Origin of the sequence: Saccharothrix mutabilis subsp. mutabilis (assembly GCF_039521145.1) — a bacterium.
Taxonomy (GTDB): domain Bacteria; phylum Actinomycetota; class Actinomycetes; order Mycobacteriales; family Pseudonocardiaceae; genus Actinosynnema; species Actinosynnema mutabilis.
This window is the reverse complement of sequence record NZ_BAAABU010000011.1, coordinates 1-113689: the sequence shown is the minus strand read 5'-3', so window position 1 is coordinate 113689 and position 113689 is coordinate 1. Positions and strand designations below refer to the sequence as shown.

The 113689-nt window shown below is 72.0% G+C and carries 108 protein-coding genes, 2 tRNA genes, 1 pseudogene and 1 riboswitch (1 of these 112 cut by a window edge); of the genes and pseudogenes, 72 read left to right on the top strand and 39 right to left on the bottom strand.

Going from position 1 to position 113689, the window contains the following annotated elements; translation table 11 throughout:
* Nucleotides 1-487 carry the 5' portion of a DUF2345 domain-containing protein gene (locus ABD126_RS23515; RefSeq protein WP_343936047.1) on the bottom strand. The gene continues 68 nt to the left of window position 1, outside the view, so only the first 487 of its 555 coding nucleotides appear in the window; its start codon is at nt 485-487; the stop codon falls past the left edge of the window.
* 264 nt (nt 488-751) lie between these two features.
* Between ABD126_RS23515 and ABD126_RS23510 the strand changes: the two genes are divergently transcribed.
* The 3 genes from ABD126_RS23510 to ABD126_RS23500 are packed head-to-tail and all read left to right on the top strand — an operon-like array spanning nt 752 to nt 2699.
* The gene (locus ABD126_RS23510; protein WP_343936046.1) at nt 752-1963 is read left to right on the top strand and encodes an MFS transporter; all 1212 of its coding nucleotides are present in this window, start codon (nt 752-754) and stop codon (nt 1961-1963) included.
* Nucleotides 1964-1990: 27 nt separating this feature from the next.
* Nucleotides 1991-2233 carry an aa3-type cytochrome oxidase subunit CtaJ gene (gene ctaJ / locus ABD126_RS23505; RefSeq protein ID WP_343936045.1) on the top strand — a complete coding sequence of 81 codons (243 nt, stop codon included), beginning with the start codon at nt 1991-1993 and terminating at the stop codon, nt 2231-2233.
* On the top strand, nt 2220-2699 hold the full coding sequence (locus ABD126_RS23500; protein WP_343936044.1) for a DUF5130 family protein: 480 nt from the start codon (nt 2220-2222) through the stop codon (nt 2697-2699). The genes ctaJ and ABD126_RS23500 overlap by 14 nt, the downstream gene beginning before the upstream one ends.
* A gap of 52 nt (nt 2700-2751) precedes the next feature.
* On the opposite strand, the gene ABD126_RS23495 is transcribed toward ABD126_RS23500, so the two are convergent.
* A complete protein-coding gene (locus ABD126_RS23495; protein ID WP_343936043.1) occupies nt 2752-2961 on the bottom strand; it encodes a hypothetical protein in 210 nt (69 codons plus the stop codon).
* 122 nt (nt 2962-3083) lie between these two features.
* Nucleotides 3084-5645 carry an aminopeptidase N gene (pepN, locus tag ABD126_RS23490; RefSeq protein ID WP_343936042.1) on the bottom strand — a complete coding sequence of 854 codons (2562 nt, stop codon included), beginning with the start codon at nt 5643-5645 and terminating at the stop codon, nt 3084-3086.
* Nucleotides 5646-5864: 219 nt separating this feature from the next.
* On the opposite strand from pepN, the gene ABD126_RS23485 reads away from it, so the two are divergent.
* The 3 genes from ABD126_RS23485 to ABD126_RS23475 all read left to right on the top strand — a co-directional run bounded on the left by ABD126_RS23485 (nt 5865) and on the right by ABD126_RS23475 (nt 10504).
* Nucleotides 5865-6473, top strand: coding sequence for a mycothiol-dependent nitroreductase Rv2466c family protein (locus tag ABD126_RS23485; RefSeq protein WP_343936041.1), 609 nt, complete (start codon nt 5865-5867; stop codon nt 6471-6473).
* Between the two features lie 56 nt (nt 6474-6529).
* Nucleotides 6530-7885 (top strand): aldehyde dehydrogenase family protein, encoded by a 1356-nt coding sequence (locus ABD126_RS23480; RefSeq protein ID WP_343936040.1) that lies wholly within the window; start codon nt 6530-6532, stop codon nt 7883-7885.
* Between the two features lie 351 nt (nt 7886-8236).
* Nucleotides 8237-10504: an ATP-binding protein gene (locus ABD126_RS23475; protein ID WP_343936039.1), complete on the top strand. Its 2268-nt coding sequence runs from the start codon at nt 8237-8239 to the stop codon at nt 10502-10504.
* A gap of 6 nt (nt 10505-10510) precedes the next feature.
* Here the strand turns inward: ABD126_RS23475 and ABD126_RS23470 are convergent, their stop codons facing one another.
* The gene (locus ABD126_RS23470) at nt 10511-11224 is read right to left on the bottom strand and encodes a 2-phosphosulfolactate phosphatase (protein ID WP_343936038.1); all 714 of its coding nucleotides are present in this window, start codon (nt 11222-11224) and stop codon (nt 10511-10513) included.
* Nucleotides 11225-11252: 28 nt separating this feature from the next.
* Here ABD126_RS23470 and ABD126_RS23465 point away from each other — a divergent pair, with 28 nt between their 5' ends.
* From ABD126_RS23465 to ABD126_RS23435, 7 genes are all read left to right on the top strand, one after another.
* Nucleotides 11253-11720 (top strand): ribose-5-phosphate isomerase, encoded by a 468-nt coding sequence (locus ABD126_RS23465; protein WP_343936037.1) that lies wholly within the window; start codon nt 11253-11255, stop codon nt 11718-11720.
* A gap of 13 nt (nt 11721-11733) precedes the next feature.
* Nucleotides 11734-12513: a hypothetical protein gene (locus tag ABD126_RS23460; protein ID WP_343936036.1), complete on the top strand. Its 780-nt coding sequence runs from the start codon at nt 11734-11736 to the stop codon at nt 12511-12513.
* On the top strand, nt 12506-13309 hold the full coding sequence (locus tag ABD126_RS23455; RefSeq protein ID WP_343936035.1) for an Fpg/Nei family DNA glycosylase: 804 nt from the start codon (nt 12506-12508) through the stop codon (nt 13307-13309). The genes ABD126_RS23460 and ABD126_RS23455 overlap by 8 nt, the downstream gene beginning before the upstream one ends.
* Nucleotides 13310-13379: 70 nt before the next feature.
* A complete protein-coding gene (locus ABD126_RS23450) occupies nt 13380-13874 on the top strand; it encodes a YbaB/EbfC family nucleoid-associated protein (protein WP_343936034.1) in 495 nt (164 codons plus the stop codon).
* 9 nt (nt 13875-13883) lie between these two features.
* Complete coding sequence (locus tag ABD126_RS23445) at nt 13884-14189, top strand: type VII secretion target (RefSeq protein ID WP_343936033.1); 306 nt, start codon at nt 13884-13886, stop codon at nt 14187-14189.
* The gene (locus ABD126_RS23440; RefSeq protein ID WP_343936032.1) at nt 14186-15826 is read left to right on the top strand and encodes a WXG100 family type VII secretion target; all 1641 of its coding nucleotides are present in this window, start codon (nt 14186-14188) and stop codon (nt 15824-15826) included. Before ABD126_RS23445 ends, ABD126_RS23440 begins: the two co-directional genes overlap by 4 nt.
* Nucleotides 15801-16439 (top strand): pentapeptide repeat-containing protein, encoded by a 639-nt coding sequence (locus ABD126_RS23435; RefSeq protein WP_343936031.1) that lies wholly within the window; start codon nt 15801-15803, stop codon nt 16437-16439. Before ABD126_RS23440 ends, ABD126_RS23435 begins: the two co-directional genes overlap by 26 nt.
* A gap of 43 nt (nt 16440-16482) precedes the next feature.
* Here the strand turns inward: ABD126_RS23435 and ABD126_RS23430 are convergent, their stop codons facing one another.
* On the bottom strand, nt 16483-17226 hold the full coding sequence (locus ABD126_RS23430) for a hypothetical protein (protein WP_343936030.1): 744 nt from the start codon (nt 17224-17226) through the stop codon (nt 16483-16485).
* Between the two features lie 75 nt (nt 17227-17301).
* Nucleotides 17302-18510 carry a GNAT family N-acetyltransferase gene (locus ABD126_RS23425; RefSeq protein WP_343936029.1) on the bottom strand — a complete coding sequence of 403 codons (1209 nt, stop codon included), beginning with the start codon at nt 18508-18510 and terminating at the stop codon, nt 17302-17304.
* Between the two features lie 121 nt (nt 18511-18631).
* Between ABD126_RS23425 and ABD126_RS23420 the strand changes: the two genes are divergently transcribed.
* Nucleotides 18632-19348: a maleylpyruvate isomerase family mycothiol-dependent enzyme gene (locus tag ABD126_RS23420; protein ID WP_343936028.1), complete on the top strand. Its 717-nt coding sequence runs from the start codon at nt 18632-18634 to the stop codon at nt 19346-19348.
* A gap of 1 nt (nt 19349) precedes the next feature.
* On the opposite strand, the gene ABD126_RS23415 is transcribed toward ABD126_RS23420, so the two are convergent.
* The 5 genes from ABD126_RS23415 to ABD126_RS23395 all read right to left on the bottom strand — a co-directional run bounded on the left by ABD126_RS23415 (nt 19350) and on the right by ABD126_RS23395 (nt 20958).
* Complete coding sequence (locus tag ABD126_RS23415) at nt 19350-19688, bottom strand: histidine triad nucleotide-binding protein (protein WP_343936027.1); 339 nt, start codon at nt 19686-19688, stop codon at nt 19350-19352.
* A 152-nt stretch (nt 19689-19840) separates the two neighbouring features.
* Nucleotides 19841-20179, bottom strand: coding sequence for a VOC family protein (locus tag ABD126_RS23410; protein WP_343936026.1), 339 nt, complete (start codon nt 20177-20179; stop codon nt 19841-19843).
* Nucleotides 20180-20182: 3 nt separating this feature from the next.
* Entirely contained in the window at nt 20183-20470 is a 288-nt protein-coding gene (locus tag ABD126_RS23405) for a PLDc N-terminal domain-containing protein (RefSeq protein ID WP_343936025.1), read from the bottom strand.
* A 93-nt stretch (nt 20471-20563) separates the two neighbouring features.
* On the bottom strand, nt 20564-20857 hold the full coding sequence (locus ABD126_RS23400) for a hypothetical protein (protein WP_343936024.1): 294 nt from the start codon (nt 20855-20857) through the stop codon (nt 20564-20566).
* A 30-nt stretch (nt 20858-20887) separates the two neighbouring features.
* Nucleotides 20888-20958: transfer RNA gene (locus ABD126_RS23395), tRNA-Gly, on the bottom strand.
* Nucleotides 20959-21019: 61 nt separating this feature from the next.
* On the opposite strand from ABD126_RS23395, the gene ABD126_RS23390 reads away from it, so the two are divergent.
* Nucleotides 21020-21093 (top strand) — tRNA-Pro (locus tag ABD126_RS23390).
* 116 nt (nt 21094-21209) lie between these two features.
* Here the strand turns inward: ABD126_RS23390 and ABD126_RS23385 are convergent.
* Nucleotides 21210-22115, bottom strand: coding sequence for a LysR family transcriptional regulator (locus ABD126_RS23385; protein WP_343936023.1), 906 nt, complete (start codon nt 22113-22115; stop codon nt 21210-21212).
* A gap of 1338 nt (nt 22116-23453) precedes the next feature.
* On the opposite strand from ABD126_RS23385, the gene tig reads away from it, so the two are divergent.
* The 5 genes from tig (at nt 23454) to ABD126_RS23360 (ending at nt 28305) form a co-directional block, all read left to right on the top strand.
* Nucleotides 23454-24833 carry a trigger factor gene (gene tig / locus ABD126_RS23380; RefSeq protein WP_343936022.1) on the top strand — a complete coding sequence of 460 codons (1380 nt, stop codon included), beginning with the start codon at nt 23454-23456 and terminating at the stop codon, nt 24831-24833.
* A gap of 131 nt (nt 24834-24964) precedes the next feature.
* On the top strand, nt 24965-25573 hold the full coding sequence (locus ABD126_RS23375; protein WP_337723561.1) for an ATP-dependent Clp protease proteolytic subunit: 609 nt from the start codon (nt 24965-24967) through the stop codon (nt 25571-25573).
* A 31-nt stretch (nt 25574-25604) separates the two neighbouring features.
* On the top strand, nt 25605-26231 hold the full coding sequence (locus ABD126_RS23370) for an ATP-dependent Clp protease proteolytic subunit (protein ID WP_121222304.1): 627 nt from the start codon (nt 25605-25607) through the stop codon (nt 26229-26231).
* A gap of 206 nt (nt 26232-26437) precedes the next feature.
* On the top strand, nt 26438-27718 hold the full coding sequence (gene clpX / locus ABD126_RS23365; protein WP_343936021.1) for an ATP-dependent Clp protease ATP-binding subunit ClpX: 1281 nt from the start codon (nt 26438-26440) through the stop codon (nt 27716-27718).
* Nucleotides 27715-28305, top strand: coding sequence for an RBBP9/YdeN family alpha/beta hydrolase (locus ABD126_RS23360; RefSeq protein ID WP_343936020.1), 591 nt, complete (start codon nt 27715-27717; stop codon nt 28303-28305). Before clpX ends, ABD126_RS23360 begins: the two co-directional genes overlap by 4 nt.
* A 769-nt stretch (nt 28306-29074) precedes the next feature.
* Here ABD126_RS23360 and ABD126_RS23355 read toward each other — a convergent pair.
* The 3 genes from ABD126_RS23355 to fdhD are packed head-to-tail and all read right to left on the bottom strand — an operon-like array spanning nt 29075 to nt 31987.
* Nucleotides 29075-29941: an alpha/beta hydrolase gene (locus tag ABD126_RS23355; RefSeq protein ID WP_343936019.1), complete on the bottom strand. Its 867-nt coding sequence runs from the start codon at nt 29939-29941 to the stop codon at nt 29075-29077.
* 58 nt (nt 29942-29999) lie between these two features.
* Nucleotides 30000-31166 carry a CaiB/BaiF CoA transferase family protein gene (locus ABD126_RS23350; protein WP_343936018.1) on the bottom strand — a complete coding sequence of 389 codons (1167 nt, stop codon included), beginning with the start codon at nt 31164-31166 and terminating at the stop codon, nt 30000-30002.
* The gene (fdhD, locus tag ABD126_RS23345) at nt 31163-31987 is read right to left on the bottom strand and encodes a formate dehydrogenase accessory sulfurtransferase FdhD (RefSeq protein WP_343936017.1); all 825 of its coding nucleotides are present in this window, start codon (nt 31985-31987) and stop codon (nt 31163-31165) included. Before fdhD ends, ABD126_RS23350 begins: the two co-directional genes overlap by 4 nt.
* 199 nt (nt 31988-32186) lie before the next feature.
* On the opposite strand from fdhD, the pseudogene ABD126_RS38840 reads away from it, so the two are divergent.
* From ABD126_RS38840 to ABD126_RS23340, 3 genes and pseudogenes are all read left to right on the top strand, one after another.
* Nucleotides 32187-32351: pseudogene (locus ABD126_RS38840) on the top strand (MFS transporter); the annotation flags it as partial.
* 88 nt (nt 32352-32439) lie between these two features.
* Nucleotides 32440-32544, top strand: coding sequence for an MFS transporter small subunit (locus tag ABD126_RS38835; protein ID WP_425542864.1), 105 nt, complete (start codon nt 32440-32442; stop codon nt 32542-32544).
* A gap of 9 nt (nt 32545-32553) precedes the next feature.
* Complete coding sequence (locus tag ABD126_RS23340; RefSeq protein ID WP_343936016.1) at nt 32554-34068, top strand: phytoene desaturase family protein; 1515 nt, start codon at nt 32554-32556, stop codon at nt 34066-34068.
* Between the two features lie 58 nt (nt 34069-34126).
* Here the strand turns inward: ABD126_RS23340 and ABD126_RS23335 are convergent, their stop codons facing one another.
* Nucleotides 34127-34630, bottom strand: coding sequence for a hypothetical protein (locus ABD126_RS23335; protein WP_343936015.1), 504 nt, complete (start codon nt 34628-34630; stop codon nt 34127-34129).
* A 496-nt stretch (nt 34631-35126) separates the two neighbouring features.
* On the opposite strand from ABD126_RS23335, the gene ABD126_RS23330 reads away from it, so the two are divergent.
* A complete protein-coding gene (locus ABD126_RS23330; protein ID WP_343936014.1) occupies nt 35127-35693 on the top strand; it encodes a helix-turn-helix domain-containing protein in 567 nt (188 codons plus the stop codon).
* Between the two features lie 117 nt (nt 35694-35810).
* Here the strand turns inward: ABD126_RS23330 and ABD126_RS23325 are convergent, their stop codons facing one another.
* Nucleotides 35811-36434 carry a DUF2238 domain-containing protein gene (locus ABD126_RS23325; protein WP_343936013.1) on the bottom strand — a complete coding sequence of 208 codons (624 nt, stop codon included), beginning with the start codon at nt 36432-36434 and terminating at the stop codon, nt 35811-35813.
* Nucleotides 36435-36444: 10 nt separating this feature from the next.
* Nucleotides 36445-38739 carry an FdhF/YdeP family oxidoreductase gene (locus ABD126_RS23320; RefSeq protein ID WP_343936012.1) on the bottom strand — a complete coding sequence of 765 codons (2295 nt, stop codon included), beginning with the start codon at nt 38737-38739 and terminating at the stop codon, nt 36445-36447.
* A 424-nt stretch (nt 38740-39163) separates the two neighbouring features.
* On the opposite strand from ABD126_RS23320, the gene ABD126_RS23315 reads away from it, so the two are divergent.
* The 7 genes from ABD126_RS23315 to ABD126_RS23285 all read left to right on the top strand — a co-directional run bounded on the left by ABD126_RS23315 (nt 39164) and on the right by ABD126_RS23285 (nt 53220).
* Nucleotides 39164-41794, top strand: a complete 2631-nt coding sequence (locus tag ABD126_RS23315; RefSeq protein WP_343936011.1) for a valine--tRNA ligase — start codon at nt 39164-39166, stop codon at nt 41792-41794.
* A complete protein-coding gene (gene folC, locus ABD126_RS23310) occupies nt 41791-43149 on the top strand; it encodes a bifunctional tetrahydrofolate synthase/dihydrofolate synthase (protein ID WP_343936010.1) in 1359 nt (452 codons plus the stop codon). Before ABD126_RS23315 ends, folC begins: the two co-directional genes overlap by 4 nt.
* The gene (locus ABD126_RS23305) at nt 43146-43529 is read left to right on the top strand and encodes a DUF4233 domain-containing protein (RefSeq protein WP_343936009.1); all 384 of its coding nucleotides are present in this window, start codon (nt 43146-43148) and stop codon (nt 43527-43529) included. Before folC ends, ABD126_RS23305 begins: the two co-directional genes overlap by 4 nt.
* A 170-nt stretch (nt 43530-43699) precedes the next feature.
* Nucleotides 43700-45223, top strand: coding sequence for an alkaline phosphatase D family protein (locus ABD126_RS23300; RefSeq protein ID WP_343936008.1), 1524 nt, complete (start codon nt 43700-43702; stop codon nt 45221-45223).
* 252 nt (nt 45224-45475) lie between these two features.
* Nucleotides 45476-50992, top strand: a complete 5517-nt coding sequence (gene pulA / locus ABD126_RS23295) for a pullulanase-type alpha-1,6-glucosidase (RefSeq protein WP_343936007.1) — start codon at nt 45476-45478, stop codon at nt 50990-50992.
* A 100-nt stretch (nt 50993-51092) separates the two neighbouring features.
* Nucleotides 51093-52271 (top strand): NAD(P)/FAD-dependent oxidoreductase, encoded by a 1179-nt coding sequence (locus ABD126_RS23290; protein WP_343936006.1) that lies wholly within the window; start codon nt 51093-51095, stop codon nt 52269-52271.
* A 10-nt stretch (nt 52272-52281) separates the two neighbouring features.
* Nucleotides 52282-53220: a sigma-70 family RNA polymerase sigma factor gene (locus ABD126_RS23285; RefSeq protein WP_343936005.1), complete on the top strand. Its 939-nt coding sequence runs from the start codon at nt 52282-52284 to the stop codon at nt 53218-53220.
* A 1-nt stretch (nt 53221) separates the two neighbouring features.
* Here the strand turns inward: ABD126_RS23285 and ABD126_RS23280 are convergent, their stop codons facing one another.
* The gene (locus tag ABD126_RS23280; RefSeq protein ID WP_343936004.1) at nt 53222-53869 is read right to left on the bottom strand and encodes a hypothetical protein; all 648 of its coding nucleotides are present in this window, start codon (nt 53867-53869) and stop codon (nt 53222-53224) included.
* Nucleotides 53870-53940: 71 nt separating this feature from the next.
* Here ABD126_RS23280 and ndk point away from each other — a divergent pair, with 71 nt between their 5' ends.
* Nucleotides 53941-54351 carry a nucleoside-diphosphate kinase gene (ndk, locus tag ABD126_RS23275; RefSeq protein WP_343936003.1) on the top strand — a complete coding sequence of 137 codons (411 nt, stop codon included), beginning with the start codon at nt 53941-53943 and terminating at the stop codon, nt 54349-54351.
* A gap of 53 nt (nt 54352-54404) precedes the next feature.
* On the opposite strand, the gene ABD126_RS23270 is transcribed toward ndk, so the two are convergent.
* Complete coding sequence (locus ABD126_RS23270) at nt 54405-54998, bottom strand: GNAT family N-acetyltransferase (RefSeq protein WP_343936002.1); 594 nt, start codon at nt 54996-54998, stop codon at nt 54405-54407.
* A gap of 57 nt (nt 54999-55055) precedes the next feature.
* Here ABD126_RS23270 and ABD126_RS23265 point away from each other — a divergent pair, with 57 nt between their 5' ends.
* The 5 genes from ABD126_RS23265 to ABD126_RS23245 are packed head-to-tail and all read left to right on the top strand — an operon-like array spanning nt 55056 to nt 60009.
* The gene (locus tag ABD126_RS23265; RefSeq protein ID WP_425542862.1) at nt 55056-55973 is read left to right on the top strand and encodes an ABC transporter ATP-binding protein; all 918 of its coding nucleotides are present in this window, start codon (nt 55056-55058) and stop codon (nt 55971-55973) included.
* Entirely contained in the window at nt 55973-56728 is a 756-nt protein-coding gene (locus ABD126_RS23260; RefSeq protein WP_343936000.1) for an ABC transporter permease, read from the top strand. The genes ABD126_RS23265 and ABD126_RS23260 overlap by 1 nt, the downstream gene beginning before the upstream one ends.
* Before the next feature lie 7 nt (nt 56729-56735).
* Complete coding sequence (locus ABD126_RS23255; RefSeq protein WP_343935999.1) at nt 56736-57557, top strand: ABC transporter permease; 822 nt, start codon at nt 56736-56738, stop codon at nt 57555-57557.
* A gap of 45 nt (nt 57558-57602) precedes the next feature.
* Nucleotides 57603-58013, top strand: a complete 411-nt coding sequence (locus ABD126_RS23250; RefSeq protein WP_343935998.1) for a DoxX family protein — start codon at nt 57603-57605, stop codon at nt 58011-58013.
* Nucleotides 58014-58044: 31 nt separating this feature from the next.
* A complete protein-coding gene (locus tag ABD126_RS23245; protein WP_343935997.1) occupies nt 58045-60009 on the top strand; it encodes a TIGR03960 family B12-binding radical SAM protein in 1965 nt (654 codons plus the stop codon).
* Here the strand turns inward: ABD126_RS23245 and ABD126_RS23240 are convergent.
* Nucleotides 59995-60750, bottom strand: coding sequence for a ferredoxin (locus tag ABD126_RS23240; protein WP_343935996.1), 756 nt, complete (start codon nt 60748-60750; stop codon nt 59995-59997). The two genes, ABD126_RS23245 and ABD126_RS23240, sit on opposite strands and share 15 nt — an antisense overlap.
* A 271-nt stretch (nt 60751-61021) precedes the next feature.
* Here ABD126_RS23240 and ABD126_RS23235 point away from each other — a divergent pair, with 271 nt between their 5' ends.
* Together ABD126_RS23235 and ABD126_RS23230 are read left to right on the top strand one after the other, a co-directional pair.
* Nucleotides 61022-61567: a sigma-70 family RNA polymerase sigma factor gene (locus tag ABD126_RS23235; RefSeq protein ID WP_343935995.1), complete on the top strand. Its 546-nt coding sequence runs from the start codon at nt 61022-61024 to the stop codon at nt 61565-61567.
* A gap of 94 nt (nt 61568-61661) precedes the next feature.
* Nucleotides 61662-64502, top strand: a complete 2841-nt coding sequence (locus tag ABD126_RS23230) for a BREX system ATP-binding domain-containing protein (RefSeq protein WP_343935994.1) — start codon at nt 61662-61664, stop codon at nt 64500-64502.
* Here the strand turns inward: ABD126_RS23230 and ABD126_RS23225 are convergent.
* Nucleotides 64499-66007, bottom strand: coding sequence for a S8 family peptidase (locus ABD126_RS23225; protein WP_343935993.1), 1509 nt, complete (start codon nt 66005-66007; stop codon nt 64499-64501). The genes ABD126_RS23230 and ABD126_RS23225 overlap by 4 nt on opposite strands.
* Before the next feature lie 221 nt (nt 66008-66228).
* Between ABD126_RS23225 and ABD126_RS23220 the strand changes: the two genes are divergently transcribed.
* The 6 genes from ABD126_RS23220 (at nt 66229) to proB (ending at nt 73637) form a co-directional block, all read left to right on the top strand.
* The gene (locus ABD126_RS23220; protein WP_343935992.1) at nt 66229-67011 is read left to right on the top strand and encodes a TIGR03936 family radical SAM-associated protein; all 783 of its coding nucleotides are present in this window, start codon (nt 66229-66231) and stop codon (nt 67009-67011) included.
* 174 nt (nt 67012-67185) lie between these two features.
* The gene (locus tag ABD126_RS23215; protein ID WP_343935991.1) at nt 67186-70071 is read left to right on the top strand and encodes a translation initiation factor IF-2 N-terminal domain-containing protein; all 2886 of its coding nucleotides are present in this window, start codon (nt 67186-67188) and stop codon (nt 70069-70071) included.
* A gap of 283 nt (nt 70072-70354) precedes the next feature.
* Nucleotides 70355-70669 carry a 50S ribosomal protein L21 gene (gene rplU, locus ABD126_RS23210; RefSeq protein WP_121222273.1) on the top strand — a complete coding sequence of 105 codons (315 nt, stop codon included), beginning with the start codon at nt 70355-70357 and terminating at the stop codon, nt 70667-70669.
* A 14-nt stretch (nt 70670-70683) separates the two neighbouring features.
* Nucleotides 70684-70947 carry a 50S ribosomal protein L27 gene (gene rpmA / locus ABD126_RS23205; RefSeq protein WP_309115082.1) on the top strand — a complete coding sequence of 88 codons (264 nt, stop codon included), beginning with the start codon at nt 70684-70686 and terminating at the stop codon, nt 70945-70947.
* A 105-nt stretch (nt 70948-71052) separates the two neighbouring features.
* The gene (gene obgE / locus ABD126_RS23200) at nt 71053-72510 is read left to right on the top strand and encodes a GTPase ObgE (RefSeq protein WP_343935990.1); all 1458 of its coding nucleotides are present in this window, start codon (nt 71053-71055) and stop codon (nt 72508-72510) included.
* Nucleotides 72511-72521: 11 nt separating this feature from the next.
* Nucleotides 72522-73637: a glutamate 5-kinase gene (gene proB / locus ABD126_RS23195; RefSeq protein ID WP_343936103.1), complete on the top strand. Its 1116-nt coding sequence runs from the start codon at nt 72522-72524 to the stop codon at nt 73635-73637.
* 6 nt (nt 73638-73643) lie between these two features.
* On the opposite strand, the gene ABD126_RS23190 is transcribed toward proB, so the two are convergent.
* The 3 genes from ABD126_RS23190 to ABD126_RS23180 form a co-directional block, all read right to left on the bottom strand.
* Nucleotides 73644-74918 (bottom strand): MFS transporter, encoded by a 1275-nt coding sequence (locus ABD126_RS23190; protein ID WP_343935989.1) that lies wholly within the window; start codon nt 74916-74918, stop codon nt 73644-73646.
* A gap of 99 nt (nt 74919-75017) precedes the next feature.
* Nucleotides 75018-75542 carry a GNAT family N-acetyltransferase gene (locus ABD126_RS23185; protein WP_343935988.1) on the bottom strand — a complete coding sequence of 175 codons (525 nt, stop codon included), beginning with the start codon at nt 75540-75542 and terminating at the stop codon, nt 75018-75020.
* Nucleotides 75542-77635, bottom strand: coding sequence for a RecQ family ATP-dependent DNA helicase (locus ABD126_RS23180; protein ID WP_343936102.1), 2094 nt, complete (start codon nt 77633-77635; stop codon nt 75542-75544). Before ABD126_RS23180 ends, ABD126_RS23185 begins: the two co-directional genes overlap by 1 nt.
* Nucleotides 77636-77734: 99 nt before the next feature.
* On the opposite strand from ABD126_RS23180, the gene ABD126_RS23175 reads away from it, so the two are divergent.
* The 10 genes from ABD126_RS23175 (at nt 77735) to ABD126_RS23130 (ending at nt 86634) form a co-directional block, all read left to right on the top strand.
* A complete protein-coding gene (locus ABD126_RS23175) occupies nt 77735-79000 on the top strand; it encodes a glutamate-5-semialdehyde dehydrogenase (protein ID WP_343935987.1) in 1266 nt (421 codons plus the stop codon).
* A 120-nt stretch (nt 79001-79120) separates the two neighbouring features.
* A complete protein-coding gene (locus ABD126_RS23170) occupies nt 79121-79339 on the top strand; it encodes a ferredoxin (protein ID WP_343935986.1) in 219 nt (72 codons plus the stop codon).
* Nucleotides 79340-79567: 228 nt separating this feature from the next.
* On the top strand, nt 79568-80161 hold the full coding sequence (gene nadD / locus ABD126_RS23165) for a nicotinate-nucleotide adenylyltransferase (protein WP_343935985.1): 594 nt from the start codon (nt 79568-79570) through the stop codon (nt 80159-80161).
* Nucleotides 80162-80230: 69 nt separating this feature from the next.
* On the top strand, nt 80231-80623 hold the full coding sequence (gene rsfS / locus ABD126_RS23160; protein ID WP_121222264.1) for a ribosome silencing factor: 393 nt from the start codon (nt 80231-80233) through the stop codon (nt 80621-80623).
* On the top strand, nt 80620-81234 hold the full coding sequence (locus ABD126_RS23155; RefSeq protein WP_343935984.1) for a histidine phosphatase family protein: 615 nt from the start codon (nt 80620-80622) through the stop codon (nt 81232-81234). The genes rsfS and ABD126_RS23155 overlap by 4 nt, the downstream gene beginning before the upstream one ends.
* On the top strand, nt 81231-81962 hold the full coding sequence (gene octT / locus ABD126_RS23150) for a diglucosylglycerate octanoyltransferase (protein ID WP_343935983.1): 732 nt from the start codon (nt 81231-81233) through the stop codon (nt 81960-81962). Before ABD126_RS23155 ends, octT begins: the two co-directional genes overlap by 4 nt.
* An 11-nt stretch (nt 81963-81973) precedes the next feature.
* Nucleotides 81974-82816 (top strand): DegV family protein, encoded by an 843-nt coding sequence (locus tag ABD126_RS23145; protein WP_343935982.1) that lies wholly within the window; start codon nt 81974-81976, stop codon nt 82814-82816.
* 86 nt (nt 82817-82902) lie between these two features.
* Nucleotides 82903-83613, top strand: a complete 711-nt coding sequence (locus tag ABD126_RS23140; RefSeq protein ID WP_343935981.1) for a helix-hairpin-helix domain-containing protein — start codon at nt 82903-82905, stop codon at nt 83611-83613.
* A gap of 256 nt (nt 83614-83869) precedes the next feature.
* Nucleotides 83870-86161 carry a DNA internalization-related competence protein ComEC/Rec2 gene (locus tag ABD126_RS23135; RefSeq protein ID WP_343935980.1) on the top strand — a complete coding sequence of 764 codons (2292 nt, stop codon included), beginning with the start codon at nt 83870-83872 and terminating at the stop codon, nt 86159-86161.
* Between the two features lie 11 nt (nt 86162-86172).
* Nucleotides 86173-86634 carry a hypothetical protein gene (locus ABD126_RS23130; RefSeq protein WP_343935979.1) on the top strand — a complete coding sequence of 154 codons (462 nt, stop codon included), beginning with the start codon at nt 86173-86175 and terminating at the stop codon, nt 86632-86634.
* 109 nt (nt 86635-86743) lie between these two features.
* Here the strand turns inward: ABD126_RS23130 and thrC are convergent, their stop codons facing one another.
* On the bottom strand, nt 86744-88006 hold the full coding sequence (gene thrC, locus ABD126_RS23125; RefSeq protein ID WP_343935978.1) for a threonine synthase: 1263 nt from the start codon (nt 88004-88006) through the stop codon (nt 86744-86746).
* A gap of 11 nt (nt 88007-88017) precedes the next feature.
* A riboswitch (SAM riboswitch) is annotated at nt 88018-88137 on the bottom strand.
* A gap of 97 nt (nt 88138-88234) precedes the next feature.
* Between thrC and holA the strand changes: the two genes are divergently transcribed.
* A complete protein-coding gene (gene holA, locus ABD126_RS23120) occupies nt 88235-89215 on the top strand; it encodes a DNA polymerase III subunit delta (protein ID WP_343935977.1) in 981 nt (326 codons plus the stop codon).
* A 295-nt stretch (nt 89216-89510) separates the two neighbouring features.
* Here holA and rpsT read toward each other — a convergent pair whose 3' ends face one another.
* Nucleotides 89511-89771, bottom strand: a complete 261-nt coding sequence (gene rpsT, locus ABD126_RS23115; RefSeq protein WP_121222256.1) for a 30S ribosomal protein S20 — start codon at nt 89769-89771, stop codon at nt 89511-89513.
* Between the two features lie 218 nt (nt 89772-89989).
* On the opposite strand from rpsT, the gene ABD126_RS23110 reads away from it, so the two are divergent.
* Nucleotides 89990-90790, top strand: coding sequence for a TSUP family transporter (locus tag ABD126_RS23110; protein ID WP_343935976.1), 801 nt, complete (start codon nt 89990-89992; stop codon nt 90788-90790).
* Here the strand turns inward: ABD126_RS23110 and ABD126_RS23105 are convergent.
* The 3 genes from ABD126_RS23105 to ABD126_RS23095 all read right to left on the bottom strand — a co-directional run bounded on the left by ABD126_RS23105 (nt 90759) and on the right by ABD126_RS23095 (nt 92797).
* Nucleotides 90759-91538 (bottom strand): VOC family protein, encoded by a 780-nt coding sequence (locus tag ABD126_RS23105; RefSeq protein WP_343935975.1) that lies wholly within the window; start codon nt 91536-91538, stop codon nt 90759-90761. The genes ABD126_RS23110 and ABD126_RS23105 overlap by 32 nt on opposite strands.
* A 106-nt stretch (nt 91539-91644) precedes the next feature.
* Nucleotides 91645-91872 (bottom strand): type II toxin-antitoxin system antitoxin, encoded by a 228-nt coding sequence (locus ABD126_RS23100; protein ID WP_343935974.1) that lies wholly within the window; start codon nt 91870-91872, stop codon nt 91645-91647.
* Nucleotide 91873: 1 nt separating this feature from the next.
* On the bottom strand, nt 91874-92797 hold the full coding sequence (locus ABD126_RS23095; protein WP_343935973.1) for an SPFH domain-containing protein: 924 nt from the start codon (nt 92795-92797) through the stop codon (nt 91874-91876).
* Nucleotides 92798-92917: 120 nt separating this feature from the next.
* Here ABD126_RS23095 and ABD126_RS23090 point away from each other — a divergent pair, with 120 nt between their 5' ends.
* The 4 genes from ABD126_RS23090 to ABD126_RS23075 all read left to right on the top strand — a co-directional run bounded on the left by ABD126_RS23090 (nt 92918) and on the right by ABD126_RS23075 (nt 95912).
* Nucleotides 92918-94009 (top strand): winged helix DNA-binding domain-containing protein, encoded by a 1092-nt coding sequence (locus tag ABD126_RS23090; RefSeq protein WP_343935972.1) that lies wholly within the window; start codon nt 92918-92920, stop codon nt 94007-94009.
* A gap of 31 nt (nt 94010-94040) precedes the next feature.
* Complete coding sequence (locus ABD126_RS23085) at nt 94041-94532, top strand: GNAT family N-acetyltransferase (RefSeq protein WP_343935971.1); 492 nt, start codon at nt 94041-94043, stop codon at nt 94530-94532.
* 156 nt (nt 94533-94688) lie between these two features.
* Nucleotides 94689-95531 (top strand): EamA family transporter, encoded by an 843-nt coding sequence (locus ABD126_RS23080; RefSeq protein ID WP_343935970.1) that lies wholly within the window; start codon nt 94689-94691, stop codon nt 95529-95531.
* Nucleotides 95532-95543: 12 nt separating this feature from the next.
* Nucleotides 95544-95912: a VOC family protein gene (locus ABD126_RS23075; RefSeq protein WP_343935969.1), complete on the top strand. Its 369-nt coding sequence runs from the start codon at nt 95544-95546 to the stop codon at nt 95910-95912.
* Here the strand turns inward: ABD126_RS23075 and ABD126_RS23070 are convergent.
* The gene (locus tag ABD126_RS23070) at nt 95889-96485 is read right to left on the bottom strand and encodes a class I SAM-dependent methyltransferase (protein ID WP_343935968.1); all 597 of its coding nucleotides are present in this window, start codon (nt 96483-96485) and stop codon (nt 95889-95891) included. The two genes, ABD126_RS23075 and ABD126_RS23070, sit on opposite strands and share 24 nt — an antisense overlap.
* Before the next feature lie 77 nt (nt 96486-96562).
* Complete coding sequence (locus tag ABD126_RS23065; protein WP_343935967.1) at nt 96563-96997, bottom strand: type II toxin-antitoxin system PemK/MazF family toxin; 435 nt, start codon at nt 96995-96997, stop codon at nt 96563-96565.
* 105 nt (nt 96998-97102) lie between these two features.
* Here ABD126_RS23065 and lepA point away from each other — a divergent pair, with 105 nt between their 5' ends.
* Both lepA and ABD126_RS23055 read left to right on the top strand, forming a co-directional pair.
* Complete coding sequence (lepA, locus tag ABD126_RS23060; RefSeq protein ID WP_343935966.1) at nt 97103-98944, top strand: translation elongation factor 4; 1842 nt, start codon at nt 97103-97105, stop codon at nt 98942-98944.
* Nucleotides 98945-99048: 104 nt separating this feature from the next.
* Nucleotides 99049-99387, top strand: coding sequence for a Uma2 family endonuclease (locus ABD126_RS23055; protein WP_343935965.1), 339 nt, complete (start codon nt 99049-99051; stop codon nt 99385-99387).
* A gap of 52 nt (nt 99388-99439) precedes the next feature.
* On the opposite strand, the gene ABD126_RS23050 is transcribed toward ABD126_RS23055, so the two are convergent.
* Nucleotides 99440-99661, bottom strand: a complete 222-nt coding sequence (locus ABD126_RS23050) for a hypothetical protein (protein ID WP_121222234.1) — start codon at nt 99659-99661, stop codon at nt 99440-99442.
* A 100-nt stretch (nt 99662-99761) separates the two neighbouring features.
* Nucleotides 99762-100202, bottom strand: coding sequence for an HD domain-containing protein (locus ABD126_RS23045; protein ID WP_343935964.1), 441 nt, complete (start codon nt 100200-100202; stop codon nt 99762-99764).
* 101 nt (nt 100203-100303) lie between these two features.
* Between ABD126_RS23045 and ABD126_RS23040 the strand changes: the two genes are divergently transcribed.
* On the top strand, nt 100304-101794 hold the full coding sequence (locus ABD126_RS23040; RefSeq protein WP_343935963.1) for a chitinase: 1491 nt from the start codon (nt 100304-100306) through the stop codon (nt 101792-101794).
* Between the two features lie 45 nt (nt 101795-101839).
* Here the strand turns inward: ABD126_RS23040 and ABD126_RS23035 are convergent, their stop codons facing one another.
* Nucleotides 101840-103453 (bottom strand): alkaline phosphatase D family protein, encoded by a 1614-nt coding sequence (locus ABD126_RS23035; protein ID WP_343935962.1) that lies wholly within the window; start codon nt 103451-103453, stop codon nt 101840-101842.
* A gap of 120 nt (nt 103454-103573) precedes the next feature.
* On the opposite strand from ABD126_RS23035, the gene ABD126_RS23030 reads away from it, so the two are divergent.
* Complete coding sequence (locus ABD126_RS23030) at nt 103574-104611, top strand: nitronate monooxygenase (RefSeq protein ID WP_343935961.1); 1038 nt, start codon at nt 103574-103576, stop codon at nt 104609-104611.
* A 26-nt stretch (nt 104612-104637) separates the two neighbouring features.
* Nucleotides 104638-106266 (top strand): DUF885 domain-containing protein, encoded by a 1629-nt coding sequence (locus tag ABD126_RS23025; protein WP_343935960.1) that lies wholly within the window; start codon nt 104638-104640, stop codon nt 106264-106266.
* 15 nt (nt 106267-106281) lie between these two features.
* On the opposite strand, the gene ABD126_RS23020 is transcribed toward ABD126_RS23025, so the two are convergent.
* Nucleotides 106282-107724 (bottom strand): amino acid permease, encoded by a 1443-nt coding sequence (locus ABD126_RS23020; protein WP_343935959.1) that lies wholly within the window; start codon nt 107722-107724, stop codon nt 106282-106284.
* Between the two features lie 51 nt (nt 107725-107775).
* Nucleotides 107776-108690, bottom strand: a complete 915-nt coding sequence (locus tag ABD126_RS23015) for a DMT family transporter (protein WP_343935958.1) — start codon at nt 108688-108690, stop codon at nt 107776-107778.
* A gap of 85 nt (nt 108691-108775) precedes the next feature.
* On the opposite strand from ABD126_RS23015, the gene ABD126_RS23010 reads away from it, so the two are divergent.
* Complete coding sequence (locus ABD126_RS23010; protein WP_343935957.1) at nt 108776-109630, top strand: LysR family transcriptional regulator; 855 nt, start codon at nt 108776-108778, stop codon at nt 109628-109630.
* Here ABD126_RS23010 and ABD126_RS23005 read toward each other — a convergent pair.
* Entirely contained in the window at nt 109620-110585 is a 966-nt protein-coding gene (locus tag ABD126_RS23005) for a zinc-binding dehydrogenase (RefSeq protein WP_343935956.1), read from the bottom strand. The two genes, ABD126_RS23010 and ABD126_RS23005, sit on opposite strands and share 11 nt — an antisense overlap.
* Before the next feature lie 71 nt (nt 110586-110656).
* Between ABD126_RS23005 and ABD126_RS23000 the strand changes: the two genes are divergently transcribed.
* Genes ABD126_RS23000 through ABD126_RS22990 form a run of 3 tightly spaced genes read left to right on the top strand, consistent with a single transcriptional unit; the run spans nt 110657 to nt 111634 of the window.
* Nucleotides 110657-110881, top strand: a complete 225-nt coding sequence (locus ABD126_RS23000; protein ID WP_380567786.1) for a hypothetical protein — start codon at nt 110657-110659, stop codon at nt 110879-110881.
* Nucleotides 110882-110891: 10 nt separating this feature from the next.
* A complete protein-coding gene (locus ABD126_RS22995; protein ID WP_343935954.1) occupies nt 110892-111371 on the top strand; it encodes a guanyl-specific ribonuclease in 480 nt (159 codons plus the stop codon).
* Nucleotides 111368-111634, top strand: a complete 267-nt coding sequence (locus ABD126_RS22990; RefSeq protein ID WP_425542861.1) for a barstar family protein — start codon at nt 111368-111370, stop codon at nt 111632-111634. The genes ABD126_RS22995 and ABD126_RS22990 overlap by 4 nt, the downstream gene beginning before the upstream one ends.
* Here the strand turns inward: ABD126_RS22990 and ABD126_RS22985 are convergent.
* Nucleotides 111631-112407 carry an enoyl-CoA hydratase-related protein gene (locus ABD126_RS22985; protein ID WP_343935953.1) on the bottom strand — a complete coding sequence of 259 codons (777 nt, stop codon included), beginning with the start codon at nt 112405-112407 and terminating at the stop codon, nt 111631-111633. The genes ABD126_RS22990 and ABD126_RS22985 overlap by 4 nt on opposite strands.
* Before the next feature lie 62 nt (nt 112408-112469).
* On the opposite strand from ABD126_RS22985, the gene ABD126_RS22980 reads away from it, so the two are divergent.
* The gene (locus ABD126_RS22980; RefSeq protein WP_343935952.1) at nt 112470-113093 is read left to right on the top strand and encodes a type 1 glutamine amidotransferase family protein; all 624 of its coding nucleotides are present in this window, start codon (nt 112470-112472) and stop codon (nt 113091-113093) included.
* A gap of 29 nt (nt 113094-113122) precedes the next feature.
* Nucleotides 113123-113551 (top strand): MarR family winged helix-turn-helix transcriptional regulator, encoded by a 429-nt coding sequence (locus ABD126_RS22975; protein ID WP_343935951.1) that lies wholly within the window; start codon nt 113123-113125, stop codon nt 113549-113551.
* Nucleotides 113552-113689: the final 138 nt, after the last annotated feature.

The window sequence follows — 113689 nt, the reverse complement described above, 5'->3', positions numbered from 1 at the left end:
CGCTGTCGCGCGCCGTGATGCGGACGCTGTCCCGGGCCGTGATCCGAACGCTGTCGCGCGCCGTGATGCGGACGGAGTCGCGGGCCGTGATGCGGACCGAGTCCCGCGCCGTGATGCGGACGGAGTCGCGAGCGGTGATGCGCACCGAGTCCCGCGCCGTGATGCGCACCGAGTCGCGGGCCGTGATGCGCACCGAGTCGCGGGCCGTGATGCGCACCGAGTCGCGGGCCGTGATGCGCACGCTGTCCCGCGCCGTGATCCGGACCGACGCCGTGATGCGCACGCTGTCCCGCGCGGTGATGCGCACGGAGTCCCGGGCCGTGATGCGCACGCTGTCCCGGGAGGTAATCCGAACGGAGTCCCGTCCCGTGATGCGCACCGACTTGGCCGCCCCGGCAGGCAGCTGAACAGGCGTAACCGACTCGTCCGTTCGGGCGTACGACGAAAGGGTGAAGGAGGCAACCTCAGCGCGGTTCGTGGTGTACATGTCGTGTCCTCCGAGACTCATCGGGCGGGAATTAGTATCCGGAAACGGATGCGCAAGACCCGTACAGGTGAAAAGCTAGAAGCCGAGTGGGCGGAGGACAAGACGCCAAACCGGCCGCCATTCGCCTCCTTCCGGGGGAAGGCCGGACGGGTGTACTCACTGCGACAGTAGAACCGTTCGGTTACTACGTTCCGCCACTCTGGACACCGTGCGTAACCTGACCTCTGCTTGAGAGTCGTCCAGATCACAGACGGGTCCCCAGACGTGGAGCGGTCGATCGGTGCACAGGGCGTCCACACGCCGGCGTTCCGCCTGCTGACGGGCGCGTGGATCACGTCCCTGGTCGGTGACGGTGTCCGCACGGTCGCCCTCCCGCTCTACACCGCCGTGAGCACGCGCAGCCCCCTCGCGGCGTCCGCGGTGGCCGTCGCGGTGGTGCTCCCGTGGCTGCTGGTGGCGTTGCCGGCGGGCGTCCTGGTGGACCGGTGGCGGCCCCGGCTCGTGGTCGCCGTCGCGCACACCTTCCGGGCGCTGGTAACGGGGCTGCTGGCGTGGGCCGTGTTCACAGATAGCGCCGGCGTCGCGCTGCTGTGCGCGCTGGGGTTCCTCCTCACCAGTGCGGAGACGTTCGCGGACAGCGCGTCCCAGGTGCTGCTCGTGGAACTGGCCGGGCCGGCCGACCTGGAGGCCGCCAACAGCCGGTTCGTGACCGCCGAGACGGTCGGGATGGACCTGGTCGGCCCGCTGGCGGCCAGCCTGCTGTTCTGGTGGCACCCGGCCGCGTGCTTCGCCCTGGACGCGCTGACGTTCGTGGTGGCGGCGGTGTTCGTGGCGCGGGTGCCCGAGGTGGCGCGGCCCGAGGCGGCGCGGCCCGAGCGGACCGGGACGGTGCGCGGGCAGTTCACCGAGGGGATCGCGTACCTGTTCCGCCAACCGGGCCTGCGGGTGCTGGTGCTCGCGGTGGGCGTCTCCGCGGTGTGCGCGGCGGCGGTGAACGCGATGCTGTCGCTGTACTCGATCACCGTGCTGGGGCTGCCCGAGGAGTGGGTGCCGTGGCTGGTGGTCGTGATGTCGCTGGGCGCGCTGTCGGGGGCGCGGCTGAGCCCCGTGCTGGCGGCCCGGCTCGGCGGCGCGCCGGTCATGGTGGGGGCGCTGGCGCTGCTCGGGGTGGCGTTCGCGGTGTTCGGCGGGGTGCCGTGGGTGCCGGTGGCGGTCGTGGCGGCGTTCTGCTTCGGGCTGGCGTCGGCGGGGTGGAACGTGCTGTCGGCGACCCGGCGGCAGCGGTTGACGCCCGTGCCGATGATGGGTCGGGTGACCAGTGCCTACCGGGTGCTGGCGTGGGGGCTGTCGCCGATCGGGGCCGGTCTGGCCGGTCCGCTGGCCGCCGCGACGACGCTGGGGACGGTGTACCTGGTGGCGGGCGGGGTGGTCGTGCTGACGGCCGCGGTGCTCGCACGCCCCCTCGCCCGGACGTGAGCGGGTGGATCGGTTACCGTAACCGCCGTGACCATCGTGGAGACCGTGCTCGTCTTCGCGCTGATCCCGCTGGCCATCTACGGCGTGATCACGCTACTGACGCTGAGGCCGAAGGCCACCCGCATCACGCGGTACCGCCCGGGCCAGGAGTGGAACTACGCGCCCGTGTGGTGGAGCGCGAACCCCGGGGGGCTCAACGCAGACCACCACGTCGAGTCGGCCCCGGCGTCGGGCCCGACCGCCAGGGGAGGTGCTCGTGGCAACTGGTAGTCACGTGGCGAAGGTCGACCCCGGCAGCCTGCCGCTGGGCGCGGTCGTGACCAACAGCGGCCGGGTCTCGGCGGCGAAGATGTACGAGCCGCAGGCCCCGAGCCTGCCGTTCACGCCGGTGCAGCTGGCGAGCCTGGACGAGGCCCTGACCCTGGCCAGCCGGACCACCGGCCTGGACTTCAGCGTCTACCTGGGCGAACTGGGCTCCGACACCCGCGCCCGCGCGGAGGAGCTGCACGCCGCCACCCCGCGCCCGTCGCACGCGGTCCTGGTGGCCGTGTCCCCGGGCGAGCGGGCGGTCGAGATCGTGACCGGCGAGGAGTCCCACCGCCGCCTGGCCGACCGCGGCGCGAAGCTCGCGGTGATGAGCATGGTGGCGTCCTTCAAGGAGGGCGACATCGCCGGCGGCCTGCTCAGCGGCCTCCGCATGCTCACCGACCAAGCCGGCAGCGCTCCGCGCTCCTGACCCCAGCCCACCACGAAGGCCGCGTCCCCGAGGGGCGCGGCCTTCGTCGCGTCTAGAGATCGAGCAGTCCCTGCGCGCGCAGGAACTGCGACAGCTCGAACGGCGAATCCGTGACGACGTCGGCACCCGCCGCCTTGACGGCCCGGTACCGACCCTTGTCGAACCGCGCCACGCCCTCGCCGGTGGACAGCGCCAAGTCCACCCGGACGCCGTTGCCGCGCAACTGCTCGACCGGGAGTTCTCCGGCTGGTCGTCCACCCACAGCGCCGCGAGCGGGGCGGACCGCTCCACCGGGCTGTCGACGACCAGCGGTGGCCGGTCCGGCTCGTCCCCGGAAAGCGACGGGCCGCGCCCCCCGGGGGAGCGCGGCCCGTCGAGCAACGGTCAGGACCGGTCGAACTCCTGGGCCGCCAGGGCGCGCACGATGCCCGCACGGCCCTCCGACACCAAGCGTCGCAACGCCGGGGGCCGTTCCTCCGCCAGCCACGCGTCCGCCGCCGCCACCGTGTCCTGCGCGATGGACCACGACGGGAACAGCCCGATCACCATCGACTGCGCCCGCTCGGACGACCGCCGCTCCCACACGTCGGCCACGTCGGCGAAGTACCGCGCCACGAACGGCTGCAGCAACTCCTTCTGACCCGGGTGCTGGATGCCCGCCACGATCGCCTCGCTGACCGCGTTGGGCAGCTCGTCGTCGTTCACCGCCCGGTCCCAGGCCTCTTGCTTCGCCTCGACCGTCGGGCGCAGGGCGCGGGCCGACTCGGCGCGGCGGCGGCCGGTGGCGGTCGGGTCGCGTTCCTCCTCGGCGGCGATCTCCGGCAGGTCCGCGGCGCCGTGGGCCACCAGCGCCTGGAGCAGGCGCCAGCGCAGGTCGGTGTCCACGTCCAAGCCCGGCAGCACGTCCGTGCCGTCGTACCAGCCGCGCACGACCTCAAGGTCGGCGGCTTCCAGCACCGAACCCGCCAGCGCGTTGACGAACGCCAACTGGTGGTCCGACCCCGGCTCGGCCGCTCGCGCCAGCTCCAGCATCTTCGCCGTGAACCGCCGCCAGCCCTCGCCCCGCCACGACACGTCCGCGTAGGACGACAGCGCGGTCTGCGCCTGGAGCAGCAGCCGCTGCACGACGCCGACCTCGGTCTCCGCGTGCAGGCCGCCCAGCACCAGGTTCACGAAGTCGCGCGCCTTGAGCTCCGCCTCGCGGGTCATCTCCCACGCCGCCGACCAGCACAGCGTCCGCGGCAGCGGCTCGGCGATGTCGGAGATGTGGTCGATCAGCGACGCCAGCGAGTCGCTGTCCAGCCGCATCGTGCAGTAGGTCAGGTCGTCGTCGTTGACCAGCACGAGCTTGCCGCGCGGCACGCCGACCAGCTCGGGCACCTCGGTGCGCTCGCCGTCCACGTCCAGCTCGACCCGGTGGGTGCGGACCAGCTTGCCGGACTCGTCGGAGTCGTAGACGCCGATCGCCAACCGGTGCGTGCGCAGCTCGCCCGCGCCCGGCCGGGCACCGCCCTGCAACACCGCGAACTCGGTGAACTTCCCGTCCGCGTCCACGGCGAACCTGGGGCGCAGCAGGTTCAGGCCGGTGGTCTCCAGCCACTGCGCGCTCCACCACGACAGGTCGCGCCCGGACGCCTCCTCCAGCGCGGACAGCAGGTCGGCCAGGGTCGCGTTGCCCCACGCGTGCTTGGCGAAGTACACCCGCAGGCCCGCGAGGAAGTTCTCCAGCCCCACGTACGCGACGAGCTGCTTGAGCACCGAAGCGCCCTTGGCGTAGGTGATGCCGTCGAAGTTGACCTCGACCGCCTGGAGGTCCGGGATGTCCGAGGCCACCGGGTGCGTCGAGGGCAGCTGGTCCTGCCGGTACGCCCAGGACTTCTCGATCTTGGCGAACGTCGTCCACGCCTGCCGGTACTCGGTCGCCTCGGCCTGCGCCAGCACCGACGCCCAGGTGGCGAACGACTCGTTCAGCCACAGGTCGTCCCACCAGCGCATGGTGACCAGGTCGCCGAACCACATGTGCGCCATCTCGTGCAGCACGGTCTCGGCGCGCCGCTCGTACAGGTAGCGGGTGACCCGGCTGCGGAAGACGTAGTCCTCCAGGAACGTGACGCAGCCCGCGTTCTCCATCGCGCCCGCGTTGAACTCCGGCACGAAGCACTGGTCGTACTTGCCGAACGGGTACTTGACCCCGAACGCCTGGTGGTAGAACCCGAAACCCTGCTTGGTCTCGGTGAACAGCCGCTCGGCGTCCATGTGCTCGGCCAGCGAGGCGCGGCAGTAGATGCCCAGCGGGATGGTGGTCTCGCCGTCGGTGTACTCGTCGCGCCACTCGGCGTACGGGCCCGCGACCAGCGCCACCAGGTAGGTGGACATCGGCTTGGTGGTCTCAAAGGCGTGCCGGTCCGCGCCGCCCGCGCCGTCCACAGTGGACTCGATCGGCGCGTTGGACATGACCTTCCAGTCCGTCGGCGCGGTCACGGTCAGGGTGTAGACGCTCTTGAGGTCCGGCTGGTCGAAGCAGGCGAACATGCGCTTGGCGTCGGCCGTCTCGAACTGCGAGTACAGGTAGACGCCGCCGTCGACCGGGTCGACGAACCGGTGCAGGCCCTCGCCGGTGTTCATGTACCGGCAGTCGGCCTCGATGGTCAGCTCGTTGACGTCGCGCAGGTCGGGCAGCGCGAGGCCGTCCTCCTCGCGGTAGTCCGACACGTCGAGCTCGACCCCGTTGAGGACGGCGCGGTGCACGGTGGCGGCCACGATGTCGACCCACGTCGACGCGCCCGGGGTCCGGCTGCGGAAGGCGATCGTCGTGGTGGAGCGGAACACCTCCGAGCCGGGCTTGCCGCCGCCGTCGGTCAGGTCCAGCTCGATCCGGTAGGAGTCGACTTCCAGCAGCGCAGCCCTCTGCTGCGCCTGGTCGCGGGTCAGGTTCGGTGCCGCCACTGGTCACCTCGTCTGCCGACGCCCTCGTTGGCCGGGCGCCGACGTCGTCGGAACGGGGAGAAGTGTCGTGTCGGTGAACACGACAGTCGCATCCAATCACGTGGGACCGGGAGAAGTGGACTGGCGTCCGAGGGAAGACTCCGCCGGGCCGGCGGGTTGGACCCTGAGGACGCCGCCGCGGCGGACCGCCGCACGAGCAACACAGAGGAGACACCCACCATGTCGGCACCCACCAAGGTCGACTTCTACTTCGACCCGGTCTGCCCGTTCGCGTGGATCACGTCCCGGTGGATCCTGGAGGTCGAGAAGCACCGTGACCTGGACCTGAACTTCCGGGTGATGAGCCTTTCGGTGCTGAACTCCGGCCGCGACGTGGACGCCCGCTACCGCGAGATGCTGGACAAGGCCTGGGGCCCGGTGCGGGTGGCCATCGCCGCGGCCAAGCACCACGGCGACGACGTCCTGCGCGACCTCTACACCGCCCTCGGCACCCGCATCCACAACGAGGGCAACAAGGACTACGACCTGGTCGTCAAGCAGGCGTTGGCCGAGGTCGGCCTGCCCGCCGAGCTGGCCGGGGCCGCCCACTCGACCGACTACGACGAGGAGCTCAAGGCCAGCCACCACCGCGGCATGGGCCCGGTGGGCGAGGACGTCGGCACCCCGACCATCCACATCGACGGCGTGGCGTTCTTCGGCCCGGTGCTCACCGCCATCCCGCGCGGCGAGGACGCGCTGAAGGTGTTCGACGGCGCGGTGGCGCTGGCGAGCTTCCCGAAGTTCTTCGAGCTGAAGCGCACCCGGACCGGGGACCTGGACTTCTCCTGACCCGATCGATGTGACACTCTGGGGCGGAAATCGCCTCAGAGTGTCACAGGAGCGTCATGATCGAGGTCGTGAACCCGGCCACCGAAGAGGTCGTCGGCACCGTCCCCGCGGGCACCCCGCGGGACGTGGACAACGCCGTGACCAGGGCTTCCGCCGCTTTCCAGGAGTGGTCGGCGACCCCGGTGGAGGAACGCGCCAAGCTGGTCCGGCGGATCGCCGACGAGCTGGAGGCGCGGGCCGAAGAGCTGGCCACGACCATGACCACCGAGATGGGCACGCCCATCACGTTCGCCCGGAAGGTGCAGGTCCCGAACCCGGTCGGCATCGCGCGGGGCGTGGCCGACGCGCTGGACGACGGCTACTTCGCGGGCGAGGAGATCGGCAACTCGCTGGTCGTGCGCGAGCCGGTGGGCGTGGTCGGCGCGATCACGCCGTGGAACTTCCCGCTCCAGCAGATGGTCGCCAAGGTGGTCCCGGCGCTGGCCGCGGGCAGCGTGGTCGTGCTCAAGCCGAGCGAGCTGGCGCCGTTCACCGCGGACCTCCTGGCCGAGGTGCTGCGCGCGGCGGGCGTGCCGGACGGGGCGTTCTCGCTGGTCCACGGCACCGGCCCGGTGGTCGGCGAGGCGCTGGCCGCGCACCCGCTGGTGGACATGGTGTCGTTCACCGGTTCGACGCGGGCCGGTCGCCGGGTCGCGGCCCTGGCCGCCGATACGGTCAAGCGGGTCGCGCTGGAGCTGGGCGGCAAGTCGGCCAACGTCGTGCTGGACGACGCCGACCTGGCCCGCGCGGTGAAGATCGGCGTGGCCAACGCGTTCATGAACAACGGCCAGGCGTGCAGCGCGTGGACCCGGCTGCTGGTGCCCGCCGACCGGCACGACGAGGCCCTGGCGATCGCCGCCGCCGCAGTCGCCAAGTACGAGCCGGGCGACCCGGCGCAGGCCACCACCCGCCTGGGCCCGGCGGTGTCCGCCGCGCAGCGCGACCGCGTGGTCGGCTACATCCGACGGGGTGTCGAGGAGGGGGCCACGCTCGCGCAGGGCGGGCCGGACGCGCCCACCGCGCGCGGCTTCCACGTGACGCCGACGGTGTTCGGCGGGGTCACGCCGGACATGGCGATCGCCCAGGAGGAGATCTTCGGGCCGGTCCTGTCGGTGATGCCGTACGCGGACGAGGACGACGCCGTGCGGATCGCCAACAGCACCGTCTACGGGCTGGGCGGCGCGGTGTTCTCCGCCGACACCGAGCGGGCGCTGCGCGTTGCCAAGCGCTTGCGCACGGGTCAGGTGGACATCAACGGCGCGGCGTTCAACACCAGCGCTCCGTTCGGCGGGTACCGCCAGTCGGGCAACGGCCGCGAGTTCGGGCGCTTCGGGCTGGACGAGTTCACCGAGGTCAAGTCCATCCAGCGGTAGCCGGCGGCGGGCCGCCGCGCTCGACGGGAGCCCGCGGTGGAGCGCCGCGCCCGGCGGGAGCCGGCGGTGGGACGCCGCGGTCGTCCCGGGCGGGCGGTGACGTGTCGATCGGGGTCCCGGCGGGTTGGGACGACCCGCGAGACCCCGATGACAGCCCCCCTCGGTCGTGTACCGGAACAGCGCTGGGGAGAGCAGTCCCCGGACGGCACGACCGTGCGTTGTCCTCGGGAGAGGAACGCAGCCCACTCTTCCGCGCCCGCCCCGCGGCGGGTACCCGGGAACTCCGCAGTCCCGCGAACCGGGGGTCCCCTAAGCTTCGGCGTCGGCCTCCTGGGAGGCGGTGGGGGGACGATGACGACAGGACGGACGCGGACCGGACTGCCCGCACCCGTGACCGAGCTGGTCGGCCGGGACGCGCTGGTCGCCGACACCGCCGGGCACGTGCTCGGGCCGGACCGCGTGGTGACGCTCGCCGGGCCGGGCGGGGTCGGCAAGACGGTGCTCGCGCTGGAGGTCGCCCGCCGGTGCCGCGCCCGGCACGCCTTCCCCGTCGCGGTGGCCCGGCTCGGCGACGTGACCCGGGCGGAGGAGCTGCACCGCGAGGTCGTGCACGCGGTCGGCATCACCGACCAGTCCAGCGCCGACCCCGTGGACGTGCTCCTGGACCACCTCCGCGACCGCGAGCTGCTGCTGGTGCTGGACAACTGCGAGCACCTGGCCGAGGCGGCGGGCGACCTGTGCGCGCTGCTGCTGGAGGAGGCGCCGGGCGTGCGCGTGCTGGCCACCAGCCGCCACCACCTGGGCATCGCGGGGGAGCGGACGGTCGTCGTGCCGCCGCTGTCGCTGGTCGGCGGTCCCGGCTCCGACGCCATGCGCCTGCTGCTGCGCCGCGCCGAGGCCGCGGGCCGCGCCACGCGGTCCGCGCCCGCCGACGAAGCCGCGCTGGCCGAACTGGTCGAGTGGTCCAGCGGCCTGCCGCTCGTGCTGGAGCTGATCGCCGTGCGGCTGGGCGGCGGCATGGCCCCCCGCGACGTCCTGGACCGCCTCGACGGCGGTCGCCTGCTGGCCACCCGCACCCGCCGGGTCCGCAGCCACCACCGCACCCTGGAACAGACCCTCGACTGGTCCTACGCCCTGTGCTCGCCCGAGCAGCAACGGCTGTTGGCGCGCGTCTCGGTGTTCGCGGGCGGGTTCTCCCTGGCCGCCGCCGAGGAGGTCTGCGCGGGCGACGGCATCGGCGCGCACGAGGTGCTCGACCTGCTCGCCGACCTGGTGGCGAAGTCCCTGGTCAACGCCGGTCCGGACGGTCGCTACCACCAGTTGCAGCCCATCCGCGAGCACGGTCGCCGCCGCCTGGCCGCGCTGGGCGAGCAGGACCGCGTCCGCGACGCCCACAGCGCCTGCTTCCGCGCCCTGGCCGCCCGCTACGCCGCCAGCTGGTACTCGCCGGACGAGGTCGCCCTGCTCGGCGCGGCCCACGACGAGATGCCCAACTTCCGGGCCGCCCTCAACCACTGCGCCACCACCCCGGAACGCGCCGAGCTCGGCCTGGGCCTGCTGACCGACCTGGGCCGCCTGCGCGTGCAGTTCTTCCACGCCCTGCTGGGCGAGTTCCGCACCTGGCTGACGACCCTGCTCGACCTCGCCCCGGTCCGCCCGTCACCCGAACGTGTGGGCGCGACGGCGACCCTGGGCTGGATCGCCCTGTGCCAGGGCTCGCAGGACGCCGCCCGCGCCGCCCTGGCGCACTGCCGGGAGCTGGTAGGGCCGGCGGAAGTGGCGCCCGTGGTCTTCCTGGAAGGCGCGTGGGCGACGCTCGTGGAGGACGACCCGCGCGGCATCACCCTGCTGGGCCGCGCGGTGGAGCTGGCCGACTCGCCGGGCGACCGGGGCCAGTTCAAGCTGATCAAGGCCCTGGCCGCGGGCTTCCACGGCGACGAGCGGACCGGCGCGGACGCCACCGCCGACTGCCTGGCCGACGCGCGGGCGGCCGGCGCGACCTGGGCCGCGAGCTGGGCCCGCTGGGCGTGCGGCCTGGTCCCGCTGCGGCACGGCGACCCGGCGCGGGCGGTCGAGTGGTTCCGGGAGAGCCTGGAGACCCAGGTCGCCCTGCGCGAGCAGTGGGGCAGCACCTGGTCCTACGAGGCCATCGCCTGGGCGCAGGCCGCCGTGGCGGAACGCGACCCGTCCGCGTCGGGTGTGTTGGAGTCCACGGCGGAACTGCTGGGCGCGGCCGTGGCGCTCCAGGAGGCGACCGGCGTGGCGATCGGCGGCCTGGTCCCGTTCAAGCGCCGGCGCGAGGCGGCCCGCCGGACCGTCGTCGCGAGCGTCGGCGAGACCCGGTTCGAGGAGGCGTTCGGGCGTGGCGCGGCGATGGACCGCGAGGCCGTCCACGTCCTCGCGCTGCGCCCGAGGGTCCGCCGGGTCGCCCTGGCGGACCTCACGACCCGGCAGCGGGAGATCGCCCTGCTCGTGGCGGCGGGCCACCCGAACCACGTGATCGCGTCCCGGCTGCACCTGTCCGTCTCGACGGTGGAGAACCACCTGACCGCCCTGTTCGCGAAGGTCGGCGTGGCCAACCGGGTCGAGCTGGCCGCGTGGGTGGCCGCCCGCACCTGACCCGCGTCAGGCGCGCAGCACGCCGTCCACCAGCCGGGGGACCGCGGTGCTCACGTTGACCTGCGAGGCGAGTTCGACGTCCCCCGCGTGGCCTGCCGCGATGAGTTCGCGCCCGGACACGCACCCGGCGACGACGTCCTCGACCGGCGCCCGCGCGAACATCTCCGCCGCCACGCACGCCTCGACCGACGCGGACCCGTAGCCGAGGAGCGTGGCCATCACCGCGCCCGCGCCGAGCAGGTCCTCCACCGCCGGGCGCAGCGGACCCCGGTGGGCGGTCCCGGGGCTGTTGATGTCCACGCCCCAGCGTTCGCCGGCCGGCACCACCCCGATCGGGCCGCCGCGGGCCAACTCCCGCGCGGCCAGGGCCACCGCCCGCGCGTTGCGCAGGCAGCCCGCCAGGACCACCGACCCGGTGGACGCGGCCAGGTCGCACAGCGTCGCGCCGTTGGGCGACGGCAGCTCCAGCGACGTCCCGGCGGGGATGTCCACCAGCGACGACGGCCGCAGCGACCAGGTCGGGTCCGCGGGTCGCGCGGCGCTCTCCCGGTCGGTCCAGCGCACCGGGCGCAGCCGGGCGCCCCGGCTCACCACGACGTCCGCGGCGGTGCTGAACGACAGCACGTCGACGATCACGAGCACGGAGCAGAGCCCGCCGAGCGCCGTGACGCCCTCGTCGCCCCACTCCAACCTGAGCTGGGAACCCTCTTGTCCGAACACTCGACCAAGGATGGCAGACTCCCGGGACGTGCGTGTTTACCTGGGATCCGACCATGCGGGCTTCGAGCTGAAGGCCCACCTCGCGAAGCACCTGGCCGCCGCCGGCCACGACGTGGTGGACGTCGGCCCGGCCGCGTACGACGCCGAGGACGACTACCCGCCGTTCTGCATCGAGGCGGCCCGCCGCGTCGTGGCGGACGAGGGCAGCCTGGGCGTCGTCATCGGCGGCTCCGGCAACGGCGAGCAGATCGCGGCCAACAAGGTGCCCGGCGCCCGCGCCGCGCTGGCCTACAGCGTCGAGACGGCCAAGCTCGCCCGCGAGCACAACAACGCCCAGCTCATCGGCCTGGGCGCGCGGATGCACACCACGGACGAGGCGGTGGAGATCGTCGAGGCGTTCCTCGCGACCCCGTTCTCCGAGCAGCCCCGCCACGCGCGCCGCATCGCGATCATGAGCGAGTACGAGCGCACCCACGAGGCCCCGCCGCTGCCCTGATCCGACGACACCGATGATCCGCGACCTGCTGTTCACCGATCTCGACGGCGGTCCCCTGGGCGAGCCCGAGACGGTCATCGACGCGGCGGCCGACGAGCCCCGGTACCTGGAACGGGTGCCGGGGCTGCGGTCGGTCCTGGTGGACGACTCCGCCGGGCGCTACCACCGCTACCTGGCGCTGCTGGCGCTCACGGCGTGGGGCCACGCGCCGGTGTACCCGGTGGTGGCGGCGACGGTCGAGCAGGGCCCGCGGTCGCCGTGGCACGGGATGCTGACCGACCACGAGGGCCGCGACCGCACGTTCCCGGCGCTGGCCGGCGCGGTCGCCGACGGCGCGCGGTTCGTCGCCGAGGCCGACGAGCCGGACCGGCGGCGCGTGCTGCGGGCGATGCTCGGCCGGGCGGACGCGGTCTACTTCGGCTGGCAGCTCGCCCGCGCCGTGGACGGCCCGGAGTGGGCGCCCGACCTCGCCGAGGCCGTTGAGCGCGGCCTGGCCCGGTCCGCCGACGCCCGGGCCGTCCCCGGTCCGGTCCGCGAGCCGACCTGCGCCGTGGTTCCCCCGCCTTCCCGGGTCCCGGTCGCGCTCCGGCGGATGCGGACCTTCCGCGCCCCGGTCGTCCCCCGGTTCGGCGACCGCGGCTTCGACCTCGCGGTGCAGCTCGCGGACCTGTGCGCCGTGCTGGCCAAGCACGACCGCCCGCGGGCGACCGACCTGGCCGAACGCCTCCTGCGCCGCGACGGCCGGACCGTCGTGCGCACCCACCTCTGCTCGGTGGTGCCGTTCCGTGCCTGAAGGCCACACGCTCCACCGGCTCGCCCGCCTGCACCACCGCCGCTACGCCGGTCGCGCCGTCGAGGTCACCAGCCCCCAGGGCCGGTTCGACGCGTCCACTGTGGATGGACGGGTGCTGAGGAGGGCCGAGGCGCACGGCAAGCACCTGTTCCACGTCTACGGCCGGGACGCCATCGTGCACGTCCACCTGGGCCTGTACGGGACGTTCACCGAGTCCGAGCACCCCGTGCTCGACCCCGTCGGCCAGGTGCGGATGCGCCTGGTCGGCGAGACCCACTGGACGGACCTGCGCGGCCCGACCCGCTGCGAGGTGCTGACCGACGTCGAGGTGAAGGCGTTGCGCGCCCGCCTGGGCCCGGACCCGTTGCGCCGCGACGCCGACCCGGAGCGGGCGTTCGCGAAGATCACCAAGTCGCGTCAGCCGATCGGCGCGCTCCTGATGGACCAGTCCGTGCTGGCGGGCGTCGGGAACGTCTACCGCGCGGAAGTCCTGTTCCGCCACGGCGTCCACCCGCTCACGCCGGGCCACGAGATCGACCGGGCGCTGTGGGACGACCTGTGGTCCGACCTCGTGGTGCTGATGCGCGCCGGCGTGAAGGTCGGCCGCATCGACACCGTGCGCCCCGAGCACCTGCCCGAGGTCACCGGCCGCGCGCCGCGCCGGGACCGCCACGGCGGCGAGGTCTACGTCTACCGGCGCGCCGGCCTGCCGTGCCTGCTCTGCGGCACGCCGGTGGCGATGGCGGAGCTGGTGGGACGCAACCTGTTCTGGTGCCCCGCTTGCCAGCCGTCCTAGCCTGCTGGTCCCCGGCGGGCTAACGGAGCCCGCGCCCGGAACGATCACCGTGCAGGAGAGGGGGCACGTGGTGACCGAACCCGTGTTCGGCGGCGACGAGGTGCGCACGGAGCAGGAGATCGCCCGGTGGGCGGCCGGCGTCGCGGCCAAGGCGGAGAAGTACCAGCGGGTGAGCGAGCAGGTGGCCGAGGTCGCCGTGCACGAGGTGTCCCGCGACGGCCTGGTGCGGCTCAGCGTCGGCGCGTCGGGCGCGTTGCAGCACCTGGAGATCTCCGACAAGGCGCGCGAGGTCTCCGGCGCGACGCTCGCCGCGTCGATCATGACCACCATCCGCCGCGCCCAGGCGCGCATCGCGGGCGCGGTCTCGGAGATCGTCACGTCCGTCGGCGTGGACGACCCGGGAACCGCCGAGGCCCTGGTGTCGTCCTACCGGCAGCGTTTCCCGCCGCCCGCGCCCGACACCCCGCCCTGGGCGGACCAGGTGCGGCCGTCGGCCCCTCCGCCGCCCGCGCGGCGGCCCGTCCAGGACGACGAGGACTGGGATGGTCCCGCCGTCACCGAGTAGGGGGTGTGCGTGAGCGGCTACGAGGTCGTCGCCGACGAGTTACGTGGCCACGCCGACCGGTTGCGCGGCGTGGAGGACCAGTTGACCCAGGCGGTGGACGCCGCGCGGCAGGTCAGCCTGTCCGGGCAGGCCTACGGCAAGACCTGTTCCATGCTGCCGCCGATGATGGTGTTCATCGCGAACGCGGGCGTGGCGTCGCTGACCGAGGTCGCCGAGTCGGTCGCCGAGACCATCGCGGGCGTCCGGCGCACCGCCGCCGACTACGACGCCGTCGAGCAGACCAACACCCGTCCGTTCCGGGACGGCGCCCGATGAACAACCCGCTGGTCGCGCCGCGCCAGGACTCGACGCAGTCCTACACCGGCATCGGCATCGTCGAATCCGCCGTGGACCTCTACAACGGCGTCCGCGACGGGTCGTGGGTCGAAGCCGGGCTGGGCCTGGCCGGCACCGGCCTGGAGGCCCTGTCGTTCGTGCTGGACCCGCTGGGCTCGATCGTCGCCTCCGCGGTGTCCTGGCTGATCGAGCACGTCGGACCGCTGCGCCAGGCGCTGAACTGGCTGGCCGGCGACAGCGACCAGATCGCGGCCTACGCGCGGACGTGGCAGAACGTGTCCCAGGCGGTGAACAACGCGGGCGGCGACCTGACCTCCGAGGCCAGCCGGGGCACGGCGAGCTGGACCGGCCCCGCCGCCGACGCCTACCGCGCCTCGGTGACCAACCAGTCCCACCACATCACCGCCGCGGCCAACTGCGCCGGGATCGTCAGCGCGGTCGTGGAGGTCAGCGGCGTGCTGGTCGGCACGGTCCGCGGCCTGGTCCGCGACCTGATCGCCGAGTGCGTGGCCACGCTGCTCGCCCGCATCCCGCAGTGGCTGGCCGAGGAGGCCGTGACCCTGGGCTTCGCGACGCCGCACGTCGTGGCGGCGGCGACGTCGATCATCGCCAAGTGGGTCGCGAAGATCGCCGACAAGATCACGCTGCTGATGCGGTCGATCGCGAAGCTGCGCCCGCTGCTGTCCCGGCTGGACGAGCTGTGGGACCTGATCAAGCGCGGGCTCAAGGCGCTGCGCAAGGCCCCGGACGGCGGCGGCGCGCCACCCACCCCCGACCCGGTGAAGAAGCCGGGCAACACCGACGTCAAGCCGCAGGGCACGGACGGGACGCCTCCCGGCGGCGGCACGACCACGTCCGGCGCGCCCGTGTCCCAGCCGCCGAAGCTCGGCGACGGGACCACCACCACCTCCGGCGTGGACGCGCCGACCTCCGGCAACCCGCCGACGTCGTCGGGCAACCCGCCGCCGACGTCATCGGGCAACCCGCCCACGGACGGCACCGGCGGTGGTTCGGGTGGCTCGGGCAAGCCGCCCGGTGACAACAACCCGCCGCCGCCCACCCCCGGCGGCGACCCGCACCCGGCGCTGCCGCGCCGGCCCGCCGACCTGTCCCAGCCCCACCCGGAGCTGACCCCGGCCGAGAAGGCGGCGCTCAACCAGCACCTGAAGGACCTGGAGGCGAAGAACCCGGAGCGCTTCGCCGACGTCGCCCGCGACCCGGACCACAGCGGCAAGATCCGCCCCGGCTCGCAGGACGAGGCGAGGATCATGCTGGACCTGGAAGAACGCGGCCTGGGCCCGTTCGACCGGCCGAAGGACGCCGACGGCAACCTGGTCCCGGGTCGCGGGGACTTCGTGGACGCCAAGGGCCAGGCGTGGGACATGAAGGGCGCCCACTCCGACTGGCCGCCGGAGGTCCCGGAGCGGGTCCGCAACAGCGGCCCCTACCAGAACGCCTACACCGAGCAGTGGTTCCGGGAGACCGTCCAGGGCCAGTTCGACAAGGGGCGTAACGTCATCATGGACACGCGGAACGCCAGCGCGGCCGACATCGAGAACATGAAGTCCATCGTCGCGAAGGAGGGCTGGGGTGACCGCATCATCTGGTACCCGTGACCCGTGGCAGCCGCCGCGGTGGCCCACCGACGCCGGCGCGGCGGAGGCGTTCCGGGAGTGGCTGGCCGACCCGTCCCAGCCGCTGTACGCGCTCGACCTCGACCTGCGCGGCGCGGACCTGTCCGGCGGCCCGTTCGTGGAGTGCTGGTTCAGCCGCGCCAACCTCGCCGACACCACCCTGCGCGGCATCGAGCTGTGGGCGGCGCACTGCGAGGAGACCCGGTTCATCCGGGCCGACCTGTCCGACGCGGACCTGGTCCGGGCGGTCGTGCGGGGGGCGAGCTTCGTGCGGGCGAAGCTGGTGGGGGCGAACCTGACCAAGGCGGACGCGGTGGACGGGCGGTTCACCGAAGCCGACCTGAGCCGCGCGAACCTGACCGACGCGTCGTTCCTGCGGGCCGACTTCAGCCGGGCGGACCTGTCGGGCGCGGTCGTGGAGTCGACGTCGTTCCGCGACGCGGTGCTGGTCGACGCCACGGTGGCCGGGATGCGCGGCACGGTCCTGGGACCCGTGGAAGTCGTGCCGGGCTTGAAGCTGGACGGCCTTGAACTGGAGCAGTGGTTCGGCGCTCGCGGAGCCGCTGTTTCCGTCCTGCGGACCCAATCCGTCTGACCGCGCTGCGCGTGCTGTTCCGGCACGCGCGGCGCGCCCGGTGTCAGATGTCGAAGCCGCCGAAGTCCATGCCGCCGCCGAAGTCGCCGCCCATGTCACCACCCGCGTCGCCGCCCGCGTCACCGCCGTCGGCGGCCATGCCGTCGGCGTAGCCGTCGGAGTACGCGTCGGCCATCGCCACACCGGCCATGCCGGTGAACATGGCGTCGAACAGCAGGAACGTGCCCACGCCCCACACGCCGGCCACCAGCGCCGGCTTCCACCACGGTTCCGAGTACCAGCCCTGCGGGACCGGGCGGCCGGCGACCATGCCGCCGGGGTAGTAGTGCGGAGTGCCCGCGCCCGGGTGGGGCGAGGCCGCGTAGTTGTGGCCCTGGACGGTGACCTGGCGGTCCTCCGAGACCTTGCCCGCGCGGCCCTGGCCGGTCAGGTCCGGGAGTTCCGGGCCGGGGTCCATGCCCATCGCCGTCCGGGCCGCCCGCACGTAGTACAGGCCCTCCATGGCGGTCTGCGTGACCAGGCGGCACTGCTCCAGCGTCTTAGCCTGCTCCATCTGGGAACCGGCGGCGGTGAAGCGCTCCGACGCGTCGGCCAGGGCCTGCGTCGAGGCCACGTCCGTGCCGGTCAGCGACATCACCTGGCCACCCAGGCGCTCGACCCAGCGGCGGGCCTCGGCCTGGGCGTCCTCCAGCTCGCGCTGCTTCGCGGCGGCCCGGGTCTTCGCGAGGTACCACCCGCCGCCCACGACCAGGACGATCAACACGAGCACCACGACGGTGGCGTCCACAGGGCCTCCCGGGGGAGCGGCGAGCGTTACGACCCTGTCAACGAACCCACCGCCGCCCCCGGTTCCCGCACCGGCTCAGAACACCTCCGGGCAATGCGGCTCGCGGTCGCCCAGGAAGGCGTGTGACAAGGCGTTCAGGGCGCCCGGTGTGAGTTCACGCACCCGTTGCGCGCGGGCCAGCGTCGCCAGGCGCGTGCCGCCCAGGAACGCCGCGCCGAGCGCCTGCACGTCCAGCTCCACGTCCGGCTCGTCGTCCACCCGGCGCACCGACGCGTCGCCGTCCTTCACCGTCAGCCGCCACCGGCCCGCGTTCCACGGGCAGAACGCGTCGCGCACGTCCAGCACGACGTCCACGTCCGACAGGTACCGGCGCAGCGGCAGGGCGCGGTCGACGTCCACGACCCGCACCCACAGCGAGTCCGTCCGCGACCGCAGCGCCAGCCGCTGGTCGGCCAGCAGGTGCAGGACCGGGTCGTCGGAGGCGGTGAAGAACTTCAGCTCGCCCACCATGTCCAGGTCCAGCAGGTACCGGTAGAGCGCGGCGTAGGCCTCGTCGGTCTCGGCGGCGATCTCGCGGACGTGCAGCTCGTTGCGCGGACCCCGCTCCTGCCAGTCGCCCTTGACCCGGTAGACGGCGTAACCGTGCGGGTGCAGGACGTACCGGTAGGCGGTGAGGCCGCCGCGGTCGTGCTCCTCGTCGGCGAGGTAGGCGGCCCACATCGCGTCGGTGCGGCTGAGCCAACCAGTCCTGGTCGGCCGGATCCGCTCGTGCAGCGCCTTGATCAACGGCATCGCCTCGGCGGCCGGCGCCTCGCGGATGCGCACGTCCCCGGTGGCCACCTCCGGCCGGAACGCCGAGCCGGCGGGCAGCGACATCCGGATGAAATCGGCGGCCTGGCCGTAGCCGAACCGGCCGTAGATCCCCGCCTCCGACGCCCACAGCGCCGCGATGGCTTCCCGGCCCTCCTCGTGCAGGCCGTGCAGCTGGGCGGTCATCAGCCGGGTCAGCAGGCCGCGCCGCCGGTGGCCGGGCCGCACGCACACACCGGTCACCGCGGCGACCGGCCGCGGGCCGTTGTGCGGCACGGTGATCTCGCGGGTCTGCACGCCCGCGCCGGCGAGCAGCTCGCCGTCCTCGAACACGCCGTGGTGCCGGTCGGGTTCGAACAGGTCCCGCCACCGCTCCATGAGGTCTTCGCGGTCGTCGGACAGGAACGCCTGGTTGAAGACGTGCTGGTAGGTGGCCAGCTCGTCGTGCCGGAGCGTGCGGAGGGTGAGCGCCATGACCGTTCTTCATACGCCGACCCGGGCGTCCGCGCGAACGGGTTTCCGGGTCGGGTCCCCGGTCGGCTTTCCGGACGATCAGGGGTCGCGCCGGGCGGGCGGGCTCGGACATGCTGCACGGGTGGACCCGCACGCGCTGGCCGGCGCTCTCCGGACCGAGGCGACCGCGCTCGCGGTGGCCGCGGACCTCGTGCCGCCGGACCGACCCGTGCCGGGGTGCCCCGGGATGACCGTGGCCGACCTGGTCCAGCACGTCGGTTCGGTGCACCGGCTGGTGACCCGCTGGGTGACGCGGGGCAGCCGGCCGCGCGAGTGGCCGCGGGACCCCGGCGGCGCGGACCCCGTGGACTGGTACCGGATCGGGGCGGCCTCGCTGATCGCCGTGCTCGACCCGGCGCGGGCGGTGGAACCGGCGGCGACGTGGTGCCCGTGGGACCGCACGCTCGGGTTCTGGTTGCGGCGCATGGCGCACGAGACGGCCGTGCACCGCGTGGACGCCCAGGCGGCGGCCGGCCTCGCCGCGCCGCTGGACCACGCCCTGGCCGTGGACGGCATCGAGGAGGTGCTGCGGCTGTGGCTGGGCTGCCACTTGCCCCCGGCCGCGCACCGCGACGGCCTGGCGATCACGTTGCGCGTGCCGGGGCGGGAGTGGACGGTCGCGCTGCACGAGCACGTCGTGGACTTCTGCGCCACGGCCGATCCCGCGGCGGTGGTGTCGGGATCGGCGTCGGCGGTGGACCTGTGGTTGTGGGGCAGGGTCCCGGAGTCGGAGCTGTCCGTGGAGGGCGACAGGTCCGTGGTGCGCGCGTTGCGGGCGGCCGTGGCCGGCGTGACCTGACTCAGCCCGGCGGCCAGGCGAGCGGACGACCGCCCAGCACGTGGCAGTGCACGTGGAAGACGGTCTGCCCGGCGTCGCGGCCGGTGTTGAACACCAGCCGGTACCCGTCCTCGTCGATCCCCTCGGCCTTGGCGACCTGGTGCGCCGCTTGCAGCACCTCGCCCGCCGTGGCGGGGTCCATGTCGCCCGCGGCGCGGAAGTGCTCCTTGGGGATCACCAGGACGTGAGTGGGTGCTTGGGGGTTGATGTCGTGGAACGCCAACACGTTGTCGGTTTCATGCGCCACGCGTGCGGGCACTTCGCCCGCGACGATGCGGCAGAACAGGCAATCCGCGGTCACAGCGTCATCGTAGGGCGCACACTGTGCCGATGACCCGCGCGAAGCTGCGACTGATCGTGAGGTGCCTGGTGACGTTCGGGATCGGCTTCCTCATGGTGGTGCTGGCCGTCCGCTTCGGCGAGGCCCTGTGGCGCGCCGTCACGTCGTGAGCGTCAGTCGCTGACGAAGCAGAACTCGTTGCCCTCGGGGTCCGACACCACCTGAAAACTGCCCTGCTCGTCGGTCACCACGCCACCCACCACCGACGCCCCCAGCCCCTTCGCCTTGTCGGTCGCCGCCGCGATGTCCTCCACCCCGATGTCGAGGTGCAGCCGGTTCTTCCCGACCTTGCCCTCCGGCACGGGCTGGAAGGAGATCCGCGGCCACCCGGGCGGCTCGACCTGCGCCCACCCCCGTTCCCGCAGGACGGGCTCACCACCCAGCAGTCCGGCCCAGAACCGAACCAGCCGGGCAGGCTCAATGCAGTCGATGACAACCTGATCAAGTCGCATGCTTCACATCATGGGCGGCGCAACCGGATCCTTCACCAGCCGGGCGTCCTTCCCCGCGACGAACCACCCGATGCTGCCCAACAACGGGAACCCGAAGATCACCAGGATCCACAGGAACTTGCCACCCCCGGTCAACCGCTGATGCCGCAACACGGAAACCACAGCAGCCACCCACAACACGCACAACGCCACCGCGAGCCCGAGAAGGAACAACAACACGCCGACCCCGAGCGCGTCGTCAGCCGTCTCCTGAGCAACCCAAGCCACCATGCCGTTCCACGCTACGACCACAGCAACGTCCCGCCCGCCAAGCCACCCACCCGAGTGAAGCCATGACCTGCACCGAGCTCCGGGTGCGAACACCTGACCCGCGCACCTGAGCGATCACAGCTCCCGGAGCACGTCGGACAACTGCGGCATCTCCACCAGGTCCTCGAAGTACCCCTGCTCGTCCTCACGCAGGAAGTCCCAACCGTCCCGCGCGACCAGGAAGTCGACTTCGTCCGTGGCGGTGCGGACGGTCAGGAACCAAGATGACTCCACGGCCGCATCATCATCCTCGGGAGCGAGCTCAAAGGTGAGGTCCGAACGCCCGGAGGCCGCGATGGCCGCCTTCACGACGAGCATCAACTCGAACCGGCTCACCGGGGGAAGCGGCACCCGCTTGGCACGTCCCACGCCAGACTCCGCGGTCCAAGGGGGCAGAAGAGCGGGTGACGGGAATCGAACCCGCATGACCAGCTTGGAAGGCTGGGGCTCTACCATTGAGCTACACCCGCATCGCGTCCACGGGGGTGGGCGCGGGGTCAGCTTAGCCTGTCGCGATAGGGTGTTGGTGACCGGGGCGTGGCGCAGCTTGGTAGCGCACCCGCTTTGGGAGCGGGGGGTCGCAGGTTCAAATCCTGTCGCCCCGACGGTCGCCCTGGCCGGCCCACCGTGGTTGGTCAGGGCTTTTCCCTCGCCAGTGCCGTTCTTGAGCACACCCGCGCCTGGGCGCTCAAGAACGGCCGATCCCCAGTGGTCGTGACGGTCAGGCGGGCGTCGCCACCTGTTCACTCACCACCTGCGCCGCCGCGGACACCAGTGCGGTCACCGACGGGTTGGTGGAGTTGTCCTGCCGCCACGCGAACTGCGTGTACACCCGGAACGGGGGCACCCACGGCAGGCGGCACAGCCGCCCGTCCGCCAGTTCGGCCGCCACGGTCACCTCGGGCACCAGCGAGATGCCCAGCCCCGAGGCCACCGCGCGCTTCGCGGCGTCGATCGAATCCAGAGCCAGCACCGGCGAGCGGGACTCCGCGTCCTGCAACCCCAGCGCCTGCTCGAACTGCTCGTAGTAACTCGCGCCGTTCTCCGCCCGGATGAGCGTGCTGCCACGCAGCTCGTCCTCGGTGATCACCGACCGCCGGGTCAGGGCGTGGGTCGGGCCCGCGACCATGACCAGCGGTTCCGGGCACAGCACGGTCGTCTCCAGGCCCTCGCGGGCCTCGACCGGGCCGATGAAGAACGCGCAGTCCAGCCTCCCCTCGCGGACCGACGCCAGGTTCGTGGCGGTGTTCCGCGAGTGCAGGGAGATCTGGACGCTCGGGTACCTCCAGCACATGTACTCGATGAGAGGTAGCAGTCGGTAGTCGGTCAGACTCTGTGCGCTGCCGATGACCAGCTTGCCGTGCGGCTCGCCGTTCATCGTGATCGCTTTTCGCGCCTTGTCCGTCAAGGTGATGATGTTGCGCGCGAAAGGCAGCAGCTCGACACCCGCGGAGGTCATCTGTATGCCTCGCGGGAGTCTCCGGAACAACGGCACCCCAAGGGTCTCTTCGAGGGCCTTGATCCGCGTGGTGATGGTGGGTTGCGAGCATTTCAGCGTGGCGGCTGCCTTGGTGAAACTGCCCGTTTGAACCACAGTTGTGAACGCCAAAAGCTGACGCGTCTCCATGGAGCTCCCCAACGGTGCGTGAAGTGATCCGCGGGCGGGAGGAGGGACGACCCGGCCGCGGGTTCGGTGCTGGCGGCAGTCGATCCGGCTACTAGCCGGTCAACATCGCCGCTCTGCCGTGAGGGGCGGTACCCGATGGACTCGTGTGGTCACCAGAACCTGTCGGAAGCCGACGCGATGAAGTGCACAGCCGGCACCCGGGCCAGGTCCGGGGTTACCGTTCGGCAGCGGCGGAATGGCTCTCATCGGGTCATCGGCACCTTGTCTGGTAGGTGGTTAAGAAGCTCGATGACATTGTCTCGCTCGTTCCTCGGTCCCGGTTGCCGGTGGCGTCCGCTGCTGGCCCCCCAGAACGTCCGGCAACGTGAAATATTCGTGGTCCAGCGATGCGGGTCCGGGCGTCACGCTACCTGAAACCCACACTAATGGACTACGGCGAGTGGAGTCATCTCGACAAGTGAAACTTTTCCGTCGAGGACTACTCCGAACGGCCCCTATTCACCCCTTGTGGTCAACCACCTCCCCGCGCTCGTTGCCGACTGTTAGTCGCCGTTACGGCATCCGTGTTACACCATGGTCTCCCGACTTCGCTGGGTGATGGGACGTTCCGGAGAGTCAACAACGATCACCGCCACTCGAACGGCCCAATACGAGTGGCGGGTGTTGGTCCGTTCGTGCGAACGGGTGCGGCCGGAGCGCCGCACGGCCCACCCCGCGCGATGCGGTCCCACGTGGGCGGACTTCTCCGCACGAGTGCGGAGAACGCACGCCTGGCAAGATCGACGCGACGCCTCGGGTGCATACCCGCCGCACGGTCATCCGAATGCATTCCGGATGTCCGAAAAAGGAAAAACCGGGTAACCGCCCCGCAAATGGTATTGGGCCGGATGCCAGAACGGGCTGGGCCGTACGCGAGGACGTTGTCGAATGTGAGTCGAATGCGATGTCGCGGCTACGGTGGGTGACGGGAAACGGGGTCCTGGGCCGGGCGGTAAACGTGCCGGGAGACACCCGGCGGCACTCGGCGGAAGCCGGTGGCATCCGGTGGGCGAGGTGGTGCCGATGGCCCCACTGCCACTGGTGCCCGCGGCCCAGCCGCCCCGCTGGTGAAGCTGCCCCGCCGGTCAAGCCACGCCCACTGACGTACCACCGTTCCGCGGCGGCCGGCCGCGGGTGTCATGGCCCACCCCGCGTGCGCACGCGCGCGCGGCAGGCGGCGACATCCGGGGTCGGGGACCCGGGTGCCGGCGCACCGCCTAGACTCGGGGTTCCACTCCGGCGCTCGGGCGAGCGTTCCCGGGGTGTTCCGCACGTCCTGCCCGTTACGAGGAGACCACGTTGAAGAGCACCGTCGAGCACCTGAGCCCGACGCGGGTCCGGATCAACGTCGAGGTGCCGTTCGACGAGCTCAAGTCGGACTTCGACCGCGCCTACCGCAAGCTGGCCAAGCAGGTCCGCATCCCCGGCTTCCGCCCCGGCAAGGCCCCCGCCCGCGTGCTGGAGAGCCGCATCGGCCGCGCGCCCGTCCTGGACGAGGTCGTGCAGGAGGCCATCCCCGCGAAGTACCTGGAGGCCGTCAGCTCCGGCGAGCTGCGCACGCTGGGCCGCCCCGACTTCGAGGTGACGAAGATCGAGGACGGCGAGTCGCTCGCGTTCACCGCCGAGGTCGACGTCCGGCCCGAGATCACCGTGCCCGCGTTCGGCGAGCTCGCGGTGACCGTGGACGAGCAGGAGGTCACCGACGAGGACGTGGCGACCCAGCTCGACGAGCTGCGCGCCCGCTTCGGCACCCTCGCCGGCGTCCAGCGCCCGGCCCAGGACGGCGACTTCGTGTCCGTCGACCTGGCCGCGACCGTGGACGGCGAGGAGGTCGAGGAGGCCAAGACCACCGGCCTGTCCTACGAGATCGGCTCCGGCCAGCTCGTCGAGGGCATCGACGACGCCCTGGTCGGCGCGTCCGAGGGCGAGTCCAAGACCTTCACCACCACGCTGGTGGCCGGCGAGCACGCGGGCCGCGAGGCCGAGGTCACCGTCGTGCTCAACTCCGTCAAGGAGCGCCAGCTGCCCGAGCTGGACGACGAGTTCGCCCAGCTCGCCAGCGAGTTCGACACCCTGGACGAGCTGAAGGAGGACCTGAAGGTCCGCCTCGGCCGGGTGAAGAAGATGCAGCAGGGCGTCCAGGCCCGCGACAAGGTCCTGGAGGCCCTGCTCGCCGCCGTCGAGGTGCCGCTGCCCGAGGCCGTCGTCCAGGGCGAGGTCGAGGCCCGCGAGCACGACGCCGTCCACGCGTTCGACCACGACGAGGCGCGCTTCGCCGAGTGGCTGTCCGAGCAGGGGCAGACCAAGGAGGAGTTCGACGCCGAGGTGCGCACCGCCGCCGAGCAGGCGGTCAAGACGCAGCTCGTGCTCGACGCCATCGCCGACGCCGAGCAGCTGGGCGTGTCCGACGCCGAGCTGACCGAGCGGATCGTCTACCAGTCGCAGCGCTTCGGCATCAGCCCGGAGGAGTACGTCAAGCGGGCCCAGCAGTCCGGCCAGCTCGGCGCGATCTTCGCCGACGTGCGCCGCGGCAAGGCGCTGGCCTCGGTCGTGCGCCAGGCCACCGTGACCGACAGCGCGGGCAACGCCCTCGACCTGGACGAGCTCTTCGGCGAGCCCAAGGCCGCCGAGCCGAAGGCGGAGTCCACTGAGGAATCCGCCGTTGAGCCGAACGCCTGATCGGGCGGTCGGAAATCACCCTGGAGTGAAGCCCTGAGCGAACGCGGGCGGTGTCGGGAAGGCGACGCCGCCCGCCTTCGTTAAGGTCGTTGTCACGAGACTCTTTTCGGCAAAAAGTTAGGCAGGCAGACGTGACGCAGCACTTCTTCCCGACGCCCGAGATGCGGTCGGCCACGGGGATGAACCTCAACGACTCGGTCTACGAGCGCCTGCTCCGCGAGCGGATCATCGTGCTGGGGTCGCAGGTCGAAGAGGGCATCGCCAACCAGATCACGGCACAGCTGCTCCTCCTCGCGGCCGAGGACCCCGAGAAGGACATCACGCTCTACATCAACTCGCCCGGCGGGTCGGTGACCGCGGGCATGGCGATCTTCGACACCATGCAGCTCATCGAGCCCGACGTGGCGACCTACGCCATGGGCCTCGCGGCCTCCATGGGCCAGTTCCTGCTCTCGGCCGGCACCCCCGGCAAGCGCCACGCGCTGCCGCACGCCCGCATCCTCATGCACCAGCCCTCGGCGGGTGTCGGCGGCACGGCGGCCGACATCGCCATCCAGGCGGACATGCTCACCCGCACCAAGCGGGAGATGGCCGAGCTGATCGCCGAGCACACCGGTCAGCCGGTGGAGCGGATCATCGCGGACTCCGACCGCGACCGCTGGTTCACCGCCCAGGAGGCCCTGGAGTACGGCTTCGTGGACAAGGTGATCACCCGCGCCAGCCAGGCGAACACCAACTGACCCGGCGAGCACACCGACCAGGAGTAACCAAGTGAGCCAGTTCCACGCGCCGCAGTCCCGGTACGTGCTCCCGTCGTTCGTCGAGCGCACCAGCTACGGCATCAAGGAGTCCAACCCCTACAACAAGCTGTTCGAGGAGCGCATCATCTTCCTCGGCGTGCAGGTGGACGACGCGTCGGCCAACGACGTGATGGCCCAGCTGCTGGTGCTGGAGTCAGAGGACCCGGACCGCGACATCCTGATGTACATCAACTCGCCGGGTGGCTCGTTCACCTCGCTGATGGCCATCTACGACACCATGCAGTTCGTCCGCCCGGACATCCAGACCTACTGCCTGGGCCAGGCCGCCTCGGCCGCCGCCGTGCTGCTCGCGGCGGGCACCCCGGGCAAGCGGCACGCGCTGCCCAACTCGCGGATCCTGATCCACCAGCCGGCCACCGAGGGCGTCTACGGCCAGGTGTCGGACCTGGAGATCCAGTCCAACGAGATCCAGCGCGTCCGCCGCCTGCTGGAGACCACGCTGGCCAAGCACACCAGCCGCACCCCCGAACAGGTGCGTACGGACATCGAACGCGACAAGATCCTCACCGCCGAAGAGGCCAAGGACTACGGCATCGTGGACAGCGTCCTGCCGTACCGGAAGCTCTCCGCCAAGTGAGCCCGGCGTGTCGCCCGACACGCCGAACCGACCAGGGATCCTGGGTGGTTCGGGGTGTCGGGGGCACGCTGGTCCTCCCGCACAGGCGGGTGGGCCAGGTACCGTCGAGGGGAACGGGTTGACCCCGCAGCCGGCGGGTGTAAGCCGAACAGCAGTCAGGCGCACCTCACCAGGTCGTGCGCCGGAGGGGACAGAGGTCAGCGGTCATGGCGCGTATCGGTGACGGCGGCGACCTGCTGAAGTGCTCTTTTTGCGGGAAGAGCCAGAAGCAGGTGAAAAAACTCATCGCCGGCCCCGGTGTCTACATCTGCGATGAGTGCATCGACCTCTGCAACGAGATCATCGAGGAAGAGCTGGCGGAAGCCGGCGACGTGAAGCTCGACGAGCTGCCGAAGCCCGCCGAGATCCACGAGTTCCTCGACCAGTACGTCATTGGCCAGGACGAGGCCAAGCGGACGCTCTCGGTGGCGGTCTACAACCACTACAAGCGCATCCAGGCGGGTGACCGCGGACGTGAGGGTCGCGACGACGGCGTGGAACTGGCCAAGTCGAACATCCTCATGCTCGGGCCCACCGGGTGCGGCAAGACCTACCTGGCCCAGACGCTGGCCAAGATGCTCAACGTCCCGTTCGCCATCGCGGACGCCACGGCGCTGACCGAGGCGGGCTACGTCGGCGAGGACGTCGAGAACATCCTGCTCAAGCTCATCCAGGCGGCGGACTACGACGTCAAGCGGGCCGAGACCGGGATCATCTACATCGACGAGGTCGACAAGATCGCTCGAAAGAGTGAAAACCCGTCGATCACCCGGGACGTGTCCGGCGAGGGCGTGCAGCAGGCGTTGCTGAAAATACTGGAGGGCACAACGGCCTCCGTGCCGCCGCAGGGTGGCCGGAAGCACCCCCACCAGGAGTTCATCCAGATCGACACCACGAACGTGCTGTTCATCGTGGCGGGCGCGTTCGCGGGTCTGGAGAAGATCATCCAGGACCGGATCGGCAAGCGCGGCCTGGGCTTCGGCGCCGAGGTGCGCACGAAGGCCGAGGTCGACGCGGCGGACTACTACGCCGAGTCGATGCCCGAGGACCTGATCAAGTTCGGCCTGATCCCCGAGTTCATCGGGCGTCTGCCGATGGTGGCCAGCGTCACCAACCTGGACAAGGACTCGCTGGTCCGCATCCTCACCGAGCCGAAGAACGCCCTGGTCAAGCAGTACCAGAAGCTGTTCGAGATGGACGGCGTGGAACTGGAGTTCACGCGGACCGCGATGGAGGCCGTGGCCGACCAGGCGATCCTGCGCGGCACCGGCGCCCGGGGCCTGCGGGCGATCATGGAGGAAGTCCTGCTGCCGGTGATGTACGACATCCCGAGCCGTTCGGACGTCGCCAAGGTCGTCATCACCGAGCAGACGGTGAAGGAGAACGTGAACCCGACCATCGTGGCCCGGCAGCCGTCCCGCCGGGAGCGTCGCGAGAAGTCGGCGTGAGCCTCCCGTACACCCTCGTCCTGCACGGCCTGGGCGGTTCCGGGCCGACGCACTGGCAGAACTGGCTGGCGGGCGAACTGGCCCACCACGGTGGCCAGGTGGACGTGCCCCAGTTCACCCTCCCGGACGAGCCGCGCCTGGCGGTGTGGCTCGCGGAGCTGCGCGAGCACCTGGCAGCCGCTCCCCGGGAGGGTGAACGGGTGGTCCTGGCGCACTCGCTGGCGTGCCTGCTGTGGCTGCACCACGCGGCCGGGGACTTCGACCCGGCCTTGCGCGTGGATCGAGCGCTGCTGGTGGCCCCGGTGTTCCCGGACTACCGGGACGAGCCCGCGATCACGGAGTTCCTGAACCCACCGCTGGACCCGACGCTGGTGCGCCGGGCCGCCGGTTCCACCAGGCTGGTGCTGGGCGAGGGCGACGAGTACTGCACGCTGGCCCAGGGCAAGGAGCTGGCGGAGACGCTGCGCTTGGACTTGGACGTCATCGTCGGCGGCGGCCACTTGAACGTCGCCGCTCAGTACGGCCCTTGGCCCGCCGTTCTGAAATGGGTCCGCAGCGACCGCACTCCTCTCACTCCTCGCTCTTAACGCGCTTCCGTGCTGGTCTCGGGGCGCGCTTCGCTCTCTCGGCCCTGACGCGCTGCGCGCTCTCAAGATCAAAAGCGCCTCGCCGGCGGGCAGGCCCCCGGGGGGTGGAAGGGCGTCGGTTCGTTCCCCGCACGGCCTGCCGGAGGCAACCACCCTTCACCCTTCTTGGCAACCGGTGAAGCGTGGTTGCCAAGAAGGGTGAAGCGCGGTTGGGCTGCGCCCAGGCCGTACGGGGAACGAACCGAGGCCCTTCCTGTGGCTGATAGCCCAAAATAGGCGCCTTCGGCGCAAAGGGCCGGGTCGGTTTCGCGCATTGTGGCAGTGCGCCCGGCTTCCGGCCCTCCCTGTCACGACCCACCAACCGCGCTCGCGCGCCACATGGCCTCGCGCCGCGCTGCCTCGTCCCCGCGCTACCCGACCCTGCGCACCCGCCCCTGCGCACCCGCCTCCTGTCCGCCCGGCCCTCGCCCGCACTCCCGCGCGAAGCGCGGCTCTTCTTCGGGCTATTCAGCCACAGGAAGGGCCTCGGTTCGTTCCCCGTACGGCCTGGGCGAAGCCCAACCGCGCTTGGGGGTTCTTGGCAACCACGCTTCACCGGTTGCCAAGAACCCCCAAGGGTGGTTGCCTCCGGCAGGCCGTGCGGGGAACGAACCGACGCCCTTCCACCCCCGGGGGCCTGCCGCGCGGCGAGCGCCGCTTTTGATCTTGAGAGCGCGTCAGCGCGTCCACGACCAGCGCGAAGCGCGTCCAAGACCCAAAGCGAAGCGCGTCAAGAAAGAGAAGCGCGTCGACCGAGAAAACGGACGACATCGAGAACAACCTTGCGATAAGTGGAATCATCGTGCCCCCCACCAGGAACAATGGTGGCAACAGCGGGCTTGGCGGCGGCGATGAAGCGGCGAGTCCCCTCGATGAACCAGTCCTTGTCGCCGACCCACACGCCGACGGGCACGGGCCCGTGCTTGTCCACGTTCCGCAACGGGTCCAGCGACGCCCACTCGGCCTCGTCGTCGAACGCGTTGCGCTTGCTCATCTCGTCCCACGACGTCATCAGCGCCGGCGCCATGGTCGCAACCGCCTTGAGCGGCTCTCGACGCTCGTGCCTCCGCCTGGCGTAGACCAGCGCGCCGAAACCGCCCATCGACACGCCCGTGGCCGCGAACACCGGCCCGAAACCGCGCTCGGACAGCCACGCCGGGATCTCCTCCAGCAGCATCCCCAACGGGTCGTCGCCCGGCACGTTCTCGTGCCAGTAGTGGTCCCCGCCGTCCACCGCGACGAACCCGAACGGGGGAACCGAGCCTCGCGAGACGGCCGCCACCAGCGCCTCGGGCAGGCCGCCCACCGCCGCGTACCCGGCGCTCCCGTACCGCCCGTGCAGCAACACCGACATGGGCAGCCCACGCGTGTCCACGCCCGGCGGGACCAGCGTGAGCAGGTCCACCTCACGGCCCCGGTAGCGGGAGTGCACGCGGTCCACCTTCACGACGGCCCTCTTCGGTGTCGGCACGGGGCCGGCCACGCCCAGCGCGTGCCGCAGCGCCTCACCCATCGGGGCCTCGTCGTTCAACGCCAGACCCGCCGCGGCGAGTCCCGTGACGCCGAGCGCGCCGAGCACCGTGCGCCTGCTGACCATGTCCCCCTCCAGCGAATCCCCCCAAGACCCATCGCGGCGGACGGGCCGGGCGTTTCGCCTACACCGCTTTCCGTCTTCGGAGGTCCGCGATGTCGTCGTCCGAGTAACCGAGCGTGCGCAGCACGTGGTCGGTGTGCTCACCGAGCGCGGGCACGGGACCGGGGGCAGCCACCCACGCCGAGGAGTCCACCGAGGGGCGCAGCATCCCGACCTCGCCGCCCGGCACGGCCACCCGCACCCCGCGCTCCCGGGCGACCAACTGCGGGTGGTCGGGGAGTTCGGCCACGCCGCGGGTGCGGGCGGCGGGCACGTCGGCCTCGTCCAGCGCTGTGAGCAGGTCGGCGGCGGTCCACCCGGAGAAGTCCAGCTCGGCGTGCAGCGCGGGCCGGTGCTCGACGCGTGAGCTGACCGTGGTGAAGCGCGGGTCGTCGGCCAACGAAGGCCGGCCCAGCACGGCGCACAGCCGCCGCCACTGCGGGTCGTTCTGCACGGCCAGGTGCACCGCGCCGTCCCGGCAGGCGAACGGCCCGTAGGGGGCGATGCTCGGGTGGTGCGCGCCGGTGCGCGGGGCGGCTCGTCCGGTGCCCGTCGCGTACAGCATCGGCTGGTGCATCCACTCGGCCATCGCCTCGAACAGGGACAACCGCAGCGTGGCCCCCTCACCCGTGCGGGCGCGGTGCAGCAGGGCCGCGAGCACGGCCGACTGGAGCTGCACGCCGGCGGCGATGTCGGCCACGGAGATGCCGGCGCGGGCGGTCACGTCACCCTCCCCGGTCAACTCGACCAACCCCGCCTCGGACTGCACCAGCGCGTCGTAGGCCTTGCGCTCGGCGTACGGGCCGGCGTCGCCGTAGCCCGACAGCTCGCCGACGACGAGCGTCAGGTGCTGCGCGCGAAGCGTGTCGGCGTCCACACCAATGCGACGCGCCGCACCCGGCGACAGGTTGCACAGCACCACATCGGCGCTGCTCACGAGCCGGTCGAGCACCTCGCGCCCGGCCGGGTGCTTCAGGTCGAGGGTCAGCGACTCCTTGCCCGCGTTCGTCCAGGCGAAGTACGACGACACGTCCCCGCAGGCGTGGTCGTAGTGGCGGGCGAAGTCGCCGCCGTCGGGCCGTTCCACCTTGACCACCCGCGCGCCCAGGTCGGCCAGCAACCTGGTCGCGTACGGCACGGCAACGGCCTGTTCGAGGCTGACGACGAGCACTCCGTCGAGTGGTCTCAAGCGGTCACTCTCTCGTGGTGCGCGTAGACGTTCATGGAGTCCCCGCGCAGGAAGCCCACCAGCGTGACCCCCTGCTCGTCGGCCAGCTCGACCGCCAGGGACGACGGCGCGGACACCGCCGCCAGCACCGGCACCCCGGCCATCGCGGCCTTCTGGACCAGCTCGAACGACGCCCGCCCGGACACCACCAGCACCGTCCCGGTCAGCGGCACCCGGTCGTTGAGCACCGCCCACCCCAGCACCTTGTCCACGGCGTTGTGCCGCCCGACGTCCTCCCGCACCACCAGGGCGTCACCCGACTCGGTGAAGAGTCCGGCCGCGTGCAACCCGCCGGTCGAGGAGAACACCTTCTGGCGCGCCCGCAGCGCGTCGGGCAGGCCGGCCAGCACGTCCACGTCCACCCGGACGCCGTCCTGGGCGGGGGAGAAGCGGGTCTTGAGCTTCACCGCGTCCAACGCCGCCTTGCCGCACACCCCGCACGACGACGTCGTGTAGAAGTTCCGCTCCACCCCGGTCTGGGGCGGCGGCACGTGGTCGGCCAACGCCACGTCCAGCACGTTGTAGGTGTTGAGCCCGTCGGGACCGGTGCCCTCGCAGAACCGGGCCACCGACACGTCCGCCAGGCCCCCGATCACGCCCTCGCTGAGCAGGAACCCGTGCGCCAGCTCCACGTCGTGGCCGGGTGTGCGCATGGTCACGGTCAGCGCCGTGCCCCCGACGCGCAGCTCCAACGGCTCCTCGGCGGCCAGCGAGTCGACCCGCGTCCGGTGCGTTCGTCGCGAATACGTGACCACTGGGCGACGGACGGTGACTCGCCCCATCGTGGAACTCCTTCCCGACGCTGAGTTTCGGCGTGAGCCACCAACCAGGTTACGGAGGTGTCGGCCAATGGGTTCCCGGGTGGGCTTCCTCGACCGCTCCAGAACCGTCGCCCCGCCGAACTGGAACCGCTGGTTGGTGCCGCCCGCCGCGCTCTCGGTGCACCTGGCGATCGGGCAACGCGTGACGCGTTGGGTCGTCAACGTGTCCGCGCGCAACGCCCTGCGCACGCCCCAGTTCTGGTGCCTGTGGGTGGTGTTGTGCTTCAACGTCACCGCCGGTGCGGCGGCCGGGTTCGTCGCCTTGCTGTCACTGGTGAACATGGCGGGCCCGATCACCTGGTTGTCCACATCGGACCTGCTGGGGCACTGCTCGCCGTGGGTTTCGTCGCCAACGAGTTCGTGCGCCCGGTGGCCGCGAAGCACCACGAGCCCGAACCGGTGGAGGTGGCCCGGTGAACCGCGCCCTGGTCGTGTTCGCGTGGCTGTGGGTGGGCGTTCCCCTCGCCTACGGGTTGGTCGAGCTGATCCGCGAGGTGACGGCGCTGTTCACCGGCTAGGGTCGTCGGGTGGACTCCTACGACGTGGTGGTGGTCGGCGGCGGGCACAACGGCCTGGTCGCCGCGGCGTACCTGGCCCGGGCCGGCCGTTCGGTGCTGGTGGTGGAGAAGCTCGACCACGTGGGTGGCGCGGCGGTCAGCGAACAGGTGTTCGCCGGCGTCCCGGCCCGCCTGTCGCGCTACTCCTACCTGGTGAGCCTGCTGCCCGACCGCGTCGTCACCGACCTGGGGCTGCGCGTCGAACTGCGGTCGCGCGCCGTGTCCTCCTACACCCCGGCGGGTGACCTGCTGGTCGAGCGGACGCCGGGTCCGGCGACCGCCGAGTCGTTCCGCGCCCTGACCGGGTCGGACGAGGAGTTCGAGCGCTGGCAGCGCTGGTACGCGGATCTGGAACTACTGGCCGGCGCGCTCTCGCCGACGCTGCTGGAGCCGTTGATCTCCCGCGACCACGCCCGCATCCGCGTGGACGCCGTGGCCCGGATGCGGTTGTGGGAACAGGTCTTCGAGCGCCCGCTCGGGGAGACGCTGGAGGAGTTGTTCGCCAACGACATCGTGCGCGGCGTGGTGGCGACGGACGCCCTGATCGGCACCCACACGTCCCTGCACGACCTGCGCGCCAACCGCTGCTTCCTGTACCACGTGATCGGCAACGGCACGGGGGAGTGGAAGGTGCCGGCGGGCGGCATGGGCGCGCTGACGGCGGAACTCGAACGCGCCGCGCGGGAAGCGGGCGCGGAGATCGTGACCGGGGCGGAGGTGTCCAGGGTGGACGCCGACGGCAAGACCGCCGAGGTCGAGTTCGACGGCCGCACCGTGGGCGCCCGGTTCGTGCTCTCCAACGTGTCCACGGCGACCCTGAGCGCCCTGCGCGGCCAGTCCGCGCCGGAGTCCGCCGAGGGTGCGCAGCTGAAGGTGAACATGCTGTTGGAACGCTTGCCGCGGTTGCGTTCCGGCGTGGACCCGGCGCAGGCGTTCGCGGGCACGCTGCACCTGGACGAGTCGTACAGCCAGCTGGAGGCCGCCTACCGGCAGACCGCCGAGGGCAAGCTGCCGGACGTGCTGCCGGCGGAGATGTACTGCCACACCCTGACCGACCCGTCCATCCTGGCCCCCGAACTGGTCGGGGAGGGCTGGCACACGCTGACCCTGTTCGGCCTGCACACCCCGGCGGACCTGGTCGCGGACGACACCACCCGCGACCACCTGGTGTCCCGCTACCTCAAGGCGCTCAACGAGCACCTGGAGGAGCCGATCGAGGACTGCCTGGCGCGCGACGCCGACGGCAACCCGTGCCTGGAGGCCCGTTCCCCGCTCGACCTGGAAGCCGAACTGGGCCTGCCGCGCGGCAACATCTTCCACGGCGACCTGGCGTGGCCGTTCGCGGAGACCGAGGACGAGGTGGGGCGCTGGGGCGTGGAGACCGAGGTGGCGAACCTGTTCGTCTGCGGCGCGGGTGCGCGGCGGGGCGGTGGGGTGAGCGGCATCGGCGGGCACAACGCCGCGATGGCGGTCCTGGAGCGCTAGCAGGCTCTCCAAGAACGCGCCTCCAGCGCTAGAGGCTCTCCAGGACGCGCCTCCTGCGCTAGAGGCGTCCGAAGAGTTCGGTGACGAGCTTCTTCTCCTGCTCGAAGTTCGCGGCGGAGGTCACCAGGATCTCGGTGTCACCCTTGCGCGCGACCAGCGTGTTCTGCACGACCTCGCCCGCGCCGAGCGTGCTGGTGTAGGCCTCATCGAAGAACCCGCCGAGGTCGGCGACCCGCTGCCCGCTGTCGGTGAAGCCCTTCTTGCCCTGCGCGAAGGCGGCGGCGTCGGACCCGGTCTGGAACCGGACCGTCGTGTTGACGCCGCCGCCTTCGTACTGGCAGACGACGACGTTCTGGTTCACGGTCTGCTTCGGGTGCGCGAGGTTGAGCTGGAGCGCGGCCCCGACCACTTCCTCCGGGGCCTTGGAGCAGTCGAGGTCGCCGGCGGCCTGCGTCTGGGTCGTGGTGGGCGCGCTCGTGGTCGTCACCGCGGGGGTGGGGGCGGGCGCGGCGGTGCAACCGACGAGACCGAACAGGCCGATGGCCACCAAAGCCTTCTTCACACCCGACCCTTCGCCCAAACGGCCGCCCCCGTTACCGCCGGGCACGCGTCGGAGACCACGAAGGCGGGTGCACGATCGCTTCCTCGATGGCCGCCGCGTTCCCGGCGGCCGTAATCCTGTGCCGGGGGCAGTGACGCCAGCGAATGCATGAGGGCCGCGCACTGGCGTCCCACGGCCCGAAGGAGGGGCGGTGCCCCACATCCACGGCTTGACGGTGGCCTACGAGCCGGCCGGCTGTCCAAGGCCCTGGACTCCCGTCCGGGCTCACCCTACGACCCTGATCCGAAGGTGTACCGGACCTTGTGCGGTTTCGTGGCTTGGTATGCGGTCAAGGCGGACCGGTGGTGGAGCGACGCGCAGCCGGTCGAAAGGTGCATCGCCTGCAAGGCGCTGACTCGACCCGCTCGGCACCCGGTGTCCTGCTGATCCCTACGTAACAAGAAGTGTTTAGCAACAACCCTTGATAAACACTCCTTGCTACACCTACCCTGGCACCGTGGCCGACGACCTCATCAGGGACCCGAAAGCACTCCGGGCGCTCGCTCACCCGTTCCGGTGGAAGCTGATCATGCTTTTGGGTACCGACGGGCCGCAGACGGCGACGCAGTGCGCCGAGGCGACGGGGGAGAGCGTCGCCAGTTGCTCGTACCACCTGAACACGCTGGCCAAGTACGGGTTCGTGGCCGAGGTTCCCGGTGTGAAGGGCAAGCAGAAGCCGTGGCAGCTCGTCCAGCACATGCAGCGCTGGTCGGGCGAGGGCGTGGACGAGGAGACCGCGTTGGCCGGGGAGGCGGCGGGTGAGGCGTTCCTGGAGCACGCGTTCGCCGAGATCCGCGACGCCAACCGCCGCAAGTCGCTGGAACCCGCCGAGTGGCGCGAGGCGCTGGCGCTCAACGGCCGGTTGGAGTTCCTGACGGCCCAGGAGTTGCAGGAGATCACCGCCGAGGTGCTCGCGATCATCGGCCGCTACAGCGACCGCAACGACGACAAGTCCGCCCGGCCCGAGGGTGCCCGGCCGGTGCGCTTCCTGCTCTCCACCACGGTGTCACCGCAACGCGACTAGGGGGAACGACCATGCACGACTTACTTTCCGTGGCACACCAGCGCATGCGCGAAGACCAAGCCGCGGCCCACCTTCACCGCCTGACCCATCGCCGCCTGCACCTGTTCTCCGGCAGCCTCAAGCTGGACTGGGCCGTGGCCCGCGACGACCGCCACCTGAGCGCGTCAGTAGCCTTCTCGTGGCGACGACGCCCAGCGTGACCAGCGCACCGGCCGTCGCCAGGGCCATGTCCTTGTGCGCGTCCCACATGTCGCCCTGTTGGCCGTTGTAAGCCTCCGCGAGGTCGGGTGCGAGGACCAGCGCGATGCCCCACTCGAACAACTCGTAGACCGCGCTGGTGGATACCACCACCTCGACCGTGCGCAGCCACCCCGACCGCCGGGCCAGCACACCCGCCAGGCACACGCCGTAGAAGAAGTGCACGAGCCGGTCGAAGTGGTTGCGCCGCCACGAGAACACCTCGGACAGCCGGAAGCCGAACAGGGCGTCGGTCCACTGGTCGTACGGCACCGCGGAGTACAGCCAGCGGGCCGCGATGGTGTGCAGGGACAGGAACAGCAGCACCAGCAGCCAGTCAGCGAGCGACAACGGCCACCGCCGCTGCGCCACCAGCAACCCGACCAGCGCCACCACGGTCAACGACGTGTGCAACGCCTGCTCACCGGGCCACAACGGCTCCCACCACGAAACCGCCACGACCAGCAGAAACCCGCCCAGCGCCCACCAGTGCCCCCGGCTCACCCGCCGAACGCTACAACTTCTCCAACCGCACCACGATCGACTTGGACGTCGGCGTCCCCGACTTCTCCGCGGTCGAGTCCAGCGGCACCAACGGGTTCGCTTCGGGGAAGTACGCCGCCGCGCACCCCTTGGCCGTCGGGTAGGCCACCACCCGGAACCGCTCGGCACGCCGCTCGAAAACGCCCGTGGGGTCCTCCGGCCACTCGCTGACCAGGTCTACGAAGTCCCCGTCCGCCAGCGCCAGCTCGTCCAGGTCGGCGGGGCTGACGAACACGACCCGCCGCCCGTCCTTGACCCCGCGGTAGCGGTCGTCCAGTCCGTAGATGGTGGTGTTGTACTGGTCGTGGCTGCGCATGGTCTGCAACAGCAACCGCCCGGCCGGCACCCGCAGCACGGTCAGCTCGCTGGCCGTGAAGTGCGCCTTCCCGCTCCGGGTCCCGGTGAACTCGCGGGCGTCGCGGGGCGCGTGGGGCAGCACGAACCCGTCCGGCTGCCGCACCCGCGCGTTGTAGTCCGCGCACCCCGGCACCACGCGGGCGATCCGGTCCCGGATCAGGTCGTAGTCCTTCTCGAACTCCTCCCACGGCACCGGGTGCCCCGCGCCCAGCACCGCCCGCGCCAACCGGCACACGATCGACACCTCGGACAGCAGGGACTCCGACGCCGGCTCCAGCCGCCCGCGCGACCGGTGCACCACCGACATCGAGTCCTCGACCGTCACGAACTGCTCGCCGGTGTGCTGGAGGTCGCTCTCCGTGCGCCCCAACGTCGGCAGGATCAACGCCTCCCGCCCGTGCACGACGTGCGACCGGTTGAGCTTGGTGGACACGTGGACCGTCAGGTCGCACGACCGCATCGCGCGCTCGGTCACCGCCGTGTCCGGCGTGGCCGCGACGAAGTTGCCGCCCACCGCGAAGAACACCTTGGCCCGGCCGTCGCGCATGGCGCGGATGGCGTCGACCGTGTCGAACCCGTGCTTGCGCGGCACCGGCACGCCGAACTCCGCCTCCAGCGCGGCCAGGAACTTCTCCGGCATCTTCTCCCAGATGCCCATGGTCCGGTCGCCCTGGACGTTCGAGTGGCCGCGCACCGGGCACAGCCCCGCGCCGGGCTTGCCGATCATCCCGCGCAGCAGGGCGACGTTGGCGATCTCCTTGATCGTCGCCACGGCGTGCTTGTGCTGGGTCAACCCCATGGCCCAGCAGAAGATCGTGCGCTGCGAGTCGGCCAGCATCCGCGCCAGCAGCTCGACCTGCGCGCGCGGCAGCCCGGTGGCCAGGTCGACGGCGTCCCAGTCCAGCTCCCGCACGTGCGCCGCGTACTCGGCGAACCCGTCGGTGAACCCCTCCACGAACTCGCGGTCCACCGCGTCCCAGGTCAGCAGCAGGTTGCCCACCGCCTGGAACAGCGCCTGGTCGCCGCCCAGCCGGATCTGGAGGAACTCGTCGGCCAGCTGCGTCCCCGCGCCGACCACCCCGCGCACGTTCTGCGGGTTCTTGAACCGCAGCAGCCCGGCCTCGGGCAGCGGGTTGACCGCGACGACCTTCGCGCCCGCCTTCTTGGCGTCCTCCAGCGCGGAGAGCATCCGCGGGTGGTTGGTGCCCGGGTTCTGACCCACCACCACGATCAGGTCGGCGCGGGCGAAGTCGTCGATGCTCACCGAGCCCTTGCCGATGCCCGTGGTCTCCGCCAGCGCCGCGCCGGAGGACTCGTGGCACATGTTCGAGCAGTCCGGCAGGTTGTTCGTGCCGAAGGACCGCACGAACAGCTGGTAGAGGAACGCGGCCTCGTTGCTGGTGCGCCCGGACGTGTAGAAGACGGCCTCGTCCGGACCGGCCAGCCCGTTGAGCCGGGAGGCGACCAGCGCGAACGCGTCGGCCCAGGAGATCGGCTCGTAGTGCGTGCCACCTTCGCGCAACACGACGGGTTCGGTCAGCCGCCCCTGCTGCCCCAGCCAGAAGTCGGTCTTCCCGGCCAGCTCCGCCACCGGGTGCGCGGCGAAGAACTCCGGCCCGACCCGCCGCCGCGTGGCCTCCTCGGCCACCGCCTTGGCCCCGTTCTCGCAGAACTCGGCGAGCTTGCGGTGCCCCTGCGGCTCGGGCCAGGCGCACCCCGGGCAGTCGAACCCCTCGCGCTGGTTGAGCAGCCGCAGCGTGGTGACCGTCCGCCCGAGGCCCATCTGCTCGACGCCGCGCTTGAGCGACACGGCGACGCCGGGCAGCCCGGCGGCCCAGGTCTTGGGCCCGGTGACCTCGATGCGGGACTCGTCGACGTCGTGCTCGGGAGGCTTGCTCATGCGGGCCATTGTGCGCCCACCGAGGGCCGGGGCGCGCGTGCCTGGTGCGAGCGCTGGCGCGCCCCGCGCGAGCGCACCAGCGCCTACCGCGACCGACCGGCGCGGCCGGGCGACGCGGGACCGCTGTCACGGGCCCCAAGGGGTTGAGAACGGCCCGTGAATCCGGCGTCGTCCCCGGCGGCGACCGGTTGATCAACGTCAATTGTGAGCGGCGCCACAGGCGTCGGCATCGGCCGAACGGGTGACCCCCTCGGTCCCCGCGGCCGTCGCCGGCCGGCATCGGCCGGGTCGGGTCGAGTGGTGCTCGGGCTCGTGGTCGGGGCCGTCGGACGGCGCCGCCGACCCCCGGCGCGGACAAGCCCGCCGGCGCGACCCCGGGCGGTAGCAGGTATCTGGTTCGAAGTCGATACCCGCGCCTCCGTAGACTTCGCTCGTGACTGAAACGCCCACCACCCCGCAGCGCCCCGAACTCCCGCCGGCCTGGAACCCGGCCGAGGTAGAGGCCGGCCTGTACGAGCGGTGGGTCGAGCGCGGTTACTTCACGGCCGACGCGACCAGCGACAAGCCGCCGTTCACCATCGTGCTGCCGCCGCCCAACGTCAACGGCAGCCTGCACATGGGCCACGCCCTCAACCACAGCGTCATGGACGCCCTCACCCGCCGCCGCCGCATGCAGGGCTTCGAGGTCCTGTGGCTGCCCGGCACCGACCACGCGGGCATCGCGACCCAGACCGCGGTCGAGCGCGCCCTGGCCGGCGAGGGCCTGTCCCGGCACGACCTGGGCCGCGAGAAGTTCGTGGAGCGGGTCTGGCGGTGGCGCGAGGAGGTCGGCGGCCGGATCCTCGGCCAGATGCGCCGCCTCGGCGACGGCGTCGACTGGGACCGCGTCCGCTTCACCATGGACGAGGGCCTTTCCCAGGCCGTCCAGACGATCTTCAAGAAGCTGTTCGACGACGGCCTGATCTACCGCGCCGAGCGCATCATCAACTGGTGCCCGCGCTGCCAGACCGCGCTGTCGGACATCGAGGTCGACCACTCCGACGACGACGGCGAGCTGGTCTCGATCCGCTACGGCGAGGGCGCGAACTCGATCGTCGTCGCCACCACCCGCGCCGAGACCATGCTGGGCGACACGGCCGTGGCCGTGCACCCGGAGGACGAGCGCTACCGCCACCTGATCGGCACCGAGGTCGAGGTGCCGCTGACCGGCCGGTACGTGCCGATCGTGGCCGACGAGCACGTGGACCCGAAGTTCGGCACCGGCGCGGTCAAGGTCACCCCGGCGCACGACCCGAACGACTTCGAGATCGGCCAGCGCCACGACCTGCCCGCGCTGACGATCATGGACGGCCGCGGCAACATCACCGCGCACGGCCCGTTCGAGGGCCTGGACCGGTTCGAGGCGCGGCCCGCCGTGGTCGCCGCGCTGCGCGAGCAGGGCCGGATCGTCGCCGAGAAGCGCCCGTACACGCACGCCGTGGGCCACTGCTCGCGCTGCGACACGGTCGTGGAGCCGCGCCTGTCCATGCAGTGGTGGGTCAAGGTCGAGCCGCTGGCCCGCGAGGCCGCGGCGGCGGTGCGCGACGGCCGCACCACGATCCACCCGCCGGAGCTGGCCAAGCGCTACTTCGACTGGGTGGACAACCTCAACGACTGGTGCATCTCGCGCCAGCTGTGGTGGGGCCACCGCATCCCCGTCTGGTACGGCCCCGACGACGAGGTCGTGTGCGTCGGGCCGGACGACGAGCCGCCGGGCGAGGGCTGGGTCCAGGACGAGGACGTGCTGGACACGTGGTTCTCCTCGGGCCTGTGGCCGTTCTCCACGCTGGGCTGGCCGACGCAGACCAGCGACCTGGCGAAGTTCTACCCGACCAGCGTGCTGTCCACCGGCTACGACATCCTGTTCTTCTGGGTCGTCCGGATGATGATGTTCGGCCTGTACGCGATGGACGGCAAGCAGCCGTTCGACCACGTGTTCCTGCACGGCCTGATCCGCGACCAGTACGGCAAGAAGATGTCGAAGTCGCGCGGCAACGGCATCGACCCGCTGGACTGGATGGACGCCTACGGCGCCGACGCCACCCGGTTCACGCTGCTGCGCGGCGCGAACCCGGGCTCGGACCTGGCGATCGCCGAGGAGTGGGCGGCCGGGTCGCGCAACTTCACCACGAAGCTGTGGAACGCCACCCGCTTCGCGCTGAGCAACGGGGCCAACGTCGACGCGCCGCTGCCCGCGCGCGACGCGCTGACCGACGCCGACCGCTGGGTGCTCGACCTGCTCGACCAGCTGGTGTCCGACGTGGACGGCCAGTTCGAGCAGTTCCAGTTCGGCAAGCTGGCCGAGGCGCTCTACCACTTCACGTGGGACGAGTTCTGCGACTGGTACCTGGAGCTGGCCAAGGTCCAGCTCGCCGAGGGCGGCGAGCGCGCCGAGTCCACCCGACTGGTGCTGGGCCACGTGCTCGACGTGCTGCTGCGCCTGCTGCACCCGTTGACGCCGTTCATCACCGAGACCCTGTGGACCACGCTCACCGGTGGCGAGTCGCTCGTCGTCGCCGAGTGGCCGAAGGCTCACGGGGGCGAGCGGGACGAGGTCGCCGCGCAGCGGGTCGAGGGCCTGAAGAAGCTGGTCACCGAGATCCGCCGGTTCCGCTCCGACCAGGGCCTCAAGCCCGCGCAGAAGGTCGCGGGCAAGGTGCGCGGCGCGTGCTGCGTGGACCTGGTCGACCAGGTGCCGGCGGTGCGGTCGCTGACCCGCATGACCGAGCCGGACGAGCGGTTCCAGGTGTCGGTGTCGCTGGAGGTCGGCCTGCCCAAGGGCACGGTCAAGGTCGAGCTGGACCTGTCCGGCGCGATCGACGTGGCCGCCGAGCGCAAGCGGCTCGCGAAGGACCTCGCGGTGGCGGAGAAGGAGCGGGCCCAGTGCGAGGGCAAGCTCGACAACCCCGCGTTCACCGACAAGGCGCCCGCCGAGGTCGTGGAGAAGATCAAGGGTCGGTTGGCCGCGGCCAACGCCGAGATCGAGCGCATCCACGCCCGCCTCGAAACGCTGCCGCGGTCGTGACCGCCGCCGACCCGTTGGAGGAGCTGCGCCAGGTCGAGGCGGAGCTCAACCAGCGCTGGCCCGAGACCAAGCTCGACCCGAGCGTGGACCGGATCAAGGCGCTGGCGGAGATCCTCGGCGACCCGCAGACGTCCTACCCGGTGATCCACATCGGTGGCACGAACGGCAAGACGTCCACCTCCCGCATGGTCGACGCGCTGCTCACCCGCGTCGGCCTGCGCACCGGCCGCTACACCAGCCCGCACCTGCAACTGGTGACCGAGCGGATCAACGTGGACAACGCGCCGATCAGCCCCGAGCGCTACGTCGAGGTCTACCGGGACGTCGAGCCCTACATCGGGATCGTGGACAGCCGGTCCGAGGTGCCGATGAGCAAGTTCGAGGTGCTCACCGGCATGGCGTTCGCGGCCTTCGCGGACGCCCCCGTGGACGCGGCGATCATCGAGGTCGGCATGGGCGGCCGGTGGGACGCCACGAACATCGCCGACGGCAAGATCGCCGTGCTGTGCCCGGTGGGGCTGGACCACACCGACTACCTGGGCGACTCGCTGGAGGGCATCGCCGAGGAGAAGGCCGGGATCATCAAGCCCGGCGCGGTGGCGCTGCTGGCCGAGCAGGACCCGGCCGTCGAGCGGGTGTTCCTGCGGCGGGTGGCCGAGGTGGACGCGACCGTGGCCCGGCAGGGCTCGGAGTTCGGCGTGCTCCAGCGCGACATCGCGGTGGGCGGGCAGATGCTGCGGTTGCAGGGCCTGGGCGGTGTCTACGACGAGGTCTTCCTGCCCCTGCACGGCGCGCACCAGGCGGCCAACGCGGCTCTCGCCCTGGCGGCGGTGGAGGCGTTCTTCGGCGCCGGCGCGGACCGGCAGCTCGACATCGAGGCGGTGCGCGAGGCGTTCGCTTCCGTGGCTTCGCCGGGCCGGCTGGAACGGGTCCGCTCGGCCCCGACCGTGCTCGTGGACGCCGCCCACAACCCGCACGGCGCGAAGGCGCTGGCCCGCGCGCTGGACGAGGAGTTCGGGTTCCGCAAGCTGGTCGCGGTCGTGGGCGTGATGGACGACAAGGACGCCGTGGGCATCCTGAGCGAGCTGGAACCGGTCGTGAACGAGGTCGTGCTGACCGCCAACTCCTCGCCGCGCGCGATGGACCCGGACCTGCTGGCCGGCGTGGCGATCCCGATCTTCGGCGAGGACCGCATGGTCGTGCAGCCGCACCTGGTCGACGCGATCGAGGAGGCCGTGCGGCTGGCCGAGGAGGACGACGAGGGCGGCGTGGTGTCCGGCGGCGGCGTGGTCGTGACCGGGTCGGTGGTCACCGCCGGCGAGGCGCGCGCCCTGTTCGGGAAGGCTCCGGCATGACCACTCCTCCGGCTCCCAAGAAGGACCCGATGAAGTCGTTCCGGGGCATCATGGCCGGGACGCTCATCCTGGAGGCGATCGTCGTCGCCCTGGCGCTGCCGGTGGTGGCCAAGCTCGGCGGCGGAGTCGGCACCGGCACCGGGTACCTGGTGCTGGGGCTGATCGTCGCGTTCATCGTGACCTGCGGGTTGTTGAAGCGGCCGTGGGCGGTGTGGATCATCGCCGCGCTGCACGTGGTGATGATCGCTTCGCTGTTCCTGATGACCGCGTTGGGCGTGATCGGCATCCTGTTCACGCTGGTGTGGGCGTACCTGCTGTGGTTGCGGCGCGACGTGGCCAAGCGGATGGCCGAGGGGCGGCTGCCCAGCCAACAGCCGTGACCGCGCCCGGGGGGGCGTGCGGGCCGGGGCGACCTCGCTGTTCTGGACCGTCACCGCGGAGCCGGCGTCCCGTGCCCGGCCCGCAGCGCCCTGACCGGCGGGATCCGGTGTTCCGGGGGTGTCCGGGTCGTGTTCACCCGGCATTCGCATCCGCCGGTTAGAAACCCGCCATGAGCGAAGGTGGAGTGAACCGGCGGACGCTGCTGCGCGCCGGGGCGATCGGTGCGGCGGGTCTGTTCGTGCCCGGGGTGGCTCTGGCGCGGAGCGGCCGGCCGGTGTTGACGCACGGCGTCCAGTCCGGCGACGTGACGTTCGACGGCGGGCTGGTGTGGACGCGGGCCGACCGGCCTTCGCGGATGGTGGTGGAGGTGTCCCGGGACGCGGACTTCCGGCACGTCCGGACCGTGCGCGGGCCGCTGCTGACCCCGGAGACCGGCGGCACCGGCAAGGTCCGGCTGCGCGGCCTGCCGCCCGGCCGTGAGGTGCACTACCGGGTGATCGCCGAGGACCTCGACGGGCGGGCCCGCGGCGAGGCGGTCGTCGGCGCGTTCCGGACCGCTCCGCTGGGCGACGACGGCGTCCGGTTCGTGTGGTCGGGCGACGTGGCCGGGCAGGGCTGGGGCAGCAACCCCGACCTCGGCGGCATGCCGATCTTCGCGGCGATGGCCGCCCGCCGGCCCGACTTCTTCATCAACAGCGGCGACACCGTGTACGCGGACAACCCGCTCAAGGAGTCCGTGACGCTGCCGGACGGCCGGATCTGGCGCAACGTCGTCACCCCGGAGAAGCTCAAGGTCGCGGAGACCCTGGACGAGTACCGCGGCCAGTTCGCCTACAACCTGCTCGACCCGAAGTACCGCGAGTTCGCCGCCCGGGTGCCCATGTTCGTGCAGTGGGACGACCACGAGGTGGTCAACAACTGGTACCCGGGCGAGATCCTGACCCTCCCGCAGTACACCGAGAAGCGCGTGGACGTGCTGGCCGCCCGCGCGTTCCGGGCGTTCCACGAGTGGCAGCCGATCGACCCGCGCCAGGCCGTGGACGGGCGGGTCTACCGGAAGTTCTCCTTCGGCCGGCACGTGGACGTCTTCGTCCTCGACATGCGCTCGTACAAGGACCCCAACACCTCGCCCAAGACCGGCGCGGGGCACGTCCTGGGCGAGCAGCAGGCCCGGTGGCTGGTGCGGGAGCTGGACCGGTCCCGGGCCACCTGGAAGGTCATCGCCGCCGACCTGCCGATCGGCCTGACCGTGCCGGACGGCGTGGACGTCGAGGGCGTCGCCAACGGGCTGCCGGGTGCGCCCGGCGGCCGTGAGCACGAGCTGGCGTGGGTGCTGCGGGAGCTGAAGAAGCGCCGCGTGCGCAACACCGTGTGGCTCACGGCGGACGTCCACTACACCGCCGCGCACCACTACTCGCCCGAGCGCGCGGCCGTCGGCGACTTCGACCCGTTCTGGGAGTTCGTGTCCGGGCCGGCCCACGCGGGCGCGTTCGGGCCGAACACGCTGGACCCGACGTTCGGGCCCGAAGCGGTGTTCGTCAACGCGCCGCCGGCGGCCAACACGACCCCGCTCGACGGCTTCCAGCACTTCGGCGAAGTCGAGGTGGGCCGCGACGGCGAGCTGACCGTGTTCCTGCGCGACATCAAGGGCGTTTCGCTCTGGTCGAAGACGTTGGAGCCCGAGCGCCGGTAAGTTCTTGCAAGAGTTTGCGGTGCCTGGCCCCTTGTAAGACCAAGATTGTCGTGGTTTTGTGAGCCCTCGCCCGGTCCTGTCGCCGGGCGAGGGCTGCAATTTCTTGCGACAAGGAGGTCGCGTCGGGTGTACGCCCCTGAGGTCACGGCAACCGGGCTTGCCCGATGCGTCGTGACCTCAGGGGCGAACACCCGACTCCCGGGCGACCTCCGCGAGCCGCCGAAGGCGGCTCCGAACAGAAGGAGGTCGCCCATGCGCCGCCGCTTGGGCTTGGTCGCCCTGCTGATAGGCGGGCTGCTCACGCCCACCGTCACGGCCACCGCCGCACCCGCCGAACGCCTCGCCGTCGGCTCCGTGGACGACATCGCGCCCGGCGCCCGGGACGGCGACGGGAGGTTGGCCCGCGACGCGGTCCGCGACGACCTGTCGGGCGAGCGGTTCTACTTCGTCATGCCCGACCGGTTCGCCAACGGCGACCCGCGCAACGACCGCGGCGGCACGAGCGACCCCGACCGGCTCAAGACCGGGTTCGACCCGGCCGACAAGGGCTTCTACCACGGCGGCGACCTCAAGGGCCTGCGGGACAAGCTCGACTACCTCGACGGCCTGGGCGTCACCGCGATCTGGCTGACGCCGATGTTCCAGAACCGCTGGGTGCAGGGCGAGGGCGCGGACGCCTCCGCCGGCTACCACGGCTACTGGACCACCGACTTCACCAAGCTCGACCCGCACTTCGGCACCACCAACGACATGCGCCGCCTGATCCGCGACGCGCACGGCCGCGGCATGAAGGTGTTCTTCGACATCGTCGCCAACCACACCGCGGACCTCATCGACCACGCCGAGGGCAAGTACGACTACGTGTCCACCGGCGCGGTGCCGTACCTGGACCCCGAGGGCCGGCCGGTCGACATCGCCGAGATCGCCGGGCAGAAGGACTTCCCGAAGCTCACCGCCCCGTACACACCGGTGGTGCGCGGCAAGAAGACCCCGGACTGGCTCAACGACCCGTCGCTCTACCACAACCGCGGCAACTCGACGTTCAGCGGCGAGTCCAACGAGTACGGCGACTTCGCGGGCCTGGACGACCTGATGACCGAGCACCCCAAGGTCGTCGCCGGCATGAAGCGGATCTTCACCAACTGGATCGACGTGCTGGGCATCGACGGCTACCGCGTGGACACCGTCAAGCACGTCAACATGGAGTTCTGGCAGGCCCTCGCGCCGCACGTGCAGCGGTACGCGGAGTCGCGCGGCAAGAAGGACTTCTTCGTGTTCGGCGAGGTCTTCGACGCCAACCCGGCGTTCACCTCCCGCTACTCCACGACCGGCCGGATGCAGGCGGTGCTGGACTTCCCGTTCCAGAGCGGGGCGGCGTCGTTCCTGTCCGGGCGCGGCGCCCAGCGCCTGGGTGAGGTGCTGGTCGACGACGACCGGTACACCGACGCCGACTCCAACGCGTCCTCGCTGCCGACGTTCCTGGGCAACCACGACATGGGCCGCATCGGCTGGATGATCCGGCAGAACCGGTCGGGCATCGGCGAGTCCGAGCTGCTGGACCGGCTGGAGCTGGGCAACGCGCTGATGTACCTGTGGCGCGGCAACCCGGTCGTCTACTACGGCGACGAGCAGGGCTTCGCGGGCGCCGGCGGGGACAAGCTGGCGCGCCAGGACATGTTCGCCTCCAAGACGCCCGAGTACGCGACCGAGGACCTGGTGGGCAGCGACCGGACCGGCGCGGTGGACAACTTCGCCACCGACCACCCGCTGTACCGGCAGTTGCGGGACCTGGCCGCGTTCGTGGACAGCGACCCGGTGTGGCGCACGGGCAACCAGACCCTGCGGTACGCCTCCGGTGACGTGATCGCGTTCAGCCGGGTCGGGTCGGCGCAGGTCGAGCACCTCGTGGTGGCCAACGCGGGCACCACCGAGACGACCGTGGACGTGCCGGTCGGCAGCGCCGCGCTCGCGCCGCTGTGGCCGTCGTCCGGCGCTCCGACCACCGCCGTGGACGGCAAGGTCCGCCTCACCGTGCCCGCCCTGTCCGCGGTGGTGCTGAAGGGCTCCGGCAAGCTGGCCGCGCGCACCCCGACGCCGACGCTGGTGGTCCCGACCGCCGGCACCGTGCTGGACGACCGGGTGGAGCTGCGCGCCGACGGGGTGACCTCCGCGTTCGCGCAGGCCACGTTCGCCGCGCGGGTGGAGGGGCAGGACTGGACCGTCCTGGGCACCGACGACGCCGCCCCGTACCGGGTGTTCGCCGACCTGGCGGCGCTGCCCGGCGCGGCCGTGGGCAAGAAGGTCGAGGTCCGGGTGGTGGCCAAGGACAACGCCGGCGCGCTGGGCGCGGACGGCGCTGTCCTGACCCTGGCCGCCGCGCCGCCGGTGCAGCCGCCGGGCGCGGTCGCGTCGGACTGGCTGGTCGTGCACTACAACCGCCCGGCGGGCGACTACGACGGCTGGGGCCTGCACGTGTGGGGCGACGTCGTGGACGCGCCGACCTGGCAGCAGCCGCTGCCGTTCGCGGGCGAGACCCCGTACGGCCGGTTCGCGTGGGTGAAGCTCAAGCCGGGCGCGAAGAACGTCGGCGTCATCGCCCACCGCGGCGACGAGAAGGACACCGACGGGGACCGGTTCGTGGACCCGAGCGTGTCGCCGCAGGTGTGGTTGCGCCAGGGGCAGCCGGCCGTGCACGCCACCGAGGTCGCGGCCACCGGTGAGGCGGTCGTGCACTACAGCGGCGACACCGCGGGTCTCGTGGCGCGGGCCGGCGCGACGGAGGTCCCGTTCAGCGGGGGAGTGGCGCGCATCCCGGCGACCGGTCCGGTGGACTTCTCGTTGGTGCGCAACGGGACCGTCGAGGCGTCCGGCCGCAACACCGGTCACGCGTGGGCGAAGGCCGGTGACCCGAAGGTCTACGCGACGCGGGCGGCGCTGGAGAACCGGGCGGTGATCCACTACCACCGCCCGGCGGGCGACTACGCCGACTGGACGCTGTACCACTGGACGGGGTCGCTGGAGCCGAGCCCGGGGTGGAACCAGTCGCGCGTGCCGGACGGCTCGGACGGGTTCGGCGTGTACTGGTCGGTGCCGCTCGCGCCGGGCGCGGCGGGGCTGAGCAACATCATCCACCGCGGCGACACCAAGGACCCCGGTCCGGACCAGTTCCTCGACGTGTCCGGCACCGGTCACGAGGTGTGGTTCGTGTCGGGCTCGGTGCGGCCGGACGGGCAGGCGTCCTACGTGCTGCCGCCCTCGGGCGGTCCGGGCGTGGACGACGACCTGACCAAGGCCAAGGCGATCTGGGTGTCCCGCGACCTGGTCGTGTGGGACGTGCCGGTCGTGGCGTCCGACGGCTACCGGCTGGAGTACGGCGGCAAGGTGCTGCGGCTCGCGCCCTCGGGCGAGGCGGTCCCGGCGGGGTTCCCGCACCTGCGCGGCAAGCCGGTGTTCAAGGTGCTCGACGGCGCCCGGGTGGACGAGGCGTTGCGGGACAAGCTGTCCGCGGTGCACGTCGACTCCGGCGGTGGTCTGCGGCACCGGACGGGCGTGCAGATCGCGGGCGTGCTGGACGACCGGTACGCGGGCGCGGCGGCGAAGCTGGCCTACGGGCCGGTGTTCGACGGCGACAAGGTGTCCGTGCGGCTGTGGGCGCCCACGGCGTCCTCGGTGAAGCTGCGGCTGTTCGACCAGCCGGGCGGTGAGCCGACCCGCGTGCTGGACCTGCGGCGCGACGACGCGTCCGGCTCGTGGTCGGGCAGCGGGCGGTGGAAGGACCGGTACTACCAGTTCGAGGTGACCGTGGCCGGCAAGTCCGTGGTGGTCACCGACCCGTACTCGGTGGCGCTGGCGGTCGGCTCGACGCACTCGCAGTTCGCGGACCTGTCCGACGCGCGCACCATGCCCGAGGGCTGGCGGAAGGACGTGGCCCGCGGGCTGGACGACCCGACCGAGCACGGCATCACCGAGCTGCACGTCCGGGACTTCTCCATCAACGACCAGTCGGTGCCGGAGGCCGAGCGCGGCACGTACAAGGCGTTCACCCACCGCGACTCGATCGGGATGACGCACCTGCGGCAGCTCGCCGAGGCCGGGCTGGACACCGTGCACCTGCTGCCGACGTTCGACATCGCGACCATTCCCGAGAAGCGCTCGGACCGGCAGGAGCCGGCGTGCGACCTGGCCGCCCTGCCCGCCGACTCGGCCGCGCAGCAGGAGTGCGTGGCGGCGACGGCCGCGAAGGACGGCTTCAACTGGGGCTACGACCCGTTCCACTACGACGTGCCCGAGGGGTCCTACGCCACCGACGACGCCCAGTCCGGCTGGGCGCGGTCCAAGCAGTACCGCGAGATGGTGAAGTCGTTGCACGACAACGGCAACCGGGTCGTCGTGGACGTGGTCTACAACCACACCGCGGCCTCCGGCGACGCGCCCACGTCCGTGCTGGACAAGGTCGTGCCGGGCTACTACCACCGGCTCAACGCCGACGGCACCGTGGCGAACTCGACGTGCTGCGCGAACACCGCGTCCGAGAACGCCATGATGGGCAAGCTGGTCGTGGACTCGGTGGTGCGCTGGGCGCGGCTCTACAAGGTGGACGGCTTCCGGTTCGACCTGATGGGCCACCACCCCAAGGCGAACATCCTGGCCGTGCGGGCGGCGCTGGACGCGTTGACCGTCGAGAAGGACGGCGTGGACGGGCGCAAGATCCGCGTCTACGGCGAGGGCTGGGACTTCGGCGAGGTCGCCGGGAACGCCCGGTTCGAGCAGGCCACGCAGGCCAACCTGGCGGGCACGGGCATCGGCACGTTCAGCGACCGGTTGCGCGACGCGGTGCGCGGCGGCGGCCCGTTCGACGCCGACCCGCGCGTGCAGGGCCTCGCGTCGGGCCTGGCGGGCGACCTCAACGGCGCTCCGGTCAACGGTGACGTGGCGGCGCGGCTGGCCGGCTACAGCGACCTGGTGAAGCTGGGCATGGCCGGGAACATGGCGTCCTACCGGTTCGAGTCCACGTCCGGCGGCGTGATCAGCGGGCGGGACGTGCCCTACAACGGCTCGCCGGCCGGGTACACGGGCGCGCCCGCCGACGTCATCACGTACGTGGACGCGCACGACAACGAGACGCTGTTCGACTCGCAGACCTACAAGCTGCCGGTGACGACGTCGATGGCGGACCGGGTGCGGATGCAGAAGGTGGCGCTGGCCCCGGTGCTGCTCGGCCAGGGACAGCCGTTCCTGCACGCGGGCGCGGAGTTCCTGCGCTCGAAGTCGTTGGACCGCAACAGCTACGACTCGGGCGACTGGTTCAACCGGTACGACCCGTCGTTGCGGGACAACGGGTTCGGCCGGGGCCTGCCCCCGGCGGCGGACAACCGCGACAAGTGGCCGTTCGCCGCGCCGCTGTTGGCCAACGGGGCTTTGAAGCCCTCGACGGGCGACATGCGGCAGGGCGTGGACAACACCCTGGAGCTGCTGCGCATCCGCCGCTCCTCGCCGCTGTTCACGCTGAACGACGCGGCGTTGGTGCAGCAGAAGCTGTCGTTCCCGGCGGCCGAACCGGGCCTGGTGGTGGCGTTGCTGGACGACACGGTCGGCCCGGACGTGGACCCGGCGTTGAACGGCGTGCTGGTGGTGGTCAACCCGTTCCCGACGGCCAAGTCCGTGTCGGTGCCGGGGACCTGGGCCAACCACCCGTTGAGCAGTGACAAGGCCACGTTCGACGGTGGCCTGTCCGTGCCGCCGCGCTCCGTGGTGGTGCTGACCCGATGACCGGCCGGGCTGGACCGTGACCCACGTCACGGTCCAGCCCTGTCAGGGATCGCGGAGCTGTCCCGTTCAAGGTGCGGTCGAACGAGACAGGAGCACGGACATGCCGCACCGCATCACCGTCCTCGGCGCCGGGTACGCCGGGGCGTACGCCGCCGGACAGCTCGCCCGCCGCCTGCACCCCGACGACGTCGAGATCACCGTCGTCAACGCCGAACCCGACTTCGTGGAACGCCTGCGCCTGCACCAGCTCGCCGCGGGCCGCGACCTGCGCCGCCGCGACCTGGCGGAGGTGTTCGCGGGCACCGGCATCCGCCTGCGGATCGCCCGGGTCACCGGGATCGACGTCGAGCGCCGCGTGGTCACCGTGACCGACGAGGACGGCGTCGACCGGCTCGACCACGACACCCTGCTCTACGCGCTGGGCAGCACCGCCGCCGACCACGGCGTCCCGGGCGTGGCCGAGCACGCCTTCCACGTCGCCGCCCGACCGGCGGCGCTGCGCCTGCGCCGGCGGCTGGACGAGCTGGGCGGGAGCGGGTCGGTGCTGGTCGTCGGCGGCAACCTGACCGCGATCGAAGCCGCCACCGAGATCGCCGAAGCTCGGCCCGGGTTGGGCGTCACCCTCGCCACCAGCGGCGAACTGGGCGGCTGGCTGGGGCCCAAGGCGCGCCGGCACCTGCTGGCGGCCTTCGACCGGCTCGGCATCACCGTCCACGAGCACACGTCCGTCGACCGCGTGGAGGAGACGCGGGCGTTCGCCGGCGGCACCGCCTTCGCGGCCGACGCCACGGTCTGGGCGGCGGGCTTCGCCGTGCACCCCCTGGCCGCCGAGAGCGGTCTCGCGGTCACCGAAGAGGGCCGGATCAAGGTGGACCGCATGATGCGGTCGGTGTCGCACCCCCACGTCTACGCGGCCGGTGACAGCGTCCACGCCATGGGCGAGAACGGCCGGCCGCTGCCGATGTCCTGCGCGTCGGCCGGGCCCACGGCCTCGCAGGCGGTCGCCGCGATCGTCGGCGGCCTGACCGGTCGCAGGATCGCCCTGAGCAAGATGACCTACGTCGGCAACCACATCAGCCTCGGCCGCGACGACGCGATCTTCCAGCTGGTCGACGACCAGGCGCGGTCGAAGCCCGGCGCCCTGTGCGGTCGCACGGCCGCGCGGGTCAAGGCGGCCGTGCTCCGCGGCGCCGCGCTCGGCGTGAGCCACCCGACCTTCGGGATGCCGGTCCGCCGCCACCGGGTGGCCGCCCGGTCCGCCGGGGTGGTGCCCGCTTAACGTGGCGCTCATGGACACCGCGACCTTGGCGCGTTTCGAGGCCGGCCGGGACCGGCTGGCCTCGCTCGCGTACCGCCTGCTCGGGTCGGCCGCCGACGCCGAGGACGTGGTGCAGGACGCGTTCCTGCGGTGGCAGGCCGCCGACCGGGAGCGGATCGAGGTGCCCGAGGCGTGGCTGACCAAGGTGGTCACCAACCTGGCCCTGGACCGCCTGCGGTCGGCGCGGGCGCGGCACGAGCGCGCGGTGGGCGCGTGGATGCCCGAACCGCTGCTGGACGGCGACCCGATGCTGGGCCCGGCGGACACGGTCGAGCAGCGCGAGTCGGTGACCCTGGCGGTCCTGACCCTGATGGAACGCCTGTCGCCGGTGGAGCGGGCGGTGTACGTGCTGCGCGAGGCGTTCTCCTACCCGCATGCGGAGATCGCCGAGATCCTGGACATCAGCGAGTCGGCGAGCCAACAGCACGCCCACCGGGCCCGCCGCCACCTGGCCGCCGGCCGCGCCGTCGAGCGGGTCGACCGGACCGCCGCCCGCCGCATCGCGAAGGCGTTCCTGGACGCCGCCTCCTCCGGTCACACCGAACGCCTGGTGGCCCTGCTGACCACCGACGCGACCGCGGTGTCCGACGGCCTGCTGGGCCTGAGCCCGCGCCTGGTCCACCTGAGCCGCCCGGAACAGATCGCCGCCATGACCCGTGCGGCCCTCAAGCCGACCGCGGCGAAGCACAAGCTGGTCGGCGGCCACCCCGCCATCCACGCGGCCGTGGTCAACGGGAGCCCGGCCCTGGTCTTCGCCCTGGCGGACCGGGTGGTCAGCGTGGCCGTCCTGGACGTGCGCGACGACAAGGTGGCCACCATCCACGGCATGGCTTCCCCGACCCGCTTGGCCCGCCTGGCGAAGCAGTGGCAGCGGCACCCGCACGACGCCCCGCTGATCGAGTCCTGGTGACTCAGTGGTCGGCCAACTCCACCCGTGACCGCACCTCGTCGTCCCGGAGGATCCGGAACTCCCGATCGCCGGCGAGCAGCACCTTCAGGAACCCCGGGCTGGTCTCCACCACATACGCCTCGATCACGCCCTCACCGGTCTCGATCCGCTCCCGAGGCACCCACGGCGTAGCCACCACCGCCGCGACCACCAAGGCGACAACCCCGACGATCCACCCGATCCGCCGCAACACGAACCTCTCAGGCCCCCGCTCAACGCCCCGCCGCCGCACAGCCAACACCCCGAGCAAGGTCGCCAGCACAACCGCCGCGACCGGCACCCACCAGTGGTGGTAGGTCAACACATGCGCCACCAGGAACGCGACGAGCACAGTCACCAACAAGGGCGCGCTCTTGGACCGCGTGGCCGCCGCGTAGAAGACGGTCAACGGCACCATCAGCACCAACAACACGCTGCTGATCCGCTGGTCGGCCATGAACGTGCCCAGGAACAACCCAGGCGCGTCCTCAAGGTCGAGCGTGTGCAGCAACGCGAAGGTGGTGTGCCAGTCGTAGTGGGACACCGCCAACAGCCGAAGCAGGACGAACAACACGGCCGCGCCGGTCAGGGTGGTGCCGAGGTGGGTGTCCTCGTCGTTCCGGGTGCTCACGGCGGGCACTATGACAGCTCCGGCTACCCTTCACCCACTGTAAGAACTCGTACGAAGGAGTACCGACGGCCGTGAGCGAGCGCACCCTGGTCCTGGTCAAGCCCGACGGCGTGAGCCGGGGCCTGGTCGGCGAGGTCATCTCCCGCATCGAGCGCAAGGGCCTCGGCCTGGCCGCCCTCGAACTGCGCACCGTGGACCGCGCGACCGCCGAGCAGCACTACGCCGAGCACGACGGCAAGCCGTTCTTCAACGACCTGGTGGAGTTCATCACCGGCGGCCCGCTGGTGGCCATGGTGGTCGAGGGCACCCGGGCGATCGCGGCGTTCCGGCAGCTCGCCGGCGGCACCGACCCGGTGGAGAAGGCGACCCCGGGCACGATCCGCGGCGACTTCGGCCTGGAGGTCCAGTTCAACCTGGTCCACGGCTCCGACTCGCCGGAGTCCGCCGAGCGCGAGATCAAGCTCTGGTTCCCGAACCTCTGAGGTGACCGCGACGGCCCGGTCCCCCTCGCGCGGGGACCGGGCCGTCGGCGTCTTCAGGCGGACCGCCGCCGGGACGGGGACGAGCCGTTGCCGCCGGGGGCCGAGCCGTGCAGGACGACGCCCTCGCGGAACCCCAGGCGCAGGGCCATGCGGACCTCGTCGAACCGCACGTCGCCGACCGCGATCGCGTACGGCAGGCGTCCCCACTCGCGGAAGCCCAGGCTCTCGTACAGCTCGATCGCCCCGTGGTTGTTGCCGCGCACGCCAAGGGTCAGCAGCTCCAACCCCGCCGCGCGGGCGTGGTCCACGACCGCCGACACCAGCCGCCGACCCAGGCCCAGCCCGCGCGCCGACGGGTGGGTCGTCACCCGGCCCACCTCCGCCGAGTGCGTGAAGACCGCCGAAGTCGACCGCAGCCACGTCGCCGTCCCGCGCACGACGCCGTCCACGCGCGCCAGCGCCAGCGCGCCGTCGCCCGAGGACACCCGCGCCAGCACCACGTCCAGCCACGCGTCGGTCTCCGCGCGCGACGGCGGGACCTGCCAGCCGATCGCCCCGCCGGCCGCCACCACGTCGTGCAGCACCGAGTGCACGCGACCCCGCAGCGACTCGTCCGCGACGGTGGGCCACACCAGCTCGATCCCCATGCCGCCAACCCTAAAACCGTTCCCGGACTGTCGTACCCCGCCGCTAACGTGACGAACGTGACCACCCTCGTCGCCGCCAAAGGCCTGACCAAGCACTTCGGGGACTTCCAAGCCGTCCGGGGCATCGACGTCGAGGTCCACCGGGGCGAGGCGTTCGGGTTCCTCGGCCCCAACGGCGCCGGCAAGTCCTCGACCATGCGCATGGTGTCTTGCGTGTCCCCGCGCACCGGCGGCGAGCTGTCCGTGCTCGGCATGGACCCCAACCGCGACGGGCCGCGCATCCGGGCCCGGCTCGGCGTCGTCCCGCAGTTGGACAACCTCGACACCGAGTTGACCGTCCGCCAGAACCTGGAGATCTACGGCCGCTACTTCGGCATGTCCCGCGCCCGCGTCCGGGAGAAGGCCGCGGAGCTGCTCGACTTCGCCCAGCTGACCGAGCGCGCCGACGACGAGGTGGAACCGCTGTCCGGCGGCATGAAGCGCCGGCTGACCATCGCCCGCTCCCTGGTCAACGACCCGGAGCTGGTCGTCCTGGACGAACCCACCACCGGCCTGGACCCGCAGGCCCGCCACCTGCTGTGGGACCGGCTGTTCCGGCTCAAGCAGAACGGCGTCACCCTCATCATCACCACCCACTACATGGACGAGGCCGAGCAGCTGTGCGACCGGCTGGTCGTCATGGACGGCGGCAAGATCGTCGCCGAGGGCTCGCCGGTCGAGTTGATCCGCCGCTACTCGACCCGCGAGGTGCTGGAGCTGCGCTTCCCGCCGGGCGAGCAGGACCCGACCGCCGTGCGGGGCCTGGCCGACCGCGTCGAGGTGCTGCCCGACCGCCTGCTGCTCTACACCGACGACGGAGAGGCCGCCCTGTCCGCCGCGCACCACCGGGGCGTGCGGCCGGCGTCCAGCCTGGTCCGCCGCAGCTCGCTGGAGGACGTGTTCCTCCGCCTCACCGGCCGGACGTTGGTGGACTGATGCTCGCCGTCCTGGAGTACCAGTGGACGTGGTACCGCCGGAACTGGCGCTCCACGTCGGTCACCACGTTCGTCAACCCGCTGCTGTTCCTGCTCGCGATGGGCATGGGCTTCGGGTCGCAGGTCACGGCGGGTCCGGCCACCGGCGGCGAGCGGTACGTCGTGTTCCTCGCCCCGGCGCTGGTGGTCACCACGGCCGTGCAAAGCGCCATGTTCGAGTCGTCGTGGGCGGTGTTCTCGCAGTTCAAGTGGCAGAAGACCTATGTCGGCATGGTCGCCACCCCGGTCACCCCGGCGCAGGTGCTGTACGGGCAGCTGCTGTGGGTGGCGCTCAAGCTCACCTTCGGCTGCGTCGCGTTCCTGCTGGTCGCGGGCCTGCTGGGGGCGGTGACGTCACCGTGGGCGGTGCTCGCGCTGCCGTTCGGCGTGCTGACCGGCATGGCGTTCAGCGCCCTGGTCGTCGCCTACACCGCCACCCTGGAGAAGCCGGACTCGTTCAACGGCCTCTACCGGTTCCTGGTCATCCCGATGACCCTGTTCACCGGCGCGTTCTTCCCGCTGAGCCAGCTGCCCGGCTGGCTGCACCCGCTGGCCTGGCTCACGCCCGTGTGGCACGGCATCGAGCTGTCCCGCGGCGCCGCGTTCGGCACGCTGGGCGTGCTGCCCGCGCTGGGCCACCTCGCCTACCTGTCCGCACTGGTCGCCGCGGGCGTGCTCCTCGGCCGCCGGTTCTTCCACCGACGACTGGCGGTGTGAGCAGCACATGACCCGAACGCTCGACCAGACCGCCCCGGCCAGCCGGGGCCTGCTGCTGCGGATCGTGCCGCCCGGCCTGTACGCGGGCCGGCCGCACGTCATCGTCGAACGCGCCCACCTGGTGTACCGCCGGGCGTGGACGTCGTTCGTCTCCGGGTTCTTCGAACCGCTGTTCTTCCTGCTCTCCCTCGGCTTCGGCTTCGGGCAGCTGGTCAGCACGGTGGACGGGCTGCCCTACCCGGCGTTCGTCGCGCCCGCCCTGCTGGCCGCCTCCGCGATGAACGGCGCGGTGTTCGACACGACGTTCAACCTGTTCTCCAAGGTCAAGTACACCCGCGTGTACGAGGCGATGCTGAACACCCCGATGGGGCCGATCGACATCGCCGTCGGCGAGGCGACCTGGGCGTTGCTGCGCGGCGGCCTGTACTCGGCCGGGTTCCTCGCCGTGATGGTCGGGTTCGGGCTCATCACCTCCGCGTGGGCGCTGCTGGCGCTGCCCGCGTGCCTGCTGGTGGCGCTGGCGTTCGCGGCGGTGGGCATGGCCGGGACCACGTTCATGCGTTCGTGGCAGGACTTCGACCTGGTGCAGCTGTTCGTGCTGCCGCTGTTCCTGTTCTCCACGACCTTCTACCCGCTGTCGGTGTACCCGGCCTGGTTGCAGGCGGTCGTCCAGTGGACCCCGCTGTACCACGCGATCGAGCTGCTCCGGGCCCTGACCACGGGCTCGGTCGGCTGGGGCGCCCTGGCGCACGTGCTGTACCTGGTCGTCATGGGCGCGCTGGGGGTGCTGGTCGCGTCCCGGCGGCTGGGCAAGTTGCTGACCTCCTGACCGGGTCCAACACTGGACGCAGTCATCCCTTCACGGGAGGTCGTCATGGACGTGATCGTGCTCGTCGGCCGCATCCTGTTCGTGCTGCTGTTCCTCAACTCGGCGTTCGGCCACTTCACCAAGACCGAGGGCATGGCCGGGTACGCCGAGTCCAAGGGCGTCCCGTCGCCGCGCCTGGCCACCCAGGCCAGCGGCGCGGTGCAGCTCGTCGGCGCGTTGATGGTGCTGCTGGGGGTGTGGGCCGACCTCGGGGCGCTGCTGCTGGTGCTGTTCCTGCTGCCCACGGCGTTGCTCATGCACCCGTTCTGGAAGGAGCGCGACCCGCAGGCCCGGCAGGGCGAGACCATCCAGTTCACCAAGGACGTGTCGCTGGCCGGCGCGGCGTTGATGTTCTTCGGCCTCTACGCGGGCGCGGGCGAGGAGCTGGGCCTGACCGTCACGGGACCGCTGTTCTGAGCGCTTCCCGAGGTGCCGTTACCCTGGTCGTGTGAGTGTCGAGTCCGTCTTCCCCGCGTTGGAGCCCCTGCTGCCGAGGGTGTCCAAGCCCGTGCAGTACGTCGGCGGGGAGTTGAACGCGACCGTCAAGGACTGGGACGCCGCCGCCGTGCGGTGGGCCCTGATGTACCCGGACGCCTACGAGGTCGGGCTGCCCAACCAGGGCGTCATGATCCTCTACGAAGTGCTCAACGAGCAGCCGGACGTCCTGGCCGAGCGCACCTACGCGGTGTGGCCGGACCTGGAGGCGCTCATGCGCGAGCACGGCGTGCCGCAGTTCACCGTGGACGCGCACCGGCCGGTGAAGGCGTTCGACCTGCTCGGGGTGAGCTTCGCCACCGAGCTGGGCTACACGAACCTGCTCACCGCGCTGGACCTGGCGGGCATCCCGCTGCACGCCGACGAGCGCGGTGACGACGACCCCGTGGTGGTGGCCGGCGGGCACGCGGCGTTCAACCCCGAGCCGATCGCGCCGTTCGTCGACGCCGCGGTGCTGGGTGACGGCGAGGAAGCCGTCCTGGAGATCACCGACCTGGTGCGCGCGTGGAAGGCCGAGGGGCGGCCCGGCGGCCGGGACGAGCTGCTGCTGCGCCTGGCCGAGACCGGCGGCGTGTACGTGCCCCGGTTCTACGACGTGGAGTACCTGCCCGACGGGCGCATCCAGCGGGTGGTGCCCAACCGCGAGCGCGTGCCGTACCGGGTGTTCAAGCGGACCACGATGGACCTCGACGCGTGGCCGTACCCGAAGCAGCCGCTGGTGCCGCTCGCGGAGTCGGTGCACGAGCGGATGAGCGTGGAGATCTTCCGCGGCTGCACGCGCGGGTGCCGGTTCTGCCAGGCGGGCATGATCACCCGTCCGGTGCGGGAGCGGTCCATCGAGGGCATCGGCGCGATGGTGCAGCGCGGCCTGGAGGCGACCGGGTTCGAGGAGGTCGGCCTGCTGTCGCTGTCCAGCGCCGACCACTCCGAGATCGCCGAGGTCACCAAGGGCCTGGCCGACCGGTACGAGGGCACGAACACCTCGCTGTCGCTGCCGTCCACCCGCGTCGACGCGTTCAACATCGACCTGGCCAACGAGCTGTCCCGCAACGGCCGCCGCTCGGGCCTGACCTTCGCGCCTGAGGGCGGCAGCGAGCGCATCCGGCGCGTGATCAACAAGATGGTGTCCGAGCAGGACCTCATCCGGACGGTCAGCGCGGCGTTCGGCGCGGGCTGGCGGCAGGTGAAGCTGTACTTCATGTGCGGCCTGCCGACCGAGACCGACGACGACGTGCTGCAGATCGCCGAGATGGCCAAGAACGTGATCCGCGCGGGCCGCGAGGTCAGTGGCCGCAAGGACATCCGCTGCACCATCTCCATCGGCGGGTTCGTGCCCAAGCCGCACACGCCGTTCCAGTGGGCCGCGCAGTGCGATCCGGCCACTGTGGACAGTCGGCTGCGCAAGCTGCGCGAGGCGGTCAACTCCGACCGCTCGCTGGGCCGCAACATCGGCATGCGCTACCACGACGGGCAGCCGTCGCTGATCGAAGGCCTGCTGTCGCGCGGTGACCGCCGCGTGGGCAAGGTCATCGAGCGGGTGTGGCGCGAGGGCGGCCGGTTCGACGGGTGGTCCGAGCACTTCTCCTACGAGCGCTGGGTGGCCGCCGCCGAGGCTGAGCTGACCGGGCTGGGCGTGTCCCTGGACTGGTTCACCACCCGGGAGCGCGAGGAGCTGGAAGTCCTGCCCTGGGACCACCTGGACTCGGGCCTGGACAAGGAATGGCTCTGGTCGGACTGGCAGGACGCGCTGGACGAGCGCGAGCAGGACGACTGCCGCTGGACGCCGTGCTTCGACTGCGGTGTCTGCCCGGCGATGGGGACCGACATCGAGGTGGGCCCGACGGGTCGCACCCTGCTGCCGATCTCCCCGGTGGGCAAGGGTTCCCCGGTGCGCAACCCGGCGCTAACCCCGAGGTAGCCCGCTCCCGTCGACGACCCGGACCGCTCGCATCGGACAGGCGCGAGCGGCGGCGACGACGTGGTCGGCCTGGTCGGGGCCGGGGTTGCGCGCGTAGCGCAGCGTCCCGTCCTCCAACAGCCGGAACACCCGCGGCGCGTGCGCCTGGCACAGCGCGAAGTGCCGGCACAGGCCGTGGTCGACCGAGACCCGGATCCCGGCCGGCTGCGCGACGGCCGGCTCGGGCGCGCTGCGGATGCCCAGGCGCAGCAACGCCTCCGGCGGCAGGACGCGGAGCATTGTCAGGGTGATCGTCGGGACCAGGACGGTGATGCCGGCCAGCCACAGGACCGGCACGGAGCCGTTGGCCGCCGCGCCCAGCCACGCGTGCATCGCGCACAGCCACACCGCCACGTAAGCCAGGCGGTGCACGGGTAACCGGTTCCAGTGGAACCCCGCGCCCCGGAGCGCCGCCGTCACGGCCACCGCGACCATGAGCTCCAGGCCCAGGACGCCCAAGGCGTGGCGGGGCAGGCCGAAGGGCAGCACGACCGCGAACGGCGAGACGGTGCCGGCGGTGGCCAGCGCCAGGGCGTGCGTCACCCCGAGCGCCACGCTGAACGTCGCCAACACCCGGTGCGTCACCCGCGCCCCGGGCATCGCCCGCACCCAGCCGGTCGCGATGAGGACGCCCCAGCAGATGGTCAGGCACATGGCCACGTACGCCAGCCGGCCGGACCACGGCGCCACGGTCGAGGACACGATTCGACTCCCCCTCAAGTCGCGGGTCTCCAGAGAGGGAGTACGAACCCCGATGTCCGCGGTTCGAGCAGCGGTTCAAATGCCTTATGTGATCTGTGTCACACGGCATCCGGAGAACCGTCGAGACGATCAATGCGTTGCGTCCCCTACAAGACCCGTAAACACCCGCGGTGCGTCCGGGAAACTGTGGATTAACGCGATCGGGTGTAGTACGTTCACAGAACGTCTCGTTCGCCCCGCCGCGCGCCAACTTCGAGGAGGTTCGGTTCGCATGAATTCCTTGGGTGGAGTGCAGGTGGACGGCGACCGGGTCCGCCGGCGGCCCAGCGAGGAACTCGTCACCCAGCTCTACGGCCAGTTCAAAGGCGCTTTGTTCGCCCACGTCCTGGGCCTGACCAACCACGACCGGCAATGGACCGAGGACGTCGTCCAGGAGACGCTGATCCGCGCCTGGCAGAACGCCGAGACCCTCGTCCGCGACCCGCGCATGCTGCGCGGCTGGCTGCTGACCGTGGCCCGCCGCATCGTCATAGACGGCTGGCGGACCCGCCGCGCCCGACCGCAGGAAGTGGAGCTGACCAGCACCGACGCCGTGCACGCCGCCGACGAGACCGAGCAGCGCCTGTCCATCATGGTGATCACCGACGTGATCGGGCGGCTCGGCGAACAACACCGCGCCGCGATCTACGAGACCTACGTCCGGGGTCGCACGATCCGCGAGGCGGCGCAGGTCCTGGGCATTCCCGAGGGCACTGTGAAGTCGCGCGTCTACAACGGGATGAAGATCCTGCGCCGCGCATTGCGGGAGTGGAACTGAAAAAGGTCCGCCGTGCTCTCCGTGAAATGCACGTGCAGTGGACCGGAAACGCCGGGCAGCGGTTCGCCGGAACTGGCCGGAAGTAATTGGGTGAATGACCGTCCGGCACTTCGGCGGGTGCCCCCGGCCGCTGCCGACAAGTCTGGCCGAACCCCGGCCGACGGTCTCTACGGTGGGTACCGAAGGAAATGCGCCCGCACCGGTGCGAACCCTTCGGTACCCCGGGTGTCCTACGGTGGTCCACCCCGAACGCTTGAGCGGAGGAACCGTGCCAACGCCGACCGTGGGCCGCGACGCCGAGTTGCGCGCCACCCGCGCGCTGCTGGTCGCCACCGCCGCCGGCCGCGCGACGACGGCGTTCGTCACGGGGGAGATCGGCGTCGGCAAGTCCGCCCTGCTCGACGCGGTCACCGGCCAGGCCCGCGCGCTGGGGTTCGCGGTCGCCACGGCCCGCGCCACGCGGCTGGAGAGCGACCTGCGCGGCGGCGTCGCGGGCCAGCTCGCCGACGGGCTGCGCGCCGCCCCGGTCGAGGCCCTCGACGACCTGCACCGCGCCGTGCGCCGCGCGCTCGGCCGCGGACCGCTGCTGCTGGCGGTGGACGACGTGCACCTGTCCGACAGCTGGTCCCTGCGCTGCCTGGCCTACCTGCTGCGCCGCGTCCACGACGAGCCGCTGGCCGTCGTGCTCACCGCCGCCACCGGCCAGTCGCCCGCGGGCGAGGTCGCGCTGCCGGAGCTGACCGGCGGCCACACCGCGACCGTCGAGCTGGCCGGCCTCGACGTCGCCGCGGTCGGCGAGCTGCTCGGCGACCCGGCCACCGCCCGCGCCTGCCACGAGGTCACCGGCGGCAACCCCTACCTGTTGCGCGCGCTGCGGCGCGAGCTGACGCCCGACGCCGACATCGGCACCCTCGGCTCACCCGACATCGGCCAGATCCTGCGCGTGCGCCTGCGACCGTACGAAGGCGCGACCGAACTGGTCCGCGCCACGGCGGTGCTCGGCGCGGACGCCACCGTGGACCGCGTCGCCACGATGGCCGGCGTCGAACCACGGCGTGCCCTGCGCATCATCGACGCCCTGGTGCGCCTGCACGTCTTCCGCGACGACTACCCGATCGCGTTCGTGCACCCGTTCCTGCGCAACTCGGTGCTCGCGGACCTCCCGGTCGCCACCCGCGCCGCCGACCACGCCCGCGCCGCGAAGCTGCTGGCCGACGCCGGGGCGCCGGACACCCGCGTCGCCGAGCACCTGCGGGCGGCCCGCGCGATCCCGCTGCCGTGGGCCGTGGACGTGCTGCGCCGCGCCGCCCGCCAGGCCACCCACGACGGCCGCCTCGACGCCGCCCAGGACTACCTGGAACGCGCCCTGGAGGAACGCCTGACCAGCGACGAACGCCTCGCCGTGCAGCTGGAGCTGGTGCACGTCACCTACGTCGTGGACCAGGCCGAGGGCATGGCCAAGCTGCGCGACGCCCTCGCGCACGCCGACGACGCCCGCTCCGCCGCCGGCCAGGCCGTGTCGATGCTGCTGCGGCTGTGCAGCGCGCCGGAGGCCCGCCTGGCGCTGTCCATCGGCCTGCAACTGGTGTCCCGGCTCAGCTCGCAGGAGCACGACGAGTCGTGGGAGCTGCGCACCATGTCCTACCTGGCCGGCGTGGGCAACAACGTCGGGCTCGCCCTGCGCGCCAGCATGTTCACCGAGGAGCTGGAGTCGGAGGTGCCGAACTCCCCGCGGCTGCGGCAGGTCCACTCCGCGCTGATGTCGCTGGGGCACGCGTTGCGCGGCGACTCGGCGGACAAGGCCGTGCAGCACGCGGCGGAGGCGCTCGACGGCGACCGCGTGGACGTGTTCACCCAGCCGTTCGTGTTCACCGTCAGCACGTGCTTCATGGCCGACGCGCCGGACCTGTCCGACCGGTTCCGCCGGATGATCGGCAGCGAGGCCGAGCCGCACGACTACCACCTGCGCAAGGGAACCGCCGTCTCGCTCGCGCACGGCATGGACTACCTGGCCAAGGGTGACCTGGTGCGCGCGAAGACGTTCCTCAAGTGGCAGCTGCGCCTGTTCGACGAGCTGCACGCGGTGGACGTGTGCCCGATGGCGATCCTCTGTGCCGCAAGGCTCGCGGAGGTGCTGGTCGACCTCGGGCGGTTCGAGGAGTCACGGGACCTGTTGGCGCGCCACGGTTTCGCGGGCGAGCTGCCGGAGATGTTCCAGCACAACGTCACGCTTTTCGCGCGGGGCAAGCTCAAGCTGGCCACCGGGGACGCGGCCGGCGCGCTGGCGGACCTCTCGGAGTGCGGGCGAAGACTCACCGCGTCCAAAATAGACAGCCCGGCGATCCTGCCGTGGCGGGCGCTCGCCGTGCGGGCCCGACTGGCCCTGGGGATGCGTGAAGACGCCGCTCGCCTGGCCCTGGAAGACCTCGAACGCGCGAAGCGCTGGGGCACGCCGCGGGCCATGGGCACCGCGCTGATCGCCGTGGGCCTCACCAGCGACGACGAACCGGCCGTGCGGGCGCTGCGCAAGGCCGTCGAGTACCTCACCGAGTCCGCCGCCCGCCTGCTGCACGCCGAGGCCCTGTTCGAGCTGGGCGCCCGCCTGCGCCGGCGGGGGCAGCCGGAACGGGCCATCCCGCACCTGCGCAAGGCCGTCGAGGTCAGCGCCAAGTGCGAGTCCAAGCCGCTCATCGGACGGGCCGCCGACGAGCTGCGGGCCTGCGAACCGGCCACCGCGCGCGGCACCGCCCACGGCCTCACCCGCCAGGAGACCCGGGTCGCCGGCATGGCCGCGCGGGGCCTGACCAACCGGCAGATCGCCGAAGCCCTGTTCCTCACCCGCCGCACGGTCGAGCTGCACCTGTCCGGCGCGTACCGCAAGCTCGGCATCACCGGCCGCGCGGACCTCGCCGCCGCGCTGCACCGGGGCGACTAGCGCTGCCGGTTCGGCGCCGCCGGGGGACCGCCGGCCGCGTCGTTCTGCACCGCGGCCTTCGCGTTCACCAGCCCGTGGCCGTAGAAGCCGTTGTACTCGGAGTACCCGGTGCAGAACGCGTCCTGCGCGCCCGTGCCGTTCAGGTCGTAGTCGGCGGGGCACGCCAGCGTCTCGGCTTGAGCGTTGAGCATCCGGCTCAGCTCGCCCGCGGTCGCGTCCGGGTGCGTGGACGCCAGCAGCGCCGCGACCCCGGACACGTGCGGCGCGGCCATCGACGTCCCGCACGAGTAGTCGTAGCCCGCCGGCACCGTGGACAGCACGCACGCCTGCGCGCCGTCCGGCTGCTGCCTGCGGTCACCGCCCGGCGCGGTCACGTCCACCGCGCCCAGCCCGTACGAGCTGTACCCGGCCTTGACCTTCGCCGCGCCCACCGACGACACCGCCACCACGTTGCGCAGCTGCGCCGGGAGCACCAGGCACGTGTTGTCCACCGGGCGCGGCTTCACGTCCTCGGCCGCGGCGTTGGTCGGGCTCTGCGTGTCCAGGCCCGGCCGGGTCAGGTCCACCCCGCCGTTGCCCGCCGCCGCGACGGTCAGCACACCCCGCCGGCCCGCGTACTCCACCGCCCGCCGCACCGCCTCGTACACCACGGCCTGGCCGGTCTTGTTCTGGCAGGTGAAGACCCACGGGTCGATGTAGTAGCTGTTGTTGGTGATGGTCATGCCCCGTTCGGCGGCCCACATGAACCCGCACACCGCGTACTCGGGGTAGATGAAGCCGGCGTCGTCCACGACCTTCACCGACGCGATCCGCACGTCCGGCGCGACACCCGTGGTGCCCAGGCCGTCGTCGGCGGCGGCGATGGTGCCCGCCACGTGCGTGCCGTGCGCGGAGGTCGTCGGCGACCACGCGGCGCGCGACTGGTCCGCCACGCCGGTCGTGCAGCCGGCCGACAGCGCCGGGTCCAGCGCGCGCACCAGGTCCGGGTGGGTCGGGTCCACGCCCGAGTCCAGGACGCCGACCACCACGTCCCGGCTGCCCTTGCTGATCGCGTGCGCCTCGGCGGCCCGGATCAGGTCCATGTCCCACTGCTCGGCGGTGCGGTCGCGCGTGTCGGGGGTGCCCGACCGGGCGGGCGTCTCGTCCTGCTTGCGCGCCGGCGCGCCCGTGCGGCGGGACAGCCCGTCGGCCTCCGCGCTGTACGCCCGGTGCGGGCCGATCTTGCGCGCGAACCCCGGGTCCGCGGACACCGCGACGGCCACGCCGATCTGCGGGTAGAAGCCCAGGTTGGTGCCGCACGCGGCGGCCACGGTGGCGTCGGCCAGCGGCGCGCTCGTGCCCTGGTCCAGCACGACCAGGTAGCGCAGCGTCGGACCCGGCTGGATGCACCCGGTGCTCGCGGGGACGCCGTCCGGTGCGGCGGCGTGCGCGGAAACCGCGAAGCAGCCGGTCGCGAGCAGCGCCGTGCTGACCGCGACCGCGTGGACGCGGCGGAGCAGAGGCACGGGTGACCTCCAAGAGCGGCCGTCGGGGTGGTCCTCTGGTGCCGGACGGTAGCCACGTGCGCCGAAGCAGACAAGCGCAACGGCCCCGAGCGGCACCAAGGTACCGTCCCGCTGGAGTAGGAGCGTGGCCCGTTGGGATGCTTACCCCGACGAACGCCACCCGGCACCCAAGGGGAGTAGCACTGAGTCGCCAGCAGCAGCCCAACCCGTCGGCCGCACCGGTGCAGAAGCTCCGGCTGCGCTACGCCAAGCGCGGACGGCTGAGGTTCACCTCACACCGTGACATCGCCCGCACGTTCGAGCGGGCGCTGCGGCGGGCCGGCGTGCCCATGGCCTACTCCCAGGGCTTCAGCCCGCACCCGAAGGTGTCGTGGGTCGGCGCCGCGCCCACCGGCGTGGCCAGCGAGGCCGAGTACGTCGAGGTCTCGGTGGTCGAGGCCGTGGACCCGGCCGCGCTGCGCGACGCCCTTGACGCGGTGCTGCCGCCCGGCCTGGACGTGCTGGAGGTCGTGCAGGCGGCCGGCGGCTCGTTGCCCGAGCGGATCGAGGCCAGCGCCTGGCGGGTCGAGCTGCCCGGCGTGCCGCCCGAGGCGCTGGCGGCGGCGGTCGAGGCGTTCCTCGCGGCCGGGTCGGTCGAGGTCGAGCGGCTCACCAAGGACGGTCGGAAGGTGATCGACGTCCGCCCGGCGGTGGTGTCGGCGGAGGTCGTCGCCGCCGAGCCGGGGGCCGCCGCAACGGTGCAGGTCACGGAGCAGGTCCCGGCGCATTCGAGCGACGCGGGACACGATGCACGGGATTTGTCGCGACCGTGTGGGATACTCGTCATGGTCGTTCGGCAGACAACCCCTACCGTTCGACCCGACGACGTGCTGAGCGCGCTCCGAGTCGTCGCCGACCTGGTTCCGCCGGTGCCCGCGAAGGCGACCCGGATGGCGCAGGGGCGGCTCGACGACGAAGGCGGCCTGGTCGACCCGCTCGCCCTTGACCGGGCGGCGGAGGTCTGACCCGGAAGCCGCCGGAGCGGCGCTGACGGCGTCGTCGCGGGAGAAGACAGACCTGCCGTGCCCGAGCGCACGGCGAAGGCAAGGATTCCCGCCGCCAGCCGCGGCGGTGAGTGGACAAGAGAGGCCCCTGAGCGGCGGCGTCGAACCGGACGCGCCCGGGGGCGGAGGAGCTGCATGTCGAACACGAACAAGCCCGCCGGCGCCGGCGGGGGTAACGCCACATCCGCACACCCCGTGCTCGCGGAACTGCCGGACAAGCTGCGGGTGCACGCGCTGGCGAAGCTGCTCAACACGAGCAGCAAGGACGTCGTCGCGGCGCTCGCCGACCTGGGCGAGCCGGTCAAGGGCGCGCAGTCCAGCGTGAGCCGCGACCTGGCGATCAAGGTCGCCGAGAGCCTGCTGACCTGGGACGACATCGAGTCCGGCGACATCGACGAGACAACCGAGGCGCCCGCCGTCCCGGCTCGCGAGGTGACCGCGCTCACGCCGCTGTTCGCACCGCCGTCCGCGGTGTTCCTGCCGCCCACCCCCGTGGTCGCGCCCGCCGCGTCCACCCTGGAGGTGGAGGAGGAGCACGAGGACGACGTCGAGGAGGCGTCGCACGGCGAGGACGCCGGTGACGAGGGCGAAGGCCGCCGCCGCCGCCGTCGTGGCCGGCGTGGTCGCGGGCGCGGCAAGGGCGCGGGCGACGAGGCGTCGGCCGAGGACGAGGCCGTCGCCGAGGAGCCCGCGGAGGCCGAAGCCGAGGCCGAGGCCGAGGAGACCGCCGAGGCCGAGGACGAGGGCGGCACCAGCCGCCGCCGGCGTCGTCGCCGCCGCCGCAAGACCGGCGCGGACGACGAGGCCGCCCCGAGCGAGGACGACCCGCCGAACACGGTCGTGCACGTCCGCGAGACGCGGGACGCGCGCGACGACAAGGCCGACTCCGAGGCCGCCCAGAACGAGGTGCGCAGCGTGCGCGGCTCGACCCGGCTGGAGGCCAAGCGCCAGCGCCGCCGCGACGGCCGCGAAGCCGGCCGCCGCCGCGCCCCGGTGCTGTCCGAGGCCGAGTTCCTGGCGCGCCGCGAGGCCGTCGAGCGCACGATGGTGGTGCGCGAGCGCGGCGACCGCACGCAGATCGGCGTGCTGGAGGACGGCGTGCTCGTGGAGCACTTCGTGACCTCCTCGGGCAGCGGCTCGCTGGTCGGCAACGTCTACCTGGGCCGCGTGCAGAACGTGCTGCCGTCCATGGAGGCGGCGTTCATCGACATCGGCCGGGGCCGCAACGCGGTGCTCTACGCGGGCGAGGTCGACTGGGACGCGGCCGGCCTGGAGGGCAAGGCGCGCAAGATCGAGCAGGCCCTGTCCACCGGCGACAGCGTCCTGGTGCAGGTCACCAAGGACCCGGTCGGCCACAAGGGCGCCCGCCTGACCACGCAGATCAGCCTGCCCGGCCGCTTCCTGGTGTACGTGCCCGGCGGCGGCGCGACCGGCATCAGCCGCAAGCTGCCCGACGTCGAGCGCAAGCGCCTGAAGGACATCCTCAAGCGGGTCGTCCCCGAGGACGCCGGCGTCATCATCCGCACCGCCTCCGAGGGCATCGCGGAGGAGGAGCTGGCGCGCGACGTCACCCGCCTGCAGGCGCAGTGGCAGGTCATCAAGGACAAGGCGAACACGCCCAAGGCCCAGGCCCCGCAGCTGCTCTACGAAGAGCCGGACCTGCTGGTCAAGGTCGTCCGCGACCTGTTCACCGAGGACTTCGCGGCGCTGGTCGTCCAGGGCTCGGACGCCTGGGACACCATCGACGGCTACGTCCGCCACGTGGCGCCGGACCTGCAGGACCGCCTGCGCCGCCACGTCGGCAACAACGACGCGTTCGTCGAGTACCGCATCGACGAGCAGCTGCTCAAGGCACTGGACCGCAAGGTCTGGCTGCCGTCGGGCGGCTACCTGGTCATCGACCGCACCGAGGCGATGACGGTCATCGACGTGAACACCGGCAAGTTCACCGGATCGGGTGGAAACCTCGAAGAGACGGTGACGCGCAACAACCTGGAGGCGGCGGAGGAGATCGTCCGCCAGCTCCGGCTGCGCGACGTCGGCGGCATCATCGTCATCGACTTCATCGACATGGTGCTGGAGTCCAACCGCGACCTGGTGCTGCGGCGGCTGACCGAGTGCCTGGGCCGCGACCGCACCCGCCACCAGGTGGCCGAGGTGACGTCGCTGGGCCTGGTCCAGATGACCCGCAAGCGCGTGGGGACGGGCCTGTTGGAGGCCTTCTCGTCCACCTGCGAGCACTGCCGCGGCCGGGGCCTGGTCGTGTCGACCGAGCCGGTCCACACCCACGGCCCGTCCGGCGGCGGCGGCGCGCAGCAGCAGCAACAGCAGGGCCAGGGCGGTGGGCGCAAGTCCCGCCGCGGCAAGGGCGGCGACACGCAGGACTCCACGCCCGCCGCCGCTCCGGTGGCAGCCCCGGTGACCCCGGAACCGGTGGCGGAGGTCGTCGTGCCGCCCACCGAGGAGCCCGAGGCGGTCGCGGAACAGCCCACGTCCACCGAGCCCCTGGCCGCGATCGTGGAAGAGGACACGACCCCCGAGCCGAAGCGCCGCCAACGCCGCCGAGCCCGCCGAGAAGCAGGCGCGGTGGCCAAGCACGAGCCCGAGCCCACGCAGGCAGAGTCGACCCAGGCCCAGCCCACGCAGGCAGAGCCCACGGAGGCCCAGCCCGCGCAGGCCCAGCCCGAGCAGGCAGAGCCCACCCGGCCGACCGAGCCCACCGAGGCCCCGGCGACCGCCCAGGCCGCGCCCGCGGCTCCCGCCGAAGCACCCGCGGACACCGCCCCGGCGGCGCCCGACACCGCGGCAGCGGCGTCCGGCACCACCGAGGCCCCGTCCGGCGCCGAAGCGGCCGTGCCCGCCGACGTGCAGCCGCCCACCCAGGTGGGCACCGCCGAGGCCAACGCGGCCGACCAGTCGCTCAACGGCCACGTCGAGCCCGCCCCGACCGCCCGCCGCCGTACCCGCCGCGCCGCCTCGCGCCCGGCCGGGCCGCCGCTGGGCGCCGTCAAGGAGAGCTGAGCGAGCAGCGGACACCAGTGCCCCGTCCACCCCGTTCCCGGGGCGGGCGGGGCACGTCCGCGCTCAGGGTCGGGGCCCCGTCCACCGGGGTGCCGCACCGGCGGTGACCAGGCGGATCGCGGAACACCCACCCCGGTTTGACCCCGCAGTCCACCGCCACGTAACCTGATGCACGGCCCGCCGTCCGGTGGGCCCTGTCGTGCGAAGCCCAGTCCACGAACACCCGAGTGGCACTGTGGCGCGCGTGGCCCCGTCCGTCGAGTAGCAGGAGACTTCCGTCCCGATGTACGCGATCGTCAAGACCGGCGGCAAGCAGTACAAGGTGGCTGTCGGCGACGTCGTCGAGGTCGAGAAGCTCGAAGGCGAGCCGGGCACCGAAATCACCTTCCCGGCGCCGCTTCTCGTCGTGGACGGCTCCGACGTCACCGCCGACGCCGACGCCCTGGGGAAGATCTCGGTGACCGGCAAGGTCGTCGAGCAGACCAAGGGTCCCAAGATCCGCATCCACAAGTTCAAGAACAAGACCGGCTACCACAAGCGCCAGGGTCACCGCCAGAAGCTGACCCGCGTCGAGGTCACCGGCATCACCGGTAAGTGAGGATCTGACTAGCCATGGCACACAAGAAGGGTGCATCCAGCTCCCGCAACGGCCGTGACTCGAACCCCCAGTACCTCGGGGTCAAGCGGTTCGGCGGTCAGGTCGTCAAGGCCGGCGAGATCCTGATCCGCCAGCGCGGCACCAAGTTCCACCCCGGTGTGAACGTGGGTCGCGGCAAGGACGACACGCTGTTCGCGCTCGCCCCCGGTGCGGTCGAGTTCGGCGTGAAGCGTGGCCGCAAGACCGTGAACATCGTTCCGGTCGAGGCTGCCGCCTGAGTCACCACCCCCTGAGCGCCGTGTGTCCGCGGGAATGCGCGGACCACGGCGCTCAGTAGTGTTTTGAGCAGACGTTCCACAACTAGCGCTTGGAAGTGATTCCCCGTGTCCCGTTTTGTCGACCGGGTGGTGATCCACGTCGCCGCCGGTGACGGCGGGAACGGTGTCGCCTCCGTCCACCGCGAGAAGTTCAAGCCGCTCGGCGGCCCCGACGGCGGCAACGGCGGCAAGGGCGGCGACGTCGTCCTGATCGTCGACTCGCAGGTGCACACGCTGCTGGACTTCCACTTCCGCCCGCACGCCGCCGCCGGCAACGGCAAGGGCGGCGCGGGCGGCAACCGGGACGGCGCGAACGGCGCGGACCTGGAGCTGCGCGTCCCCGACGGCACCGTGGTGCTCACCCCGGACGGCGAGGTCGTCGCCGACCTCGTGGGCGAGGGCACCCGCCTCATCGCCGCCCAGGGCGGCCGGGGCGGCCTCGGCAACGCGGCACTCGCGTCCAAGGCCCGCAAAGCCCCCGGATTCGCTCTTCTGGGTGAACCTGGCGAGAAGCACGACCTCGTGCTGGAGCTGAAGTCCGTCGCGGACGTGGGCCTGCTGGGCTTCCCGTCGGCGGGCAAGTCGTCGCTGATCTCGGTGCTGTCCGCGGCCAAGCCGAAGATCGCCGACTACCCGTTCACCACCCTCGTGCCGAACCTCGGCGTGATCACCGCCGGCGAGACGGTGTTCACCATGGCCGACGTGCCCGGCCTCATCCCCGGCGCGTCCGAGGGCAAGGGCCTCGGCCTGGACTTCCTGCGGCACATCGAGCGCTGCGCGGTGCTCGTGCACGTCGTGGACTGCGCGACCTACGAGGCCAACCGCGACCCGCTGTCCGACATCGACGCGCTGGAGGAGGAGCTGGCGAAGTACACGCCGTCCCTGGCGGACGACCTCGCCGAACGCCCCCGCGTCGTCGTGCTGAACAAGATCGACATCCCCGAGGCCCGCGACCTGGCGGACATCGTGAAGCCCGACATCGAGGCCCGCGGCCTGCCGGTGTTCGAGGTGTCCACGGCCAGCCGGGAGGGCCTGCGGGAGCTGACGTTCGCCCTCGGGCGGATCGTCGAGGAGTACCGGGCCTCGCGGCCCAAGCAGGAGGCGACCCGGGTCGTCCTGCGGCCGACCGCCGTGGACGACTCCGGCTTCACCGTCGTCGAGGACCCCCAGACCCCGGGCGGGTTCATCGTGCGCGGCGAGCGCCCGGAGCGCTGGATCCGGCAGACGGACTTCAGCAACGACGAGGCCGTCGGCTACCTCGCCGACCGCCTCGCCCGCCTGGGCGTGGAGGACGTGCTGGTCAAGATGGGTGCGCTCCCCGGCGCCCAGGTCACCGTCGGCGACCTGGTGTTCGACTGGGAACCGTCCACCCCCGCCGGCATCGCCGCCGTGGCCATGACCGGCCGCGGCACCGACGCCCGCCTCGAACCCCACAACCGGGTCGGCGCCGCCGAGCGCCTCGCGGCCAAGAAGGCGCGTCGCCTGCCCGGCGTCTACGACGAGGACCTCGAAGAGGAAGAGTGATCGGGTCGGTGTTGTCCCAGGCCCGGCAGGCCGTCGCGGCGGCGGGCCGGGTCGTGGTCAAGGTCGGGTCGTCGTCGCTGACCACGGCGCAGGGCGGCCTGGACCGGTCCCGCCTGGACGCCCTGGTCGACGCGGTCGCCGCCCGGTGCGCGGCCGGCAGCCAGGTGGTGCTGGTGTCCTCCGGCGCCATCGCGGCCGGCCTGGCGCCGCTGGGCATCACCCGCCGCCCGCGCGACCTGGCGACGCAGCAGGCCGCGGCGAGTGTCGGCCAGCTCACGCTGGCCCACGCCTACGCCAACTCCTTCGGCCGCTACCAGCTCACCGTCGGCCAGGTCCTGCTCACCGCCGACGACGTCGTCCGCCGCTCGCACTACCGCAACGCCCAGCGCACGTTCTCCCGCCTGCTGGCCCTGGGCGCGGTGCCGGTGGTGAACGAGAACGACACCGTCGCCACCGAGGAGATCCGCTTCGGCGACAACGACCGCCTGGCTGCGCTCGTGGCCCACCTGGTCGGCGCGGACGCCCTGTTCCTCCTCTCCGACGTGGACGCCCTCTACGACGGCGACCCGCGCCACCCCGGCGCGCAGCGCATCACCGAGGTGGCCGGCGCCTCCGACGTCGACGGCGTGCGTGCCGGCACGGTCGGCGCGTCCGGCCTCGGCACCGGCGGCATGGCCTCCAAGCTCGCCGCGGCACGGCTGGCCGCGTCCGCCGGCATCCCGGTGCTCCTGGCCGGAGCCGCCGACGCCGTCCGCGCCCTGAGCCAGGCCGACGTGGGCACGGCCTTCGCCGCGACCGGCCCCCGCCTGACCGCACGGCGCTTCTGGCTGGGCCACGCCGCCGACGCCACCGGCCGCCTCACCCTGGACGACGGCGCGGTGGCCGCCGTGGTCGACCGCCGCCGCTCCCTCCTGTCCGCGGGCATCACGGCGGTGGAGGGCGCGTTCGAGGCCGGCGACGTGGTCGAGCTGGTCGACCTCTCCGGCCACGTGGTCGCCCGAGGCGTGGTCGGCTTCGACGCCACTGAGCTACCCGCCCTGATCGGCCGCTCCAGCCACGACCTGCCCGCCGAACAACGCCGCGAAGTCGTCCACGCCGACGACCTCGTGCCCCTGCCCAGGCACTGACCCGGCCTACCGCAGCTCGGCGCCCCTGGTCTCCGGCAACGTGAGGATCACCAGGAACGCGACGGCCGCACCCGCCGCCACGTACCAGAAGAACGACGTCCCCGGCATGACCTTGATGACCAGCGGCGCGGTGCCGCCGAACAGCGCGACCGTCAGGTTGTACCAGGCGCCGATGCCCAACCCCCGCAGCTCCGTCGGGAACAACTCGCTCATCACCGCCGGAGCGATCGACGTCATCGCCGTGTAAAACCCGAGCCCCACGCAGAACACCACCAGCAGCCCGCCGAGCCCCGGTCCGATCAACGTCGACAGCGGCACCACCAACACCGCCGTCGCCGCCGACCACACCAGCAGCTGCGGCTTGCGCCCGTACCGGTCCGACAGCGCGCCCATCGGGTACTGCAGGGCGATGAACAGGACCGTGGCGATCGACAGCGCCAGGAACACGTCCCCGGCATCGGCCTTGCGCGTGGTGACCGCGAACGGCGTCAGGGCGCTGAAGAACGTGTAGTAGCAGAGCGTCGACAGCATGGTGAACCCCACCAGCCGCCCCACGGCCTTCGGGTGCTCCCGCAACGTCGTGGTCAACGGCCGCCGCAGCCGTTCGGCCTTCGCCTTGTTGTGCGCGAACTGTTCCGTTTCCTCCAGACTCCTCCTCAGCCACAGTCCGACCAGCCCTAGCACGCCGCCGATCAGGAACGGGATCCGCCACCCGTACGCCGCCAGGTCCTCCTTGGACAGCGTCCGGGCCAGCAGCAGCCCGAGCAGCGACGCCACCAGCAGCGCGCTGCCGGTGGAGATGTAGAAGAACGCCGAGTACCTGCCCCGCCGGTCGGCGGGCGCGATCTCCGCGAGGTACGCCGACGCGTTCGACACCTCACCACCCAGCGACAACCCCTGCGCGATCCGCGCGAGCAGCAGCAGGACCGGCGCCAGCCACCCCACCTGCTCGTAGGTGGGCAGCAGACCGATCGCCGCCGACCCGCCCGCCATCAGCACGATGGTGAGGATCATCGCCGTCCGCCGCCCGCGCAGGTCGGCGAACCGCCCCAGCAGGTACCCGCCCAGCGGCCGGAAGAAGAACGCCAGCGCGTAGGTCGCCAACGTGTTGATCAGCGCGAGCTGCTCGTTCTCCTTGGGGAAGATCTGGGTCGCGAAGTAGATCGAGAACGTCGCATAGACGGTCCAGTCGTACCACTCGGTCGCGTTGCCGATGCTCGCCGCCACCAGCTTGCGGACCGGTAGCCGGTGCCCCTCCCGGACCGTGGTCGCCTCAGTCACGCCGGACCTCCCCGTGGATCGGTCGTGTCAGCCATGTTGGAACCTTTCCACGGCCGATCACAGTTGGGGAAGAGCCGGCGAACGGCTCCGATCCGGTCGTCAACCCCTCCATTCCCGGGCCAGCAGCCCGAACAGCAGGTCGTCGGTCCACTCACCCTTGATCCAGGTGTGCTCGACCAGGTGCCCCTCGCGGCGGAAACCCAGTCGCGTCAACAAGTTCACCGACGCTTCGTTGCGCGCGTCGCACTCGGCGGACACCTTGTGCAGGCCGCGCTCGGTGAACAGGTGGTCCAGCACGCGCCGCACCGCCTCCGACGCGTACCCCTTGCGCTGGTGCGCGGTCGCGATCGTGTAGCCGATCTCGGCCTGGCGCCGGTTCTCGTGCAGGCCGACCCCGACGTCACCGACGAGCACCCCGTCCGCCTCGACGGCGTACTGGAACCAGCCCGGCTCGGCCGGGTCCAGTCCCGCCACCTCGCGCACGAACTCCTCCGCCCGCGCCGGCGGGAACGGCGGTTCCCACGACTGGTAGCGCGCCACCCCGGGATCGGACCGGTAGGCGGCGAACGCCGGGGCGTCCTCCGGGCGGAAGCGGCGCAGCACCAACCGTTCCGTGGTCAGCATCAGGCCGTCACCGCCAACGCGAACGGCAGCACGGACCCCGCACTCGCCTGCCGCAGCAGCCGCGCCGCGACCGTCATCGTCCACCCGGTGTCGATCCGGTCGTCCACCAACAGCACCGGTCCATCCACTGTGGACAGGTCCGGTGTCTCGGTCGCCCGGACGAGACCGGCCAGCCGCTGCGCGCTGTTGGCCCGCCGCATGGCCTCACCCAGCCACACGCGCCCGAGCAGCGGCAGCCGCCCCACCTCGGAGATCCGCCGCGCGAAGCTGTCCACGAGCAGCGGGTGTGTTCGCGACCCCACCGCCACGACACCCACGGGCCGCTCGCTCCAGCCCCACGCCGACAGCACCTTCACGCACGCCGCGAAAACGTCATCCGGTACCTCCTGGTCCTCCTCGTTGAACAGCGACCGCAACCGGTTGCCCCACCCGATGTCGGTCAGCCGACCCAGCGCCCGGCCGGTCTCGGCGGCCTCGCCCGCCGGGATCCGCCCGGACAACCCCACCCCGACCGCCGCCATCCCGGTCGGCCACTGCTTGCGCGGCTCGACCGACACCCCGGGCCGCAGCAGCTTCTCCCGCGCCGCTGTCGCCGCGGCCGGCGAGACCTCCGCCGACCACCGCCGGCCGGTGCAGTTGTCGCACCGCCCGCACGGCGCGGCGTGCGGGTCGTCCAACTGCCGCAACAGGAACTCCATGCGACAGCCGTCGGTGGCCAGGTAGTCGAGCACAGCGCGCTGCTCGACCTGCCGTGCCGCCTCGATCCGCGCGTACCGCTCCGCGTCGTAGGACCACGGCCGCCCGGTCGACTCCCACCCGCCGCGGACGCGCCGCACCGCGCCGTCCACGTCGAGCACCTTCAACACCACTTCCAGCCGTGTTCGGGACAGCTCCACCAACGGCTCCAGCGCCGCCGTCGACAGCACCCGCCCCGCGTCGGCCAACGCGTCCAGCACCTGCCGCACGATCCGTTCGGGCGGGAACGCCAGGGACGCGAAGTACGCCCAGATGTCCCGGTCCTCCGGACCCGGCAGCAACAGGACCTCGGCCCGCTCCACCCCGCGGCCCGCACGTCCGATCTGCTGGTAGTACGCGATGGGGGAGGGTGGCGCGCCCAGGTGCACCACGAACCCCAGGTCCGGCTTGTCGAACCCCATGCCCAGCGCCGAGGTGGCCACCAGCGCCTTGACGCGGTTGTCCAACAGGTCCTGCTCGGCGCGCTGCCGTTCCGCCGGGTCCGTTCGCCCGGAGTAGGCCGCCACCTCGAACCCGCGTTCCCGGAGGAAGGCCGCCACGTCGTCGGCGGAGGCCACGGTCAACGCGTAGACGATCCCCGAGCCCGGCAGCTCGTGGAGCCGGTCGGCCAGCCACCCCAGCCTGGCCTCCGCCCCCGGCAGCCGCACCACCGACAGCCGCAGGCTCTCCCGGTCCAGCGGGCCCCGCAGCACCAGCGTGTCCGAACCCGCGCCCAACCCCAGTTGCTCGGCCACGTCCCGCACCACCCGGTCGTTGGCCGTCGCGGTCGTCGCCAGCACCGGCACCCCGGCCGGCAGCTCCGTGAGCAACGTCCGCAGCCGCCGGTAGTCGGGCCGGAAGTCGTGGCCCCAGTCGGAGATGCAATGGGCCTCGTCGACCACCAGCAGCCCCGCCGATGATGTCAGCGAGGGGAGGACGGAGTCACGGAAATCCGGGTTGTTCAACCTTTCCGGTGACACCAGCAGGACGTCCACCTCGCCGGCCGCCACGCGGTCCTGCACGTCGTGCCACTCGTCGGTGTTGGCCGAGTTGATGGTGGCCGCGTGCACGCCCGCCCGCGCCGCCGCGTCGACCTGGTTGCGCATCAACGCCAGCAACGGCGACACGATCACCGTGGGCCCTTCGCCCAGCGCCCGCAGCAACGCCGTGGCGATGAAGTACACCGCCGACTTGCCCCACCCCGTCCGCTGCACGACCAGCGCCCGCCGCCGCTCGGCGACCAGCGCCCGGATGGCTGTCCACTGGTCCTCGCGCAGCACCGCGGCGGGCCCCGCCAGGGCCCGCAGCCGTTCCTCGGCCAGTTCGCGCAACGCCATCTCGTCCACGTCGAACACCATCCCAGAGGCCACCGACAATCCGACGGGTGCGGGGGTGGGAGTTCCAGGTCGCGGGAACCTCCGCGACAGCCACGAACGAGTGACCGTAGTCTGGTCCATGTGACTGATGACCTGCGCGAACAGGTGCACGCCGCCGCCCGGCGCGCCCGTGTCGCGGCCGACGACCTGGTCCTGGCCACCCGCGAGCGCAAGGACGCCGCGCTGCACGAGATGGCCGCCGCGCTGCGCGCCCGCGCGCCGGAGGTCCTCGAAGCCAACGCCAAGGACATCGAGGCCGGCCGTGCCGCCGGCCTGTCGGAGGGCCTGCTGGACCGCCTCGCGCTCACCGAGAAGCGCATCGACGGCGTGGCCAAGGGCCTGGAGACCGTGGCCGGCCTCGCCGACCCGGTCGGCGAGGTGCTGCGCGGCTCGATCCTGCCCAACGGCCTGGAGCTGCGGCAGGTCCGCGTCCCGATGGGCGTGGTCGGCATGGTCTACGAGGCCCGCCCCAACGTCACCGTCGACGCCGCCGGTCTCGCGCTGAAGTCCGGCAACGCCGCCCTGCTGCGCGGCTCGTCGTCCGCCGAGCACTCGAACACCGCGCTGGTCGCGATCCTGCGCGACGCCCTGGAGGCGGCCGGCCTGCCCGCCGACGCCGTGCAGCTGCTGCCGTGCCACGACCGCGCGTCGGTCACCCACCTCATCACCGCGCGCGGCCTGGTGGACCTGGTCATCCCGCGCGGCGGGGCGGGGCTGATCGACGCCGTCGTGCGGCAGGCGACCGTGCCGACCATCGAGACCGGTGTGGGCAACTGCCACGTCTACGTGGACGCGACCGCCGACCTGGACATGGCCGAGACGATCGTCCTGAACTCCAAGACCCGCCGCACCAGCGTGTGCAACGCGGCCGAGTCGCTGCTCGTGCACGCCGCCATCGCGGACGAGTTCGTCCCGCGCATCACGGCCGCGCTGCGCGATCACGAAGTCACCGTGCACGGCGATGAGACCTTCGCGCGCCAAGAGGGCGTCGTGGCGGCCACCGACGACGACTGGGACACCGAGTACCTGTCCCTGGACATCGCCGCCCGCGTGGTCGACTCGCTGGACGAGGCCGTGCGGCACATCGCCGAGCACGGCTCCGGCCACACGGAAGCGATCGTGACCAGCGACGTCGCCGCGGCGCGCCGCTTCACCGCCCGGGTCGACGCGGCGGCGGTCATGGTCAACGCCTCCACCGCGTTCACCGACGGCGGCGAGTTCGGCATGGGCGCGGAGATCGGCATCTCCACCCAGAAGCTGCACGCGCGCGGTCCGATGGGTCTGGCGGAGCTGACCTCGTCGAAGTGGGTCGCGTGGGGCGAGGGGCACGTCCGGCCGTCGTCGTGAGCGAGTGATCCACTGATCACCCATCGAGGGGTAACTGCACCCCGAAAGGCGGGTGACGCCGGCCTCGGTACGGGCAGACTGGTCGAGTCCGATCAGCCGTTGCGGTGAGGTGGTAGCCCGATGGGGAAGTGGCAGCTGCAAGTCGACGGGGGCAAGTGCGTCGCGAGCGGGATGTGCGAGGCGATCGCGCCCGACCACTTCCGGCTCGACGGCGTGTCCCAGCCGATCGACCCCTCCATCGACCCCGACCAGGTCGTGGTGGAAGCCGCCGAGTCGTGCCCCGTGGAGGCGATCCTGGTGCGCGGCTCGGACGGCGCGGTGGTCGCCCCGACGGCCTGACGGTCCGTGACCGGCGTCACTCGAACCGACTAAAAAATCTTCAACCGATCGCGTCATGGCCGCTGGGGTGTTCCGTTTCACCGTCGTGCGGCTCTGCTTCGGGGTGGGCCGCGCATCCGCGGAGGCGGCCTCCTCCCCCAGGGCCGCGGACGGGGAGTCGAAGTGCGCGGGCGGCCGTCGGGGACTTGACCGGCCGCCCGCGCACCGCGCGAACTACGCTCACGTCCCATGTCCAACCGCCGCATCGGCGTCATGGGTGGCACCTTCGACCCGGTGCACCACGGTCACCTGGTGGCCGCCAGCGAGGTCCAGGCCCGGTTCGACCTGGATGAAGTGGTGTTCGTGCCCACCGGCGAGCCGTGGCAGAAGAGCGCCCGCGAGGTCAGCCCCGCCGAGGACCGCTACCTGATGACGGTCATCGCGACTGCCTCCAACCCGCGGTTCTCCGTCAGCCGGGTCGACATCGACCGCGGCGGCCCCACCTACACGGTCGACACCCTCACCGATCTCAAGGGCGCCTACCCGAACGCGGACCTGTTCTTCATCACCGGCGCGGACGCGCTGGAGCAGATCCTGTCCTGGCGGCGCGCGGACGACGTGTTCGACCTCGCGCACTTCATCGGGGTCACCCGGCCGGGGTATGAGCTTGACGACACCCACCTGCCACCCGGCGCGGTGTCGCTCGTGGAGGTGCCCGCGATGGCCATCTCCTCGACCGACGTCCGCGCCCGCAACGCCACCGGACTGCCCATCTGGTACCTCGTTCCGGACGGCGTGGTCCAGTACGTGAACAAGCGCCGGCTTTACTCGGTGCTTGACTGACGCCGGACGCCGGTACCCTCATTGACTCGTGCGGGTGTATCGGCACCCGCCGAGGTGATGAGGAGAGACGTGGCAGCCACCGACGAGGCACGACGGTTGGCGCTGGTCGCCGCTAACGCGGCGGCCGACAAGAAGGCGCACGACGTGATCGTGCTCGACGTGTCCGACCAGCTCGTGATCACGGACGCGTTCGTGATCGCGTCCGCTCCCAACGAGCGGCAGGTCGGCGCGATCGTGGACAACATCGAGGAGAAGTTGCGCGAAGCGGGCCGCAAGCCGGTCCGCCGCGAGGGCGCGCGCGAAGGCCGCTGGGTCCTGCTGGACTTCGTGGACGTCGTCGTGCACGTCCAGCACGTGGAGGAGCGCAGCTTCTACGGCCTTGAGCGGCTGTGGAAGGACTGCCCGCGCATCGAGTTCGACGCCGGGCCGAACGCCGTGACCGACGAGGTCGCCGAGGCATGACCCTCAACCGGCTCGTGCTGTGGCGGCACGGTGAGACCGACTACAACGCGACCGGTCGCATGCAGGGCCACCTGGACTCGGCGCTGACCGAGACCGGGTGGAACCAGGCGCGGTTCGCGGTGCCGGTGCTCGCCGGGTTCGCGCCCGAGCTGGTGGTGGCCTCCGACCTGCGGCGGGCGCGGGACACGGCCACCGTGTTCACCACCGCCACCGGCATCGGCCTGCGGGTCGACGAGCGGCTGCGGGAGACGAACCTCGGCAAGTGGCAGGGCCTGACCTCGGAGGAGATCGAGGTCGAGTGGCCGGGCGTGCTGGAGGCCTGGCGGGCGGACGGGACCATCGCGCCGCCCGACGGCGAGACGCGCGTCGAGGTCGCCGAACGGGCGCTGGAGGTCGTGGCGGCGGTGGACGAGGAGTTCTCCGGCACCGTCATGCTGTGCGCCCACGGCGGCCTGATCAGCGCGTTGACCGGGCGGCTGCTGGATCTGCCGGTGGACCGGTGGGGCCTGCTCGGCGGCATCGGCAACTGCCACTGGACCGTGTTCACCCGGCGCCCGCACGGCGACGGGTCGTGGCGCCTGTCGTCGTACAACGCCGGAACCACCCGGTGAGACTGCTCGTCCTCGGCGACTCGCTGACGTTCCACGGCCCGCGAGGGCCGCTGCCCGCGGACCACCCGCGGTTGTGGCCGAACGTGGCCGCTTCGGCGTTGGGCGGGCATGCGGAGCTGGTCGCCGGGTTCGGGTGGACCGCTCGGGACGCCTGGTGGGCGTTGACCGGTGATCCGCGCGTGTGGTCGTTGTTGCCGCGTACGGACGTCCTTGTGCTCGCCGTGGGGCACATGGACACGTTGCCGTCGCCTTTGCCGACCTTCTTGCGGCAAGGGCTGCGCTATCTGCGTCCCGACGGGCTCCGCCGGCACGCGCGGTCCGCCTACCGGACGCTGCAACCCCACCTGTCACGGCTGCTCGGCGGGTATCCGGTCGCGTTGCCGCCGCACCTGACCGTCCGCTACCTGGACTCGTGCGTGCGGTCGGTGCACGCGTTGCAGCCGGGTATCAGGGCGGTCGGCATGACACCGTCCGTGCACCGTTCTCCGGCCTACGCGAACGTGCACACCGGCCGTCCCGCCGCGGAACGCGCGGTGCGGTCGTGGGCCGAGAGTGCCGGCGTGCCGCTGCTGGACGTGCCCTCGCTCGTGGGCGACCACGTCCGGTCACGGCGCGGCAACCCGGACGGCATGCACTGGGGTTGGGAAGGGCACGCGCTGGTCGGCGCGGCCATGGCCGACCTCATCAGGTCCGTGGCGGTCAGCCACTCGGGCACGGCGGAGCCGTAGTCTCGGCACTCGTGTCCATCACGATCGTCACCGACTCCACGGCTTACCTGCCGGAAGGGTTCGCGGAGCGGCACGGCATCCGCGTCGTCCCGCTGCACGTGGCGGTGGACGGGCGCAGCGTGCTGGACGGGGTGGACTTCGGCCCGGAGGAGCTGGCCACGGCCCTGGGGGAGCACCGGCGGGTGACGACGTCCCGGCCGACGCCGGGCGAGCTGGCCGACGTGTACCGGGACGTGCTGGCGGGCGGCGCGGACGGGATCGTGTCGGTGCACCTGTCCCGCGAGCTGTCCGGGACGTGGGAGGCGGCGCGGCTGGCGGCCGAGGAGGTCGATCCGGGGCGGATCCGCGTGGTGGACTCGCGGGCGACCGGCATGGGCCTGGGGTTCGCGGTGCTCGCCGCCTGCGCCGCCGGTGCCGACCCCGCGCGCGTCGAGGCGGCTGCCGCCGGCGCGGCGAAGCGGATGAAGATGTTCTTCTGCGTCGAGACCCTGGACCACCTGCGGCGGGGCGGCCGGATCGGGGCCGCGGCGGCGCTCGTGGGCACGGCGCTCGCCGTCAAGCCCCTGCTGCACGTGGACGACGGGCGCATCGTGCCGTTGGAGAAGGTGCGCACGATGGGCCGGGCGATCGGGCGGCTGGTCGACCTGGCGGCGGCTGCGGCCGGCACGGGACCGGTGGGGCTGGCGGTGCACCACCTGGCCGCGCCCGAGCGCGCCGCCGAGTTGGCGACCTTGCTGGACGAGCGGGTGCCGGGCTCGACCGGGTGCCTGATCTCCGAGGTCGGAGCGGTGATCGGCGCGCACACCGGGCCGGGTGTGCTGGGTGTCGTGGTGCTGCCGGGCGGCTACGAGTAGGCCGAGTTGTCCACAGGCCCGGAGTTGTCCACAGATCCGGATCCGGCGGTCGCGGGCCTTGCGCCACCCGGCCTAGCGTCGACCGCATGTTCGAGAACCGATCCGAAACCTCGGCCGCACGACTCCAGGCCCTGATCGCGAAGAGCCAGGGCAGGCACCGGGCTCGCGAGGAGCCGCTGGTCGTCTTCACCTCGTCCGCGGGCGTCGACCCGCCGGGAGGGCTGCGCGCTCTCCTGCGCCGGTTGCCGGTGGGCTCGGTGCCGCGTCGGCGGGTCGTCTTCGTCGGCATGGCGCTGGGCGTGCTCCTGGCGGTCGCGTTGAGCCTGTGGTGGCAGCGGCCCGAGCCGGAGGCGCCGCCGCCGCTGCCCATGGCCGCCGCGGAGGTCACGACCCTGCCCGAGGAGGTCGTGGTCAACGTGGTGGGCGCGGTGCCCAGGCCCGGTCTGGTCACCGTCCCCAGCGGCGCGCGGGTGGCCGACGCCGTGCAGGCGGCGGGCGGTGCGCACCCCGGCACCGACCTCCAGGGCCTCAACCTCGCGCGCAAGGTCGCCGACGGGGAGCAGATCGCCGTCGGCGTCCCGTCCCAGCGGTCCGATCCCGCCACCGAACCCGTCAACCTCAACACCGCGACGAAGGAGGAACTCGACCAACTGCCCGGCGTGGGGCCCGTGACAGCGCAGCGCATCGTCGAGCGGCGCTTGAAACGCGGCCCGTTCACCTCCATCGACCAACTCGGCGAGATCGAGGGCATCGGCGACGCGAAGCTCGCCAAGCTCGGTGACCTCGTCCGCCTCTGACCCACTCACCCGGCGGTCTCACCCCAACACCCGCGGTCCAACCCCGCGAGCCACGCCGCCGGTCCAAGTCCGCGTTCCCGCGCCGCAGTTCCCCGGGTCCTCGCGGTTCCACCCCACGCCGCGGTCCCACCCACTCGTCGAACACCAGGGAGGCAGTCATGTCCTTGAGCCACACCGTCGTCGGGCGTCCGTCCGATCGACGCGCCGACCACCGTCCCAAGACCGTCGATCACGGTCCTGAACGGCGCGGCGGGCCGTGAGCCCTCGCGCCCACCTGGTTCCCGCGGCGCTGGTCGTGTGGGCGGCGGCCCTGACAGGTCTCCTGTGGGCCTGGTGGTGGGCCGTGGTCATCGGTCTCGTGGCCGGCGTGATCGGTGGCCTGGTCCTCCGCGGGGTGCGGCCCGCGGCGGTGGCGGTCGTGGTGGCCGGGCCGGTGGCGGCGTGCTGGATCGGTGTCCAGGCGCACGCGTCGGCCCACCACCCGCTCCGGTCGGCGGCGGAGCACGGAGGGCCCACCACCCTCCGGCTCGTGCTGGACGACCGGCCGCACGGCCTGCGCACCAGCGGGTTCGGCTCGCGGCAGGGCGGGGTCGACCTGGTCCGAGCCCAGGCGACGCTCAACGACGGCGGCCGGGTGGTCGTGCTGGCGCCGGCGGCGACGTGGGGGGCGCTCCTGCCCGGGCAGAGCGTTCTGGCACGTGGCTCGTTGGCGCCGGCGCGGCCCGGTGAGCCGACCGTCGCCCTGCTGCGGGTCCGGGGTCCGCCGCGCGAGGTCACGCCCGCACCGGTGTGGCAGCGCGGGGCGGAGGCGCTGCGAGCGGGCCTGCGGGCCGCGAGCCGCGCGCTCGACCCGGAACCGGCGGGGCTGCTGCCCGCCCTGGTCGTCGGCGACACCTCGCGGTTGTCGCCCAGGGTGGTGGAGGAGTTCCGCACGGCCGGGTTGGCGCACCTGCTCGCGGTCAGCGGGGCGAACCTGGCGATCTTGTGCGGCGCGGTGCTGTTGCTGCTGCGGCTGTTCCCCGTCGGGCCACGCGGGTGTGCGGCCGGGGCGGCGGTCGCGCTGGTCGGGTTCGTGGTGCTCGCGGGTCCGGAGCCGAGCGTGCTGCGGGCGGCGGTGATGGGTGCGGTGGCGTTGCTCGCCCTGGTGCTCGGGCGGGAGCGGTCGGCGTTGCCCGCCCTCGCCGCGTCCGTGGTGGTGCTCGTGCTCCACGACCCCGGCTTGGCGGTCGACGTGGGCTTCGGCCTGTCGGTCGTCGCCACGGCGGCGCTGGTCCTGCTGGCGCCGCCGTGGGCCGGGTGGCTGCGCGACCGGGGCGTGCCGGTCGGGCTGGCCGAGGCGCTGGCGGTGCCCGCGGCGGCGCACGCCGCCACGGCTCCGCTGATCGCCGGGTTCGCCGGTGAGGTGAGCCTGGTGGCCGTGCCGGCGAACCTGCTGGTCGCGCCGGTCGTCGCGCCGGTGACGGTGCTCGGCGTCCTGGCCGCCGGGCTCGCCCAGGTGCACGACGGGCCGGCGCGGCTGGTGGTGGAGGTGGCCGGTCCGGCGGCGGGCTGGCTGGTGGCGGTCGGCCGGCACGCGGCGGCGGTGCCGGGGTCGGCGGTCGCGTGGCCGCGGGGCTGGGCGGGTGGTGCCGCGCTGGCCGGGGCGGTGCTCGTCGGCTACGTGCTGCTGCGGCTGCGCCGGGTGCGGGTGCTGCTCGCGGCGGTCGGGGTCGGGCTGGTCGCGGTGCTGGCCCCCGTGGGGGTGCTCGCGCCGCGGTGGCCGGTGCCCGGCTGGGCGGTGGTCGCGTGCGACGTGGGGCAGGGCGACGCGGTCGTCCTGGCCACGGCCGAGGCCGGGCGGGCGGTGCTGGTGGACACCGGGCCCGACCCGGGGCCGGTGCTGGGGTGCCTGCGGCGGCTGGGCGTGCGGCAAGTGCCCTTGGTGGTGCTCAGCCACCTGCATGCCGACCACATCGGCGGGTTGGCGGCGGTGCTGGCGGAGCGGGGTGTGGGCGCGGTGGCGGTGGGTCCGTCGCGCAATCCGGGCTGGGCGTGGAGGGAGGTGCGGGAACAGGCGGGGGCCGCGGGCGTCCGCGTGGTGGAGCTGGGCGTCGGGCAGCGGCTGAGCTGGCCGGGGCTGGACCTGGACGTGCTGGGGCCGCGGGCGGTCCCGAGAGGGGAGGAGAACACGGCGGTCAACGACGCCTCGCTGGTCCTGCGCGCCTCGACGCCGGCCGGCCGGGTGCTGCTGACCGGGGACGTCGAACTCGCGGGCCAGGCCGCGCTGCTCGACGCGCCGGTCGACCTGCGGGCCGACGTGCTCAAGGTGCCGCACCACGGGTCGCGGTACTCGTCTCCGGCGTTCCTCGCGGCGGTGCGGCCGAAGGTCGCGCTGGTCAGCGTCGGCGCGGGCAACCGCTACGGCCACCCCAGCGGCGTGCTGGTCGAGGCGCTCACCCGCCGGGGCGCCCTGGTCCTGCGCACCGACCGGGACGGTGACACCGCCGTCCTGCCCGGCCCGGACGGGCCGCGGGTCGCCCGCCGCGGCGACCCGATCGACAACACCTGAAGGGGAGAACCATGAACAACGACAACGACAGTTGGATCCGCCTGCACACCGGCTGGTCGCCGCGCGAGGTGGGGTGGGCGCTGTGGCAGCCCGGGTACGTGGCCCATCCCTGGCCGCGCGACGAGCTGGGGCCCGACTTCACCTTCTACATCTGCGACGACGTCGGGGCCGGCAAGGACGGGCGTGCCATCGTCGCCAGGGCGAAGGTCACCAGGGTGGTCCCGACCACGGAGGTGAAGTCGCCCGAGGACGCCTACCAGCGGATCGCGGACGCCCTGTTCGACGACGACCTGACGATCCTGCCGGAGAACTGGCGGGCCAACCGCTACAACGGGCACAAGTCGGCGGCGCCGTGGCCGCAGTGGCTCACGGCGTGGCGGGCGGACCTCGACGAGGTCGGGCCGCACGTGATGCCGGAGCTGTCCTCGTTCCCGCGCAGCGGGTGGCTGCGCACGTCCCGCCTCACCTTGTGACGGTCGGGCCGTGCCCGGGGCGGCGGTGCCCGCCGGTGGCTTGCGCGCCCAGGCCGTTCGGCCAGGCGTGGGCGCGCAAGCCCGACGCGGTCCCGCCGCGGTGCCCCGGTCAGTCCTTCAGGGCGTTGATGACGGCTTCGGCCGACGGCGGGACGTTCGCGCGCGGTCCCACGCGGTCGCCGAGGGCGTCCAGGGTCTTGAGGCCGTCGCCGGTGATCAGCAGCACGGTCTCGGCGTCGGGGTCGAGCTGACCGGTCTCGATGAGCTTCTTCGCGGTCGCCACGGTCACGCCGCCGGCGGTCTCCGCGAAGATGCCCTCGGTGCGGGCCAGCAGGCGGATGCCCTCGACGACCTCTTCGTCGGTGACGTCCTCGATCGCGCCGCCGGTGCGGCGGACCGCGTCGAGCACGTACGGGCCGTCGGCGGGGGCGCCGATCGCCAGGGAGCGGGCGATGGTGTCCGGGCGGACGGGGGAGACCACGTCGTGGCCGGCCTTGAACGCCGCGGACACGGGGGAGCAGCCGGTGGCCTGCGCGCCGAACACCTTGTACGGGGTGGCTTCGACGAGGTCCAGTTCGCCGAGCTCGCGGAAGGCCTTGTCGACCTTGGTGAGCTGGGAGCCGGAGGCGATCGGGACGACGACCTGGTCGGGCAGGCGCCAGCCGAGCTGCTCGGCGACCTCGTAGCCGAGGGTCTTCGAGCCCTCGGCGTAGTAGGGCCGGACGTTCACGTTGACGAACGCCCAGTCCTCGTGTTCGGCGGCGAGTTCCTGCGCGAGGCGGTTCACGTCGTCGTAGTTGCCGTCGACGGTGATCAGGTTGCCGTCGTAGACGGCGGTCATGAGGATCTTGGCGCGCTCCAGGGAGGAGGGGACCAGCACGACCGACTGCCAGCCCGCCCGGGCCGCCGCGGCGGCGACGGCGTTCGCGAGGTTGCCGGTGGAGGGGCAGGCGAGGACCTTGAAGCCCAGCTCGCGGGCCGCCGCCAGGGCGACGCCGACGACGCGGTCCTTGAACGAGTGGGTGGGGTTGCCGGTGTCGTCCTTCACCCAGACCTTGCGGACACCCAGCGCCTTGGCGAGGTTGTCGGCCTCGACGAGGCGGGTGTGGCCGGGGTTGGTGTTGGGGTGCGACTCGACGTTCGACGGGACGGGCAGCAGGCCGCGGTAGCGCCAGATCGACCGGGGGCCCGCCTCGATGTCCTCGCGGCGGACGCGGCCGAAGTCGTAGGCGACTTCCAGCGGCCCGAAACACTCCAGACAGGCGTATTCCGGGGCGAGCGGGGTCTCGTGGCCGCACTCGCGACACGACAGGGCGCGAGCCGGGCCGAGGTCGAAGGAGGTGGCGGTCGAGGGCACACTGACAGCAGTCATCGCGAGGTTTCTCCTCATCTTTCCCGCTTGGCGGGTCGGAATTGGCACCGTGGTCGGCAGCGCGCAAGGCACCGCAACGACGGGTTGCCGGGGCTTCTTCGGGCCGATCCCTCTGCCCCTCTGGATGAGCGGTATTCAGTTGTGCCCTCAACCTACGACACCGTCCCGACCTTCAGCCAGATCCGTCCACCATCCGGACGGCCGCGGCGGCGTGGGAGGATCGGGTCCGTGAGCGCCGCCGCAGTCACTCCCGCCCCCGTGCAACTGGTGGTCGGCGAGGAGGAGTTGCTGGTCGAGCGTGCTGTCCGCAGCGCGCTGGCCGCCGCCCGCCGAGTCGATCCGCAGGCCGACCTGACCCGCGTGAAGGTGACCGACCTCACCCCTCCTGAGCTGGCGGAACTGGTGAGCCCGTCGCTGTTCGCGGAGGGCCGCGTGATCGCCTTGGAGAGCGCGCAGGACGCCGGCAAGGAGATCGCGGACGCGGTCCTGGCCTACGCGAAGTCACCCGCGGACGGGGTGACGCTGGTGGTCGTCCACACCGGCGGCGGACGCAGCAAAGTGGCGAAGGAACTACCTACGGCTTTGCGCAAGGCCGGGGCCGAGGTGATCGAGTGCCCCAAGATCACCAAGGCCGCCGACCGCGAGGCGTTCGTCCGCAACGAGATCCGCTCGGCGGGCGGCAAGGCCGACCCGGAGGCCGTCGGCGCGCTCATCGAGGCGGTCGGTTCGGACCTGCGCGAGCTGGCGGCGGCGGCGTCGCAGCTCGTCGCGGACACCGGCGGCAAGGTGGACGCGGACGCCGTCCACCGCTACCACCGGGGTCGGGCCGAGGTGACCGGGTTCGCGGTGGCGGAGAAGGCGGTCATGGGCGACCGGGCCGGGGCGCTGGAGGCGCTGCGGTGGGCGATCCACCTCGGTGTGCCGCACGTGCTGGTCGCCGACGCGCTGGCGGACGCGGTGCGCACCATCGCGCGGGTGTCGGCGGTGGGCCGGGGCGACCCGTTCAAGCTGGCGGGTGAGCTGGGCATGCCGCCGTGGAAGGTGAAGAAGGCGCAGGGGCAGGCGCGCGGCTGGGACGGTGACGGGCTGGCCGCCGCGATGTCGGCGGTGGCCGACCTGAACGCCGACGTGAAGGGTGTGGCGGCCGACTCGGGCTACGCCCTGGAACGAGCCGTGCTGAAGATCGTCGCCGCCCACGGCCGCCGCTGACCCGCGAGGGGAGCGGAGCTGCGGACAGAAGGGACGCTGGGGCTGGCGGGCTGGCGGGCTGGCGGGCTGGCGAGCTGGCGAGCGAGCGGCGGCGGCCGGCGGCTGGCGGTGATGCGGGCCGTTGGCAGGTGGCGGGCTGATCGCGGGCTGGCGGTCGGCGGTCGGCGGGCGGCGCGAGCGGCGGCACCGGCCGGCGGCGGGCGGCGGGCGGTGTTGGGGCCGGTACAGCGAAGCGCCGCCCCCAACGTGTGGGAGCGGCGCTTCGGGAGGCTCGCGGCCGGGTGGCCGGGTGCCGTCAGATCTGGTTGGCGCGCTTCGCCAGGGCCGACTTCTTGTTCGCGGCCTGGTTGGCGTGGATCACGCCCTTGGTGACGGCCTTGTCGAGCTTGCGGGAGGCCTCGCGGGCCAAGGCGATGGCCTTGTCCTTGTCGCCTGCCTCGGCGGCCTCACGGAACTTGCGGATCGCGGTCTTGAGGGACGACTTGACGGCCTTGTTGCGCAGGCGCGCCTTCTCGTTCGTCTTGATCCGCTTCATCTGGGACTTGATGTTCGCCACGCGAAAGCCACCTTTTCCTTCGAGTTCGGAGTCGCACCGCGCTTCTCATCGGCTCCACCCCCTCGCGGGGGCGGTCTTCCTCCACAGCGGAATGCCGCGCGGTACGGCTGACCAGGTTAACAGGGTCCTGTCGCGGGCTCCCGACCAGGGCGGTCGGGTGTGGGGGTGGCCACGGGGCCAGCAAAACAGTACGCGCGTCTCGTTAAGCTGATCGGGTGATGAGCGCACTCGACTGGCCGGGGTTCGGGGAGATCAGCCTCGCCGGGTTGCTGTTCCTCTGCCTGGCGGCTGCGCTTGCGGGGGCCGTGGACGCCGTGGTGGGCGGCGGCGGGTTGATCCAGTTGCCCGCGTTGTTGCTCATCGCGCCCGGCGGGCAGCCGTTGTACGCGTTGGCCACGAACAAGGTCGCGGCGGTCGTGGGCACTGCGTCGGCCGTCACCACCTACGCGCGGCGGACGACCATCGACTGGTGGTCGGCCCTGCCGATGGCGCTCGCGGCGTTCAGCGGCGCGGTCGGGGGTGCGGCGTTCGCCGGGGCGTTGGCGCCGGGGGTGCTGAACGGTGTGGTGCTGGTCGCCCTGGTCGGGGTCGGGCTCTACACGTGGCGCAAGCCCGAGCTGGGTGTCGCCGAGACGCCCCGGTTCAAGCGGGTCGCGCAGATCGGGGTCATGGCGCTCGGCGGTGCGGTGATCGGGTTCTACGACGGGCTCGCGGGGCCGGGCACCGGCGCGTTCCTGGTGTTCCTGCTGGTGGGCGTGGTGGGGTTCGCGTTCTTGCGGGCCTCGGCCACGGCGAAGATCGTCAACGTCGCGACCAACCTGGGCGCGTTGCTCTACTTCATCCCCGCGGGGAAGGTCCTGTGGGGACTCGGGCTGGTGCTGGCCGTGTGCAACGTCGCCGGCGCGGTGTTCGGGGCGCGGCTCGCCGTGCGGCGCGGGTCGGCGTTCGTCCGGCGCGTGTTCCTGACCGTGGTGGTGGCGCTGGTGGTCAGTCTGGGGTGGAAGGCGGCGGTTGGATGACCTTGAACGTCGCGCCCATCGGGTCGCCGACGGTGGTGTACCGGCCGAACCGGGACTCCGCCACGTCGCCCACCGGGATGCCGCCCAGCTCGCGCGCCCGGTCGACCGCCCGCTCCAGGTTGGTCACCGCGAAGTAGGTCATCCAGTGCGGCGGGATCTCCGCCGGGATGTCGGCCGCCATCCCGAAGATCCCGCCGACGACCCGGCCGTCGGCCTTCAGCTGCGTGTACGGGAAGTCCGGCAGCGGGTCCAGGCCCAGGCCGAACACCTCCTGGTAGAACTCGGCCGCGCCGAACGCGTCGCGCGTGGCCAGTTCGTTCCAGATCACGGTCCCCGGCTCGTTCACCACGTACGCGCCGATGTGCGTGCCCGCCTCCCACAACCCGAACGCGGCGCCGCTGGGGTCCACGGCGACCGCGCCGCGCCCCGGTCCGCCGGTGTCGAACTCCGGCACCAGGACCTTGCCGCCGTTGGCGCCGATCAGGTCGATCGACTCGTCCAGGTCGTCGGTCGCGAGGTAGGTCGTCCACACCACCGGGAACATCACGTCGCGCGGCATCTCGCCGAAGCCCGCCACCGGTTTCCCGCGCACCAGCGCCATCGTGTAGTAGCCGGTCTCCGGGCCGCCGATCTCGAAGTCCCAGCCGAACAGGCCGCCGTAGAAGTCCATGGTGGCCACGCGGTCGGTGGTCATCATGTCCACCCACGCGGGCGTGCCCGGCGCGTACGGGGTGCTCAGCTCGCTCACCCCGACAACGGTTGCACCGCGCACCCGGGCCCGCGAGTTGATCACGAGCCGGAAGCCCGGCCGTGCCTCCCCCTGGGCACACGGCCGGGCTGCGGCGGGTGGTCGATCACCCGGGTTCCCGTTCGTCGGTCACGTCGTCGCGGGGCTTGCGCGGCCTGCCCCGCTTCGGCGGCGCCGCCGCGCCGGAGGGGGCCCGTCCCGCCTCCGCCAGCGCGCGGCGGAGGATGAACTCGATCTGCGCGTTGGTGCTGCGCAGTTCGTCGTTGGCCCACCGGGTCAGCGCGTCGTGCACGGCCGGGTCCAGGCGGAGCAGGACGCTCTTGCGCTCCGCCACGTCAGTGGTACAGCGACCCGGCGTTCACGACGGGTTGCGTCGACCGGTCACCGCACAGCACCACCAGCAGGTTCGACACCATGGCCGCCTTGCGCTCCTCGTCCAGTTCCACCACGTCCTGCTCGGCGAGCCGGGCCAGCGCCAGCTCCACCATGCCGACCGCGCCCTCCACGATCCGCTGCCGCGCCGCGACGACCGCGCCCGCCTGCTGGCGCTGGAGCATCGCCTGCGCGATCTCCGGAGCGTAGGCCAGGTGCGTCAGCCGCGACTCGATCACCTTCACGCCCGCCGCCTGCACGCGGGCCGCGATCTCGACCGACAGCGTCTCGGTGATCTCGTCGGCGTTCTCCCGCAACGACAGTCCGCTCTCCTCGTGGCTGTCGTACGGGTAGCTGGTGGCGATGTGCCGCACGGCGGTCTCGGTCTGGATGCCGACGAACCGCACGAAGTCGTCCACCTCGAACTTGGCCCGCGCCGTGTCGTCGACCTGCCACACGACGACCGCGGCGATCTCGATCGGGTTGCCGTCGGCGTCGTTGACCTTCAGCGTCGCGGTCTCGTGGTTGCGGATCCGGGTGGACACCCGCACCTTCGTGGTGAACGGGTTGGCCCAGCGCAGGCCGTCGCGCCGCACCGTGCCGGTGTAGCGGCCCAGGAACTGAAGCACCCGCGCCTCGCCGGGCGCGACGGTGAACAGCCCGCTGCCGGTCACCAGGCCCGCGCCGGTCAGGATCACGCCGGTCACGATCACCGGCGCGTTGGGGCCGTCCGTGACGGGCAGGAAGCCCAGCACGACGACCGCCGCGCCCGCCAGGGTCAGGGCGACCGCCACGAGCAGCATGGTCCACCCCGAGACCTCGGACGCCTCGCGCTCCCGCACGGCCGGCGCCGGCATCCGGACGCTCACATCGGTCGACGTATCCATCTCGCACCCCTCAAGGTCTATCGCCTGCTTAGCAAAGTGATATCACTTTTTTCGGGGCCGCGCCAAGTCGGTACGCTCAAGAGGACCGAAGTTGTCCGCAATGCCCACTAACGTGGTCATATGACCGAGGTCCTGAGCCGTCGAGCCGTCAACCGCGCCACGTTGGCCCGCCAGTTCCTGCTGGAGCGCACCACGCGGCCGGTCACCGAGGCGGTCGCCCACCTCGTCGGCCTTCAGGCCCAGACCCCGCACACCTGGTACACCGGCCTGTGGACGCGGATCGCGGACTTCCGCCCCGAGGAGGCCGCCGACCCGCTGGTGGACCGCACGCTGGTCCGCATCGCCGTGATGCGCTCCACGATCCACCTGGTCACCGCGTCCGACGCCCTCGCGCTGCGCCCGCTGGTCCAGCCCGTGCTCGACCGCGACCTGTTCCGCAACCACACCCACGGCCCGGACATGCGCGGCCTCGACGTGGACGCCGTGGTCGCCGCCGGACGCGCCCTGCTAGCCGAGAAACCGCGCACCAACAAGGAACTCGGCGCGCTGCTGCACGAGCGGTGGCCCGACCGCGCGCCGTCCGCGCTGGCCTACGCGATCCGCTGCCGGGTGCCGCTCGTGCAGGTGCCGCCGCGCGGGCTGTGGGGACGCAGCGGTCCGATCGCGCACACCAGCGTCGAGGTGTGGCTGGGGGAGGGCGTCACCGACCGGCCGTCGGTGGAGGACATGGTGCTGCGCTACCTCGCCGCGTTCGGCCCGGCGACGGTGAAGGACGTGCAGACGTGGTCCGGCCTGACCCGGCTGCGCGAGGTGGTCGAACGGCTCCCGCTGGAGCGCCTGCGCGACGAGGACGGCCAGGAGCTGTTCGACCTGCCCGACGCGCCCCGCCCCGACGGGGACACGCCCGCGCCCGTCCGGTTCCTGTACGACTTCGACAACCTGCTGCTGTCCCACGCCGACCGCCGTCGGGTCGTCACCCCCGACGTGAAGGCGCGCGACTACGACCCGCACGGCCCGGTCCCGCAGTTCTTCCTGGTCGACGGCGTGACCGCCGGGGACTGGCGGGTCGAGCGGACCAAGGAGGTCGCCACCCTGGAGCTGCGGCCGTTCCACCGGCTGTCCGATGTGGACGAACTGGAGCGCGAGGGCGCGGCGCTGCTGGAGTTCCTGGCGCCGGACGTGCCCAAGCACGACGTCCGGGTCCTGTACTGAACCTCCGCGCGCCGCGCGCGTCCTTCAGGGCATGGGGATCGTCATCCGCACACCGAGCCAGGACGACATGGCGGCCGTGGCCGAGGTGCACTTCCGCAGCCGGCGCAGCTACTACGAGGGGCACCTGCCCGAGGCCGAGCTGGCCGCGTGGGAGGCCGACGTGCGCGCCAAGGGGTACCGGCTGGACCGGTTCCCCGAACGCGTCTGGCAGGTGGCCGAGGAGGACGGCGAGGTCATCGGGTTCGCGCTGGTCACGCCGGACGGCAAGCTGTGGCAGCTCCAGGTGGACCCGCCGCACTGGGGACGCGGGGTCGGGTTCGCGCTGCACGGGTGGTGCGTGGCGCAGTTCCGCGGGATGGGCGTGGCGACCGGGCGGCTGGACGTGTTCGCCGAGAACCACCGGGCGCGGCGGTTCTACGAGCGGCGCGGCTGGCGCGAGGTCGGGCGGGACGACGACCACGTGCTGATGGAGTTGGACATCCAGCCGGGGGGATCGCCTAGGGTGGGTGCCGACAGTGCCTAGGGTTCCGCCGTCGTCCGCCCGCACCACCCCACAACCAGGGCGACGGGACCGGTCCGAGCGGCACCGCCGGCGCTGAGGGACGTGCCGGTCATCTGACGGGACAAAAGCCTGGAGGAACCCGGTTGCCGCGTGCGCGGCGCCAGAAGGGTTCCCACGATGTCGCCCGTCGCAGTCCTGCTCGTCGTCGCCGCCGCGTTCGCCCACGCCGGGTGGAACCTGGCGGCCAAGCGCGTCCGCGACGGCGGTGCGTTGTTCGTGTGGGTCAACGCCCTGTTGTCGGCTGTGCTGCTGGTGCCGGTCGTGCTGCTGACCGCCACGCCCTCGTGGGACTGGGTCGTGCCGCTCGTGGGCAGCGGGGTCGTGCACCTGGCCTATTTCCTGCTGCTGCAACGGGGTTACGCGACCGGGGACATGTCCGTGGTGTACCCGTTGGCGCGGGGGACCGGGCCGTTGTTGACGGTCGTGGCTGCCGTGGCCTTCTTCGGAGAACGCCCGCACGTGCTGGGACTCGTGGGGGCGGCGGCGGTTGTGGTGGGGGTGATGGTGATCGGCTCGGGCGGTGGTGGGCACGGCAGTCGCCTGGCCGGTGTCGGGTACGGGTTGGCCACGGGCGCGATGATCGCCGTCTACACGCTGTGGGACGCGCACGCGGTCACGGCGGCGGCGATTGCGCCCTTGGCGTTGTCGGCCGGGTCGTCGGTGACCGAGAGCGTACTGCTCGCGCCTTATGCGCTGAAGCGTCGCTATGAGGTGGCACGGCTCGTGCGGACGTACTGGCGTGAAGTGTGCTTGGTTGCCGTGCTGTCGCCGGCCGCCTATGTGCTGGTGTTGTTCGCCATGAGGATCGCCCCGGTGAGCCTGGTGGCACCGGCACGGGAGTTGAGCATCGTCGTCGGCAGCGTGCTGGCGTGGCTCGTGCTGGGTGAGCCGAACCCCGTTCGGCGGCTGTCCGGTGCGGTGGTCGTGGTCGCCGGAGTGGCGGCCATCGCCGTGGCGTGATCGGGTGGCCTCATGGAGGTGCTGGGCAGCCGGGTGTTGGTGCGGTCCCGCGACCCCGAGCGGGCGCGGGCGTTCTACCGGGACGTGCTGGGGCTCGCCGTGTACCGGGAGTTCCCCGGCGGCACGGTGTTCTTCCTCGGCGGCGGGTTCCTGGAGGTGTCCGGCCGGTCCGACGACGGACCGACCGGGGCGGTCGAGCTGTGGCTCCAGGTGCGCGACCTGCGCGCCGCCGCCGCGGAACTCGCCGAGCACGTGGTGCGCGAGCCGCGCCGCGAGCCGTGGGGACTGGACGAGATGTGGGTCCAGGACCCCGACGGCCTGCGGATCGCGCTGGTCGAGGTCCCCGCCGAGCACCCGCTACGCCGGGACCTCCGCGAGTAGCTCGATCGCCGGCGGCACGACCCCGCCGTGCCGGCGCAGCGTCGTGCGCACGCCGGTGAAGCCCGCCGCCTCCGCCTCGCGGACCAGGTCGAACTCCGACACGTCCAGCACCATCCGGTGCACCGACACGACCAGCCGGCCGCCCGGCTTGAGCACCCGGAACAGCTCGTGGAACGCGGCCGGCCGGTTGTCCCACAGTTGGAGGTTGTTCACCGACACCACGACGTCCACCGTCGAGGGCTCCTGCCCGGTGCGCGCCGCCGTGCCCTCGCGCAGCTCGACCCGGTCGGCCGCGACCAGGTCCGCGCACCGCTCGCGCGCCTCGTCCAGCATGACCCGCGACGGGTCCACGCCGACCGCCTTGAACGCCCGTTCCGCCGCCAGCCGCAGACCCACGCCGGGCCCCGGACCGACGACCAGCACGGTCTCGTTCGCGGCCGGGTTCGCGAGCTCGACCACGTGGGCCTCGACCCCCGCGTTGACCTTCGCCATGACCCGACCGCCCAGCTCGCCCACCTTGCCGCGCGGGTGGCCGAACGCCGCGTCGAACGCCTTCATCAGCCTCGTAGCCATGCCTCCAGGGTCCGCGCGGCGCGGACCCGCGGCATCGGGGATCGCCCTGAAGTCGCTCCCAGGGGGCCTCCCCCGGGTCAGCGCCAGCCCATCGCCCGCAGGGCGTCCACGACCAGGGAGAACCGCTCCGGCTCCAGCACCGAGCCCTCGCGGCGGATGTCGTCCTCGTCCAGCTCGAACACGCGGTCCAGGCGCAGGTAGGAGACGCGGCCGTCGCGGTCCCAGCGGCCCGAGCCCAGCGCCACGACGTCGTCCAGCTCGTTCGGGCGCGGGTCCTTGCTGGTCAGCATGAGGGCCAGCAGGGCGCGGCGGTGGCGGCCGACGACCAGCAGCGGGCGGTCCTTGCCGCGGCTCGCGTCCTCCTCGTAGGGCACCCACGCCCACACGACCTCGCCCGGGTCGGCCAGGCCGTCCAGGTCGGGGGAGTACTCCAGGGTGGCCGCCACGGCCTTCGAGTAGACCTCGCGCACCGCGCCCCGGGCCGGTCGCGGGTCCTCACCGTTCGTGTACACGGCCGGGAAGCTTATGGCCTGGGTCACGTCCGGGTGGAACAGCAGGTCGGCGTGGCATGAGAGGATGGGTCGATCCCCTTTGTCCGTCCCGTGCGAGGAACCTGAGTGAGCACGTTCGCCGATCAGACGTTCACGCCCCCGGAGCTGATCCGGAACTTCTGCATCATCGCGCACATCGACCACGGCAAGTCGACCCTGGCCGACCGCATGTTGCAGCTCACCGGCGTGGTCGAGGAGCGTGCGATGCGTGCGCAGTACCTCGACCGCATGGACATCGAGCGCGAACGCGGCATCACGATCAAGGCGCAGAACGTCCGGCTGCCCTGGCAGCTCGACGGCCGGGACCACGTCCTGCACATGATCGACACCCCCGGCCACGTCGACTTCACCTACGAGGTGTCCCGGGCGCTGGAGGCGTGCGAGGGCACGATCCTGCTGGTCGACGCCGCGCAGGGCATCGAGGCGCAGACGCTGGCCAACCTGTACCTGGCGATGGAGAACGACCTCACCATCATCCCGGTGCTGAACAAGATCGACCTGCCCGCGGCCGACCCGGACAAGTACGCCAAGGAGCTGGCGCACATCGTCGGGTGCGAGCCCGAGGAGGTGCTGCGGGTCTCGGCGAAGACCGGCCTGGGCGTCGGCGACCTGCTCGACGAGGTCGTGCGCCGCGTCCCGGCCCCGGTCGGCGACTCCGACGCCCCGGCGCGCGCGATGATCTTCGACTCGGTGTACGACACCTACCGGGGCGTGGTCACCTACATCCGCGTGGTCGACGGCAAGATCACCCCGCGCGAGCGGATCCGGATGATGTCCACCGGCGCCACCCACGAGCTGCTGGAAGTCGGCATCATCTCGCCCGAGCCGAAGCCGTCGCGCGGCCTGGGCGTCGGCGAGGTGGGCTACCTCATCACCGGCGTGAAGGACGTGCGGCAGTCCAAGGTCGGCGACACCGTGACCTGGGAGAAGAAGGGCGCGACCGAGCCGCTGGCCGGGTACCGCGAGCCCAAGCCCATGGTCTACTCCGGCCTGTACCCGGTGGACGGCTCGGACTACCCGATCCTGCGCGAGGCCCTGGAGAAGCTCCAGCTCAACGACGCGGCGCTGACGTTCGAGCCGGAGACGTCGGCCGCGCTGGGCTTCGGCTTCCGCTGCGGCTTCCTGGGCCTGCTGCACCTGGAGATCACCCGGGACCGCCTGGAGCGCGAGTTCAACCTGGACCTGATCTCCACCGCGCCCAACGTGGTGTACCGGGTCGTCATGGAGGACGGGACCGAGCACGTCGTGACCAACCCGTCGGACTGGCCCGACGGCAAGCGGGCCGAGGTCTACGAGCCGGTCACCAAGTGCACCATCATCGCGCCCAGCGACTACATCGGCGCGATCATGGAGCTGTGCCAGTCCAAGCGCGGTCAGCTGGGCGGCATGGACTACCTCTCCGAGGACCGCGTCGAGCTGCGCTACACCATGCCGCTGGGCGAGATCATCTTCGACTTCTTCGACGCCTTGAAGTCGCGCACGCGCGGCTACGCGTCGTTGGACTACGAGGAGTCGGGCGAGCAGGACGCCGAGCTGGTCAAGGTGGACATCCTGTTGCAGGGCGAGCCGGTGGACGCGTTCTCGGCGATCGTCCACAAGGACCACGCCTACGGCTACGGCACGAAGATGGCCACGAAGCTGCGCGAACTGATCCCGCGGCAGCAGTTCGAGGTCCCGATCCAGGCGGCCATCGGGTCGCGGGTCATCGCCCGCGAGACGATCCGCGCGATCCGCAAGGACGTCCTCGCCAAGTGCTACGGCGGTGACATCACGCGGAAGCGGAAGCTGCTGGAGAAGCAGAAGGAAGGCAAGAAGCGGATGAAGATGGTGGGGCGCGTGGAGGTGCCCCAGGAAGCCTTCGTCGCCGCGTTGTCGACCGAGGATTCGGGCAAGGACAAGAAGAAGTAGAGCTGTGGATCTCCGCGGGCCACTTTCGGGTGGTCCGCGGAAATCAATGGTGGAATAACGGATCACCCCTGAGGCGGTTGGCGTACCAAATCGAAAGGGGGATCATGACCGCCATGCCGGAAGACGAGAATTCACGTCCCTACACGGTCGATGACCTGCAGGGAATGTTTGATGATGGCCGGCGCTACGAACTCATCGACGGGACGCTTCTGGTGAGCCCGGCACCGGGCTTGCGCCACCAGAAGATCGTGGGGATCCTGACCGCAGTCCTCGTCCCGGTGTGTCCGGATGGCATGCACGTGTTGCCCGCACCATTCGCGGTGCGGCCTTCGAGGTCGACCGAGTTGCAGCCGGATGTCCTGGTGGGCCGAGACGAGGACTTCACCGACAAGCTGCTAACGGTGCGGATCGTGGCGGCGGAGCTGCTCGGGTCGCTGAAATGACGAAGGGCCTTCAGGACGCCCCTGTCCCGAAGGCCCTCACAAGTGCTGCCGGTCAGCTGTAGTTGCGGACCAGGCGGTCGAGCGTGTGGCGGCGGAGGATGGCCTCGATCTCCCGGGTCTCGTGTTCCGGGTGGCGGGCGAGCATCGCTTCCAGGTCCTGCCGGGCGCTCGGGGTGTCGTAGGCGGCCAGCTCGCGGGACAGTGCCGCCTCGCGCCTGCGAAGCTCCCGCCGGGTGGCGAAGTACGTGCGAACGGACTCCAGTGCCTTGGTCATGTCGCCTTTCCGGTCGATCCTTCTGTATCGGTTCACCTACCATGATGCCGCATGTCAGAGGCGGTTTCGACCCGATCGCACGTGACCTTGGAGACAACTCCTACGCGAGTGTGTCGAGCAGGTGAAGGGCGCGGGCGTACTTGGCCCGCAGGCGATCCTGGGTGGTCACGTCGAGCTGGGAGATGCGGTGCGGGGAGAGGTTGTCGGCGATGTCGGCCCGCTTGACCGTCACCGCCACCGGGTCGGCCGCCACGCGCGCCAGGTAGTCCTCCTGCGACTCGCCGGGCAGGTGGCTCAGGGCGACGACCGTGGCCACGACGTGCGCGGGGCACCCGGCGGCCAGCAGGTCCGCCGCCGTCACGGGAGTGTCCTCCACGACGTCGTGCAGGACGGCGGCCATCCGGGCGTGCTCCCCGGACACGGCGCCCATCACGCGCAACGGGTGGCCGATGTACGGCTTGCCGGACTTGTCGACCTGCCCGTCGTGCGCGGAGCGGGCGATGCGGACGGCGTCCTCGACTGTGAACGTCACGCCGACCATGGTCACACCCTTGACAAGGTCCAGTGGTCTAGTCCATTTTGCCAGTGGCCCACGTCACCTGCTGGGCAAGGCCGCCGACTGGGACTTTCATGGAGGTGGACGTGGCTTCGAGGACGAGACGCGCTCTGGTCGCTGCGCTGACCGGACTGCTGGCCTTCGCGGGCCTGACCCTGGTGGTGGTCGGCAGCGCGTCGGCCGCCAACCTGGTCGCCAACCCCGGGTTCGACGCGGGCAACCTGGGCGGCTGGACCTGCGCCGGGACCGCGAGCGCGGTCACCACGCCCAAGCGCAGCGGCACCCACGCCCTGTCGGCGACGCCGGCGGGCTCGGACAACGCCCGCTGCTCGCAGACCATCAACGTCCAGGCGAACACCGCCTACAAGCTGTCCGCCTGGGTCCAGGGCAGCTACGTCTACCTGGGCGTGACGGGCACCGGCAGCGGCGACAAGAGCACCTGGACGCCGGGGTCGAGCGGCTTCAGCCAGCTCACGATCGACTTCACCACCGGCAACACCACCAGCGTCACCATCTACGTGCACGGCTGGTACGGCCAGCCCACCTACTACGCCGACGACATCGCCCTCGACGGCCCCGGCACCCCACCGACCAGCACCACCACGACCACCACCACGACGACGACCACCACGACATCGACGACGACCACCACCACGACCACGACCACCACGCCGCCGGACCCGACGCTGCCCAAGCACGTCCTCACCGGCTACTGGCACAACTTCGACAACGGCTCCCGCCTGCTCAAGCTCGCCGACGTGCCGACCACCTACGACATCGTCGCGGTCGCGTTCGCCGACGCCGTCCCGGCGACCCGGGGCGCGGTCGACTTCACCCTCGACCCGACCCTGGCGAGCAAGCTCGGCGGCTACACCGACGCCCAGTTCAAGGCCGACATCAAGACCCTCCAGGCCCGCGGCCAGAAGGTGATCATCTCCGTCGGCGGCGAGAAGGGCACCATCTGGGTCGGCGACAACGCCGCCTCCACCGCGTTCGCCAACAGCGTCAAGTCCCTCATCGCCGAGTACGGCTTCAACGGCGTGGACATCGACCTGGAGAACGGCATCAACTCCACCTACATGGCGCCCGCGCTGCGCAGCATCCACGCCGCCGGCGGCAAGGTCATCGCCATGGCCCCGCAGACCATCGACATGCAGTCGACCGGCCAGGAGTACTTCAAGCTGGCGCTGGCCGTGAAGGACATCCTCACGGTGGTCAACATGCAGTACTACAACTCGGGCACCATGCTCGGCTGCGACCAGAAGGTCTACGCCCAGGGCACGGTGGACTTCCTGGTCGCGCTGGCCTGCATCCAGCTCCAGAACGGCCTGCGCCCCGACCAGGTGGGCCTGGGCCTGCCCGCCTCGCCCTCCGGCGCGGGCGGCGGCTACCAGTCCCCGGCCAACGTCAACGCGGCGCTCAACTGCCTCGCGAAGGGCACGAACTGCGGCTCGTTCAAGCCGGCGCAGACGTGGCCGGGCATCCGCGGCGCGATGACGTGGTCGATCAACTGGGACGCCTCGAACAGCTGGCAGTTCGCCAACACGGTGGCCCCGCACCTGGACACCCTGCCGTAACGGGAGGTGGTGCTCCCCCGGGGCGACCGGGGGAGCACCACGCCCTCACCGCAGCCGCTGGGTCCCCGCCGCCACGGTGAACGTCCGGGCCAGGGTCGCCGGCGAGTCGGCGCGGGTGCGGTCGGCCAGGAAGTACCAGTCCATCCGGACCATCTCCGGCGTCACGTCCAGCACGGTGTAGCCGTGCGAGTCCAGCTCCACCCACTTCAGGTGCCGGTTGAGCGTGGTCAGCGCCGCCTCGGCGGCCAGGGACGCCGAGCGCGGCGGCGTGCCGGCCAGCTCGTCGATGTTGTCCGACGTGACCGACGGGACCACCAGCTCGGTCGCCACCGTGCGCCGCGTGAACGGGTACAGCGCGGCGTCGTAAGGCACCTCGAACGCCCACGACGTGTGGATGTCCCCGGTCAGGAACACGGTGTTCTGCACGCCGTTGTCGGCCAACGCCTCGATCAGCACCCGCCGGTCGTACTGGTAGCCGTCCCACTGGTCGACGTTGATCGGCACGCCGTCGGCCGGCACCCCCAGCAACTCGCCCAGCGGACGCCCGATCGCCTGCGGCAGGGCCGGGACGAGCACGGGCGAGAACATCACCGGGTTGCCGACCAGCTTCCACCGCGCGTCCGAGGCGACCAGGCCGTCCCGCACGAACGCGAGCTGCTCGGCGCCGGCGATGCTGCGGTCCGGGTCGTCCGCGCGGCCGATGTCGGTGCCGACCTGCTGGGACCGGTAGGTGCGCAGGTCCAGCATGGTCAGCTCGGCGAGCGTGCCGAACCGCAACCGCCGGTAGATCCGGCCGTCGAGACCGGTGCGCACGGGCATCCACTCGCGGTAGGCCCGCATCGCCGCCGCCCGGCGGGTCGCGTACGAGCCCTCCGCGCCCTCGGTGTGGTTGCCCGCGCCGCCGGACCAGGCGTTGTCGGCCACCTCGTGGTCGTCGATGGTGATGACCCACGGGTAGGCGGCGTGCAGCTGCTGGAGTTCCGGGTCGGTCTTGTACTGGGCGTGCCGGACCCGGTAGTCCGACAGCGTCAGCACCTCGTGGGCCGGTTCGTGCGCGCGTCCGCCGCCGAACTCGCCGGGCCCGTGCTCGTAGAGGTAGTCGCCGAGGTGGACCACGGCGTCGAGGTCGCCGCGCTCGGCCAGGTGCCGGTAGGCGGCGAACCGGCCGGACTGCCAGTTCGAGCAGGACACCACGCCGAACCGCAGGCCCGCGACGGCGGCGGTGGCGGCGGGCGCGGTCTTGGTGCGGCCGACCGGGGAGGCCTGGCCGTCCAGGGTGAACCGGTAGAAGTAGTGGCGGCCCGGCTGGAGGCCGGCCACGTCGAGCTTCACCGTGTGGTCGCGGTCGGGACCGGTGGTGGTGCTGCCGCGCACCACGACCCGGGTGAACGCGGCGTCCTCGGCGACCTCGTGGTCCACGGTCACGGTGGGGCCGACGCCCGAGCCGGGCAGGGCGTCGTCGGTCGGGGTGACGCGGGTCCACAGGACGACCCGGTCGGGCAGCGGGTCGCCGGACGCGACGCCGTGGCGGAAGCGGGGCGTGGCTTCCGAAGTCAGACCCTGGGCGGGCAAGGCGGGGGCGGTCAGGAAGGCGACGCCGGCGATGGCGCCCAGCTTCAAGGCGTCCCGGCGGGGGTGTGTGTGCGGCACGGCGTCCATTCCAGGGGCGCGGGTGGGCGGCGCGGAACCACCGGCTGGGGGAGTTCACGCGGAGTTCGCCGCGCGGATCACGTGCCGCGTCGCGGGTATTCCGCCAAATGGCGGGTTATCGTCGTCGTCATGCTGGACCGACTGGAAGTGCCGGTGATCGCCGCGCCCATGGCGGGTGGCGCGTCCACCCCCGCCCTCGTCGCGGAGGTGGGCCGCGCGGGCGGACTGGGGTTCCTCGCGGCCGGGTACCTGGGGCTGGAAGCCGTGGCCACCCAGATCAAGGACACCATGGCGCTGACGGACAAGCCGTTCGGCGTCAACCTGTTCGTGCCCGGAGCGAAGTCCACTGTGGACGTAAGCGCCTACCGGGACCGGGTGCGGGCGCAGGCGCCGGCCGAGCCCGGCGAACCCCGGTGGGACGACGACTCGTACGCCGCCAAGCTGGAGCTGGCCATGGCGATGCGGGTGCCGGTGGTGTCGTTCACCTTCGGCCTGCCCGACCCGCACGACGTGCGCCGGCTGCACGCGGCCGGCTCGACGGTCGTCGCCACGGTCACCACGCCGGCGGAGGCCCGGCAGGCCGCGCAGGTCGGCGTGGACGCGTTGTGCGTGCAGGGGTGCGACGCCGGCGGGCACCGCGGCACGTTCACCGACGACGGCGTGTCCCCGGGTGGCGGCGAGCTGTTCGGCGTACTGGCCGCCCTCCGGTTGGTCGCGGCCCGGGTGGACCTGCCGCTGATCGCCGCGGGCGGCCTCGTGCACGGCGCGGACGTCGCCGCCGTGCTCGCCGCCGGGGCGGTCGCGGCGCAGCTGGGGACGGCGTTCCTGTCCTGCCCGGAGGCGGGCACGGCCGCCGCGCACCGCGAGGCGCTCGCCGCCGGCACCCGGCGCACCGCGCTGACCAGGGCGTTCAGCGGCCGTCCGGCGCGCGGCCTGGTGAACCGGTTCCTCACCGAGAACTCGCCGCACGCCCCGGCCGCCTACCCGGACGTGCACCACCTGACCAAACCCGTCCGCGCGACCGGCGACCCGGAGCTGATGTCGCTGTGGGCCGGACAGACCTACGCGGTGGCCCGACCGGCCCCGGCGGCGGAGCTGGTGGCCCGCCTCCGGGCGGAGGCACGGGCCGCGCTGGACTCCGCCGCCGTGCGGATCCCTCCGCTGTAGCAAGGGTTTGCGGTCAGAATGACCGGATGACGACTGCGCGCGAGCTGTCCGACGAGCTGCTCACCGTCGCCTTCGACGCCGACCCGGTCGAGGCGACCCTGCGCGGGGTGCCCGGCTGGGACGACCGCCTGCCCGACCCGAGCGCCGACGCCGCCGCCGGCATCGCCCGCCGCGCCGAGGACGTCGCGCGCCGCGCGCGGGCCGGGGGTGACGACCCGGTGACCCGCGCGGTGGTGGCGCAGCAGGCGGACGCGGTCGCCGGCCGGGCGCGGGCCGGGCTGGTCGAGCACACCCACGCCGAGGGCCTCAACGCGCCCGTCGCGCTGCTGCTGACCGCCCTGCCGCTGGTCCGGCCCGTCGACGCGCAGGGCGCTCGCGACTACCTGACCCGCCTGTCCGCCTTCCCCGCCTACCTCGACGCCCTCGCCCGCCGGCAGCGCGACTCCCCGAAGCGCCCGGTCGCGCACCTGGTGGACGCCGCCGTCGCCCGCCTGGACCGGCACCTGGCCGACCCCGTCGACCCGCTGGCGGACCCGTTGCGCGCCACCGACCTCCACGACGAGTGCGCCGCCCTGCTGACGGCCGAGGTCCGGCCCGCGTTCGAGCGCTACCGGGACTTCCTGCGCACGGAGATCGCACCGCGCGGCCGTTCCCAGGACGAACCGGGGCTGTGCGCGTTGGAAGGCGGCGCGGAGACCTACGCGATGCTCGTCCCCCTCTACACGACGACCGCGCACACGCCGGAGGAGTTGCACCGCATCGGCTTGGACCTGGTCGAGGCGCTCGACCGCGAGTACGAGGAGATCGGCGCACGGGTCTTCGGGCCGCTGCCGGCGCGGGAGGTCCGGGCGCGGCTGCTGGCCGACCCGGCGATGCGGTGGAAGAGCGCCGAGGAGATGACCGCGCTGGCCAAGGCCACCATCGAGCGCGCCGAACGCGTCGCGCCGGACTGGTTCGGCACCGTGCCGGCCGAGTCCTGCCGGGTGCGGGCGGTGCCCGAGGCGGACGCGCCGAACGCCCCGCTGGCCTACTACATGGACCCGGCGCTGGACGGCTCCCGGCCGGGCACCTACTACGTGAACACCTTCCAGGCCACCGAACGCGACCGGTTCAGCGCCGAGGCCACCGCCTTCCACGAGGGCGTGCCCGGCCACCACTTCCAGATCTCGCTGGCCCAGGGCCGCACCGACCTGCCGACGCTGCGCCGGTTCGCCTCCGTCGAGTCCTACCTGGAGGGGTGGGCGCTCTACGCCGAGCGGCTGGCCGACGAGATGGGCCTCTACAGCGACGACGTGGCGCGGCTGGGGATGCTGTCGGGCGACTCGCTGCGCGCCGCGCGGCTGGTCGTGGACACCGGTCTGCACGCGCTGGGCTGGACCCGGCGGCGGGCGGTGGACTTCCTGCGGGACAACGCGGTCATGCCGGACGTGGACATCCACTCCGAGGTGGACCGCTACATCGAGAACCCCGCGCAGGCGCTGTCGTACATGGTGGGACGACTGGAGATCCAACGCCTGCGCGGGGACGCGGAGCGGCGCCTGGGCGACCGCTTCGACATCAGGGCCTTCCACGACCTGGTGATCGGCGGCGGTCCGCTGCCGATGGCCGTGCTGGCCGACGTGGTCGACCGGTGGGTCGACCACGTCGGTCCCTGATCAGACCGGGTCCGACTACTTCGGGGAGCGGCCCTCCTCCAGCACGGAGTTCCGCTTGCTGTAGGCGAAGTAGACGATCAGGCCGAGCGCGAACCAGGCGGCGAAGCGCAGCCACGTCTCCGGCGCGAGGAAGGTGATCAGCCAGATCGAGAACACGATGCCGATGATCGGCACGACCGGCATGCCCGGCGTCTTGAACGTGCGCGGCAGGTCGGGCTGCTTGTACCGCAGCACGATCACCGCGACGCAGACCACCACGAACGCCAGCAGGATGCCGATGTTGGTCAGCTCGGCGGCCTCCGCGATGGGCAGGAAGCCCGCGATGACCGCGGAGGCGATGCCCAGCACCCACGTGGTGCGCGTCGGGACGTGCTTGACCGGGTGGGTCTTGGCGAACCACTTGGGCAGCAGGCCGTCGCGGGACATCGAGTAGCCGACGCGCGCCGCGCCCATGAGGAACGTGAACAGCACGGTGGTGATGCCCAGGACCGCGCCCACCGAGATGACGATGCCCAGCGCGGGCAGGCCGATGTCGGCGAACGCCGTGGCGAACGCGCTCTCGGTGTCCACGTCCTTGTAGTTCACCATGCCGGTGAGCACCAGGCAGGCCAGCACGTAGAGCACCATCGAGATCGCCAGCGAGTAGATGATCGCCTTCGGCATGTGCCGCTGCGAGTCCTTGGACTCCTCGGCCGCGGTGGACATCGCGTCGTAGCCGAAGACCGCGAAGAAGACCGTGGCCGCGCCGGTGATCGCGCCGGAGATGCCGAACGGGAAGAACGGGTTGTAGTTGCCGGTGTTGATGTGGAACGCGCCGACGATGATCACCAGCAGGACGATGCCGACCTTGAGGTAGACCAGGGCGGTCTCGAAGCGGGCGGCGTTCTTCATGCCCAGGTTGAGGATCCAGGCGATGAGCAGGCACAGCACGACCGCGAACAGGTTGACCTTGTAGCTGCCCGCGGCGACGCCACCGGTCTCCGTGCCGGGTGCGCCGAGCATCCACACCGGCAGGTCGAGGCCGAGCAGGTTGAGCAGCTCGTTGAAGTAGCCCGAGATGCCGATCGCGACCACCGCCACGATCGCCGTGTACTCCAGCAGCAGGTCCCAGCCGATGAACCAGCCGACGATCTCGCCGAGCACGGCGTAGCCGTAGGTGTAGGCGGAGCCCGCCTTGGGGATCAGGCCCGCGAACTCGGCGTAGGAGAACGCCGCCGCCGCGCTGGCGATGCCCGCGACGAGGAACGAGATGAGCACCGCCGGACCCGCGGTCTTGTTGGCCACGGCGCCCGCGAGCGAGAAGATGCCCGCTCCGATGATGCCGCCGATGCCGATCGCGGTGAGCTGCCAGAGGCCCAGGGTCCGGGTGAGCCCGGTCTTCTCCTCGGAGATCTGCTCGATGGGCTTGCGGCGGAACACGCCGGAGCCCCGGCCGAAGCCGCCCTGCACGGAGGTCATGCCTTTGCTCCCTCGGTGGTGTTGTGCGGCGAACCGTACGCGCGTCAACTGTCACCAGGGTTTGTTCGATCGCACCACTTGACTTCCACTCTTTTGTGCGATCCCACCATTGTGCGGCTTGCGCGCCAGAAGAACTCCGGCTATGACGACCGCACCGCCCACCACAGTGTTCCACCCGACGGGTTCGGAAAGCAGTAGTGCGCCCGCCACCGTCGACCACACCGGCGCCACGTAGGTGACCGTGGCGGCCACCGTCGGCCCCGCCGCGCGGATCACGTCGAGGTTCAACACGTACGCCCACCCCGTCCCCGCCGCGCCCAGCACGACCAGCGCCCCGACCGCGAACCAGCCGGGCCGGTCCGGCACGCCGGCGATCAGCGGCGCGGCGATCGCCAACTCGCCGGCCGCGCAGGTGACCTGCACCGCGGACAACGCGCTGGCCGACTGCGACCCGCCGGAGAAGAACCGTCGCGTGTAGGCGTACCCCGCGCCGTAGAACGTCGTCGCCCCCAGGCACGCCAGCCCGCCGACCAGCACGTCACCCCCGACGCCGTCCCACACGCCCAGCACCACCAGCACCCCGGAGAACCCGACGGCGAGCCCGGCGACCCGGGCCGCGGTGACCTTCTCCGCCGGCACCACCAGCAGCACGAACACCAGCGTCGTCAACGGCATGGTCGCGTTGAACACGCCCGCCAGCACCGACGTCACCAGCGTCTCGCCGAAGGCCAGCAACGTGAACGGCACCGCGTTGAGCAGCGTGGCCACCACCAGCGCGTGCCCCCAGGTGCGCCGGTCGCGCGGCAACGGCGTCCGCGTCACCAGGCACACGAGTCCCAACGCGAGCGCCCCGAAGAAGCACCGCCCGAACGCCACCCACACCGGCGGCACGCCGGCCTCGACGGCGACCTTGATCAACGCGAAGCTCGCACCCCAAATGGCGGACAGGAGTGCGAACTTGCCCACCCAACTCGACTGCACCGGAGCACAATCACCGCGTGGCAGGCGATGAGTCCAACAAGCACTCCGCATCCCGACATGAGGGACGCTCATGGCACTGAACTTCGCGCAGCTCCGCGCGTTCCTCGCGGTGGTGGACGAGGGCGGCTTCGGCGCGGCGGCGGACGCGCTGGGCATCACCCAGTCCGCCGTCTCGCACGCGGTGGCCGCCCTGGAGCGCACGCTGGGTCACCCGGTGCTGCACCGCCAAGGACGGCCGGCGCCCACGGCCTTCGGCGCGGAACTCCTGGCGCACGCCCGCGGCGCGGTGGGGGCCGCCGCCGCGATCACCGACCTGGCGGCCCGGCGCGGCGGCCTGGCCCGGGGCACCATCAAGCTGGCCGCCCCGCCCACGGTCTGCCAGGGGTTGCTGCCGGACCTCCTGGCGCGGTGGCGGGCGGAGTTGCCGCACGTGCGCATCCGCGTCTTCGAGGGCGAGGACGACGAGGTCGCCGACTGGCTGGCCAACGGCACGGTCGAGGCGGCGATCGTGGTGGACCCGCCGCCCGGTCCCGGCGTGGAGGTGGGGGAGGACGCGTTCCACGTGCTGCTGCGCGACGACCACCCGTTGGCGCGGGAGGCCGACGTGGACGTGGCCGACCTGGCCGACGACCCGTTCCTGCTGTCGTGCGGGGGCTGCGAACGGCACGTGCGGCAGGCGCACCAGGGGCTGCCGTTCAAGCCGGTGCACCGGGTGCGGGAGCTGGGGACGCTGCTCGCGATGGTGCGCGCGGGCGTGGGCATCACCATCGTGCCGGGCCTGATCGCGGCCATGCTGCCGCCGGGCCTGGTGCTCGTGCCGCTGCGCCGCCGCGTGGTGCGCCGGCTCGTGATCAGCGGACCGCCGGGCAAGGAGTGGCACCCGGCGGTCAAGGCCCTCGTCGGCTCGGTGACCGTCAGCGGGTGAAGACGATCTTCCCGGCCGTCTCGCCGTCGAGCATCGCCTTGAAGCCCTGCTCGGCCTGGTCCATCGGCAGGGTGGCGCCGATCTGGGGGCGCAGGCCGTTCAGGGCGCAGAACGCCATCAGGTCGCCCAACTCCTCGCGGGTGCCCATCGTGGACCCGACCACGCGCAGCTGGAGGAAGAACAGGCGCTGGAGCTCGGCCGCACCGGCGTCACCGCTGGTCGCGCCGGAGATGACCACGATGCCGCCCGGCTTGAGCGACTTCATGGAGTGCGACCAGGTGGCCTTGCCGACCGTCTCGAAGACCGCGTCCACCCGCTCGGGCAGCCGCGCGCCGGACTCGAACGCGGCGTGCGCGCCCAACTGCTCGGCCAGGGCGCGCTTCTCCTCGCTGCGCCCGGTCACCCACACGCGGTACCCGGCCGCGCGGCCCAGCTGGATCAACGCCGTGGAGACGCCGCCGGACGCGCCCTGCACCAGCATCGTCTGCCCGGGGCGCAGACCGGACTTCACGAACAGCATCCGGTAGGCCGTCAGCCACGCCGTGCCCATGCACGCGGCCTCTTCGAAGGTCAGGTCCGCCGGCTTGGGCAGCGCGTTCCGGGCCGGGACGACCACGTGGTCCGCGAAGGTGCCCTGGTACTTCTCCGTCAGGAGGGTGCGGCCCGGGTCGAGGGTCTCGTCACCGGTCCACGCCGGGTCGCCGATGACCGAGTGCAGGACGACCTCGGTGCCGTCGTCCAGGACGCCCGCGCCGTCGCAGCCCAGGATCATGGGGAACTTGTCCGCCTTGATGCCCACGCCCCGCAGCGTCCACAGGTCGTGCATGTTCAGGCTCGCGGCCTTCACACCGACGCGGACCCAGCCGGCCGGGACCTCGGGATCGGGGCGGTCACCCACGCGCAGTGCGGCGAGGGGGTCCTGCGGGCTCGGCTCGGCTGCGTAGACGGCGAACATGACGGCAACTTACCCATAGGTAGGGAGTCCTGTGCGGTGAACCACGTCACGGCAGTAGGCTCGGTGGCGTGCTGGAAGCCTTCGCGCAGTGGTGGGACGGGGTCGAGCTGTGGCTCGCCCAACTCCCGTTCCCGTTCCAGTTCGCGCTGGTCATGGCCGTGCTGCTGCCCGCGTCCCTGGGGGTCGCGCGGCTGATCGACCGGGTCGTGGACCAGGCCGCGGGCCGGTTCAACCCGGTGCCCAAGGTGCCCCCGGCGGCCGAGCCCGAGAAGGTGGAGGCGGGCACGCCTTCGTAGGCTGGCCACCGTGACTCCCGCACGGCGCCTCACCGTCGCGTTGGTGGGCCTGATCGCGCTGGTCGTGATCGGCTACCTCGCGAAGGACCTCGGCGGCTCCACCGAGCCCCCGCCCCCCACGACCTCCGCCACCACGAAGGGCGCGGCCGGGTCCGGCACGGCGTCGGCGGGAAAGCCGGACCGGGTGCCCGGGGCCGCCTCCGGGCTGCCGGTCAAGGCGCTGACCAGCCTGCCCGGCGAGGCGAAGGCGACGTGGGAGCTGATCGAACGCGGCGGCCCGTTCCCGCACCCGCGCAACGACGGCGTGACGTTCCAGAACCGCGAGAAGCGGCTGCCCGCGAAGTCCGGCGACTACTACCGCGAGTACACGGTGCCCACGCCGGGCAGCGACGACCGCGGCGCGCGCCGACTGGTGACCGGCCGCGAGCGGGAGGTCTACTACACCGGTGACCACTACGAGTCGTTCGTCGTCGTGGACGTGACGCGATGACCCACCGGCACGTGGCGCGCCCCGGTGCGCGGACCAAGAGCGCGGCGCTGGCGGCCATCGGCGAGGCGATGGAGTTCCCGGACTACTACGGGCAGAACCTGGACGCCCTCTACGACTGCCTGACCGACCTGTCGTGGCTGCCCGAGGGCGAGCACGTCCTGGTCTGGACCGGCGGTGACGCCTCGGTCGCGGCCGTGCTGGCCGACGCCCAAGCCGCCACCGCCGACGGCCCCCGCCCGTTCCGGGTCGAGTACCGGGGCTAGTTCCCGGTCGGCACCCAGCTCGGCTTGCGCTTCTGCACGAACGCGGCGATGCCTTCCTGACCCTCGGGACCGCCGAAGTGCTTCGCCGACAGCTCCAGCATGTCCGCGAACACCGCGCCCAGGTTGCTCGACCGTTCCTGTTGGAGCATCCGCTTGGTCGCCGCCAGCGCGTTCGGCGCGCCCAGCGCCAGCATGTCCGTGTACCGGGCGACCTCGGCGTCCAGCCCTTCAGCCGGCACGGCCGAGTTCACCAGCCCGATCGCCACGGCCCGCCCGGCGTCGAACGTCTCACCGGTCAGGAACAGCTCGTGCGCCGCGCGCGGCAGCAGGCGGGGCAGGACCGTCACCGAGATGACCGCGGGCACCACGCCGATCCGGACCTCGCTGAACGCGAACGTCGCCGACTCGACCGCCACCGCGATGTCGCACGCCGCCACGATCCCGACACCCCCGGCCCGCGCCGGCCCGGCCAGGCGGGCGACGACCGGCTTGGGGCTGGTCCAGAGCTGTTCGAGGATCGCGGGGAACTCGTTGACCCCCTGCTGGGACGCGCTCGCCCCGCCGGCCTCCTTGAGGTCCATGCCCGAGCAGAACACCGGCCCGGTGTGGGTCAGGACGACGACCCGGACGGCGTCGTCCTCGACCGCCGCCTTCAGGTGCCCGGTGAGCTCGGCGCGGAGCTGCGCGGAGAGGGCGTTGCGGTTGTGGGGGGAGTCCAGCGTGATCGTCGCGATGCCACGCCGCACCTCGTAGTGGACCAGCTCGTCTGCCATGGGGCGCACTCTAACCAGGACGTCCGATTGACAGGACGCTGTCAAGATGACAGGATACTGTCATGATGACGAAGACGGTCCACCTCGCGCTCTACCCCGCTCTCGCCGACTGGGAGTTCGGCTACGCCACGGCCCGCCTCAACGACCCGTCGTTCCAGAAGGTCCCGGGCCGCTACCGGGTCCGCACGGTCGGCCTGACCCGCGACCCGATCACCAGCATGGGCGGCCTGACCATCACCCCCGACCTGGCGCTGGCCGACATCGACCCGTCCGACAGCGCACTGCTCCTCCTGCCCGGCGCCGACTCGTGGGGAGACGGCGGCAACGCCGAGTTCGCCCAGGCCGCCCGCCGCTGGCTGACCGCAGGCGTGCCGGTCGCGGCGATCTGCGGCGCAACGGTCGGCCTGGCCGCGGAGGGCCTGCTGAACAACCGCCCGCACACCGGCAACATGCTCGAAGAACTACTCCAGGTGGAGACCTACTCCGGCACCGAGCACTACCGCCAGGAACGCGCGGTTCGAGAGGGCGGCCTGATCACCGCCGGCGCACACAGCGCCCTGGAGTTCGCCCGCGAAATCCTGGCCGAGCTGGACGTCTACGAGCCCGCCGTCCTGGAGGCCTGGTACGGCCTGTTCAGCACGGGCGACCCGCAGTGGTTCGGCAAGCTCATGGCAGCGGCCGAATGACGGTGGAGCCGCGCACGGAGGCGGGGGACGTGCTGACCGACGTCATCATGCGCACCTTCCGCCTCTACGGCGCTTTCCTGGATGCGGCCGAGGTGATGACCAAGCCGGTCGGCCTCACGGCAGCCTGGTGGCAAGTCCTGGGCGCGGTCCTCAAAGACCCCCTCCCGGTGTCCGGCATCGCAAGAGAAATGAGCCTGACCCGCCAAAGCGTGCAACGCACAGCCGACCTCCTGGTGGAGAAGGGCTTGGCGGAATACCTCCCCAACCCAGCCCACCGCCGAGCCAAACTCTTCCGCCCGACGGAAGCCGGCCACAAAGCCATCGAAAGCCTCCGCGCGGCCCAACACAACTTCACCAACAGGGTCTCCGCCCAGGTAGACCTGAACGACCTGAAAACAACCCTTAAGGTCATGACCCAACTAATCAAAGCAGTAGACGACAACCCACCCCACGCCTAACCAACCCATGCCGACCGGGCAGTCCACCGGAGGGGACACAACCCAACCCGGGCTTCTTGCTTGTGTCATCTCCGTATGGCCCGCCCGAAGGGCTACCACATTTTCCCGGGGTTGGGCCAAAAAGTTTTGCGAGGAACG

What these genes read in the sequence shown, in the direction of transcription:
- ABD126_RS23320 (WP_343936012.1), bottom strand. Translation starts at nt 38,739, where the DNA reads ATGGCCCGCATGAGCAAGCCTCCCGAGCACGACGTCGACGAGTCCCGC.
- ABD126_RS23010 (WP_343935957.1), top strand. Translation starts at nt 108,776, where the DNA reads ATGGCACTGAACTTCGCGCAGCTCCGCGCGTTCCTCGCGGTGGTGGAC.
- ABD126_RS23020 (WP_343935959.1), bottom strand. Translation starts at nt 107,724, where the DNA reads ATGACCTCCGTGCAGGGCGGCTTCGGCCGGGGCTCCGGCGTGTTCCGC.
- ABD126_RS23215 (WP_343935991.1), top strand. Translation starts at nt 67,186, where the DNA reads ATGTCGAACACGAACAAGCCCGCCGGCGCCGGCGGGGGTAACGCCACA.
- ABD126_RS23255 (WP_343935999.1), top strand. Translation starts at nt 56,736, where the DNA reads ATGACCCGAACGCTCGACCAGACCGCCCCGGCCAGCCGGGGCCTGCTG.
- ABD126_RS22990 (WP_425542861.1), top strand. Translation starts at nt 111,368, where the DNA reads ATGACCCACCGGCACGTGGCGCGCCCCGGTGCGCGGACCAAGAGCGCG.
- ABD126_RS23290 (WP_343936006.1), top strand. Translation starts at nt 51,093, where the DNA reads ATGCCGCACCGCATCACCGTCCTCGGCGCCGGGTACGCCGGGGCGTAC.
- ABD126_RS23260 (WP_343936000.1), top strand. Translation starts at nt 55,973, where the DNA reads ATGCTCGCCGTCCTGGAGTACCAGTGGACGTGGTACCGCCGGAACTGG.
- ABD126_RS23030 (WP_343935961.1), top strand. Translation starts at nt 103,574, where the DNA reads ATGCTGGACCGACTGGAAGTGCCGGTGATCGCCGCGCCCATGGCGGGT.
- ABD126_RS23055 (WP_343935965.1), top strand. Translation starts at nt 99,049, where the DNA reads ATGACCGCCATGCCGGAAGACGAGAATTCACGTCCCTACACGGTCGAT.
- fdhD (WP_343936017.1), bottom strand. Translation starts at nt 31,987, where the DNA reads ATGGGGCGAGTCACCGTCCGTCGCCCAGTGGTCACGTATTCGCGACGA.
- ABD126_RS23385 (WP_343936023.1), bottom strand. Translation starts at nt 22,115, where the DNA reads ATGGAGACGCGTCAGCTTTTGGCGTTCACAACTGTGGTTCAAACGGGC.
- ABD126_RS23155 (WP_343935984.1), top strand. Translation starts at nt 80,620, where the DNA reads ATGACCCTCAACCGGCTCGTGCTGTGGCGGCACGGTGAGACCGACTAC.
- ABD126_RS23410 (WP_343936026.1), bottom strand. Translation starts at nt 20,179, where the DNA reads ATGCGACTTGATCAGGTTGTCATCGACTGCATTGAGCCTGCCCGGCTG.
- rpmA (WP_309115082.1), top strand. Translation starts at nt 70,684, where the DNA reads ATGGCACACAAGAAGGGTGCATCCAGCTCCCGCAACGGCCGTGACTCG.
- ABD126_RS23230 (WP_343935994.1), top strand. Translation starts at nt 61,662, where the DNA reads ATGACCGTCCGGCACTTCGGCGGGTGCCCCCGGCCGCTGCCGACAAGT.
- ABD126_RS23300 (WP_343936008.1), top strand. Translation starts at nt 43,700, where the DNA reads ATGAGCGAAGGTGGAGTGAACCGGCGGACGCTGCTGCGCGCCGGGGCG.
- clpX (WP_343936021.1), top strand. Translation starts at nt 26,438, where the DNA reads ATGGCGCGTATCGGTGACGGCGGCGACCTGCTGAAGTGCTCTTTTTGC.
- ABD126_RS22980 (WP_343935952.1), top strand. Translation starts at nt 112,470, where the DNA reads ATGATGACGAAGACGGTCCACCTCGCGCTCTACCCCGCTCTCGCCGAC.
- ABD126_RS23090 (WP_343935972.1), top strand. Translation starts at nt 92,918, where the DNA reads ATGACCGAGGTCCTGAGCCGTCGAGCCGTCAACCGCGCCACGTTGGCC.
- ABD126_RS23075 (WP_343935969.1), top strand. Translation starts at nt 95,544, where the DNA reads ATGGAGGTGCTGGGCAGCCGGGTGTTGGTGCGGTCCCGCGACCCCGAG.
- ABD126_RS23305 (WP_343936009.1), top strand. Translation starts at nt 43,146, where the DNA reads ATGACCACTCCTCCGGCTCCCAAGAAGGACCCGATGAAGTCGTTCCGG.
- ABD126_RS23045 (WP_343935964.1), bottom strand. Translation starts at nt 100,202, where the DNA reads ATGGTCGGCGTGACGTTCACAGTCGAGGACGCCGTCCGCATCGCCCGC.
- ABD126_RS23355 (WP_343936019.1), bottom strand. Translation starts at nt 29,941, where the DNA reads ATGGTCAGCAGGCGCACGGTGCTCGGCGCGCTCGGCGTCACGGGACTC.
- ABD126_RS23070 (WP_343935968.1), bottom strand. Translation starts at nt 96,485, where the DNA reads ATGGCTACGAGGCTGATGAAGGCGTTCGACGCGGCGTTCGGCCACCCG.
- ABD126_RS23440 (WP_343936032.1), top strand. Translation starts at nt 14,186, where the DNA reads ATGAACAACCCGCTGGTCGCGCCGCGCCAGGACTCGACGCAGTCCTAC.
- ABD126_RS23085 (WP_343935971.1), top strand. Translation starts at nt 94,041, where the DNA reads ATGGGGATCGTCATCCGCACACCGAGCCAGGACGACATGGCGGCCGTG.
- ABD126_RS23425 (WP_343936029.1), bottom strand. Translation starts at nt 18,510, where the DNA reads ATGGCGCTCACCCTCCGCACGCTCCGGCACGACGAGCTGGCCACCTAC.
- ABD126_RS23250 (WP_343935998.1), top strand. Translation starts at nt 57,603, where the DNA reads ATGGACGTGATCGTGCTCGTCGGCCGCATCCTGTTCGTGCTGCTGTTC.
- ABD126_RS23080 (WP_343935970.1), top strand. Translation starts at nt 94,689, where the DNA reads ATGTCGCCCGTCGCAGTCCTGCTCGTCGTCGCCGCCGCGTTCGCCCAC.
- ABD126_RS23285 (WP_343936005.1), top strand. Translation starts at nt 52,282, where the DNA reads ATGGACACCGCGACCTTGGCGCGTTTCGAGGCCGGCCGGGACCGGCTG.
- ABD126_RS23140 (WP_343935981.1), top strand. Translation starts at nt 82,903, where the DNA reads ATGTTCGAGAACCGATCCGAAACCTCGGCCGCACGACTCCAGGCCCTG.
- ABD126_RS23110 (WP_343935976.1), top strand. Translation starts at nt 89,990, where the DNA reads ATGAGCGCACTCGACTGGCCGGGGTTCGGGGAGATCAGCCTCGCCGGG.
- pulA (WP_343936007.1), top strand. Translation starts at nt 45,476, where the DNA reads ATGCGCCGCCGCTTGGGCTTGGTCGCCCTGCTGATAGGCGGGCTGCTC.
- ABD126_RS23475 (WP_343936039.1), top strand. Translation starts at nt 8,237, where the DNA reads ATGACGACAGGACGGACGCGGACCGGACTGCCCGCACCCGTGACCGAG.
- ABD126_RS23180 (WP_343936102.1), bottom strand. Translation starts at nt 77,635, where the DNA reads ATGGTGTTCGACGTGGACGAGATGGCGTTGCGCGAACTGGCCGAGGAA.
- ABD126_RS23235 (WP_343935995.1), top strand. Translation starts at nt 61,022, where the DNA reads ATGAATTCCTTGGGTGGAGTGCAGGTGGACGGCGACCGGGTCCGCCGG.
- nadD (WP_343935985.1), top strand. Translation starts at nt 79,568, where the DNA reads ATGTCCAACCGCCGCATCGGCGTCATGGGTGGCACCTTCGACCCGGTG.
- ABD126_RS23460 (WP_343936036.1), top strand. Translation starts at nt 11,734, where the DNA reads ATGATCCGCGACCTGCTGTTCACCGATCTCGACGGCGGTCCCCTGGGC.
- ABD126_RS23025 (WP_343935960.1), top strand. Translation starts at nt 104,638, where the DNA reads ATGACGACTGCGCGCGAGCTGTCCGACGAGCTGCTCACCGTCGCCTTC.
- rplU (WP_121222273.1), top strand. Translation starts at nt 70,355, where the DNA reads ATGTACGCGATCGTCAAGACCGGCGGCAAGCAGTACAAGGTGGCTGTC.
- ABD126_RS23185 (WP_343935988.1), bottom strand. Translation starts at nt 75,542, where the DNA reads ATGCTGACCACGGAACGGTTGGTGCTGCGCCGCTTCCGCCCGGAGGAC.
- ABD126_RS23480 (WP_343936040.1), top strand. Translation starts at nt 6,530, where the DNA reads ATGATCGAGGTCGTGAACCCGGCCACCGAAGAGGTCGTCGGCACCGTC.
- ABD126_RS23485 (WP_343936041.1), top strand. Translation starts at nt 5,865, where the DNA reads ATGTCGGCACCCACCAAGGTCGACTTCTACTTCGACCCGGTCTGCCCG.
- ABD126_RS23050 (WP_121222234.1), bottom strand. Translation starts at nt 99,661, where the DNA reads ATGACCAAGGCACTGGAGTCCGTTCGCACGTACTTCGCCACCCGGCGG.
- ABD126_RS22985 (WP_343935953.1), bottom strand. Translation starts at nt 112,407, where the DNA reads ATGGCAGACGAGCTGGTCCACTACGAGGTGCGGCGTGGCATCGCGACG.
- thrC (WP_343935978.1), bottom strand. Translation starts at nt 88,006, where the DNA reads ATGACTGCTGTCAGTGTGCCCTCGACCGCCACCTCCTTCGACCTCGGC.
- ABD126_RS23035 (WP_343935962.1), bottom strand. Translation starts at nt 103,453, where the DNA reads ATGGACGCCGTGCCGCACACACACCCCCGCCGGGACGCCTTGAAGCTG.
- ABD126_RS23130 (WP_343935979.1), top strand. Translation starts at nt 86,173, where the DNA reads ATGAACAACGACAACGACAGTTGGATCCGCCTGCACACCGGCTGGTCG.
- ABD126_RS23005 (WP_343935956.1), bottom strand. Translation starts at nt 110,585, where the DNA reads ATGTTCGCCGTCTACGCAGCCGAGCCGAGCCCGCAGGACCCCCTCGCC.
- ABD126_RS23170 (WP_343935986.1), top strand. Translation starts at nt 79,121, where the DNA reads ATGGGGAAGTGGCAGCTGCAAGTCGACGGGGGCAAGTGCGTCGCGAGC.
- ABD126_RS23095 (WP_343935973.1), bottom strand. Translation starts at nt 92,797, where the DNA reads ATGGATACGTCGACCGATGTGAGCGTCCGGATGCCGGCGCCGGCCGTG.
- ABD126_RS23270 (WP_343936002.1), bottom strand. Translation starts at nt 54,998, where the DNA reads ATGGGGATCGAGCTGGTGTGGCCCACCGTCGCGGACGAGTCGCTGCGG.